This window comes from Vibrio bathopelagicus, assembly GCF_014879975.1.
Lineage (GTDB): Bacteria > Pseudomonadota > Gammaproteobacteria > Enterobacterales > Vibrionaceae > Vibrio > Vibrio bathopelagicus.
On record NZ_CP062500.1, the window covers coordinates 2,248,097 to 2,363,439 of the forward strand.

Genomic DNA, 115,343 nt, shown 5'->3' on the forward strand with positions numbered 1-115,343 from the left:
ATCGCAATGCCACCTCGAACACCACCAAACAATCGACCCATTGACTCAAGTAACTGTTCAGCCAGCTTGGTCTTTTGTAGAACAAGGCCCATAAAAACAAACAATGGAACGGCCATCAGCACCGTATTTTCCATAATTGATTGAATTCGATATGGCATGAAGGCAAACATTTCAATGCCCTCAGCCCAAACACCAAAGATTAACGCGATACCACAAAAAGTGAACGCCACTGGGAAGCCAAGTAAAAGCGCAAACAAGGCTACGAAAAACATTACTATTCCAATCATGTTTAGCCTCTACTTATGATTTGCATGGATAAGGTGTGGATTAAAAATCTTGTTCAGCGAGTGCAGGATCAAACCGACTCCGCTGAGTGCCATCAAGAAAAATGAAAGTGGAATCATCGCTTTAATGATCCATCGGTAAGGAAGACCTCCGGGATCGCCCGATGTTTCGCCGAGGTTATAACTCTCTTTCGCAACATCGATTCCAAACCAAGCAACTAGCAAACAGAAAGGAAGCAGGAAGACAACGGTGCCTATTAGGTCAATAATCGCTTGTGCCTTGAAGCTGAGTTGTTCGTAGAAAACATCAACTCGTACGTGGCCACCCGCTTTGATGGCGTAAGGAACACCTAACAAGAAGACGGCTGAGAAAAGGTGCCATTCCATCTCTTGGAAGGCGATAGACACATCGTTAAAGGCGTATCGCATCACAACGTCATACACTACGTTAGCAACAAGAAGGATAAACAACATACTGGAAAGCCATCCCAGTGCATCACCGATACGATTAAATAGGCGTTCAATATAAATTAGACTTCGCATTCCCGACTCCATGGAATTTGAAAAGACATCGCGCAGTAAAACGAGAACTGAAACGAGTACCACTCATAAAACGATTCAGTTTCTAATTAGCTAAACGCACGACGTAGAAAGGGTTCTTGGATGTATTTGTATTACAGGATTTATCCTGCTTAATTATTATGGTTAAAATGAACCCGCGGCTTATCTGCTTAAGTACTTAGCCCTTAGGCACAAGTGATACAATAGTGCATTTGCTTTGGGTTCATTTAACTTTTAAGTCAACCGCTGTCGACTATTTCGCTTGGCTATTTAAATAAGCTCTGTGTGAAATATCCGTCCATGAACGAACTTGCTCTAGGTAACTTGCTTGTGAAGCTTGAATCTCTTTTGCCAATGCATCTTTCTCAGCGTGCTTAGCAAGTAGACGATCGTTCGCTTCTTTCAGTGCAGACATAACCTCTGGCGGGAAATCTTTCACTTGTACATCTGGGTATTCTGTTTTCATTGAAACCCAGTTTTTGCCACTTTCATGTGTTGCTTGTGTGTACATATCGTAAGCCGCAGTGCGCATTGCAACACGCAAGATTTCTTGTAGGTCCTCAGGAAGCTTGTTCCAAGTGCGCTTGTTCACTAGGAATTGAAGCTCTGAACCCGGCTCATGCCAACCTGTGTAGTAGTAAGGTGCGATCTTGTGGAAGCCCATTCGTAAATCAAGTGATGGACCTACCCACTCTAGTGCATCGATCGTGCGACGCTCTAAAGACGTGTAAAGCTCACCAGGGGCAATATTGGTAGGTTTAGCGCCTAGCTCCGCCAGAATCTCCCCAGCAAAGCCTGGGATGCGCATTTTCAGACCTTGTAGGTCTTCAACGCTGTTGATCTCTTTTTGAAACCAACCACCCATCTGGATATCTGTGTTACCACCAGGGAACGACATCAAGTTATGTGGAGAGTAAACCTGCTCCATCAACTCCATACCACCACCGTGATAGAACCACGCGTATTGTTCTGCAGGCGTCATACCGAAAGGCATAGAAGTGAAGTAAAGAGTGTTTGGAACTTTACCTTTCCAGTAATAAGAGCCTGAATGTCCCATGTCGTATTGACCAGACTTAACCATGTCAAAAACGCCAAGTGGTGCTTTGTGTTTGTTCGCTGAATCGATTCTGATCTGCAGTCGACCATTCGACATTTTCTCAGCCATCGCAGCCATGTTCTTCGTCGCGTCACCGAATACAGGGAAGTTTGGTCCCCATGTTTCAGCAAGCTTCAAGCGATAAACCCTATCAGCAGCAGTTGCACCGGTAGCGACCAAAGCTAAACAAGCCGCTGCAGTCACCGCAACGTTTTTAAAAACTCGTGTGAGGGAGTTAGAAATGAGACTCATGTTCACGTCCTTTTGTTGGATTAACACTCTTTCTTTGAGTATTTTTTATGATTCACCATAAGAGTGCACCTTGATGAGGCAACTAGATATCAGGGAGAGCACGCACGACGGACTCACAAAAACTGCGTACTAGACCAAAGGATTACGTAGAACTACGTAGGAGATCATTGAGTAATGTCGATTTTAAAGGACTCACCTTATTCACCAGAAAAATGCTTATTGATAAATACCTAAGTATTAATAATTAAACACCGTTAACAATTGATTGCCATTTCGTGATGAAGATCTAAGAGCACCACTTATCAAATATGCACCTGAACGCACCAAGTCCGAGAAAGCATCGTTTCAAATAATCAAATGCCTACTTTGGTGCTTACTGGTTCGAAACATGGAACACGCGAAAGGCTGGCTAATAACGTAAGGGGGCAGCCGATTAGAAGTAAGGTTTCTGGGGCTAGGTTTAAATGTGGGTATGAAGTTGTGTTGGAGGGGGCATGATCTGACAGATACAAAAAAGCCTCGATAATCGAGGCTTAAAAACTTTAACGAAGCGAATGTAATCCCGAGGGATTAGATAGCTTTGTAGATAACCTTGTTACCTGCAAGTTGCTCTTTCGCTACTAGGTTTTCTTCAAGAAGTTTTTTCAATGCGCCTGTTGCCCATGAAGCTGCTTTCGCGTCTTCTTGACCAGCTGCTAGGCCGATACCTTTAGGGTTAATGCCTTCAGCATTGCTAACAACGATGTCTAGAACTTGTTGTTGCTTAGGAGTCAGTGCTACCGCAACTTCTTTCGTTGCTGCTACTACTTTCTCTACCGCTGGTTTTGCTGCTACAGTTTTTTCTGCTACAACTTTCTCTGCGACAGGCTTCGCTTTTTTCGGCGTTGCCACTGCTTTAACTACAGCCGCTTTAGTGCGTTTCTGCAGTTTAGCCTGCACCTTACGCTTATGAGCAAGTCTCATTGAATATTTCTCCAGTTCACTGCTCTTTTCGCAGTGGTGAAAATTTGAAGCGCGATTTATACCAAAAAACGGGAGCTATTTGTAGAGTGAAGCGTCGAAAGTCGACGAAAAATACCGATATTGTCTACTACCGTCTATTATTTAAACATAGACTTATCAATTTAGGGTCATATACACTGGTTATCCATCCAGACAAAAATATGAAAACTTGGTGTTGCCTATGGACACTCGTCACCTTACAAATTTCTCTTTGCCTGCATTTACACAATCATATCGAATTATCGCTATCATTTTAGGATTCGCTTGTCTAATCATGGCGTTATACATTGATAACTCAAAATTACTGATCGTGGGTGCATTTTGCATTAGCGCGCTTTTGGGCACGGGCTATTATTTGATGCTTCGTAGCAGAGTGATGTTCACGCTCACTTCCACTCACTTTCAACAGCATTTTTATAAAGGTGGATGGGTTTTAAAGTGGAGCAATATTGAAAAAATTGGCATGTGTACCTACGAGCAAGAAGGGTGGCATCAACCTCTCCCTTGGGTGGGTATTAAAATGAAAGATTACTCGCCCTACCTTGACTCTATTTGCCCCAAAATAACCTGCGAATTATTACTGAGCCAGCGAGCACTTTTATATCTGGGAGCTAAGCAAGCGGGTAAAGAATCACACTTTGAAGATATGGTGCTCGACTCATCGCATTACCATGCACGTTGTACAGAAAGCGGCTGTGTTGAATTGAGCCAATATAAAGAGTCAGAGAATATCGACGACGATAACGTCAGTGATCACCAGCCACAGACTGCCCTTGATTCAACTAATGAATCGAACACTCAAAGCGCGTTGATTAAAGATTATTCAGGATTACAGGCGATGCTTGCGAACAGGATGAAATATCAAAGAGGGTTTCACGGCTACGATATTTTCATATCAACCCATGATCTGAATATCAGTGGAGAGGAGTTTATTGGATTGGCTCGACGCTACTTGGCGGCTGCCGAACGTCTTTCTGATTAAAATTAAACAGGTTAGAAGTAAACTCGCACGCTAATCCACGATGAACCATAAAAAAAGCTTAGCTTTCAGAATAAAAGCTAAACTTCATTTTCAATCGTTCTTATATTGAATCAGAGACTTAATTAATACAGAGGCATTTCATCCGCTACGAACGGGTTTGATGCACGTTCACGACCAAATGTAGACTCAGGGCCATGGCCCGGTACGAATGTCACATCACTGCCTAGCGGCCAAAGCTTAGTCTTGATTGAAGCAATTAGCGTGTTGAAATCGCCTTGTGGGAAATCCGTACGACCAATAGCACCATTAAATAAAACGTCACCAACAAACGCCATACGCGCTTGCTCGCTGAATAGCACAACGTGACCTGGCGTATGACCCGGAGTATGAATCACATCAATCACTTGGTTACCAAAAGTGACTTTGTCGCCCTCTTCTAACCATGTGTTTGGTTCAAAAGCTTTGCACAGTGGGAAACCAAACATCTGGCTTTGATTCTCTAAACCTTGAAGCCAAAAGTTGTCTGCCTTATGTGGGCCAACAATGTTCACGTTCAAGATTTCAGCAAGTGGTACTGTTCCGCCCACATGGTCTAGGTGACCGTGAGTCAATACCAAGTTCACCACTTTAACACCTAACTCTTCGATGATAGCAGCCAGTTGCTGAACATCACCGCCCGGATCGACAACGATGCCTTCCATTGTCTCATCACACCACACAATTGAGCAGTTTTGAGAGAAAGAGGTAACAGGAACAACTTGATACTTAAGAGACATATACAAACCTTAGAGGGCAAACTGAAATTTGGGCAAACTATGACATTGGATGTCTATTTTGACAAGTGCCTACCGCTTTGCTCGACCACTAAGCCCGGTTCTACCAGGTTCGCACTGGACCAGTATCAATGTGAATGAAGTTACTACGAGCATAATAGCCAACACCACCCGCTTGTAGGCTTCGTGCTACGTCTCTCAATTCTTTCAAATCAACACCGTCGATACGAAAATCGATAGCTTTACCTTGCATATGGTAGCTCTTTTTCGCTACACCACTTGATTTCGAGCGCAGTACTTCATTGGTCGCTGGAGAACGGTAACCAGAGATGATTTGAACTTCTTTTTGAATACCCAGAACATTTTGAATCTGTGTGATCTGATCAAACAGGTTCTTGTCCATTGGATGAATCTCATTGCGGCGGAAATCACGGCACAATTTGCTTAAACGAGCCATTTCATCACCAACATAGTTAGTGCCATCGAAATAACAGGTCTCTAATCGTTCACCGGTGTGAAGATTGTTCATGCTAATCGTTCTTGGTTGATCAGGGTATGAAGCAAAAGCGATAGAAGGAGTGATTGAGGCGACAACAGCGGTACCACCAGCGTAAGTCAGAAACTGACGGCGTGAAAATAAACTTTGAGACATACAGCAAAAAAACCAATTAGATCGAACGAAAAATGCACGATACATAATGGAAATTGCTGCGTCAACGTACAAAAACCGCCCAAAAGGTTAGTATTTGTAACCTTTGCACGGTTAGTTATTGATCCACATTACAATTTTATCAATAGAAGCTTGGTTGTCATTTTTTGGTCAAGATCACCCTTATTGGCTTCAATGATAATTAACCACCCTCTTTATCATATTGATAGATGTCACCACGATACTGTATGCCCCCTTCTTCAAACAGCACGGTTTGATAGATGATATGCACGGGGATTCGCTTCTTGAGTCGCACCTTAGTATTAGGAGCAAGGTCATCACTCTGGTTCGGTACTTTCCTTACTTTGGTAGCAAACAACAACTCAGCCAACTCCTCTGCATGTTCAACACGTATGCAGCCGGAGCTATAAGCACGGAAGTCGTCATTAAACAGACCTTTACTTGGCGTATCGTGCAGATAGATCGCTCGCTTGTTAGGAGTGTTGAACTTGTACAAACCTAATGCATTACGCGAGCCTGCCTGCTGGCGCATTCGATATGGGAAAGAATTGAAATTAATGGTCTGCCAATCGATCTCTGTGGTGTCGACCGTCTCCATAGTGCGCCAACCGTCAATCACTTGGAAATTGTGTGTTTCTAGGTAGCTTTCGTCCGCTTTTACCTTAGGCAAGATGTCTTTGACCATGATTTTCCACGGCACGTTCCAAGTCGGGTTTAGGATGACCGAATCTAGGTTTATCTCTAAAAGCGGTGTTTTTCGCGACTTTCTGCCCACGACAACTTTGGACTCAAAGACCTCTTCACCATCTTCCCAATACTTCATATCAAAACTAGGGACGTTGACGACAATGAGAGAGTCTCTGTCTCGTGGCCACAAACGCACGCGTTCCGCATTCAGAGCCAAAGAAGTCAATCGATCATCAAAGCTCATGTTGATCCATTTGATCGTGTCTGGCCCGACGATCCCATCGTCTGTCAGGCCGTGCATGCGCTGGAATGATTTAATCGCCGTTTGCAGATCTCGATCGAACTCTGGGAAATCGACCGCGATCATCGAGGTATCAACACCGACCAAAGCAATACGCTCAACAAGAATGGCTTTGTCTGAAAGCTGGTCACCCAAGCGCTTCAAACCTTTCTGTCTATAACGTTCAATATTGAGCTCAGAGGCGGTTTCTAACACCGAATAGGTTGCTTTGAATTGGTCAAAGTCCCCAACAGGCGGCGCGTAAGACAACACCATCTCCAATAAGTAATCATTGGCGACACTGCTTTTTAATCTCATCAGAATATGTGGAGAAGGCGCTGGTAACTTGGAATGCAACTTGCCCGAGAAATACCACTCTTTACCGGCAAGAGGGGCATTTTCAACGTAGCTTAGGTAATAGATAAAGGTATCGGTTAATAAGATGTCCAACTCTTGCCATTGCCCACGAGATTGGTACTCACGGATTTGCTTAAGTTGTCGGTCAAAAAGCGGTGCCATTTGCGCTTGTTCTAAAAGCGACAATTGGAATTCAAACGCTTTAACAAGTTCAGGGGAGTCCCACAGAATAGGCAGAGAAGAGTCTTGATAAATACTCTGGGTAAGCTCTGGATAAATCAGCATAAAAGAGAGTTCTGAATCAGCCGGAATAAATCGACTCTCGTCAGAACTCGTATAGCTCCATGCATGCACAGAAACTAACACCAATAATCCAAAGAAGTACTTCGCTAACATGCTTAATCCCATCACCAATCATCCCATAAGTATGGCAAAGAAATAGGAGTAAGCATGTTATTTTTTAAGGGGTTTTATGAACTAGATTGCACTCCAGTGATTGTCCCACTGGATGGATGATTGCTGACTGGATTTTTCATATGGCTTACGTTGGCTCACAACACTACCCGCTCCAGAGCTGAGTCGAAACTCACCATCAAGCAACACTGCACCAGAAGCATCAGATAGCGCGGAGAGTTCTACTAGTTCTTTAGTCTCCTTAGACCAAATACCGTAGCAATTGCCTCTTGGCGAGGTCGCAATAATCCAATCATCAGAGGCCGCAATACTTGCGATATAGTGATTGAACCTTGCCCATTGCTCTGGCTCTGCGTTCAGTGATTCAAACCGCCCGCCTTTAGTATGCATCGCCAACAGCGAAGGATACTCGTCAGGCTCGCCACGATATTGCTGACCACAAAGTACGGTTTCAGCGCCATCATGGGCTAAGTGTCGAATACTCAACTTCTTGTCTAGCAATTCAACCTGATCAAGCAGCGCACCTTCAGGTGAAACATAACTTAAACTCGGTTGCATTGAATCCAAGTTTTTCGGTGTTCTGCCATCAGTATGAACGCCACCAACGCCAATCGCGAGGTTTCCATCAGGCATGATAATCACTTCATGAGGGCCAATACCAAAACCGGTGAACTCCTCGACCTTATGATAGCCTTGTGCGACATCGTAAATGCCAATCACACCTTGGCTGCTGTCCGTTTTCCCTTCAGTGGCATACAGTAATTTGCCATCTAATGAGTAAACGCCATGACCATAGAAGTGACGGTTCTTCCCTTTCACAACTAACTTGATTTGCTCACCGCTTTTATAGTCAAAAACCATAAAATAGTCACCAGGACGACGAGCAAAAACCACCGCATGCGATAATGTTGGGCAAATCGCGACGCCATGGCCACGATCGGGAATCGGCAACTGACTCAATGGCATCCCATATTCGTCAGCCACAACCGCTGAATATTGGCCACGACCATTAAGCGCACAACCAATCAACTGGGGATCGTTCGACGCACTCGCCTCACCCTTTCGAGTCGCACACCCAAATGGAAGTACTGGAACAGCTGCACAACCCAGTACAGCCTTGAGTAGCGTTCTTCGCGTAGTATCAGTCACCATCGGTAGCATTAAATCCTATTACAACACCAAGCTCTATCGCCACTTCTTCATGAATCAGGTACTTCAAACGTTCTAGTTTGTTGTATTGAGTCAACACATCTCGGTAGCCTTCTTTACTCTGCAGCATAGTAAACAAGCTGGAATCAGTCGGCCAAGTATCTAACGTTAGCGTGAATTGGTCAGCAACACGGTCAGCAAGGTCGTTTAAGCCCTTCTCTCTCAATAAGCCGTCTAGACCATTGCCATCAGCAAGGTACAAATTCTGAAGTGCTGCTACATTCGCTTTTAGTTGAGTCATCGAGGTTTGTGCACGCCATGATTCAGAGAAATAAGGACGAGGGTGACCGATTTTCGCCATTGGGCGACTCAGCTTTTTCATGCTGTAATCAAGTTGGTTGGTCAATAAAGCGATATATTCAGACTCCCAACGAGTCTCGTCTAGCGCCAACCAAGGGTTAACTTGCCATGCCTGTGCAATCGAAGATGACTTAATCGCTAAGTTTTCAGTAATCGCTTGCGACGATTGGCAACCTAGTGATTTGTCTTGAAGTAATGGCGATTGCTCGTCATAAAGCGACCATTCCAACGCGCCTAGTCCTTGAACTGTCACACTTTGCTGAGCTATCTCGTCTTGAGACCAAGCTTTATCTTGCTGAGTCAGCTGGCGCATTTTTAGGCCTGTGGTGTTCTTTTTGTCTGGCCAAAATTGAATATTCCAGCTCTCTTCTAGCGCCGCTGTTGGGCCTCTTTCTTGGCCTTGCAGTGCCATCCAACTGTTCATGGTGAGCTGCCACTGATTTTTCAACGCATCTAACTCAACATCGTTGGTTTGGCAGTAACCCTGCATCAAGACTTCTAGCTCATTGGCTTGCTTGGCGAATAGGACGGCAGAATCAAACTCTTGTTGATACACACCACGACTGATGTGCTCCGTCGTGTCTGCTTGATAAGACACACCGTTAACCTCAGATGAAGCGGCTTGCTCACCCGACGATTGGCAGCCTGCTATAATTAATACCGACAAAGGCATTAACAAAAATTTATGTGTCATGCTGTTACCTTACTTCCTAATTTTTCTTTTAATTATATGAGTTCATCAAATACGAAACGACCGCTGGCCTCGTATTCCTACAAGTTCAGCGGTTGTGTGCTGTTGGTTAACTCAGTCCTTGAACCACTGAATCTCAGACCGACTATAGCGAATTCAAAAACGCCAGTAGTGCTTCACGCTCTGTGGCATTCAAAGACAGAACGTTTTGTTTCGCCATTTCTGCTTCACCACCGTGCCAAAGCACCGCTTCCATAACATTTCTCGCACGACCGTCATGAAGTAGGAACGTGTGACCATTCACTTCTTTGGTATAGCCTAATCCCCATAAAGGTGTTGTGCGCCATTCTTGGCCATTCGCAAGATACTCAGGACGGTTATCTGCTAAACCTTCACCCATGTCGTGTAACAACATATCGGTATATGGGCTAATTAACTGATTAGATAATGCAGGTAGGCCTTTACGCTCTGCCGTACGGAATTCAGCTTGGTGACAACTTTGACAACCCGCGTCTTTAAACAGCTTCTTACCTTGAACAACGACAGGACTGTCGACGTTGCGACGAATAGGTACCGCTAAATGCTGCGAATAGAACTCAACAAAATCTAAGATGTTGTCGCTAACTTCTGGCTCACCACCATTCGGGAAATCATTACAGGTTGATTGCGCTAATGTGCAGTTTTCATTCGGGAATAAGCGACTCGTTAGACCTAAGTCACCGTTAAACGCCGCGGCATTTTGCTGCATTAAATTTGGCTGACCTGCTTTCCAACCGAAACGGCCTAGCGCCATGTCGTTGGTTTGAACATCAAGAACGTAGTTGGCTTTGCCTGACACGCCTTGTTTGTCAGCCAATTGCTGCTCAGCAAATCCAAGAATCGTTTCTTTTGAAATGCTCTCAAGCAGACCAAGGCCAATCATTGGCGGTGCAACTCGAGCAGAAAATTCAGTTTTAGGATGCATCTCGCCGAAGGCAAGATCGGTAATCTTTAAAGTGGGTTTACGCAGAGTAACGACGCTGCCGTCTTTGAATTCAACAGGAACATCGGTGTAACTGATGTTCACTTTACCCTCTGGTTTAACACCTTGAAGCGCAAAATCTTGTAGCTGTCCGCCGTAAGTTGGCTCTGGAATACCACCATCACGAATAAAGGCTTGTCTCTGCTCTGGTGTTTCAGCAGGAATACTCAAGCGAACCAACATTGAAACCGCGTTCTCATCGCCTTTTTCTGGCGCATGGCCACGACCATCTTTGATGTGACAGTTTTGACAACCGTTGGTGTTGAACAATGGGCCCAATCCATCACGTGCATCAGTTGATGACGGTGCTGGAACCCAAGGGTTTCTAAAGAAGCTGTTACCTACGCTGAAATCCAAGCGTTTGCTCATTGGTAGATTAGCAGCAGGAAGAGAAAAAGCATTAGCGCCCTCTTTCTTCACCGTTGTTTTACCACCTGAGTAAGTTTCATGGGCGTATAATGGAGACAAGAAAAACAGTGCGGTTAATAGTGAGGCTGAGAGATACGACTTCATACATTGCCTTGCTGTGTTTTTGATTTTAGTTTTTATTTGGGAGTAACTTTCTTGAGTAGCAAACAATTAAGGGCTCATTGAGAGCCCTTACATTGGTTTTGGTCTCGGGCTCTTAGAACTCGTGATCCGCGGTGTCTGGGTTTAGGCTATCAATGCCAATAACACCAGCAGCACGCTCGATTGCAGCGGTTTGAGACACTAGAGCAACAATTGTTTTGTTTACTAGTGCATTACCTGCAGCGTTGTCAGCAGCAATTAGCTGATCGAAGTGCTGGTTATTTTTCTCTGCAGAAACAACAAGTTGACCAACTTGTGCACGTGCTAGGTCAAACTGCTTTTGAATCTCTTTCGCAGCTTGCTCATCTTTTTGCTCAACTAGGTCAAACAGGCTAGGACCTGAAAGTAGAGAGCCATCTTCACGCTTGTACAAGCCAGTGTATACGTTGTAGATACCTTGCTCGTTGTAGTAATGAGAGTTGTGCGTGTTATCAGAGAAACAGTCGTGCTCATCTTCAGTAGAGTTAGCTTCTAAAGCCACTTTCATACGCTCACCAGCCAATTCACCTAGAGACAGTGAACCCATGCCGAACAACATTTTACGTAGGCCGTTATCACTTGATTCAGAAAGAAGCTCTTGACGGTAGTTGCCTTTCTCGCCTTCAGCCCACTGCTTTTCCATCCACTCTAAGTCTTGGATAAGTAGTTCAGCTGATGCTTTTAGGTATGCGCCACGACGGTCACAGTTGCCATTAGTACACTCAGCGCCAACAACGAAGTCAGTGTAAGCACGCTCACCTGCACCGCTGTTTGTGCCGTTTAAATCTTGCCCCCAAAGTAGGAATTCAATCGCATGGTAACCAGACGCTACGTTTGCTTCAGAACCGCCGATCTCGTTAAGATCTGCGATTAACTCAGGAGTAATGTTGGTTGCGTCTACTGTAGTTTGACCAATTTGGAATGTTTTGTTCGCGACAATGTTTGCGCTAGCGCCTTCGTTACCAAGCTCATATTGGTAATCAGAAGAAACGTAATCGATAAGGCCTTCATCAAGTGGCCATGCGTTCAATTGGCCTTCCCAATCATCAACAACAACGTTACCAAAGCGGAAGACTTCAGACTGTTGGTAAGGTACGCGAGAATCAAGCCAAGCTTGCTTTACTTGTTCGAAGTTGCCAGCAGAAGGAGAAGCTAAGAAGGTATCAATAGAAGAGTTCAACGCTTTTGCTGTAATTACTGAATCTGCAAACACTGCATGAGCAATATCTGCGTAATGTTCTACAACTTGATCTTGAGTTACTGCTGCGAAAGAAGAAGCAGAGGCAAAAATGAGTGACGAAGTTACGGCTTTGGTCACTAAAGATTTAATGGTCATGAAGCATCCTTGTTGAGCTTTAAATTATTATTCGTAGTAATAGTGCAAACCATTATCATTTACACTACGGATTGGAATAATACAAACTTACAATTTTATTGCAAGATAAATACAAAAAAACCTCACATTTGTGAGGTCTTTAAACATTTTTGTGTTAGGCGCAGCAATGGAGGCTAACTAGATGTCCAGATTATGCTTACCGTGTGAGACTTTCGCCTTCAAGTAGCTTTCGTTACCCGATTTAATGTGAGCAGAGGTGTTCACCACTTCTGAAATCTCAATACCAAACTCTCTAAGTTCGTTGATTTTCTTAGGGTTGTTGGTCACCAAGCGGATTTTTGTGGTGCCCAAAGCACGTAGCATTTCTGCAGCTTCGGTGAAATCACGTAAGTCGTCACCAAAACCCAAGTGGTTATTCGCTTCGTAGGTGTTCATCCCTTCGCTTTGAAGGCGGTACGCATCAATCTTGTTGTATAAGCCGATACCACGACCTTCTTGGCGTAGATAAAGAATCACACCGCCAGTTTCACCCATGATTTGAATGGTTTCGTCTAGCTGCTCGCCACAATCACAGCGAGATGAATGAAAAACATCACCAGTAAGACATTCAGAGTGCATACGAACAAGAGGTATGTCTTGTGTCTTATCGGCTGATTTAAATATCACAGCAACATGCTCTTTATCTGTTTTCAATCCATGAAAAGACAGAAGTTCAGCATCAATACTGCTTGTTACCCCTACTTTGAAATCTATTCTGGCACGTACTTCCGCCATATTTATACTCACTTGAAAATTCGATGTATTTAACAACACTACATTATTTGTCTAAACAAGTTTTTGTAGCCAACTATCTAATAATAGACACTATGGGGCTGTTAACAATTTTTTTCAAGGTCGACCACGCACAAAGTGTTACATTATAACAATTAATCATCAAACAAGAAAAAACCCCACATTGGTGATACCAACATGGGGTTATAAATTAATCAGTTGCGGCTGAGGCTCTACTTTTTACAAAACAATCAACTTACTTGAGTTTGCTTCCAAATGACGAGTTGAATCCAAGCATTCTCCAGCTCGGTCAGCTCTTCTTGCGTAAGCGTAGAAATACTCGATTTAGCACTGTATTTTTCTCCCCACTTGTCGGATTGGACATGGGTATGGAATTCTTTTTTCAAATTTGAGATTAGGTTATCCACAAATACATCCTTATATAACAGTGCTCAGCCTTTACAATCTCTTAATGTTACAAAATACAGGTTAATTGGTAAACAGTAATACGTAATTTTTATGAGCTCTTTCTAACACTTTTTACTGACAAATATATAAATAAGAGAAAAAGTGCGATCGGTAGGAGCCAAAGTAATAGGGTTGAGGCACTCATTGCTGGCTTATAGAGTACAAATTCGCCAAACCTTTCCGTCATGTATTGAGTAATTTCATTATTGCTCTTCCCTGCTTTCACCATATTAAACACAACCAGACGCAAATCTTTTGCTATCGGAGAGTTCGATTCAATCAGATTTTGATTCTGACATTGTGGGCAGCGCAGCGATTTAGCCAAAGTAATAGCACGCTGTTGTTGATCAGGGCTTTCAAACTCAAACAACTCGACTTGAATGCTTGTATCTTTATCACCCGCTGTAAAAAGGTCTTCCGCTTGAAGAGGAAAAATGACGAGCAGCGTCGTTGAGAACACAAAGACCATTTGTAGAAGATACTTCATCATCCATTTGTACCCGAAAAATAGACGGCAAGTTGCTCCTGCCAAATCGATTCATTCAACACACCCAATAACTTCTTAACGATTTGGCCGTCAGCATCGACTAAATACGTCTCAGGGGTTCCTATGACACCGAGCTCTAAAGCCAACTTCCCTTGAGGGTCGCTGATCACTTTTGAGTATGGATTACCGTCGTTGGACAATACATTGAGCGCCGCTCCGGGGTTATCTCGATAATTGAGACCAACAATTGGAATACCTTTCTTCTGCAGATCGAGCAAAAACGCGTGTTCTGTTTTACAAATACCACACCACGAAGCCCATACATTGACGAGCTGATAAGGATGCTGCGTGATATCAACCAACGTGAGCACTTGTGTGTCTGTGTTGCCTCTACCACTATCCATCAGCTCAGTAGACGTGAATTCAGGGAACGCTCTTTGTTGTTCTGACACAATCGTCGTTTGTTGCTTGTTCTCGATCACAAACACAAAAGCAACGACCAAAATCAAAGCCATCGTGAACAGAAGGATTAGTTTCCTACGAACGTTGGTATGCATACTGGGCAGCCTTAACGGTTTTCTTTTTACGATGTGTCAATGAAAGTACGGCACCAAAAATTAAGAAAAGTGCGCCAAACCAAATCCAGCGTACGTAAGCCTTATATTGCACTCTAAACGCATAAGACGTGGCGTCGACTTTCTCGCCCATCGTGATATAAACATCGCCATGCCAGAACCACTTCATCGCGGGTTCGCTCATATTCATCACCCTAACTTGATAATGCCTTCTCTCTGGCGCAATCAAAAAGGTGTGTTCTTCATCTTTTAAATCGAGTATCGCTTTTTCAGCGGTAAAATTTGAAGCGACATAAAGCTCAGTGTCTCGATGAGAAATGACCCAATCGACAAACTCAACCTGTTCGCCTGGGCTCAATTTATAACTGCGTTCAAATGAGTGGTAACTGTTCATCGCTGCACCTACGGCTAAAACGGCAATCCCAACATGAGCAAAGGTCATCACCCAGACTTTGCGTTGGAACTTGGAGCTTCGCGTCACCACTAAGCCATAAACATGCGTCAATACCACCCAGAATGCGAGTCCCCAAGTCAGCAGCGCCATCACTTGCAGTTGTACCTGTTCAACTTGCCAAGAATAACAAAGGTAACCGAGCAGCAGTGACACAAAAGCTAACGAGGCAATCACACCTTTGCTTGCTTGAGGCTTGATACTCAGCAAAGGGGCTAAACCAACCACGCCAAGTGCGAGCAAAGCCAGCGGCGCTATCAATAGATTAAAGTACGGCGCACCTACCGATATGTTACCCAATCCAAGCAGTTCAAATACCATTGGATAAAACGTACCAAACACCACAACAGCAGTCGCCAGTACAAAAATGAGCACCGCGACTAAGCTCAAAAAGCTCTTACTCGCAAAGCTAGTAATCGGGCTCGACTCGAAAGACTCACCTCTAACAATTAGCAACGAGAAGGAGCTCAACAACACAGTCACTAGTATTAATAACAGCGCGATGCCTTTAGTTGGATCGACTGCGAAAGCATGCACAGACGTTAATACGCCAGAACGAACAATAAAGGTGCCTAAGATACTCAAACAAAACGTAATGAACGCAAGGCTTAGAGACCACTTCAACAGCTGCTGCTTTCCTTTGGCAACACCTAGGCTGTGCAGTAATGCGGTCGATGTCAGCCAAGGCAACAAGCTTGCATTTTCAACCGGATCCCAGAACCACCAGCCTCCCCAACCTAATTCGTAATACGCCCACCAAGATCCCAAGGCGATCCCTGCAGTTAGAAAGATCCACGCAGTAAGACACCAGCTTCGACAATTCACAACCCAGTCAAACTCGATCGGGTCGACCAGCAAGGCGGCAACAGCAAATGCCAACACCACAGAGAAACCGACATAACCAAGATAAAGCAGAGGCGGATGAAAAATCAGACCTACATCTTGTAACATTGGATTGAGATCACGTCCTTCGAGGGGCAAGGTCGAGTTCATCTCAAATGGGTTTGATGCAAGTAAAGTAAACCAAGCGAAGGTTGCCAACAGTACATTCATCACCCACAAAACGCGGCTTTGATACTCACTTGAGTAATGCTTCTGCAAGGCAATAACACCTGACCAACAGCTGATAGTCAGTACCCAAAATAACAGCGAACCTTCATGACCCGCCCAAACGGCCGCCATTTTAAAAAAGGATGGTAATTGTGTATTGGAATGTTCAGCGACATAGAGGATAGAAAAGTCATCGCTGATAAAGGCATAGCCTAGAAGGACAATCGCGCCAATCGAAAACAAGGCACTGGAAAGAGAAAAGCTACGAATTAGACCGATGTTCAGTCTTTGTTTAGTTAGCATTTGATAAAGAGATGACACAGCAATAATGCTACTGAGGACAGCAACCAAAATTAAGCTAAACAATCCCACAGAACCGACCATATCACCTCAATAAGGCTCTACTTGAGCAGAGCCAATTTGAACACACATCTCATGTTTATTTAAAGCGTTTTCATTAAAAGCATGTTTATCAAAAACATGCTTACTAAGAATATGTTCATTAATAAGCAGATGTTTAGTATCCGACATCTGCTCACTAATAAACTTGCGCGAAATTAAGCTAACGTTAACTGCCCTGCATAAAGGACAAAAGTTCGCAGCATTAACACGCCCATCAGGCTTAACGAAGTTACAGAGAAAATATACACCGAACTATGACGGATAGACGTTGGTGTGACCGCATTCAGCAACAACGGTAAAACCATACCAACACCGATCACGCCATACCAGAACCAACTCGCCCAGAAACCACTGCCAATTGCGTTCCATACTGCTTGCTCACTTTGACCACCAGCGAAGATAAGCCCAGTAAAGAAAGTAATAAGAACAAACAACTCAAACATCACGACAGGGCGCTCGAAGCCGTGGATCCATGAAATACTCGGGCTATGAGGTGATTCTTTAAAGACCAACACACCAAATAAAATACATGCCGCCGCTCCCGAAGATAAGCTCGAGAATAAGAACAAAATCGGCAGCACTGGGTTATTCAACAGTGGGAAGGTATTTAGAGCGGAAAGCAGGAATCCTGTATAAGCGGCAAGCATCAGAGCAAGAACAGCTAAGAATATTTCCAAAGCATTCTCGAACACTTCTAATTTGCCAATCCAGTTACCAACAAAATCGAGTCGTCCTTTTAACCATACTTGGTCATTCAAGAACCCGACGATTTGATCTCTAAATATAATGCCGATCCAAAGGAACAAGATCACCATATACACTTGGAATAAGATCACACCCATCGACATCACAGACGTTGGATTGTAGAAGATCATGATCTTCCAAAATGATAACGGTTTTGTTAGGTGGAAAACCAAGATCAGCAGACCTGAAATGATCCCAAAGGGCGCAAGAAAAGCCGTGGCCTTTAACACACCATTATGGGCAGGATCACCTTCAATGACTTTACGCTTAAGGTAAATGGAGATCATTACGGCACCCGCCGACATCCCCGCAAGAAATAGATAGATTGCTATAATCCAGTCCCATACCACCGTACCAGACTGAAAAGCTGCGTCCCATGCACTCATAATCAAATCTCCCCTTTTTGGTGTGGCACTTTATAGAGCTTTGGCTGAGTACCTAGATAGGCTTTGTCTCTGTAAACCACCTCAGATTGAAGTACTTGGTTTATCTCACTCTTAGGATCATTTAAATCACCAAAAATCAACGCTTTGGTTGGGCAAGATTCGACACAAGCAGGTAACTTACCTTGTGCTAGGTTGGTATCACGACAGAAGTTACATTTATCTGCGGATTTATTCTCCGGATGGAAAAAGCGCACTTGATAAGGACATGCCAGTAGACAATAACCACAGCCGACACATTTCTCTTTATGCACATCAACGATGCCAGTTTTTTCATCTTTGTAGGCCGCACCTGTAGGACAAACCATGACACAGGGTGCATTATCACAATGTTGACAAGAGTTACGAGTAAAACGGTAATCAACATTCGGATATTCGCCTTGAGGCTCACTCTTAATAATTTCTAATCGTGACACGCCTTCAGGCACTTTGTTCACTTCACGGCATGCTTCGGTACAAGCAGTACAACCAATACAAGCGGTTTCGTCATGAATCATTCCATAACGCTTAGTGCCATCTTCTTGAACGTTGGCCAACGTTTTACGACTTGTTACCGCCGCGGTTCCCGCGACACCCGTGGTAAAAATAACGGCACCAGCACCTGCTAAAAAGTTTCTTCTTGAGCAGCTCATAGATTACTCCCCTTCTTTCTTCTGGTTGAAGTCTGAATGGCAATCCACACACAGCTTGATGGTTTGCTTTTTATCTAAACCCAACACTTTCGCTTCAGTGGCATGAACATCATGACAGTTTGAACAGGTTAAGTTTTGCGCGTGAACATCGTGAGTCCAGCTAGCTTCACGAAGATCATCCGGTTTATGACAATCTATACATTGGCTATTCGCATCTAAAATTAAGCTTGGGTCTAGGAAAACCTTCTCAGTTCCCGGTTGTGATTGAGCCGAACGATATTTCACCACTTCAGGTGCACCTTCACGGTGATCGGGGCTAATAGAGGTATGACAATCAGTACAATTCACTTCACGGCCAAGTAAAGCGTGTGCGCTTTCACCATGAGAGCCCAATACGGTTTCTTTGGAATCTTTATGGCATTGAACACACTTGTAATCTTTGTCGCGGATTAATTCGACTTCATGTCTTGTTGATTCTCCTACTGGCGTAACAGCAGGCTCAGCAACAGCATGAATGGAATAACCATAGAGGCAGAATGCTAGAAGGGATTTAAGCATTATGACTATGGCCAATTTAATATTGCCCATTTTATCCTTTCCTTATACCGGCATTATTTAACTCTCAACTAAATAATATTCCGGTTAAACAAAAGTACCCTTAAACGATATTATTACCGCTTAAATGATATCAATTCTTATTTTGGATAAGCCACAACGCTTTCTATAGTTAGAATATACCTCTAATTGGGTAATACGAAATTTGGATGGGTTATTCTGTGAACGCAATAACCCTATTTATATCATGGTCAATTCAGGTAATTGATTGTTATATATGATAATAATTCTCAATTAAATTTTAATGACACTACCCACCAATACCCCTTTAGGGGTATATAAACTTCAACGTGATTGAAGTCACTACCATTAATTGATCTAAGACAAGCTATATCCAACACGTAACAAAATGTGTTTGTTTATGAATTAATATAAACAGGAATTCTCCAGTTCTTAATTTGAATAGCAAACTCACAACGCTTGGTATAAGAATCAGTATATTGGAGATATCACTGTGAAAAAGCATTGGATACGTAATTCGGTCACAGCACTATTAATGGTTAGCGCATCACTAGCAAGCGCGACCAGTTTTGCTGCGTCTGAACAAAAAGAAATTGGCGATCCTCGTAACGACCAGTTCGAGCAAAACCACCCAGATCAATATCATTCATGGAGACAGACTTCAGAAAGCGAAACCATTGAAGATGCACTAAAAGAAGATCCCAACATGGTCATCATGTGGGCTGGCTACGGCTTCGCAAAAGATTACAACAAAGCACGTGGTCACTTTTATGCGATTGACGATGTACGACAAACGCTTCGTACTGGCGGCCCAACTGACGAAAGCTCAGGCCCAATGCCAATGGCGTGTTGGAGCTGTAAAAGCCCAGACGTCGCACGTGTTATTGAAGAACGTGGCGAAGATGGTTACTTCGAAGGTAAATGGGCACGTCTTGGCAACGAGATAGTTAACCCTATTGGCTGTTCAGACTGTCACGATACCCAAAGCGAAGGCTTTAAAAACGGTGAACCGGCACTGAAAGTTACTCGCCCTTACGTTGAGCGTGCATTTGACGCGATTGGTAAGAAGTTTGAAGACCAAGGTCGTTTAGATCAGCAAGCTTCCGTTTGTGCTCAGTGCCACGTGGAATACTACTTCACAGGTCCGACGAAAGGCGTGAAATTCCCTTGGGATAAAGGGACTCGCGTAGAGCAAATGGAAGAATACTACGATGAGATCGGCTTTAAGGATTGGACACACAAAGTATCAAAAGCACCAATGCTAAAAGCTCAGCACCCAGGCTATGAAACTTGGCGTGAAGGTATTCACGGCAAAAACAAAGTCGCTTGTGTTGATTGCCATATGCCTAAAGTAACCAAAGAAGATGGTACCGTTTATACCGACCATAAAGTGGGTAACCCATTCGACCGTTTCGAAGATACTTGTGCTAACTGTCATACTCAATCTAAAGAAACCATGCGTAACATCGTTTCAAGCCGTAAAGCGCAAGTACTGAATATGAAGCTTACTGCTGAAAAACAAATCGTAGCTGCTCACTTTGAAGCTGGCGCGGCATGGGAAGCGGGTGCAACAGAGCAAGAAATGGAGCCTATCCTACTGGATATCCGTCATGCTCAATGGCGCTGGGACTACGCTATTGCGTCTCACGGCATTCATATGCATGCACCTGAAATCGCTCTAGAAGTGTTAGGTACTGCCGTTGACCGCGCAGCGGATGCTCGAACTAAGATTGTTCGTCTACTGGCGAAGAAAGGCATCACCGATCCAATCGAGATTCCAGATATCTCGACAAAAGAAGCGGCTCAAAAAGCGCTTGGAATGGACATGGATAAGATGAACGCTGAGAAACAACACTTCTTAGACACGGTTGTTCCTAAATGGGAAGAGCAAGCTGAAAAGCGTGAAGCCAACTACGAATACTAGTTTCTTCAATTAGACCATTAAGTAAAAACCAGTCACACTATTGTTGTGTGGCTGGTTTTTTTAGGTTTTGGGGGAATAAACATCAATATCGACACCCCCAATCCACTCGCCAATTTAAGGAATCAAGAATGAGAACCCTACTTTCGCTTTCGGCATTATGTATTGCACTACTCAGTTCAGGCGTTCACGCCTCTGAGCGTGCAGAAACAGGGTGGGAATTAATAGAGAAAGGCGCATTAGTCGTTGATGTCAGAACACCTGAAGAGTTCGAACAAGGGCATCTAGATAACGCCATCAACTACCCTCTTTCTGAAGTGGCTACTCACTTCGCCCAGATAGAGAAAGACCGACTGATCGTTTTATATTGCCGCAGTGGCAATCGTTCAGGACAAGCTTATCAGTTCTTGCGTGCTCAAGGGTTTACTCAAATCCATAACGCAGGTGGGTTAACAGAGATGCTAGATAGCCAGTAGTCTTAGAAATGAGCTCTTAATTAAGATCGCCTCTTTAGCAATTCTCCCAAGCTTAACGGATCATCTGTTTGGCTTGGTTGATCGAATGAATAATAGAGACACGATCAATGCCCTTTTGATTCGAATCGAGTATTTGTGTCCAAGCATCGATCGCTTGTTGATAGCGCATGCTAATGAAGTGATCGGTCGCAATCAGCATCAAAGCAGTTCGATCATTGGGATCAAGCAGCATAGATTGTTCCAGCAGCTCACTGACTTGATTGTTTATGGTTTGAGAGCTCAAGTAATACAGCGCCGTCGCTTTCGCTGCGTATAAGCCTGAAGGCGCTTGCTTGTCTAAACGAATAGCATAGTCATAGCACGTGAACGCTGCATCAAACTCCCCTTTCTGCATATACACACCACCAAGCTTAAACCACAAATCAGATTGATTCGGGTCTTGCTCAAGGCTCTGTTGAAGCTCATCCTCAAAATCTGTCGTCGTGTAGATGTTGCTATCATCCAAAGGAAGTTGAGGTAACTCTTGTTTCAGTTGAGACCAGACGAGCACACTTAAAGCCACTGCGGTAAGAGAAATCACTACATTGCCTTTTAGATAATTGCCATTCTTGCTCGCAGCAATAACGACCACAATCAAAAACAGACTCATTAGTAGTAACGCAACCAACAACCAGATATCCATTCCACATTCCTTTTATTTAGCTCTATCTCCTACTCTATCGTTTTCGCCCTGCCTCGTTATTGATCAAAGTTTAGCGTTCGAGATTTAGTGCTCAAACTTTCGCATAAAAGCGACGGGTTACGGTTAGGGCTAAGACCTAAGACCTAAGACCTAAGACCTAAGACCTAAGACCTAAGACCTAAGACCTAAACGAAGTGAGAAGAAAAGTGAAATGACAGGCAATAAAAAACCGAGCACTTAGGCTCGGTTTTTTCATTGGTACTCTTAATTACTTAGTGTAATCGAGATTACTCAGTGTCTTGCTCGCTATCACTTTCAGAGTCGGAAGCATCTGATGCTTGCTCTTCACTTGATTCAGAAACAACTGTTCCTCCTGCGTTAATAGTTTCAGCGTTTACTGCGTCAGCATTTGCTTCTTCAGTTTCTTCGCCTTCAACAATCTCCGCTTCTTCTACTTCGTCGATACGTTGTAGACCTACAACATTCTCGTCTTCAGCAGTACGAATCAGTGTCACACCTTGAGTGTTACGACCAACTTGGCTAACTTCCGCTACGCGAGTACGTACTAATGTACCTGCGTCGGTGATCATCATCATTTCATCGCCTTCTTCAACCTGAACAGCACCAACTACTGGGCCATTACGATCAGAGACTTTGATAGATACTACACCTTGCGTTGCACGGCCTTTCGTTGGGTATTCAGCCAGCTCAGTACGCTTACCGTAACCGTTTTGAGTCACAGTTAGGATATCGCCTTCGTTTGAAGGAACAATCAGTGAAACCACTTGATCGTCTTCTGGAAGCTTCATACCACGAACACCAGAGGCAGTACGACCCATTGGACGTACTTTGTCCTCGTTAAAGCGAACAACTTTGCCCGACTTCGAGAACAGCATGATGTCGCTATTACCATCAGTAATATCAACGCCAATCAGTGAATCATCGTCACGTAGGTTAACTGCGATTAAGCCGTTAGCACGTACGTTTGCGAATTGATCCAGTGATGTCTTCTTAACTGTACCGTCGCCTGTTGCCATGAAGATGAATTTCTCGTTTGAGAATTCAGAAACAGGCAGGATAGCCGTAATACGCTCACCTTCTTCTAGAGGAAGAATGTTAACGATAGGCTTACCACGAGCGGTGCGGCTTGCTTGAGGCAGTTGGTAAACTTTCAAGCGGTATGTCTTACCACGAGTAGAGAAACATAAGATGTTATCGTGAGTATTAGCAACAAGCAGACGCTCAATGTAATCCTCATCTTTCATCTTAGTCGCACTCTTACCTTTACCACCACGACGCTGAGCTTCGTAGTCGCTTAGGATTTGGTACTTAACGTAACCTGCGTTAGAAAGTGTTACTACCACGTCTTCTTGAGCAATTAGCTCTTCCATGTCGATGTCATGAACCGCTGCTGTGATTTCTGTACGACGTTCGTCGCCATAGATATCACGTACCGCTTCAAGTTCTTCACGGATCACTTCCATCAAACGCTCAGTGCTTGCAAGAATATGCATTAGCTCAGCGATCTCTTCTAGAAGTGCTTTGTATTCGTCTAGAATCTTCTCGTGCTCAAGGCCAGTTAGGCGGTGAAGACGAAGTTCTAGAATAGCTTGCGCTTGAGTTTCCGTTAGGAAGTATTGACCATCACGGATACCGTATTGGTCTTCAAGCCAATCTGGACGGGCTGCATCAGTACCAGCACGTTCAAGCATTGATGCAACGTTACCAAGATCCCAACCACGAGACACTAGACCAACTTTAGCTTCTGCTGGTGTTGGTGCGTTCTTGATCAGTTCAATGATTTCATCAATGTTTGCAAGCGCTAAAGATAGAGCTTCCAAGATATGTGCACGGTCGCGCGCTTTCTTCAGTTCGAAGATAGTACGACGTGTTACAACTTCACGACGGTGATCAACAAAACACTTCAACATATCTTTAATGTTGAAAAGTTGTGGTTGGCCGTTGTTCAGAGCAACCATGTTGATGCCGAAAGTTGTTTGCAGTTGAGTTTGTGAGTAAAGGTTGTTTAGTACAACTTCACCTACAGCATCACGCTTACATTCAATAACAATACGCATACCATCTTTATCAGATTCGTCACGCAGTGCACTGATGCCTTCAACTTTCTTGTCTTTTACAAGTTCTGCAATCTTCTCGATCAGACGAGCTTTGTTCACTTGATACGGAATTTCAGTAACGATAATAGTTTCTTTACCGTTCTTTTCCATTTCAATGTTCGCTCGCGAGCGCATGTAAACTTTGCCACGACCAGTCTTATATGCATCAACAATGCCCTTACGGCCACTGATTAATGCTGCTGTCGGGAAGTCTGGACCAGGGATGTAGTCCATTAGCTCATCAATAGTGATGTCTTCATTATTGATAAATGCTAAACAGCCATCAACAACTTCGCCAAGGTTATGCGGCGGGATGTTGGTAGCCATACCTACTGCGATACCAGAAGCACCGTTAACCAATAGGTTTGGTATTTTTGTTGGTAAAACTGCTGGTATTTGCTCGGTTCCATCATAGTTAGGAACGAAGTCAACCGTATCTTTATCAAGATCCGTTAATAGCTCACCAGCTATTTTTGACATACGAACTTCGGTATAACGCATTGCCGCAGCTGAATCGCCGTCAACCGAACCAAAGTTACCTTGGCCATCGACTAACATATAGCGTAGTGAAAACGGCTGAGCCATACGAACAATTGACTCGTATACCGCACTATCACCGTGTGGGTGATATTTACCGATTACATCGCCTACTACACGAGCAGACTTTTTATATGCTTTGTTCCAATCATTACCTAATACATTCATCGCGAACAAAACGCGGCGGTGTACTGGTTTTAGGCCATCACGCACATCTGGAAGGGCACGACCAACGATGACGGACATCGCGTAGTCTAGGTATGAACCTCTAAGCTCATCTTCAATATTTACGGGCGTGATCTCTTTCGCTAGATCGCTCATAGAGCCATTTTCCCTCTATAGTCAGATCGTATTTTTGAATACGTATAAGACCGAAAAATATAACACAAATTTACCTACGGAGGCATCACTTTCCCTCTCCTTTTACCATCTTGTGACCCTTGTAGCCAATCTATTGATGAGAAATTGCACCTCAGCGTCATATCTTGCTGAAACATGGTCACTTTACACCCAATAAACTAGCAAAATTGTAGATCTTCTGGTCAGCAGGAAAAGGCAAGTTATAATGCCTGCAATTTCATGGATGCATTATTTAACTTGGAAATGCCGATTATGACTAAATCACAGAACGTAGACCCAGCAGAAATCAAAAAATTCGAAGACATGGCGTCGCGCTGGTGGGATCTAGAAGGCGAATTTAAGCCACTACATCAAATTAATCCGTTGCGCTTAAATTACGTGCTAGAAAAAGCCGAAGGCCTATTTGGCAAGAAAGTACTCGATGTTGGCTGCGGTGGCGGTATTTTGGCTGAGAGCATGGCCGTTGAGGGAGCGGTCGTCACCGGACTAGATATGGGTAAAGAGCCCTTAGAAGTCGCTCGTCTGCACGCATTGGAAACCGGCACCAAGCTAGATTACATTCAGAGCACCATTGAAGACCATGCGGAGCAAAACCCACAAACGTATGATGTAGTGACGTGCATGGAAATGCTAGAGCACGTTCCTGACCCACAATCGGTTATCTCGGCTTGCTCAAAGTTGGTTAAACCAGGTGGCCATGTGTTCTTCTCAACATTGAACCGTAACTTTAAGTCTTACCTGTTTGCGATTGTTGGTGCAGAGAAGCTACTGAAAATAGTCCCAGAAGGCACGCACGAGCACGAGAAGTTCATTCGCCCTGCTGAACTCATTAAGATGATAGACAACACGCCACTCCAAGAACTTGGCATTACAGGGCTGCATTACAACCCACTAACAGACACGTATCGTTTAGGGTCGAATGTCGATGTGAATTACATCGTTCACACTCAAAACTTGGGCTAAAAAATATCGGTAGCCCTACCGTAAAATATTTTGTAAAAAAGACGAATGAAAAGAGTTGCAATTACCATAAGTTTGCGACTTTTTTCAGTCTAAATTTCGTGCGCTAGCTTCCATTTTGACCACCTCGATTTAAATTTAATCGTCCAAAATCCATTGCCTATTTTACCCAAAGATCAAGAGATTTTTTTTTATGGGCGTGCAAAAATAAAGCATCCTTAAAAGTCGACTTTTGTACAATCAAGTCACGTCTAACTTCATCAGTTAGTGGTCACTTACAGTTTTTTTTCAATCCACCACTTATCCACAAGCAACCCCATTTCTTTACCTTGAAAATATCAGTTGTAGCACTATCTTGTAACCCAACAAACAAATGACCCTATATGTTGTGTTTGAACTACAATATATGGGTAGACCAAGATCACAAAGCCGAAACGTAATTTACAAAAATTACACAGAAATACACAAAAACACGGCCTTGTTCAGTTTTGTTAGGGAAATTAAGCAGAATGAACCAACAACTTACTGTTACCAAGCGTAACGGGCGCAAAGAAACGATCGATTTAGAGAAAATCCATCGAGTGATCACATGGGCAGCTGAAGGCTTGCACAATGTTTCTGTATCACAAGTAGAATTGAAAGCTCACATTCAGTTTTACGATGGCATTACCACAACTGACATTCATGAGACAATCATCAAGTCAGCAGCGGATTTAATCTCTGAAGAGACTCCTGATTACCAATATCTAGCAGCACGTCTGTCTGTGTTCCACCTACGTAAAAAAGCGTACGGTGAATACGAGCCACCTGCTCTTTATGACCATGTTGCAAAACTGGTTGATATGGGTAAATACGATAGCCACCTAATAGAAGACTACACGAAAGCTGAATTCGAAGAGCTTGACGCGTACATCGACCACAAGCGTGACTTAAACTTTTCTTACGCGGCGGTTAAGCAGCTTGAAGGTAAATACTTCGTGCAGAACCGTGTAACAAAAGAAATCTACGAGAGTGCTCAGTTCCTTTACATCCTAGTTGCTGCGTGTTTATTCGGTAAATACCCGAAATCAACGCGTCTGGATTACATCAAACGTTTTTACGACGCCTCGTCTACGTTTAAGATTTCTCTGCCTACACCAATTATGTCTGGTGTACGTACGCCTACTCGTCAATTCAGTTCATGTGTACTGATTGAGTGTGGTGACAGCCTTGATTCTATCAACGCAACAGCAAGCTCTATTGTTCGTTACGTATCTCAACGTGCTGGTATTGGTATCAACGCAGGTCGTATCCGTGCGCTTGGTTCTGAAATCCGTAATGGTGAAGCGTTCCACACTGGCTGTATCCCTTTCTACAAATACTTCCAAACAGCAGTAAAATGTTGTTCTCAAGGCGGTGTTCGTGGCGGCGCAGCAACAGTGTTCTACCCACTATGGCACGGTGAAGTTCAGTCTCTATTAGTACTGAAAAACAACCGCGGCGTTGAAGAGAACCGTGTTCGTCACATGGACTACGGCGTACAGCTGAACAAGCTTATGTACTCTCGTCTTGTTCAAGGTGGCAACATCAGCCTGTTCTCACCTTCTGACGTACCTGGCCTTTACGACGCGTTCTTCGAAAACCAAGAGCGTTTTGAGGCGCTTTACGTTAAGTACGAAAACGATCCTTCAGTGAAGCGTGAAACGGTTAAGGCCGTTGAGCTATTCTCTCTGCTAATGCAAGAGCGTGCTTCTACTGGTCGTATCTACATTCAGAACGTTGACCACTGTAATACACACAGCCCGTTTGATTCTGAAGTAGCACCTGTTCGTCAATCGAACCTATGTCTAGAAATCGCGCTACCAACTAAGCCGCTTTCTAACGTAGAAGATGACGAAGGTGAGATTGCACTATGTACGCTTTCAGCGTTTAACCTAGGCGCAATCAACGAGCTAGACGATCTGGCTGAGCTTTCTGAATTGGTTGTTCGTGCTCTAGATGCACTGCTTGATTACCAAGACTACCCGCTTCCAGCAGCACGCAAGTCGACAATGAACCGTCGTACTCTAGGTGTGGGTGTAATCAACTACGCATACTACTTAGCGAAGAATGGTGTTAAGTACTCTGATGGCAGCGCAAATGGCCTGACTCACCGTACTTTTGAAGCAATTCAATACCACTTGTTAAAAGCGTCTGTTGACCTAGCGAAAGAGCAAGGCCGTTGCCCATCTTTCCACGAAACCAACTACGCGAAAGGCCTACTGCCAATCGATACTTACAAAAAAGATATCGACTTAGTATGTGAAGAACCACTGCATTATGATTGGGACACGCTACGTGAAGAGATCATGGAGCACGGCCTACGTAACTCTACGCTAACAGCGCTTATGCCTTCTGAGACTTCGTCTCAAATCTCGAACGCGACTAACGGTATCGAGCCACCACGTGGGTACGTATCAGTTAAGGCATCGAAAGACGGCATCCTGAAGCAAGTGGTTCCTGATTTCCTAAATCTTAAAGAGAACTACGAGCTACTTTGGAACATTGGTAATAACGATGGTTACCTTCACTTAGTGGGTATCATGCAAAAATTCGTTGACCAAGCTATCTCTGCAAACACTAACTATGATCCAAGTGTTTACGACAGCGGTAAAGTACCAATGAAGCAGCTGCTTAAAGACTTGCTAACAGCGTACAAGTACGGTGTTAAGACGCTTTATTACCATAACACGCGTGATGGTGCTAAAGACGACCAAGGCGATGCAGTTCAAGTGCCGGAAGAAGATTGTGAAGGTGGCGGTTGTAAGATCTAAACCGCAATAAACATTAAGACCCCAGAGAAGTTATCTTCTCTGGGTTTAAAGCATTAACAGGGTTCGTTTTATTGCGGGTCCTTAAAGGATTTGAGGCATTTATGGCTTACAGTACTTTTTCTCAACAAAAAAATGACCAACTAAAAGAACCAATGTTCTTAGGTCAGTCGGTAAACGTTGCACGTTACGACCAACAGAAATTCGAAATCTTCGAAAAGTTGATAGAAAAGCAGCTTTCTTTCTTCTGGCGCCCAGAAGAAGTAGACGTGTCTAGCGACCGTATCGACTACAACAAGCTTCCTGAGCATGAAAAGCACATCTTCATCTCTAACCTGAAGTATCAAACACTTCTAGATTCTATCCAAGGCCGCAGCCCTAACGTTGCCCTACTTCCTTTGGTATCACTGCCAGAAGTTGAAACTTGGATTGAGACTTGGTCATTCTCTGAAACGATTCACTCTCGTTCATACACGCACATCATCCGTAACATCGTAAATGATCCAGGCGTAGTATTTGACGACATCGTTGAAAACGAAGAGATCCTGAAGCGTGCAAAAGACATCGCGTTTTACTACGACGATTTGATCAAGCTGACGGCTGACTACCACCGCTACGGTGAAGGCAACCACAACATCAACGGCGAAGACGTTAAGATTTCACTTCATGACCTGAAGAAGAAGCTTTACGTATGTCTAATGTCTGTAAACGCACTGGAAGCGATTCGTTTCTACGTGAGTTTTGCATGTTCATTCGCATTCGCTGAACGTGAGCTAATGGAAGGTAACGCGAAGATCATCAAGCTAATCGCTCGTGATGAAGCACTTCACCTTACTGGTACACAGCACATGATCAACTTGCTGCGTAACGGCCAAGATGACTTCGAGTTCATGCAGATCGCTGAAGAGTGTAAGCAAGAGTGTTTCGACCTATTCAAAGAAGCGGCAGAGCAAGAAAAAGAGTGGGCAGAATACCTATTCAAAGATGGCTCTATGATTGGTCTGAACAAAGACATTCTTTGCCAATACGTTGAATACATTACCAACATCCGTATGCAAGCTGTTGGTTTAGGTACTGCTTACCCAGACGCAACATCGAACCCAATTCCATGGATCAACGCATGGTTATCTTCAGATAACGTACAAGTTGCTCCACAAGAAGCAGAAATCAGTTCTTACCTAGTTGGTCAAATCGACAACGAAGTAAAAGCTGATGACTTTGAAGGATTTGAGCTGTAATGCCAACAATCAAAATCAACAAACTGACTTCGATTGAATCTAACCCGTCGAATACTCTATTGGAAACAATGGAACAAGCGGGCTTAGAACCAGAATACAACTGCCGAGATGGGCACTGTGGCGCTTGTCGTTGCACGTTGGATTCCGGTGAAGTTGAGTACGTTGGTTTTGCTATGGCTTACACACAAGGCGATGAAATTTTGCCATGCATCTGCAAAGCAAAAACCGATTTGTCGCTAAGTAACGTGATTCACAGAAATAAGAAGAAGCGCGCCTAACCCATTCGGCTTAAGCTCGCTTGCTTAGTTTTATTTTGTTTGGTTTCGCTTTAGATTGAGTTACGTAAGTTCAAATGCTTTATTTTTGAAATGCTTTAGGTTTAAAGCAGCGCTTCTTCAAAGATAACAAATATAAAAAAGGGTCCGCCTCCTCTAGGAATGCGGACCCTTTTTCTATTCATGTCTTTAGGCCTCTGAGACCAACTCACCTATAGCTCAACCAAAGTGTTCCTGTTGGTTCCCACTAAGCCAAACCAGACGCTTACTGTTGAGTCAGATTCAGTGTCACTGATCCAATATAACAAGCGCTTCGGCACTCTCCACAACCATTACACTTATCTTGAGCTACCGTAGGCAACTCCCCAACCTCGATGTGTATCGCACCGACCGAACAAGCGGTCTGACACGCATTGCAATCCATTTGCATGTAATTGTTACAGCTATCAGCAAAGCTAGGCTTGAGGTCGATATAAGGCGTGACCGTTTGATGAAGCGCACCAGTCGGGCATACTTCAATGCACTTATCACATAGCGAACAACTGTTGTAATCCAAATTTAGCAGCGCACTGCCCTCTAGCATCTCAATGACGCTATTTGGACACGCTTGCTCACACAAACCACAACCGTCGCAAAGACGCTCAAACAGCACCTCATCGACTGCTCTTGGTGGCCTTGCATGCAAGCGCTGTGATTTTTCTTCATAACTCGCGGCGGCTTTAACCGGTTTAGAAAGCCGAGTTAAGAAACCACGTCTATTTGAATTTATTTGTTCAAGCATTAGTCAATATATAACTTTTTAGTAGCAACGTTTAAATTATATTCAGATGTTAATTGCTTAAGCCAATCTATTACATCACTTGATAGCTTCTTATAAAAAGACAACTCTGATGCTGAATTAAATTTTTCCAAATAAACAGAAGACCAGGTTAATAAGTGAATCTCTAATAATTCACGAGCTGAATCAATATTATTATTTTCTAACAAATATGCATGTGCGAGTAGCATTAAACCAAACTGGTCTTCAGGCTCTCTTAAGCCCGTATCTAATTCTATATGATTCAATTCTAAAAACTGTCGATATTCCACAGTCGATGCGCCAAACACAATACGGTCTTTATCGAGATAAACAGAGCCCCAAGGCGGAGCTGGCATGTCTCCAACCCCTTCAAACAGTCGACTAAACTCTGCAGTTAGCGCATCTTCCTGCTCGTTTTGAAGTGCCCGTAAGCAATCTTCTGATAATACTTGGCTCTCTACTAAAGCTTGAACAATATCTATTAACTGTTTTTTATTGGTTGCTTGATAAAATAATGAACCGAGCAATTTATGCGTATCAATAATCATTCTTATTTATACCGTAATTGGTTTAACGACAATTATATAAATAAGGCGATTGAATTCTTTGATCTATTTTATATATTCGATTCATAACATTTAAATTTCGCTCTTATTTGATGCCAATCAATCAATAACTAGAAATAAAAACATAGACACCAAACTACCTATAAAGTGCTAGTCATCAATAACAATAGGCATCTTAGAATGACGAATAAGAAAGAATCTGGGGTAATGAATCTTACTCGAAGAGGCTTCATGAAGGCTTCTTCTGCGGTAGGTAGCGCAGCCGCACTCGCGGGCGGTATCGCTTTACCTTTCAAATCCAAACCAGTAGCGGCTGCGGTTGCTGAAAGTGTGGATGAGAAAATCGTATGGAGTGCATGTACTGTAAACTGTGGCTCTCGCTGCCCATTACGTATGCATGTGCAAAACGGTGAAATCAAATACGTAGAAACTGACAATACTGGTACTGACGAATACGGTCATCACCAAGTTCGTGCTTGTCTACGTGGTCGCTCTATGCGCCGCCGTGTTTACAACCCAGATCGCCTGAAATACCCAATGAAACGTGTTGGTAAACGTGGTGAAGGTAAATTCAAACGTATTAGCTGGGAAGAAGCTTACGATGAAGTTGCTGGCACCATGCAGCGCCTTATCAAAGATTACGGTAACGACACTATCTACCTAAACTACGGTACAGGTACACTTGGCGGTACGGTGACTAAATCTTGGCCACCAGCGCAAACGCTGATTGCTCGTCTAATGAACCTTAGTGGTGGTTATCTAAACCATTACGGTGACTACTCAACAGCGCAAATCGCGAAAGGCTTGAGCTACACCTACGGTGGTTGGGCAAACAACAACTCTTTCTCTGATCTAGAGAACACCAAGCTTAACATCCAGTTTGGTAACAACCCTGCTGAGACACGTATGTCTGGCGGCGGTCTGATCCACCACTACGTTGAAAGCAAAAATAAATCAAACGCAAGAACGATCATCATCGATCCACGTTACACCGATACTGCCGGTGGCCGTGAAGATCAATGGATCCCAATTCGCCCTTCTACGGATGCTGCATTGGTTGCAGGCCTTGCGCATGTGATGATCACTGAAGACTTGGTCGATCAACCATTCCTAGACAAATACTGTGTCGGTTACGACGAGAAGACCCTTCCTGCATCAGCACCTAAAAACAGCGACTACAAATCTTACATCCTAGGTTTAGGTGAAGATGGCGTAGAGAAGACGCCGGAGTGGGCTTCTAAGATCACAGGTATTCCAGTTGATACCATCGTTAAACTTGGTCGAGAAATGGGTACAGCGAAGCCATGTGCTATCCACCAAGGTTGGGGGTTACAACGCACTGCGAACGGTGAGCTAGCTTGTCGTGCGATTGCGATGCTGTCGCTACTAACCGGTTCTGTTGGTGTATCAGGTGGTTCTACAGGTGCACGTGAAAGTGACATCAATATTCCATTTGTTCGCTTCCCTACTGTGCCAAACCCAGTTGAAACGTCTATTTCAATGTTCATGTGGACAGACGCGATTTACCGTCACCATGAAATGACTGACATCACTGATGGTGTTCGTGGTGCTGAACGCCTTAAAAACCCAATCAAGATGATCTGGAACTACGCAGGTAATTGCATCATCAACCAACACTCAGACATCAACAAGACTCACGCGATTCTTCAAGATGAAAGTGCGTGTGAAATGATTGTTGTGGTTGATAACCATATGACCTCTTCAGCGAAATACGCCGATATCATCCTGCCAGATTTAACAACATCAGAGCAAGACGACTGGTGTATGGATGGTAAAGCATCGAACATGCCTTACTTCATCTACGCGCAGAAAGCGATTGAGCCTCAGTTCGAAGCGAAATCTATCTACGAGATGTGTTCTCAACTGGCGAAGCGCATGGGCGTGGAAAAAGAGTTCACAGAAGGCCGTACTCAAGAACAGTGGATTGAACATCTTTACGCTGAAACTCGAAAGAACGATCCAACACTACCGACCTTCGAAGAGATGAAAGAACTGGGTATCTACAAACGTAGCTACGATCACCACTACATCGCTTATGAAGATTTCCGTAAAGATCCAGAAGCAAACCCACTAACCACACCAAGTGGCAAGATCGAGATCTACTCAGAGCAACTGGCTGATATCGCGAAAACTTGGAAGCTAAAAGAAGACGAAGTGATTCACCCACTTCCGATTTATGCGGATTCTTTCGAAGGCCACAACGACCCATTAGTAGAGAAGTACCCACTTCAGCTAACCGGCTTCCACTACAAAGCGCGTACTCACTCCACTTACGGCAACGTTGCAGAAATCAAAGCAGCCGCACCGCAAGAGTTGTGGATCAACCCAATCGATGCCAAAGAACGTGGTATCGAAAACGGCGACATGGTGAGTATTTTCAACGACCGTGGCGAAGTTCATATTCCAGCGAAAGTGACACCAAGGATTCTTCCTCGAGTTGTCGCACTAGGCGAAGGTGCATGGTACGCACCAGATGGTCAGAAGATCGACCATGCAGGCTCTATCAACGTGTTGACCACTCAACGCCCGAGCCCACTTGCTAAGGGTAACCCTCAGCATACAAACCTAGTTCAAATCAAAGCGCTAAAGAAAGCATAAGGTAGGTTGGAATGAAACAATACGGCTTTTACATTGATTCAAGTAAATGCACGGGTTGTAAAACCTGTCAGCTTGCTTGTAAAGATTATAACGATCTCGACATCAAAACGAACTACCGTCGCGTGTACGAATACGCAGGTGGTGGCTTCACTCAAGATGGCGATACCTGGGTTCAGAAAGATGTCTTTTCTTACTACCTTTCTATCGCTTGTAACCACTGTACTAACCCAGCGTGTGTGAAAGTGTGCCCTTCGGGCGCAATGCACAAACGCGATGAAGACGGTTTGGTTGTGGTTGATGAGAGCGTTTGTATTGGTTGTCAGCACTGTAGCAATGCGTGTCCTTACGGCGCACCACAATACAATGCGAAGAAAGGTCACATGACCAAATGCGATGGTTGCTACCAACGTGTTTCTGAAGGCAAACAACCTATCTGTGTTGAGTCTTGCCCACTTCGTGCATTGGAGTTTGGTGAAATCAATACACTTCGCGAGAAGTACGGTTCTGGTGCAGATGTGGCGCCACTGCCATCTTCAGCCGAAACACTGCCAAACATCGTGATAAAGCTGAACAAAAACGCGAAGCCGACTGGCGATACCAGTGGTCACCTAGCAAACCCGAAGGAGGTGTAAGATGATTTTTCATGAGTGGTCTTTGATCTTCTTTACGGTACTGGCTCAAACAGCCGTGGGTGGTTACTTACTGATTGGCGCACGTGCACTGGTACTTGGCCATGACGAAGAGAAGCTAAACAGCTACAAGGTTCCAATGTTCATTCTGTGGGCACTTATGGGGCTTGGTTTCATGTTCTCGACAACGCACCTAGGTTCTCCACTGCGCGCGTTTAATGCCTTTAACCAACTAGGTTCTGCATGGCTATCTAACGAGGTATTCTTCGGTGCAGCATTCTTCGCAGTAGGCGGCCTACAATGGCTACTTTCTGTAGTTAAGAAAGGTGGCGTTGCTATTCAGAAAGCACTGATGGTTGGCGCTATGGTGCTGGGTGTTATCTTCATGTACGCGATGATCAACGTATACATGATCAACACAGTACCGACATGGGACAACATCTACACACCGCTAAGCTTCATCATGACGATGGTTGTGGGTGGTTTGCTGCTGTCTCAATTCGTGATTGTATTCGCTAACGACAGCCGCTTTACCGTTGACCGCAACATCACGATGCTGGCTGTTATTGCAGTTGCGATCAGCTTGCTTGTAACAGTAGGCAAACTGAACCTAATCGGTGACATCCAAACTTCAGCAGCAAAAGCATCTGAGTTGGTTGACGGTTTAGGTAGCTATGTGATTCTTCAAGTGGCATTGCTGATGGCAAGCTTGTTGGTTTGGATTCTACCTATGCTGAACAAAGCAAAGGTGAACCCAGTAAACCTAGGCTTAGCATTGGTACTGTTCTTAGCTTCAGAACTCATTGGCCGTGGTTTGTTCTACAGCCTACATATGACAAGCGGTTTGTAATCGTTTAGTCGTTTATAGTCGGTAGCAGTTGCTAATCGTTAGCTACTGGTAACCATTGGCTACTGAGCTATTCGCCACTTGTTGGCTTATCTAGAAGGCTAGATAAACAAAAGGCCTCACAACCCTATGGATGTGAGGCCTTTTTATTTGTTAGGTTCAAGAGCTAACTAAGTAGAAGCTTGATTATCGAGTCTAAAGACTTACTTGATGATCGCCGAAGGGATAAACATATCCTTCACGCGTTTTAATGAAGAGTAATCACCAAACATAGGTTTGTTGTCTAGGTGTCTTCTCAGCATATCTGCCGCAACGGTTTTGATAATGGTGCGCGCATCTTCACGATTATATTGGCGGTAAAACTCAAGCACTTGCCCCCACTCACCCGCTTCGCTCGATAGTGCAATGCTGAATGTATTACCTTCTAACTTGCCCGTCACTAAGGCTAATTCAGTGCCACACTTTTCTCTTGTTGCGCCAGCCAATGCAAACGTAGCCGCTAATGGATCGCTCTTTTCAAGCTCACTCTCTTTTGGTTCAGCCATCACCCAAGAATGCCCAAAGCAATCTTCAACCTGCTCATTCGATTGTAGCCAAGCCGAAAGCGCGCCTTTGGTCGACACTTCAGATACAGACAAGGTTTTCTTTCTCTCTGCCATGATATGGCCAATATGGTCAATCATCGGCTCATCAACACTGACTACATTGCTCTCTAACAGTTTGTACACCATTTGTAGCAGTTTAACGCGCGTTTCTAATCCAGACTTAGGCCCAAACAGTTTTACCTCAATGAACGGCAGATAAGAGCGATAACCCAACTCATAGCCTTCAGGCAGTTTCAATTGGTTCAACACATCAGAGATACCCGACTCAGATAAGCCAAAGGTAAATAGTCGACTGCATTCAGAGGCAACCACTTGAGGATAAGCGCGTGACAAATCAGGTAGGATTTCAAAGGTCACCATACGCTTGAATTCACTCGGTACACCCGGCGTGAAATAGAATGTCGCATCGTTGATCTTCAGTTTGAAGCCACACGCAGTTCCGACGGGGTTATCAACAATCTCGGAGCTTGCTGGCAACAAGGCTTGTTTAAGGTTGCTGTCAGGCATCGGCATGCCACGTCCAAAAAACATCTCTTCCATGCGATCTAGCCACTCAGGGAACATGACTAATTTCTGCTCGGAAGCAGCGGCAGCGGCGGCAGCACTCATGTCATCAGTTGTCGGCCCTAAACCACCATTGACGATAACCACATCATAGTTAAAGCTCAGCATCAGCAGTTCTTCAATGAGAGCATTCATTTGGTCACCCACAGTAGAACGTTTGGCGAGAGCAAAGCCGTGTTGGTAAAACTCTCCAGACATCCAAGCTGCGTTTGTGTCTACAATGTCTCCATGAAGAACTTCTTCACCTGTGCTTAACATTGCGATTTTCGTCATATTTCTATCCCTTGTGGTCATAAAAAGACACTGCATTATTCATAAACTGGTCTATGGTTGAATTTGAGACATTCCAGCTTTTCACAAATATTATTAATGTTAAATCTAAGGTTTTCTTAGGAAAAGCGATAAATTATTAGTTCCCTAAATCAGGCATTTAATAGATAATTGTGACTCTGATCAATTCTTAACTTCTCATGGAGACCCTTGTGGCCAAATCACCGTTACTAGCGAAGGTTACTGCTGCATTTTCAATGCTAATGTCAGTTAACTCGGTTGCAAGCCAATACGACTTCGACCAGCCAATCAACCTTTCTTATTCGGATGAATGTGCTCAAGACTACTGTGTTAATGATAGCTTGTACACCTACAAGCCAAGTGCCAATTACGCGCTGAGCGAATCAAGTGATGAGTATGACTTCTCAATCCAACAACCAAAACATATGTTGGTGAGTCAAGAGAAGGATTGGGATTATCTAATGGGTCAAACCTACACCATTCTGGGTTTAAGTGTCGCTACAGTGGGTCTAATGACTCTGCTACCTGAAAGTATCACTAAGTGGGATGATGACCAACGTGATATCAGCTCATTAGGTAAAAAGTGGAAAGATAACGTGTCTGAGGGCCCAGTATGGGACCGAGATGAACACTTCCTAAACTACGTGATGCACCCATATTTTGGTGGTGTTTACTACACGGCTGCACGACACGCTGGTTACGATGAGTTTGAATCTTTCTTATACTCTTGGACCATGTCGACGTTCTTCTGGGAATACGGTGTAGAAGCGTTTGCTGAAGTGCCTTCTTGGCAAGATCTGTTCATCACACCATTCTTTGGTGCGGTTGTCGGTGAAATGATGCTAGAAGCAGAACAAGACATCGTTGCTTCTGGTGGTGAAGTGATGGGTTCTCAAACCATGGGTGATGTGTCTCTATTCTTCCTAAACCCTGTGGGCCATATCCATTACTGGGTGAGTGATGCTTGGGGTGGTGACGCAGAAGTTAACCTGAATACTAACCCTTGGTGGGATAACCAAGACGCCGCGCGATTCGCTTACGACGCTGGCGCACGATACGATTCTCAGTTTGTTGGTATGAGCTTCAAAGTAACCTTCTAAGTCGGCTTTCTTATTACTGAGCTCTAAGTTACTGCCCACAAATAATAACGACAACTCTTCTAAAAAGCGGCTCTCTAGCCGCTTTTTTTGTGCCCTACTCTTCATTCTCTTTTTTTGCATCGAAGCTTAGTTTCAAAAATTGACGTAGGTCAAACATTGTTCGATGTAAACTTCTACACTGAAATTAAAGAATTTTATCGCGTGATATCAAACATTTAATTAGCAACGATTAATTGAGACTTTGGGGGCTGATATGAACAGTACATTTATCGTAAACTTTATCGGAAAAGCATCACCAGCAACAATCAAGCAACTTGCTGCGGTTACTCACGAAAACGACGGGAAATGGCTCATCAGTAAAGTGAACTTTATTGAAGACCAAGTCGCAGGCGTACTCAAGGTTCAACTTCCAGCCATCAACGAATCAATTGTCAAAGAAGCTTTCAGCGCCAATGCTGACTTGATCGTGCAGTTTGTTGATTCAGACCATACTCACAACGCACAAGACACAATACATCACCTACGACTCGACTCGAACGACCGAGCAGGCATCGTCAACGAAGTAACACATGTATTGGATAGACAAGGGATCAGCATTCTCGATATGGATTGCCACCGAGTCTTCATCGCTGGCGGCGGTGGTGTTAGCTCAAGTTTATTTACTTCTAAGATCGCCGTTAAGCTGCCAATTGAAGTTCTGATTGATGATGTCGTCAACGAGTTAGAAACGCTCAGCGAAGATACTCGAGTGATTATTGAGAGCTAACGGATAGCACTTAACTTCTTTCCTAACTCTTTTCTCTGGTTAACAATTATCCAAAAACATAAAGAGCAGCTCATTGGCTGCTCTTTTTATTGCTCTGAAGCGATGACTCAGTTATTGAACTGACCATTGTGACAATGAGCGTTTGAAGTCTTCATAACCAAACTCATTCAGCTTTTGAACGTCACCATTGCTGCGCTCGCAATAGATCGATGGCATTTTCAGACCATTGAACCAGTTCAGTTTCACCATGGTGTAACCCGCACTGTCCAACAGATGAAGCTTTTGGCCAATCTTCAACGGTTCATCAAAGCTTACTTCGCAAAACTGATCGCCCGCAAGGCATGAACACGAACCAATCACATAGTCATGGCTACCGTTTTCAGAGGCTTCTAATACCGATGCAGGTTCATTGTAGATAAGCGTATCAAGGCGATGAGCTTCGGTTGCCGAATCGACAATTGCCGTTTTCTTCACGTTCTCAACGATATCAACCACAGTCACAACTAAGTCAGTCGTCTTAGTAATGATAGCTTCACCCGGTTCAAGGTACATCTGCACACCGTGCTTTTCAGAGAAGGCTTTTAGCGCAAGGCCCAGTTTCTCGATGTCATAGCCCGGCCATGTGAAGAACACACCACCGCCCATGCTCACCCAGTCCAACTTATCTAAGTGCTCACCAAACTGTTCTGAAATTGAATCAAGCAGGCCGATAAATGCGTCGACATCTTTGTTCTCGCAGTTCATGTGGAACATCACGCCATTGATCTCATCGAAGATCTCAGGCTTGATGTGATCAGCTTGCACACCCAAACGAGAGTACTGACGCGCAGGGTTTGCTAAGTCTTGCCCTGCATAGCTGACGCCTGGGTTTAAACGCAAACCCAGCGAAGCCTTACCTTCAACGATATGTCTGTACGCCGCGAACTGGCTTTGTGAATTGAAGATCATCTTGTCGCAGATATCAGCAACTTCTCTCACGTCATCTTCGCTGTAACCCACACTGTAAGCGTGCGTTTCGCCACCGAAGGTTTCGTGACCAAGCTTCACTTCGTATGGACCAGAGCTGGTCGTGCCATCGAGGTAAGGTTTGATGATGTCAAACACCCCCCATGTAGAGAAACACTTGAGTGCCAATACCAACTTCACACCTGAAATCTCTTTCAGCTGCTTGGCTATCTCTAAATTCGCAATCAACTTCTCTTCGTTGATCATGAAATAAGGCGTTTTTAGTTCATTGTTTTGCATGTTAATACCTTGCGGCCCTCGAGTTCACGAAGACACATGATAATCGAACAAAGCCGACGCTGATGCGTCGGCTCAATATAAGTAAGTACATTGGGAGTCTTTAAGTGTATTAGAGATTCCCTATTACACTCGTTCCTCGTTTTAGGGAATGACGATTTCTGCATTACTGATTAGATGAGGTAAATATCTTTTTCGTCAAATGCCAGAGAAAATAATCACCTTTCGTCATCCTATAACGGAGTAAATATACTCTCCGTCATCCCCAAGAGGGAAGAATGAGCGAGTTGGGGATCTCTCAAAGCCACCTGTCGTTCAATAGAAATCGACAGCAGCTTAGATTCCCTATTACGCTCGTCCCTCACTATAGCTAATGACGATGTTCTTAGTCATCTCATCGAAGAAGTAACCATCACCTTCGTCATTCCCCCAGTAATTCCAAGCGAGATAAGAGCCTAACTATGTATTACTTCAATTTGTGGATCAGAGGCAGACCTTGTGTCGGCTCTAGCTCTTGAACATGCCAATCTAGACCGATTTCTGGCATGGTTGCTAGGAACGGGTCTGGGTTTAGCTGTTCCATGTTGAACACGCCTTTATCAGCCCATTCACCACGGAAGAACTGCAGTGCAGCGGTAATTGCTGGAACACCTGTTGTGTAAGAGATCGCTTGGTGCTCTACGTCTTCGTAAGCCACTTCGTGGTCTGCGTTATTGTAGATGAACACGCTGCGCTCTTTACCATCTTTCTTACCTTGAACCCAAGTACCGATACACGTTAAGCCCGTGTAACCCGGAGCTAGAGATGTTGGATCTGGCAGTAGTGCTTTTAGAACATGAAGAGGCTGAACCACAGTGCCATCGTGCAATGTTAGCGGATCTGGGCTTAGAAGGCCGATATCACGCATACAGTTGAAGTAGTTCAAGTATGCATCACCAAAGCCCATCCAAAATTCGATACGCTTAGCTGGAATGAACTCTTTCATTGAGCGTACTTCATCGTGTGCCATTGAGTACACTTTGTGAGAGCCACAGTTCGGGAATTCAAACTCAAGCATACGAGAGTGACAAGGTACTTGTTTCCACTCTTCATTTTCCCAGTAGAAAGAATCGCCTTGGATCTCGAGCATGTTGGTTTCTGGGTCAAAGTTTGTCGCAAACTTTTTGCCGTGGTCGCCAGCATTCACGTCCATTACATCAATTGAGTCAATCTCATCGAACAAGTGCTTAACCGCGTACGCTGCAAAAATTGATACCACACCTGGATCAAAACCAGCACCAAGAATACCTGTGATGCCCGCTTCAGAGAACTTCTCACGGTAGCCCCACTGCCAATCGTAAGCTTGTGGTACTTGTTGGCCTTCAGAACATAGGTCAACCGCAACTGATGTATCTAAGTAAGATACTTTCGATTGGTAACACGCTTCCATGATCGTCATGTTTACCCAAGGAGGACCAGCGTTGATCACTAGATCAGGCTTAACTTCTTTAATCAAAGCAACAAGCGCATCAACATCGTCAGCGTCTACTGAACGTGCTTCTAGTTTCTTAGTTGAATCTTTAAGGTTGTTTTTACCTTTGATCGATTCGATGATTTTTTCACATTTCGCGATTGTGCGAGAAGCGATTGTGATATCACCCAGTACTTCGTTATTTTGTGCTGCTTTATGTGCAACAACCCAACCAACGCCGCCTGCACCAATTTGTAGAATAGCCATAGTATTAATTACCCTTGTTGTTCTGCTAGCTCAATGGCTAGAGTTTGAATTTTGTTAATTAGAGATTTGAAATCTGATGTCTTTAAGCACGGGTTCAAGATTGTAAATTTCAGCGCGCTTTTACCATCGACGACCGTTTCGCCAAGAACGGCAACGCCACGAGTCAGCGCCTCCAGTCTTAACATTTGATTCAGTTTGTCTAAATCAAGAGCGCCGTTTGCTGATTGTTCATTGTTCAGTACCGCACGGAACAGCACAGTCGAAAGTGACGGCTCAGCAAGTAGCTCAAAATCGTCATGCTTCTGAATCAGATCGGCAACTTGAAGCGTCTGCTCTAAGAGATGATCGTACATATCGCCCAGTTGCTTTGGCCCAACGCTTTGCATAGTCATGAAGACTTTCAGTGCATCGAAACGCTTGGTAGTCGCAATAGACTTATCGACCAGATTCGGCAACTCATCGTGCTCACGATTCAAGTAATCTGCGTGATGCAATAGGTACTTAAAGTTCGCTTTGTCTTTGAGCAACACCGCACCACAGCTGATTGTTTGATAGAACAATTTGTGGAAATCGACGCTCACTGAGTCCGCTTTTTCGATGCCTTGTAGACGAGCTTTATGGCTACTTAAGATAAGCGCGCCACCGTATGCACTGTCGACATGGAACCAAAGATCTTGTTGGCTTGCGATTTCTGCAATCGCGTCAAGGTCATCAATAGCACCATGATCAGTTGTGCCCGCAGTACCAACCACAGCAAAAGGAATCAGACCTTGTGCTTTCAGTGCTTTCACTTCTGCCTCTAACAAGTCAGCTTTGATGGTGCCGTTTGCATTGGTATCAACACAGCACACTGCTGCTTCGCCTAATCCCATTAAAGATGCGGATTTTTGAACCGTGAAGTGAGATTTCTTTGAACATAAGATACGCAGTTTGCTCGCGTACTCTGGCAAACCAAGCTTTTGGATTGAGTGACCATCGTGTTTATCGGCAACCCAATCTCTCGCTAGCAGTAAGCCCATTAGGTTACTTTGCGTGCCACCACTGGTGAAAATACCATCGGCTTGATCGCCTAGTTGGTACTTATCACACATCCAATCAACCACTCGCTGTTCAACATACGTTGCAGCGGAAGCTTGATCCCATGAATCCATTGATTGGTTCAACGCCGCGATAATCGATTCCGCGGCAACCGAAGCCATAAGAGGAGGCGTATGAAGGTGTGCAATACAGTCTGGGTGTTGCACAAAGATAGAGTTGGCTGCCACTAAGCCTGCCGTGCTATCCACAACATCAACCAGAGCGTGTTGGTTGTTATCGAGGTCGACAGCATTAATGGCTGCTTCTAGCACTTTTGGATCTAAACCCGAATAAGGGGTTTCAACCTGTTCAAAAACGGATTTCATCGCTTGAGTGGTTTGGTTCATCACGTTAACGAATTCGTCGCTACCGCCTAAACCAGTCTGGATGAAATACTTGTTCCATTCCTGATTTGATTCTTCGCTTTGTGTTTGGTCTTGTTGTAAACCACCACCCGCAGCAATGATGGCTTCTTCCATCACTCGCAATGCAAAGTCGATCTGCTCGAAAGAGATAATCATTGGTGGAAGAAAACGAATAACCGAACCATCACGACCGCCCTTTTCGACCATCAAGCCACGCTCTAACGCCGCTCGTTGAATCGCAAGAGTCAGTTCGCCGTCTGATTGTGGCTCACCAAATTTGTTGAGTTCTCCATTGGCTTTTTTGATCTCAGCGCCAAGCATCAAACCTTTACCGCGAACTTCAGCAATACAGTTCACGCGAGATTGAATCTTCTCGAGCCCATGACGTAAATATTGGCCTGCAATGTTTGCGTGCTCAACTAAGCCATCTCGCTCGATGATTTCCAACGCCTTAGCCCCAGACACCATTGCCAACTGATTACCACGGAATGTGCCAGTGTGCTCACCCGCTTTCCAAGTATCAATGCTCTTATCGAATACAAGCAGCGACATAGGCAGGCCGCCACCAATCGCTTTAGACAAGCACAAGATATCAGGATTAACGCCTGACTCTTCAAACGCAAAGCGATGACCAGTTTTACCCACACCACACTGAATTTCATCAAAGATCAGTAGGATGCCGTGTTCATCACAGATGCGACGTAAACCTTGTAACCAAGATGCTGGAGCTGGAATCACACCACCCTCACCTTGTACAGGCTCAACGATCATGGCTGCCGGTTTCATGATGCCAGATTCGTCGTCATTCAACATGCGCTCGATGTAACGAATGCTTGCGTTGGCACCAGCTTCACCACCAATGCCAAACGGGCAGCGTAGGTTGTATGGGAAAGGCATGAAATGTACGTCAGACATTAAGCCGCTACGACGTTCTTTAGTGCCGAGGTTACCCATCATGCCCATGGTGCCGTTCGTCATGCCATGGTAAGCACCACGGAAAGCAAACATGGTGTTGCGACCTGTGGTTTGCTTCGCGAGCTTGATCGCGGCTTCCACAGCATCAGCGCCAGACGGGCCACAGAATTGAAGAACCGAGTTCGTTGAAAAGTCTTGAGGGAGAAAAGCTTTAACTCGCTTGATAAACGTCTCTTTTGCTTGAGTCGTGATATCAAGAGTCTGGTATGGCAAACCTGAATCGAGTTGGTCTTTGAGTGCTTGGTTGATTTCAGGGTGGTTGTAACCCAAAGAAAGTGTACCAGCACCGGCTAAGCAATCGAGAAAGAGTTGGCCACGAGTATCTTCAACTAAAACACCACATGCTCTTTTAATAGCAATCGGTAGGCGTCTTGGGTATGAACGAACATCAGACTCATGCTGTTCTTGCTCAAGCAAAATAGCGTCGGGTGTTAGGTCGTAAGTTCCCTCTACGATAGGAACCATAGTTGAAAATGAATTTGCGATAGTATTAATATCGACTTCAAAGGCGGTCGTCATAAAAGTCCCCTTGAATGTGTTCATACTCACCTCCATCAGACGCAATTGCACACCGTCCCTCTATTGATTTAGAGAGAATTCATAGTGAAACACGCGCATTGTCTAGAAATGAGATATAGCTGTACGCTCGCATAAGTCAAATGACGAATACGAAATTAGGCCGTCTTAGGACAGCAAAAATTGGTTAGCGCGAGCTCAAGGTTCAGTAATGCTACTGTTTTGAAGAATTGGACATTTGTGCAGTATCGGACAGCTATGAAGAACTGACCCTTTTGGAAATGCAGAGCTGATTAGCAATGTTGTTATTAGTGTGTTCAATGTTGGGTTTCCCATTAGCATGGCGAATTGCGCCATAAGTATCCCGTCTATCAGCTAAAGGCTAGCTGATACCTACCCTACGTAATGTCCCAATCAGCAAGAATGGTCAATACGCGTATCCCCCAGAAGCAATCACGGCTCTTTTTGAGCATCGCCATTCCGAGATTGCGCGGGAAAGTAACATAAAGTGAAATGAACGATCAATAGTTTTTAATAATAGCTTGATAAATAGGAGCGGTGACTGACAAATTGCTGAAAATATCGTCAACTTAATCTTTAGGTAAGGAGATCCCCCGGTTCATTCGTCCCTCATGCCCGAGGATGACGAGGCCGGTATACAGGCGGTGTTAGTGATGGCTTTGAGGCTGTGGCGTCTTTGCCTCATGCCCTAGAGTGAGGCATGAGTTCATAGCGAAGCTCACTACACAGATAAAGGAATGGAAAGTTACCTTCCCACATTTACGTCGTTCCCTAGTACGAGGAACGAGTTCATAGGGAATCTCGCTTTTAAAACAAAGTTAAAGGTATGAGAATTTCAGTATTTTATCGATCGTCTAACCACGGGAGTCAAACAGGAAAAATGTGGGGTAATAAAATGTTGAATGGCAGAAATCAAAAAGCCCGAACATTTCTGTTCGGGCTTTTTAATTTGGAGCGATACATCGGGTTCGAACCGATGACCTCAACCTTGGCAAGGTTGCGCTCTACCAACTGAGCTAGTATCGCATTTGCTACATCCGTTAAGACGTAGACTTTAATAGATGGTGCCCCGGGCCGGACTTGAACCGGCACAGCGCGAACGCCGAGGGATTTTAAATCCCTTGTGTCTACCAATTCCACCACCAGGGCACGCAATTCTTTATTGCGATGCCGATTACTGAAAAGTAAAACACCATCTTAATGTCGAAGCCAATCAACATTACAAAATTTTGGAGCGATACATCGGGTTCGAACCGATGACCTCAACCTTGGCAAGGTTGCGCTCTACCAACTGAGCTAGTATCGCATTTTCATTATTCTTCTTTCTAAAGAGAAAGAGATAATGGAGGCGCCTCCCGGAGTCGAACCGAGGTCCACGGATTTGCAATCCGCTGCATAGCCACTCTGCCAAGGCGCCTTAGTAACTCCAATCAAATCGCTTATTGCCATCCTCTTGGGTACGGGATGCATTCTACGGATTCGAGCGTTTGAGTCAATATTATTTTTGTATTTTTAATTCGTTTGAATAGATTTCATACGAAACGGGCTAAATAGCTGACTTTGTGTGCAAAGCACTTTGTGAACAGGCTATTCAAAGGAGATCTATATCACATTAGATATCCACTATTGATAATTTAACCTTAGGTTAAAGATCAAAAAAGCGAGCCTCAGCTCGCTTCTTCATCAATGGTGTTTTTCGTCTAACAAATCATCTTTGGCGGCCATCAAGTATTGCGCCATTGACCAGTAAGTAAGAACGGTTGCAACATAGAGTGCAATGTAACCTACCCACACCATCCAGTCGTCGTATCTCCAGATAAGTACCCAAAGAGCGAACATCTGAGAAACGGTTTTGACTTTACCGACCCAAGATACCGCAACGCTTGCACGTTTACCGATTTCAGCCATCCACTCACGAAGCGCTGAAATGATAATCTCACGAGCAATCATGGTCACCGCTGGAATAGTTATCCAAATCGAATGGTAATGCTCAGTCATCAAGATAAGAGCCGTAGCAACCAGCACTTTATCCGCTACAGGGTCAATAAAGGCACCGAAGCGAGACGTTTGCCCGAGTTTACGTGCCAGCATGCCATCTAGCCAGTCAGTAAAACCCGCTACCCAAAACACCATTGCAGCAGCAAAAGGAGCCCATTCATAAGGTAGGTAAAAAACAACAACGAATACTGGGATTAAAAATAGTCTCAGTAAGGACAAAATGTTAGGTATATTCAAACGCATATTATTAGGCTCTTATCAATTGCGCTTCAATGGTGCGGGATTTTTACTATTGTTTCAATGCTTGATAAATGTTTTCTGCCAAAGAATGACTAATGCCCGGCACTTTGGCTATTTCTTCGACAGTTGCACGCTTAAGTTCTTGTAAGCCACCCATATATTTAAGCAAAGATTGACGACGTTTCGGTCCGACCCCTTCAATTCCTTCCAAAGCGCTGGTTCGGCGAGTTTTACCTCGTTTCGCTCTGTGCCCTGCTATCGCGTGATTATGACTTTCATCACGGATATGTTGGATAAGGTGCAACGCTGGTGCATCGCTTGGTAAGTTAAATTCCTCACCTTCAAGGGTAACTAAGGTTTCTAAACCCGGCTTACGAGTCACACCTTTCGCTATACCCATCATTCTTGGTCTAAATGGCCAATCACCCCAATATTGAGAAACAATCTCGTGAGCTCGATTCAGTTGCCCCTTACCCCCATCGATAAAGATGATGTCTGGGATCTTATCGACATCAAGTTGCTTGGAATACCTTCTCTCAAGGGCCTGAGCCATCGCTGCGTAGTCATCGCCTCCAGTGATACCTGTGATGTTGTAACGACGGTATTCGGGCTTAACGGGGCCTTCCTGATTGAACACCACACAAGACGCTATCGTGCTTTCACCCATGGTATGGCTGATGTCGAAACATTCCATGCGTTTAATCGCATCCATCGACAACACTTCTTGAAGCTCTTTGAAGCGCTGATTGATAGTCATCCTATGATTAATCTTGGTGGTAATTGCCGTCAGTGCGTTGGTATTCGACAATTTGAGGTAACGCCCACGAGTACCAGAAGGATTAGTATTGAAGTGAATCTTACGACCTGCAACTTCACACAAAGCTTCTTGAATCGGTGTGACATCTTCCATCAAATCGGCATTAAGAATCAAACGCGTTGGGATAGTTCTTGCTTCATTATGCGCCAAATAATATTGACTTAAAAAGCTCGAAAAGACCTCTTCTCGCACCGTATTGTTAGGAATTTTAGGGAAATGACTTCGACTACCCAAAACTTTGCCTTGGCGGATCATCAAGATATGAATACAAGCAACGCCATTCTCTTGGGCAAATCCGAGCACGTCCATATCTTCCATAGAATCGTCAGATACGTACTGCTGTTCTTGTACACGTCGAATTGCTTGGATTTGATCGCGGAAAGCAGCAGCTTGCTCAAAGCGAAGCTCTCGGCTTGCCTTGTCCATCTTGTCGATAAGCGTCTCAAGGACGAGCTTGTCTTTTCCTTGCAGGAACAAACGAACATAGTCGATAAGCTCGCTGTACTCTTCATCAGAGATAATGGAGCTAACACAAGGCGCAGCACAACGACCAATCTGGTACATCAAGCACGGGCGTGTTCTGTTCGCATAAACCGTGTCTTCACACTGGCGAGCAGGAAAAATCTTTTGTATTAGGTGTAGCGTCTCACGCACAGCGCCAGAGTCGGGATAAGGACCAAAGTATTCACCCTTTTTCTTCTTAGCACCACGATGCATCGATAAGCGAGGATGCTTGTGACCGCTAATAAAAATATAGGGATACGACTTATCATCGCGCAGAAGTACGTTGTATTTCGGTAGGTACTGCTTGATGTAGTTGTGCTCAAGGATAAGAGCTTCTGTTTCCGTATGCGTTACAGTGACATCGATTTTGTCGATATTGCTGACTAAAGCACGTGTTTTTTCACTGTCGACTTTTTTACGGAAATAACTGGAAAGGCGTTTTTTGAGGTTCTTAGCTTTACCGACGTAGATAACAACAGCCTCGGCGTTATACATACGATAAACGCCGGGCTGTTCTGTTACTGTCTTAAGGAATGAGACTGAGTCAAACAAGTTGGTCACTATAAGATCTCAGAGTTAAAGGGTCTCAGTATCTAACATTCCATGTCTAATCGCTAAATGCGTAAGCTCTACATCACCGCTGATGTCTAGTTTACTGAACAGTCGGTAGCGGTAGCTGTTAACTGTTTTAGGGCTTAGATTGAGTTGTTCTGAAATATCCGTCACTTTCTGACCTTTAGTAATCATCATCATGATTTGAAGCTCACGTTCAGATAGATCGGCGAATGGATTTTCAGACGCAGGCGAGAATTGGCTCAAAGCCATCTGCTGCGCAATTTCTGGTGAAATGTATCGTTGGCCACTATTAACCACTCGAATTGCATTTACCATCTCGTCCGGACCTGCACCTTTAGTAAGGTAACCAGCAGCTCCAGCTTGCATCACTTTAGTTGGAAACGGATTTTCCGTATGCACCGTTAAAACGATGATTTTAATATCAGGGTTGAAACGCAGGATTTTCTTGGTTGCTTCTAAGCCACCAATACCAGGCATATTCATATCCATCAAAATAACGTCAGTATTATTAGTACGACACCATTTTGCAGCATCTTCACCGCTTTCAGCTTCCCCTGCTACGTTCATTCCACGGACGTCTTCAATAATACGTCGTATCCCTGTGCGAACCAGCTCGTGATCATCTACAAGGAAAACATTTATCAAATCTTGTATCTCCACACTATTAATTGGCTCTGCAACCACCGTAAATCTTCATCTGTTTGAAACAATTGAACAAAGAAACAGTGGGTCGCAGCATTGTGTATATCTTAACTCAATTACTAAATTAAATCTCTGTTGAATATGTGTCGAAACACTAACTTTAGCAAGGACTTATTTATAAATAAGCCAACTAAAACAACAAGCTTTAGGTAAAAATCAACTAGTTAAAACAACACCCAATAAAATTACACAAGATAAAGACATTTTCAATACCATTGAATCTCGATTCATTACAATTTCACTTTTTTGCTTATTAAGTCCCGTTATTCTTCTCCAATTCGCAAAATATAGAGACTATTTTCGTTTGCTGTTGTGCGTGATGTGGCGCTAGATGGTAGTATTCCGCTCTCCATTTCAATAGGTTACTACATTGGATATTCAGCAAGGCTTTGTACTCACAAGACAGGCGCGAGACTTTTCAGGGCGCACGCAAATCGACTTGTGGTTAAGCACCCCTAAAGGCCCGACACTACTGACTATTCAAAACGAAAAACCTGTCTTTTTTGTTGCTCAATCTGATATCGAAACGTGCCAATTTATTGCCAATAAAGAAGCCATAGATTGTCAGTTTAAGCCTTTAGGGCTAGCAACATTTGATCAAACCCCTTTAGCCGCTTGCTACACCTCGTTATCAAGAAGCAGCTTCGGGTTAGCTCAAGCCTTTAACGGTGAAGAGATCCAAACCTTTGAAAGTGATATTCGACTGGCCGATCGTTTCTTAATGGAACGCTTTATCAAAGGCAGCATCGAATTCACAGGTGCTATCACTCAAAAAAAACAGCACCTCAGAGTTTCGAACGCAAAATGTCGAGCTGGCGATTACTTGCCAAACTTGTCAGTGGTTTCGCTTGATATTGAGTGTTCAGAAAAAGGAGTGCTTTACTCCATCGGCCTAGACAGTCCAATGGACAGCCGAGTGATCATGGTCGGTGAACCACAAGAAGCAGACACCAATATCCAATGGGTTGCCAACGAGAAAGCGCTGCTTGAAGCCATGATTACGTGGTTTTCCGAGTTTGACCCAGACATTATCATCGGTTGGAATGTCATTGATTTCGACTTCAGGCTGCTGCACAAACGTTCAGAATGGAACGAAGTGAAGCTCAGCATCGGTAGAGACAATCAACCAAGCTTTTTCCGTAGTTCTGCACAAAACCAGCAAGGCTTTATCACTATCCCAGGCCGTGTTGTGTTGGATGGCATCGACATGCTCAAGACAGCGACCTACCACTTCCGCTCTTGGTCTCTTGAATCGGTATCTCAAGAGCTACTCGGCGAAGGCAAAGACATCCATAACGTTCATGACCGTATGGATGAAATCAATCGAATGTTTAAGTTCGATAAACCTTCACTGGCCAAGTACAACCTTCAAGACTGCGTGCTAGTAAACCGTATATTTGAACACACTCACCTACTCGATTTTGCTATTGAACGCTCTCGCTTAACTGGTGTTGAACTTGATCGTGTTGGTGGCTCTGTTGCCGCCTTTACCAATTTATACATGCCTCAGATACACCGAGCAGGTTACGTCGCACCGAACTTAGAGCCTGAAAACTGGATAGCTAGCCCCGGTGGCTATGTAATGGATTCAATTCCTAACCTTTATGACTCTGTGTTGGTGCTCGACTTTAAAAGCCTGTACCCATCGATAATTCGCTCTTTCTTGATTGACCCAATGGGACTAATTGAAGGGCTAAAGTTAGAGTTAGGCTCAGAAGAAGACCAAGCGGTGGCTGGGTTTCGTGGTGGTCAATTCCACCGATCTAAGCACTTTCTACCAGAGATGATCGAAAATCTCTGGGCAGCGCGTGATGTCGCAAAGGAAAATAACGAGAAAGCTTTTTCTCAGGCGATTAAGATCATCATGAACTCTTTCTATGGCGTGCTTGGTTCTTCTGGTTGTCGTTTCTTTGATACACGTTTGGCATCCTCTATCACCATGCGCGGGCATGAGATCATGAAGCAAACCAAGGTTCTGATAGAAGATAAAGGGTATCAAGTGATCTACGGGGACACCGATTCAACCTTCGTGTCTCTCAATGGCAGCTATGAGCAAGAGCAAGCGGACGAGATTGGTCACTCCCTTGTCGCTTACATTAACGACTGGTGGACGAATCACCTGAAAGAGGTCTACAACCTCACCTCGATACTTGAATTGGAATACGAGACCCATTACCGCAAGTTTCTAATGCCGACCATTCGAGGCTCTGAGACAGGATCGAAGAAACGTTATGCAGGTCTAATCAATCAAGGTGACCAAGAGAAGATCATTTTTAAAGGCCTTGAAAGCGCGCGAACTGATTGGACGCCCCTCGCACAACAGTTCCAACAAACCTTGTATGAGATGGTCTTTCACGACCAAGATCCAAGTGATTATGTTAGACAGTTTGTCGATGAAACATCCGCGGGCAAACACGATGACCTACTGGTTTATCAAAAGCGCTTGCGCCGTAAGTTGCATGAATACCAAAAGAACATTCCGCCACAGGTTCGCGCTGCTAGATTAGCCGACGAAATCAATGCCCAGCTTGGTCGCCCGCTTCAATACCAAAACAAAGGGCGTATTGAATATTTGATTACGCTGAGTGGCCCTGAGCCCAAGGAGTACTTGAAGAGTGGCATCGATTATCAACATTACATCGACAAGCAGATTAAACCAGTCGCAGAAGCGATTCTGCCATTTATAGGGTTAGATTTTGAAAGAGTCAGCGGGCAACAGTTAGGCCTGTTCTAGATTTAATTCTCTTTTCTAGGCGATATTAGACTCGAGATCTCGATTAAAACTCGAGCCAGACATCAAAATAAAAAAAAGCAGAGGAGTACTTAGCTCGCTCTGCTTTTTCATATCAATGGATAGCTTACGAAGCCCTACCCGATTCGAAACTCAGTTTTCTGATACTGCTTAACCAGCCATTCACCAAAGCCATCAAGAATCCCTATCACTGAACGTTTTGGAATCGCTCGTCCAGACAGTAGAATCCCCAACCTTTGAATCTCGACTTCTTTCTCCGGATGATATCTTAAGAACTGTTGACCGCACTCCATAGGCGCATCGAACCAGTTCTTGTCTCGGTACATGATCAAAGAGTAGCTGGCTCGCAGAAGCTTCTTGGCAATAATCACCTGCGCGGCGACTTGCTGTTCTGGCGTTGTTGCTCGGGCAATCTTATTACGATAAACCGCTAACCAGTTTTCCGCATCCATATTCCAGTGCTTGGCAATTTCCCAACTCGTTTCGAAATCACCATAGCAGTCTGATAAGTCTTCACCATACACACACACGGCTAAATGCTTGAGCATGAAGCCCCACGTAAAGATGTTGTCAAAATCAACGATCTCGCTTACCAAGGTGGTTTTGATCGCCACTTGTGTGACCTGAGGGAAGCTTTTTTGGAAGCGCCATTTGATGCTATTCAGCAGCGTGGTTCGTTGATCTGGGAAAGGACGATGGGTAACCACAACCACATCTAGATTCGAACGACCGACAACGGCTTGCTTACGTGCCACACTGCCATAAACATAGACACTATGTAGATTAGAACCTAACCCACCTTTTAGAAAGGTAATCAGATCGTTAACCACAGGTTGAAATTCAGGTTGAAATGGCTGTGTTGGGTCAATAACAGGTAGCTGCATAGGTCGTTTCGGTAAATAAAATAATGATTTAACTGTCTCTCTATGATCGCTTAGGTGACTTTATGATTCAAGCTATTCCTATTTATAGCGTCTACGAGATATAATCACCGGATAGACCCAATAAGGACAAACACAAAATGCCTAGAGCAAGTGAGATTAAAAAAGGTTTTGCGATCAATGTTGATGGCAAAACAGTACTAGTTAAAGATATCGAAGTAACAACACCAGGTGGCCGTGGCGGTCAAAAGATTTACCGCTTCCGTGGTCACGATGTAGCAACTGGTGTTAAAACAGAAGTTCGTCACAAGGCTGACGAAATCGTTGAAACTATCGACGTAACTAAGCGTGCAGTGATGTTCTCTTACGTTGATGGCAACGAGTACATCTTCATGGATAACGAAGATTACACACAATTCATCTTCAACGGTGAAATGATCGAAGACGAACTGCTGTTCATCAACGAAGATACCCAAGGTATGTACGCGATTCTTATCGACGGTACTGCAGCGACGCTTGAACTACCAACTTCAGTTGAGCTAGTGATCGAAGAAACAGACCCTTCAATCAAAGGTGCATCTGCTTCAGCCCGTACTAAGCCAGCTCGTCTGTCTACTGGCCTTACTGTTCAAGTGCCTGAGTACATTGCAACTGGCGACAAAGTTGTTGTGAACACAGCTGAACGTAAATACATGAACCGCGCAAGCTAAGATACTGATTATGACCGAAGCTAACGACCTAATGTCTTACGACGACGCAATTGACACTGCATACGACATCTTTCTAGAGATGGCGGCTGATAACCTTGAACCAGCAGACGTGATCCTATTCACGGCTCAGTTTGAAGATCGTGGCGCTGCAGAACTTGTTGAAACTGGTGACGATTGGGTTGAACATGTTGGCTTTGAAGTCGACAAAGAGATCTACGCTGAAGTACGCATTGGTCTTGTAAATGAAGCTGATGATGTCTTAGATGACGTTTTCGCTCGTCTACTGATCAGCCGTGACCCTGAACACAAGTTCTGTCACATGTTGTGGAAACGCGACTAGGCTCTTCTTAAACCAGCTCAGAGTACTGAGCTGGTTTTCTTACGACTTCATAGCCTCATCACTTTACCAAACTGCAACTCTACAAAATTATGACCAAAGCAAAGACAGATACCCTATCCAAAGGCTATGCCTGTGTTGGATTAGTAAACCCCAAAACCCCTGAAAATGTTGGCTCAGTAATGCGAGCGGCTGGTTGCTACGGAGCAAACTCTGTATTTTATACTGGCACCCGTTATGACCACGCTCGACAGTTTCATACCGACACCAAAGAAAAACACCTTGAATTGCCATTAATTGGTGTTGAAGACCTGAAAGACATTATTCCTGTTGGCTGCGTACCAATCGCGGTTGATTTGATAGAAGGCGCTAAGCCTCTGCCTGATTATAAGCACCCACCTCGTGCTTTTTATATCTTCGGCCCTGAAGATGGGACTCTGAAAAAAGAGATCACGGACTTCTGTCGTGAAACCATCTACGTTCCGACTAATGGCTGCATGAACCTTGCTGCCGCGGTCAATGTTATTTTGTATGACCGCATGGCAAAGGGTGATAACTTTTCTAATCATTTGAAAGTGACCTAATACCAATCGTAGCGAGTCAGCCGAGCTGGTTGAGCGCTTCTAGCTAGTTAACTCACTTCTACTTAGTTAAGCACTTCCACATGGTTTGAACTGCGCCATATTCAAGACATAAAAAAACCTGCTAAGTTAGCAGGTTTTTTTGTATTCGAAACATTGGATTAAGCTTCAAAAGCCACGTAATTATTTACGTGATCTTGGCTTAGCCGGTTTAGCCGGGCGTCCGTTGTTCAGTTTAGGCTTTTTAGTCGCCTGAGGTTTGCCATTAGTCGCTGGAGCACTACGGCCTGAATCAGGTGTTGTAGTACCGCGAGTTGCAGGCTTCTTACGCTTAGTCTGGTTGCTACGACCTTTAGGAGCATTTGCACGCTCTTCATGACGCTTAACAGCACGACGAATTTTCTGGCTACGAGAACGCTCACGCTTACGAGAAGTGTTTGCAGGATCAAGATCCAACAATGTCTCTTTTTCTGGCTGAAGTTCTACAAGCTCACGCAAGTAGTTTACTTCTTGAAGATCTAGCTCTTTCCAACCGCCACGAGGCAGTTTCTTATCAAGGTAGATATCACCGTAACGTACACGTTTCAGACGGCTTACTGTTGTTTCTTGTGATTCCCAAAGACGACGAACCTCACGGTTACGACCTTCGTTAATTGCTACGTAGAAAGTATGGTTCATACCTTCACCGCCAGCGTAAACCACATCTTCGAAACGAGCCATACCATCTTCAAGTTGAACGCCACGAGTCACGTTCTTAACTTTTTGCTCGGTTACTTCACCAAATACACGTACTAGGTACTCACGCTCAACCTGACGGCTTGGGTGCATTAGGCGGTTTGCTAGTTCACCATCGGTTGTGAACAACAGTAGGCCTGATGTGTTTGCATCAAGACGACCAACTGAAATCCAACGAGAACCACGGATCTTAGGTAGACGATCGAAAACAGTACGGCGACCTTCAGGATCGTGACGAGTACAAAGCTCACCTTCCGGTTTGTAGTAAGCAAGTACACGACAAACCACTTCTTCAGAGGCTTTGCCTGTAATAGTGTGGCCATCGATACGGATCACTGAGTTCTCGTCTTCAAGACGCTCACCCAATTTCGCAACTTGACCGTTAACACTTACACGACCAGATTTGATTAAACCTTCTAGTTCACGACGAGAACCGTGACCAGCTCGCGCTAAAACCTTCTGTAATTTTTCGCTCATTTACTCTTTTCTACCTAATTGTCGTCTTCACAGACGTCGAATGAATTTTTTCGCGACTAAATCGCGGTCGCGTATTATCGCAAATAACCTGCCAAAAAGCACTTGTTATTTACTTTGGCAGGTTTGCTGTTTCGTTACAGACTGTTAATCAGTAACGCTATTATTCAAACGGCGCTGGATCACCGGCACCACGACGTAAAACAACCGCGTCATCGTCACTGAAGTCAATAACCGTAGTAGGTTGCTCACCTAAGTAGCCGCCATTCAAAATGACATCAACCGCATGCTCTAGGCTGTCGCGAATTTCTTCAGGATCCGATTCAGTTGTCTCATTACCCGGTAGGATTAACGAGGTCGACATCAAAGGCTCGCCCATTGCTTCTAGAAGGTCTAGGGCAATTTTGTTGTCTGGTACACGAATACCGATCGTTTTACGCTTAGCGTTCATCAAACGCTTTGGCACTTCTTTGGTCGCTTTGAAAATAAACGTATAAGCACCTGGCGTATGTGCCTTAAGCAGACGGAAAGCCACGTTATCTACTCGTGCATACAGTGACAACTCAGAAAGATCACGGCATAACAAAGTGAAATTGTGCTTATCATCTATTCGACGAATTTTACAGATGCGTTCGAGTGCTTGTTTATTCTCAAGCTGACAACCCAGTGCATAACCTGAATCTGTTGGATAAACCACAACACCGCCATTGCGAATAATTGCAACCGCTTGAGTAATTAGGCGCGCTTGTGGGTTATCTGGATGTACATAAAAAAACTGGCTCATTGTTGATCCTCGTTATCGAATCTCTCGACTCTATCATCAGAAGGAGCTGGTTCACCTAAAGACTATTCAGATGGTGAAACCGTTTGAAACTCCCAATCTTTCCATACTTCTTCGACCCCAGAAGGTAGCCAGAGATTACGTCCAAGTTCCATCCATGGGGATGGATAATGGAAGTCGCTGCCTTGGGAGGCTAATAGTTTGTATTGTATAGCATAATCCGCAAGTGTGCGTCTTTCTTGTTGAGCTTGCTGAGGTTGAGCCACTTCCATAGCGTCACCATTTGCTTCAACAAACGCAGCGAGCAGACGTTTAACCCACTTGGCTGTAAGGCCATATCGCGCAGGGTGAGCCAATACCGCTTGACCACCAGCCGCATGAATAGCCGTTACAGCATCACTCATTGAGCACCATGTTGGCGGCACATAACCTGGATTGTTGCGCGTAAGAAACTTTTTAAACACCTGTTGCATGGTTTTGGCGTAGCCGTTGTCGACTAACCATTTGGCGAAGTGAGCGCGAGTGATCGGTGCATCGCCAGCAATCAACTTAACCTCTTCCAAAACGCCTTCACGGGTCGCTTTCTCGAGTCGTTGAGCAATCATCTCAGCACGCCCAATACGATGAAGCTTTTGTTGTTCAATTAATGCTTTCAATTCTGGAGATTCAGGATCGACGTTTAGCCCAACAATATGGATATCTTTGTTTTGCCAAACGGTTGAGATTTCGATGCCGTTAATCAACTGAATAGGAAGGTTGTTATCAGCAATATAGCGGCGTGCTTCTGCAAGCCCATCAGTCGTATCATGATCTGTAATCGCTAACGCTTCGATATTAAAGCCTAACGCTCGGTCAATCAGTTCAGGTGGAGTAAGTCGGCCATCTGAGGCTGTTGTATGACTATGTAGATCAATTCTCATATATTCTTTTTCATTGTTTTCAATTTTTATCGTTATATTTGTGTCAGCGCACTTGACCTGCAAGCGTAAAACTAGTTAACTAGTACACAAATACGAAGTATCACATTTGATAGGTTCACTATGTTACAAGAATTTAACCAAAACCATAAAGATAAAGTTTTAGAACTTTCTTCAGTAGAAGCAAGTTCAGAGCTTAATTGGTGGCGCACTTGGACAAGTTCTTGGTGGGCCAACGTGTACTTCTAATTAAACAGTTTGTTTATAAAAAAGTTATCACTAAGCCCGCTTTAATAGCGGGCTTTTTAATTTGTCGAACATCTCACATTCAACTGACTAACAAATCAACGAATTGACCATATTCTAGATTGGGTGAACGGTATCTTTATGCGACTATGTACGGCAGGAAATTTAAAGAATCATAAAGGAGGTCTTGTGAACAAGGCCATTGAAATCAAAAAGCTGGGAACCATTGAGGTCATCAATTCTTCCGTTCCTTACTCGCAAGATCCAACCAGTGTTTTTCATACTCTGTGTGAAAACAAAACAGACAGTCTGTTGTTGGAATCTGCTGAGATTGAATCTAAACAGAACCTGACAAGCCTACTCCTTATCGACTCTGCTGTTCGCATCGTATGTCGCGGACATGAAGTAACCTTTCAAGCGTTGACTCAAAATGGTCAAGCGCTAATCGAACACCTAGCTCAAAACGTTAAAACAGAGATCAAATCTGACCTTACGGATAACGTATTGACGTTGACTTTTGTCGAGCCAAGCAACGAATTAGACGAAGACTCACGTTTAAGAGAGGCGTCTTCATTCGATGCACTGCGTTTGGTTCAACACAGCTTTGAGCAAGACGCGGATAACAAACACGCGTTATTCATGGCTGGCCTATTCGCTTACGACATCGTGGCGAACTTTGAACCGCTAGGCGATGCTGAAGCAACCAACAACTGCCCTGACTTTGTATTCTACGTAGCCGAGACACTATTGCGTTTCGACCACCAAGAGAACGAAGGCCTGCTTCACGCAAGTTTGTTCACTCAAAATGAAAGCATTAAAGCGCAATTAACAGAGCGCCTAGCTGATATTCAAACACAGTGTCAATCACTGAAAGCCATCACAGAAGTAACGCCGCTCAACAACGTTGACGCGGTACCAAGCGTTTCAGATGAAGACTTCTGCCAAACGGTCCGTGACCTAAAGGAATTCGTAGTAAAAGGCGATGTATTCCAAGTCGTACCTTCACGTCGCTTCACACTGCCTTGCCCTGCTCCACTGGCAGCTTACAAAGAACTCAAGCAAAGTAACCCAAGCCCTTACATGTTCTACATGCAAGATGAGCTATTTACTTTGTTTGGTGCATCTCCAGAAAGCGCGCTGAAGTACGAAACCGAAACCAACCAAATCGAAATTTACCCAATTGCTGGTACTCGTCGTCGCGGAAAACGCCCAGACGGTCAAATCGATTTCGACCTCGATAGCCGTATCGAGCTTGAGCTACGTACCGACAAGAAAGAAAACGCTGAACACATGATGCTTGTAGATCTAGCACGTAACGATGTGGCACGTATTGCCGAAGCAGGGACTCGCCACGTAGCGGACCTGCTGAAAGTTGACCGCTACAGCCATGTGATGCACTTGGTTTCTCGTGTTGTTGGTCAGCTACGTGAAGACTTAGATGCCCTACACGCTTACCAAGCTTGTATGAACATGGGTACGCTAACGGGCGCACCAAAAATCCGCGCAATGCAGCTTATCCGTGACGTAGAAAAAACTCGTCGTGGTAGCTATGGTGGTGCGGTGGGTTACCTAACGGGTGAAGGCACGTTAGATACTTGTATCGTGATTCGCTCTGCTTACGTTGAAGATGGCGTAGCACAGGTACAAGCGGGCGCTGGCGTGGTATTCGATTCAGACCCACAAGCCGAAGCTGACGAAACTCGCGGCAAAGCACAAGCGGTTATCTCTGCGATTCAAGCAGCACATACCAAGAGCTTGTCGTCAAATAAACACGCATCAAACAAGAAGGAGTCGTAATCATGGCTGATATTGTATTCATCGATAACTTCGACTCGTTCACCTACAACCTTGTTGACCAGTTCCGTTCATTAGGTCACAGCGTAAAGATTTATCGTAACAACATTCCTGCAAAGGTTGTTGAAGCTGCGATCAACGAACTAGACAACCCTGTTGCACTGCTTTCGCCAGGTCCTGGCGCTCCTGCCGACGCGGGTTGCATGCCAGAACTGATTCAGCTGCTAAAAGGCAAAGTACCAATGATTGGTATTTGCTTAGGTCACCAAGCGATTGTTGAAGCCTATGGTGGCACCGTTGCAGGCGCAGGCGAAATCATTCATGGTAAGGTGTCGATGATGGAACACCAAAACCATGCGACTTACCAAGGCTTACCTTCGCCACTGGCTATTGCTCGCTACCACTCTTTGGTGGCAACGCATGTATCCGATAGCCTAACAGTGACAGCTGAAGTCGATGATTTGGTGATGTCTGTGGTTCAAGAACAAGACAAGGTGTGTGGATTCCAATTCCACCCTGAATCAATTATGACGACCTACGGTGCAACGCTTCTTGCGAACGCGATCGAATGGGCTCTTGAGAAACCTCTTCATCTAGAGGAAAGCTCTACCCTTGAGAAGAACGAGAAATAGGACAAGATCATGGAACAGATTAATAAACTTTACGAACAGCAGTCTCTTACTCAAGAAGAAAGCCAACAACTGTTTGATGTCATCATCAAGGGTGAACTAGACCCAATCCTGATGGCTTCTGCACTGACTGCACTGAAAATCAAAGGCGAAACGCCCGATGAAATCGCTGGTGCGGCAAAAGCACTGCTTGCCAATGCAAACCCGTTCCCACGCCCTGATTACGATTTCGCTGACATCGTAGGTACAGGTGGCGACGGTCATGACACCATCAACATTTCTACAACTTCTGCATTTGTAGCAGCAGCGTGTGGTTTAAAAATAGCTAAGCACGGTAATCGCAGCGTATCGAGCAAATCAGGCTCTTCTGACTTATTGGATTCGTTCGGCATTAACTTAGCGATGACGGCAGAAGACACACGTACTGCAGTAGACGAACTTGGCGTAGCATTCCTATTTGCTCCGCAATATCACGTCGGTGTACGTCACGCGATGCCTGTTCGTCAAACAATGAAAACACGCACTATCTTCAACATCCTTGGCCCATTGATTAACCCTGCTCGCCCTAACATCGAGTTAATGGGTGTTTACAGCAAAGAGCTAGTACGCCCTATCGCGGAAACCATGCTGCAAATGGGTATGAAGCGTGCTGCCGTTGTGCACGGTAGCGGCCTTGATGAAGTGGCGATTCATGGCGAAACAATCGTTGCTGAAATTAAAGATGGCAAAATTCACGAGTACACAGTGACACCAGCTGACTTTGGTTTGAACACTCACCCTATTGAAGCAATCAAGGGCGGTGAGCCAGAAGAGAACAAAGCCATCACAACAGATATCCTGACGGGTAAAGGCACAGATGCTCAAGTTGGCGCAGTGGCAGTCAACGTTGCTCTACTGATGCGTCTGTTTGGGCATGAAGACCTAAAGGCCAACGCACAACAAGCGATTGACGCGATGAACTCTGGCAAAGCGTACGAGCTTGTACAAAAGCTTGCTGCACACGCCTAACGAACGACGAGACAAAGAACATGACACAGACTACCGATAAACTGTCGACCCACGTTTCAGTCAAAGAAGCTGAAATGGCGGAAGTACTAGCAAAAATCGTTCGTGATAAATACCAATGGGTTAAAGCGCGTAAGCAAACTCAACCATTGGACGAGTTTAAAGCAGCGTTAACCGCAACAGACCGCAGCTTTTATGATGCACTGAGCGGCGAACAAACGGTTTTCATCACTGAATGTAAAAAGGCATCTCCGTCAAAAGGTTTGATTCGCGACGAGTTTGATTTGGACTACATTGCATCGGTGTACAACAACCACGCAAACGCAATTTCAGTACTGACAGACGAGAAATACTTCCAAGGTGACTTTGAGTTTTTACCAAAGGTTCGTAGCATTGCCAAACAGCCAATCCTGTGTAAAGACTTCATGGTTGATACCTACCAAGTTTACCTAGCTCGTCACTACTCAGCTGACGCAATTTTGCTAATGCTATCGGTATTAGATGACGAAGAATACAAAGCACTTGCTGAAGTCGCTCACTCACTCAACATGGGTGTACTTACCGAAGTCAGCAATGAAGAAGAGCTTCACCGCGCTGTCGCTTTAAAAGCAAAAGTGATCGGTATTAATAACCGTAACCTACGTGACCTTTCGACTGATTTGAACCGTACCAAAGAGTTGGCTCCGCTGATTCGTGAACTGGCTCCAGAAGCGATTGTCATCTCTGAATCGGGTATCTACAACCATCAGCAAGTACGTGACCTTTCAACATTTGCAGACGGCTTCCTAATCGGTAGCTCTCTTATGGCAGAAAAGAACCTAGAGCTTGCGGTGCGTAAAGTGACACTCGGTGAAAACAAGGTGTGTGGTTTAACTCACTCTGACGATGCAGCGAAGGCTTATCAAGCTGGTGCGGTATTCGGTGGTCTGATTTTCGTTGAAGCGTCTAAGCGTCATGTTGATATAGAAGCAGCTCGTTTAACCATGAGCGGCGCACCTTTGAACTACGTGGGTGTGTTCCAAAATCATAGCGTTACTGATGTTGCGAAAACGGTTTCTGAGCTAGGTTTATTTGCGGTGCAACTACACGGTGATGAGACTCAAGCGTTTGTCGATGAACTAAAACAGTCACTACCTGAAAGCGTTGAGATTTGGAAAGCTTACGGTGTTGCTTCCGGTGCTAAAAGTGCGCTGCCAGAATTACTTCAAAGCAACGTGACTCGTCACCTGCTAGATACTAAAGTGGGTTCTCAAACTGGCGGTACAGGGCAAGCGTTCGATTGGAGCCTAATCAACAACCAAAGCGTAATCATGTTGGCGGGTGGTCTAAACCCAGACAATGCCAACCAAGCGGCTAAGTTGGGCTGCTTAGGATTAGACCTAAACTCTGGCGTTGAATCTGCTCCAGGTAAAAAAGACGCAGACAAACTGCAACGCGCTTTTGCAGCGATTCGTAATTACTAATCTGGCTCCTAGAACTTACAACCTGGAACCCAGAGCTTAGAAACTAGAAGCTAGAAGCTAGAAAGCAGAATCAAAAAACCAATTAGTGAGCTTTGCCTTAGCGAAGCTCAAACAAGACTAAATGATTTGGTGTGAATACACTCCAATAGAATTGAAGGAATAACACAATGGCTAAACTCGATGCCTACTTTGGTGAATACGGTGGTCAATACGTACCGCAGATCCTAGTGCCAGCACTAGACCAACTTGAACAAGCATTTATTGATGCACAAGCCGATCCTGAGTTCCGCAGTGAATTCATGACGCTTCTTCAAGAGTACGCTGGTCGTCCAACGGCACTAACGCTGGCTCGCAACCTAACTAAAGGTACAAAGACCAAACTGTATCTTAAGCGTGAAGACTTACTGCACGGTGGCGCGCACAAAACAAACCAAGTACTTGGTCAAGCATTGCTAGCAAAACGTATGGGTAAGCAAGAAATCATCGCTGAAACAGGCGCTGGCCAGCACGGTGTTGCAACTGCTCTAGCTTGTGCTCTATTAGGTCTTAAGTGCCGTGTTTACATGGGTGCAAAAGACGTTGAACGTCAAAGCCCGAACGTGTTCCGTATGAAGCTAATGGGCGCAGAGGTTATCCCTGTTCATTCTGGCTCTTCAACGCTAAAAGATGCATGTAACGAAGCGCTACGTGACTGGTCTGCAACTTATGAAGACGCGCACTACCTATTGGGTACTGCGGCTGGTCCTCACCCATTCCCAACGATTGTTCGCGATTTTCAACGCATGATTGGTGAAGAAACGAAGCACCAAATCCTAGCTCGTGAAGGTCGCCTTCCTGATGCGGTTATCGCTTGTGTCGGCGGTGGTTCAAACGCTATCGGTATGTTTGCAGATTTCATTGAAGAAGAGTCAGTTCGTCTAATCGGTGTAGAGCCAGCAGGTAAAGGCATTGATACCGACCAACACGGCGCGCCGCTTAAACACGGTAAAACGGGTATCTTCTTCGGTATGAAAGCACCACTGATGCAAGATGAGAATGGCCAAGTAGAAGAGTCTTACTCTGTTTCTGCGGGTCTAGATTTCCCATCAGTTGGTCCTCAACACGCTCACCTAAATGCTATTGGCCGTGCTGAATACGACAACGTGACCGATGATGAAGCGCTAGAAGCGTTCCAATTGATTGCACGTAAAGAAGGTATTATCGCAGCGCTAGAGTCATCTCATGCCTTGGCTCATGCAGTTAAAATGGCTCACGACGACCCAGAGAAAGAACAGCTATTAGTCGTTAACTTATCTGGTCGTGGTGACAAAGACATTTTCTCTGTACACGACATTCTTAAAGAGAAAGGAGCATTATAATGGATCGCTATCAATCACTCTTCACTCGCTTAGCTGAAAAGAATCAGGGCGCATTCGTGCCATTCGTAACGGTTGGCGATCCTAATCCAGAGCAATCACTTAAGATCATGGAAACGCTAGTTGAAGCGGGTGCTGACGCACTTGAGCTTGGTATTCCATTCTCAGATCCGCTTGCAGATGGCCCGACAATCCAAGGGGCGAATATTCGCGCGTTAAATTCAAAAGTAACGCCAGATGTGTGCTTCGATCTTATCGGTCAAATTCGTACTAAATACCCAGAACTACCAATTGGCCTACTGATGTACGCGAACTTGGTTTACGCTCGTGGTATCGAGAACTTCTACGAGCGTTGTGCGAATGCGGGGATCGACTCAGTATTGATTGCTGACGTACCGACTAACGAAAGTGCCGAGTTTGTTGCAGCTGCTGAGAAGTTTGGCGTTCACCCAATCTTTATTGCGCCACCAACAGCAAGTGATGAGACGCTTAAGTCAGTGTCTGAACTAGGTGGCGGCTACACTTACCTACTTTCTCGTGCTGGCGTAACCGGTGCTGAAACCAAAGCAAACATGCCTGTGACGGCTCTACTTGATCGCTTGAATAAGTTTGATGCGCCACCAGCACTGCTTGGTTTTGGTATCTCAGCTCCTGAACAAGTGAAAGAAGCGATTGAAGCTGGCGCTGCCGGTGCTATCTCTGGCTCAGCGGTTGTGAAGATTATTGAAAGCAACGTTGAACAACCAGAAGCAATGCTTAAAGCACTTGCGGAGTTTGTAACGCCAATGAAAGCGGCTACGCAGAAGTAATCTACGGTCACTAAATAGAACCAATGATTCAAATAGTAAAAGGCTCCACAACTGTGGAGCCTTTTTTATTGCTTTGTACCGTCCTAAATATGGTTGACACATTTCCAACATGAAATTGGAGAGTGTCATGAAAACAACAAGTAGACGTACTCAACGAGATTATTCTCTTGCCTTTAAATTGGCAGTCGTAAGCCAAGTTGAAAAAGGCGAAATGACTTATAAGCAAGCTCAAGAACGTTATGGGATCCAAGGTCGCTCTACCGTTTTAGTTTGGCTTCGCAAACATGGTCAACTAGATTGGTCTAAAGGAATAGAACAATCGAGAGCGTTAGGAGCGACTATGTCAAACTCTTCCTCAACTCAAACCCCAGAGCAACGAATCAAAGAACTCGAGCAGCAATTAGAAGAAACTCAGCTCAAAGCTCAGTTCTTTGAAGCGGTTGTAAAAGTCATGGATCGAGATTTCGGAGTCCGAATTTCAAAGAAGCGCAAGGCCGAGTTATTAAGGAAAAAACGGTCAGAAAGTTGACCGTCACTAAAGCTTGTCACTTCATAGGTATTACACGACAAGCTTTCTACAAGCGCTGTGTTGCAGAAATTCATCAGACAAAGAAAGATGAATCCGTACTCGGTTTTGTGAAGGAGCAAAGGATGATGCACCCTCGTATAGGGACTCGTAAGATCAAGTATTTACTTGCTCAAAACGATATTGAAATCGGGCGAGACCGCTTATTCTCTCTGCTGAGAATGAATCGATTATTAGTACAGAATCGAAGGGCTTACCATCGAACCACAAACAGTAATCATCGCTTTTACTGCCATCCAAATCGAATCAAAGAAGGCTTAATACCGGAAGGTCCAGAGCAATTATGGGTTGCCGATATTACTTATCTAGCAACGCGGCGTGGTAGTACTTATCTCAGTTTAGTGACGGACGCTTACTCAAGAAAAATCGTGGGCTATCACATAAGTGATGATATGAAAGCTCGCACGGTCAAGCAGGCCTTTTTAAACGCGTTGAAAGAGCGGAAGAATACAGGTGAGCTTGTCCATCACTCAGATCGAGGTGTTCAGTACTGCTCTGTTGAATACCAAGAGTTGCATCGACAGTATGATGTATCTTGCTCAATGACTGATGGCTATGACTGTTATCAGAATGCGTTGGCAGAGAGGATCAACGGAATACTGAAGATGGAGTATCTGTTGAATAAGCCTAATGATTTAGATGAAGCAAAGAAAATGGTCGCTGAATCAGTAAAAATCTATAATGAATATAGGCCTCACACAGCTCTAAAATACAAAACGCCCGATGAAGTACATCGAGCGTTTTAGTCAATCAAGTGTCAACCCATATCAGGACGGGTCACTTTTCATTTGAGCAATCACTCATAGGCTTTCATCGCTTTCTTGATTGCGGCCTCATTGAGTGTCGCTTTGATCGGGTCGGTTATCTTCTCCACTAGATCGATTGGCATTGGAAAGATGATGGTGGAGGTTCTTTCGTTAGCCACCTCAGTTAGAGTTTGCATATATCGCAATTGAATGGCGTTAGGCGCTTGATTCAACACCTCTGCGGCTTCTCGTAACTTAGAGGATGCTTCAAGCTCACCGGTAGCATGTATTACCTTAGCTCGACGAGAACGTTCGGCTTCGGCTTGTTTAGCAAGGGCTCTCACCATACTGTCATCCAGATCAACATGCTTGATCTCGACATTGGCAATCTTGATTCCCCAGTTGTCGGTATGTTGATCCAAGATCGCTTGTAAGTCTCTATTGAGCTCTTCACGCTCAGACAACAGCTCATCCAACTCATGTTGCCCTAGTACTGAACGCAGCGTTGTTTGCGAAAGTTGGCTGGTGGCTTCAAGATAGTTCTCAACATTGTTAATCGCCATCTTAGGATCAAGCACGCGGAAATAGACCACCGCATTCACCTTGACCGACACATTATCTCGAGTGATCAAATCTTGCGTCGGTACATCCAATACAATGGTTCGAAGGTCAACTCGCACGATTTGTTGGATGAAAGGAATGATGATAATCAAACCCGGCCCTTTCACACCGTAAAAGCGCCCGAGGAAGAACACCACTGCACGCTCGTACTCGCGCAGCACTCTGAACATGCTGGCTATCAACAAGATAACGAGCACAATGACAATACCTATAGTGTGTATAAACATAACCGCCCCCTAATGGTAACGATGGCTAAGCAAATAATAATTCAATAACGTTTGTTCTAGCATGTCGCGCTAGCTAGATTTCGATGATGTATCATCGGGCAGCGCTTCAACATCCAAAGATAGCCCCGTCAACTTGGTGACTCTGATGATCTGCCCCGCTTGCAATTCACTCGCGCATTTGGCTTGCCATATCTCACCTTCGACCAACACTCGACCCGATCCAGGGAAACCGCTTACAACTTTGCCCGTGTCACCGACAACCGCTTCCATCCCCGTGGTCACTGGCTTGTTCCTCACTCGAACTAACATGGATATAGTGACGACGATAAAGGCAACAGAGAACAAACTGATCCCAATGATTAGCGGCAATGCAATTTGGTAACCCGGCACCTCTGTGTCCATCAGCATGATCGAGCCCAAAGTGAATGCAGCGACGCCACCCAACCCGAAGATACCAAAGCTCGGGCTAAAGGCTTCTGCCACCATTAGGGCAATTCCCAATAGAATTAACGCAAGGCCCGCGTAACTCACAGGCAGCATTTGTAAGGAATACATGGCGAGTAGCAAACAAATCCCCCCTAATACACCCGGTAAACCAACTCCGGGGTTATAGAACTCAAGGAGCAAGCCATAGATACCGATGAGCATCAGAATGTAAGCGACATTTGGATTAGTAATCACCGAAAGCAAGCTGAAGCGCCAATCTTGCTCTCGCTCGACAAAAGTCACCTCATTGAGCTGAATTTCCTGACTGACACCGTTGATTGTGATGGCACGTCCATTACTCAGTTCAACCAATTGTTGTAGATCGCTCGCGATGAAATCAATCACATTAAGCGTGAGCGCATTGTCTGAATCTAAGCTTGCTGCTTCTCTTACCGCCTTCTCTGCCCACTCTTCATTGCGATTGTGCAGCTTAGCCAAACTTACGATATAAGCCGCTGCATCATTAATGACTTTCTTTTCCATCGCGGTGGTGGCTTTAACCTGATCAGAGTTTTGTGGCTCTTGAGTACTTTCATTGGCTGCAGAAGTGTCATCGTCTTTGTTACTGTCATCTTGAGGGGATAAAGGATTTGAAGGCGCTTTACCACCACCAAGAGAAACTGGTGTCGCAGCACCTAAGTTGGTACCGGGCGCCATTGAAGCGATATGACTGGCTAACAAGATATACGTCCCCGCGCTCGCAGCACGTGAGCCAGCAGGCCCCACCCATGTTGCGACGGGAATAGGTGATGTCGTGATCGCTCTAATGATGTCTCGCATCGACGTATCTAAACCGCCAGGCGTGTTCATTTTCAATATGATGAGCTTAGCTTGCTCGTCGTGAGCTTGTTCTATCTCTCTTGTGAGGTAGTCACTCGTTGCAGGTCCAATACCACCATTAATCTCAATAACCCAAACATCATCAGCCTGAGCTAAGGCAGAACTAAATAGCAGAAGGAACGCAAATAAGCACTTCGATATAAAAGTCATGCACCTTCTCCTTACAACTGAGATGCTAGATTGACGTTTTATTCAAGCGTAGAGGTAACATCTTGGTAATAAATAGATACCTTAAGCATAGTTCAGGCTAAATTTCGCACAACCAACATCTCATGTTCTCTCCTTCTAGGCCTGTATGAAAAACACTCACCAATGAAGATTAAATGTTAATAAAAATGAGTTAACAGAACCCCACCAAAAGCATTCACAAAATCACAGCGATCAAATCTTTTATAAATTAAACAAATAACGCATCAACCAAAAACCAAAGCAAACGTTTGCCTTGGTGTAAAAAAACACCTAATAGCGATTCACCTCCTGTTTTTAAGAGACTTTCACCTCCGCTCATATTGATAAATGTAAAAGATACGTGTAAAACTCTTCGCGAAATATTTATCCAATGGTACATCGTACATTGGTGAGTAATTCTGGGATTTTTATATTTAGTAGCACAGAGGTTATGGAAGTGTTAAAAGAAAAGAGTTTACTAAGCAACATCGGCATTCAAGTCGTTATTGCAATGATCATCGGTACCGTAGTCGGCGCGATGATGGGTGACAGCGCAACAATGTTCGCTCCACTGGGTGCTATCTTCATCAATTTGATCAAGATGCTGGTTATTCCTCTAGTCGCGGTTGCCCTAATTTCAGGTGCTGCTGGTCTAGGTAATAGCTCATCGGCTGGAAAAGTCGGTGTAACTACACTGGGTTACTTTGCACTAACGTCTGCACTTGCTGTAGCACTAGCGCTTGTAATGGGTGAAGTGTTCGAACCAGGTCGCGGTATCGATGTTTCTGGCGTTGAAGGTATGTTCTCTTCAGAATACGCTGCGAAAGGCGAGCTTCCGACATTCTGGGCAACCATCACTGGCATGATCCCTACCAACGTTTTCCAATCACTGAATGAAGCAAACATCCTGCAAATTCTCGTTTTCTGCTTATTCTTTGGTATTGCGATTTCTAAACAAGCAAAAGAGAAGCGTGACCCTATCATCAACGGTGTAAATGCTATCGTTGACGCTATGGTATGGATGATCAACAAAGTTATGATCATTGCACCACTTGGCGTATTCGGCCTTATGGCTGAAGCTGTAGGTACGTTTGGTTTTGGCGCGCTTATGGTCGTGTTCAAGCTATTCATTGTTTACATCGCTGCGATTCTTATCTTCGGCTTTGTTGCTTACCCGCTGATGATTCAAATCTTCACTAAAACTTCTGCGAAGAAATTCCTAGTAGCAATGAAGAAGCCACAAGCGGTTGCTCTATCAACAGCCTCTTCTATGGCTACGCTGCCAGTAACAATGGAAACAGTAGAAAAAGAACTTGGCGTTCGTAACTCTACCGCTTCATTCGTTCTGCCTTTAGGCGCGACGATCAACATGTCTGGTAACGCGATCTACTACGGCCTAGTTGCTATCTTCTTTGCACAACTGTTCAACATCGACCTTTCTATGGGTGCTTACGTTGCTATCATCGTAACCTCTACGCTAGGTGCTGTTGGTCAAGCAGGTGTTCCAGGTCCTTCTTTCCTAGTGGTTGCCGTTCTTCTAGCAGCTGGTATCCCGATCGAAGGTCTACCTCTGTTGTTCGCTCTAGACCGTATCTTCGATATGATTCGTACTGCTCTGAACATCACGGGTGATGCGGCATGTGCAGTAATCGTTGATTATCTAATCAAAGACGAAGAACAAGAAGCTGAGCTACAAAAACAGCAAGCGTAATCAATAAACGCTAAGTTGGCGGTGGTTGAATTGATACCGCAGACATAAACGAAAAAATCCGAGAGCCTCATAGCTCTCGGATTTTTTGTTTTAAGCGCTCGATTTTTATTTTAGTCGACTACAAATCACTACCATAAATATCAAACGTGAAATACTTAGAAGCAATCTTGTCGTAAGTACCGTTCGCTCTTATTTCTTCGATGGCGGTGTTGAGCTGTTTAGCCAATTTTGAGTCCTGCTTTCTTAAAGCTAATGCAGTACCTTCGCCAATATAGGCTTTGTCGGTAACGGCTTTACCCTTGAATTCAAAACCCTCACCTTCTTTCTTGTCTAAGAAAGCGAGAGACAGTTGGTCAGAATTACCAAACGTTAGATCTAAACGGCCATTTTGAAGATCAAGGTATACCTCGTCCTGCCCAGTGTAACGCTTGATGTTAGCAACATCGCCAAACTTATCTGTCACGTAGCGATCGTGAATAGTACCTTGCTGAACACCAATAGTTTTACCTGCTAAGCCTGCCTCATCAATACTAAACTCTGTACTTTTGGCAGCTACAAACACGGCTGGCGTTTGGTAGTACTTGTCCGTGAACAAGATCTTGCGCTTACGCTCTTCGGTAATACGCATTGAAGCCATAATCACGTCTGATTTTCTCGCCAATAAGCTTGGTATTAGTGAATCCCAGCTCTGTGATACCCAAGTGCAATCTAGCTCTGCTTGCTCACACAAGGCATCAGCTATCTCAATATCAAATCCAACTGGCACACCATCGCTGTTTTTGTAGTTGAATGGCGGGTACGTAAAGTCTGACGCCAAACGGATTTCTTTCGCCTGTACTGTTGTACCAAGTAAAGCGGCCGCACAAGCAAGTCCTAATATTATCTTTTTCATCATTGCCATCCTAGATATGATCTTTATCGAGTTGAAATTGAGGTTCTTTATCTTGAAGCTGTTGAGTTTGTTGCTTCTTTTCTAATTCGGTTTGGTAACTTGCAAGTGACGCTATCACTTCCGCCATGTTCTCTGGGCTACCAATACTGATTCGAACGCAGTGGCGTAATGCAGGCTCATGATGTTGATTCCTTGTCACAATGCCATCTTTCGTCAATACACTAAACAGCTCATGTTCGGGCTTGTGGCGTAATAACACAAAGTTGGTAGAAGACGGGTAAACCTGTTCAATGAAATCAAACTGATTCAGTTCAGAAGCAAAAAGGTTTCGTAATTCAACCAGCTTTGATGTCGCTTCTTGCATCACGGCAACACGCTCAGTTGATAACGCCTCTAAAACTATCTGAGACGAGCAGTCCGGCATTGGGTATGGCGGAATAAGCTTAGCGACATACTGCATTACATTTTGACTCGCTAAGATAAAGCCACAGCGAACCGCAGCAAGACCAAACGCCTTAGACAAAGTGCGAATCACAACCAAATGGGGATAACGCTCAATAAGGCTCACCGCTGATGTCTGAGGATCAAATTCAATATACGCCTCATCGACCACGACTAGAGATTTACCGATGGTTCCCTCAAGTACCTCAATCAGATCGGCTTTTGGAATCACATTGCCCGTTGGGTTGTTTGGTGAACAAAGAAAAACAATATTGGCCTGGTCAGCTTTCTTCACAATATCGGCAACATCTAAGCTGAAGTCTTCCTGTAACGGAGAGTCCAGAATCTCTATCGCCAACGCATCAGCGCAAAACTCATACATTGCGTAAGTCGGAGAACAAATGAGGATATTATCTTGTGCTGGTTTACAAAAGGTTCTTATCAGTAAATCAATCGCTTCATCAGCACCACGAACCGCAACGGTTGCAGCATCAGTTTCGCAATAAGCTTGGTAAGCCTTAGCAATGTCTTGCGGTAAGAAATCAGGATAACGATTGTAACCTTGCTCACCTTCGAACAAAGCATTTTCCAGTTCATTAGCATTTAACCAGACACGTCCATCACCACCAATTCTTCTTGCCGATTGATAAGGTATTAATTTTTTTACAGCCTGAGGCACTAAGCTATCAATAAAAGATGTCAAGAAGCTATCCCTTCCATGTAATTGAAATTTCGCCACCACCGCCTTTATATTCAAAAAATGTGAGACATACACATATTGAATCATAAATGATGATTAAGTATTTATATTCAAACAGAACGCCATTGATAATTGAATCGAAATAATTACATAATAGTCATGATAAAAAATCATAGGTAAAGATATGAATCGCACACTACCTTCAACCAAAACCTTGCTAGCATTCTTGTCTACGGCACAACATCTCAACTTTACGCGCGCGGCGCATGAGCTCAATGTCACACAAGGGGCAGTAAGCCGTCAGGTGTTGTCATTTGAAGAAAGCCTTGGGTGTGATCTCTTCTACCGCCATGCTCGCGGGTTGTCGTTAACACCCAAAGGGGAAGAACTGGTTCCCCTCATTCAAGGGACAATTCAGCAACTACAATCGGCACTTAACCAGGTGGCCAGCTCTCCATCGAAGATCAAACTCAACGCCCCGAGTTGTATTACCTCTTGGCTATTACCTAAGTTAATGTCATTTCAGCAAGCTTTCCCTGAAATTGATGTTGAGTTGACCTCCACCATCAAACACGTTTTTGAACCAAGCTTTGATCCCTTTGATGCTGTGATTACCTACGGCAAAAAACCAAGCCAACAATCGATTGTCAGCCAGTTATTGTTTAACGAGCAGTTGGCTCCCATCTGCCAAGCGCAAAGCATTACCCAGAACCACCTTGTAAATAGCGCTTCTACGATCATCAAGCCACACAAGCTTGCTCAGTACACTTGGTTACACGCCAACAATGAACAGAGTGATTGGCGACTGTGGTTGGAACATATAGGCAGCCATGATCTTTCAAGCAAAAACAACCAACAGTTCGCGACGCTCGATCAAGCGATGAACGCCGCAATACAAGGGTTTGGGATAGCCATAGGCGATATCACGCTGGCTAAGCAAGATATCGATTTGGGGAGATTGGTCAGAGTGAGTGAAGGCAGCGTTTTCTCCGGCAATGGTTACTTCTTACTGCAACCAAAGAATCGCCAGAATTCGTCATTGTCGACTCTGGTTGACTGGCTCGTTGATTAGCGAGCAATGCTCTGGTGAGTATACCCAACAGAGCATTGTCATAATGAGAATCTGGTTAATTCTCAAAATAAAACTATTTCGCTACGGCAACACATTGTTCAAGCGGGAGAAGAGCAAGCGGTGTTTTAACTGATTGAAAAGAATTACCAATTCAATTTTTTAAGTGAATGTTCTGCCTAAAAACTTAAAATGGCATCTGAATTGCTTTGTCATAGATAACCCAACCAATATACAGCAGGTTGCACCATTATCACTGCAGCTTGTCACGGAGGATAGGCTATGACCTTACAAAGACATACGTATTACGGCTTGATTCACCACGGAATTAAAACTCTGTTGATCGACAGAATTGGTCACTTTACAGAGCGTGAATATCACGAATACCTTGATCTCACTACAGGAAAATCAACGTGTTTTGCAATGAGCGAGCAAGAGTTGGAAAACACCTTAGATAACCTAAAAAGTGAAGGCTACTTGGAAGATATTAAGAAGTTAATTCCTCGCTACCAAACGTCGTCGATGCGTTGATCTCCTGCCAACTTAAATCTGTTTACTACCCAATTGTCTCGGGCTATTTAGCATCGAGACAATTTTCGTTAGACTGTCTGCAACTCAACTAACCGGATATTCAGTCCACATGAAACAAATTCTTGATTTCATTCCTCTCATTATTTTCTTTGCGCTTTATAAGATGTACGACATCTATACAGCGACTGGTGCTTTGATCATTGCATCTGCAGTTCAAATTATTTTGACGTACTTCATCTACAAGAAAGTAGAAAAAATGCAGATCATCACGTTTCTAATGGTTGCCGTATTTGGTGGCATGACCATATTCTTGCACGATGACAACTTCATTAAATGGAAAGTAACGATCGTTTACGCTCTGTTCGCTATTGGCTTGACGGTAAGTCATATCATGGGCAAATCAGCAATTAAAGGCATGTTGGGTAAAGAGATCACACTGCCTGATGCCGTATGGGGCAAGATCAACTGGGCTTGGACTCTGTTTTTTACCCTATGTGCCATTCTCAACATTTACGTTGCTTTCAGCCTACCGTTGGATGTTTGGGTTAACTTCAAGGTGTTTGGCCTGCTCATCGCGACCTTGTTGTTCACATTACTGACGGGTGTATACATCTATAAGCATTTACCAAAAGATCAGCAGAAAGAATTAACGGATAAAAATACCGACGAGAAGTAATCCTAAGGGATGAGTCCTCATCCCCTTTTTGATACAATTCTTATCAATATGCTATTTAACAGTGGCCAATGATACTCGTGATCATTGGCCACTGGTTTTTTTGTGTTGCGGAAACTGGTCAAAATAAAGCCTATTATTTAATGACAATCTCACTAATTTGCGGTCATCTGGTTTCTTGTTGTTCATTGCACTCATTTGCCAATGTGCTTAACCAGTCAACACATCATTTTTTATTGAAGATAATCAATACCACCAAGAGTACTACAATGACTATTCAATCAACTTTGAACCCAATTGGTTCTTTACTTCTTCGCACATTAGCGATGCCTTCTGATACCAATGCAGCAGGCCAGATCTTCGGTGGTTGGATAATGTCTCAGCTTGACCTTGCTGGCGGCATACTGGCGAAAGAGATCTCTAATGGCAAGATAGTCACTGTTTCAGTATCGAGTATCGAGTTCAAACAGCCAGTTTCAGTGGGTGATGTGGTGTGTGTTTATGGTGACTGCACCAAGATTGGTCGTAGCTCGATGAATATCGACCTAGAAGTATGGGTTAAGCCTGTACTTGATCACGGAATCGGCGATCGTTACAAGGTGTGTGGCGCGACATTCAATTACGTTGCTGTAGACGAAAGCGGTAAGCCTCGCCCAATCAACAAATAGTACTTTTTATTAAGAGAATGATATCGATGGTCTTTAGTTTGTATAAATGAAATTGCTAAAGACCATACAACTCTCCCGCACCATTTCACAATTTCTTATCATTAGCTCTTCCAATACCCATTAGTTCGCGTAAATTAGCCAGATAACTAATTTAATCGCTCTAATTCAGTGAAGTAACATAAGGATATCTCAACATGTGGTACGTGATTTTTTCTCAAGACGTCGAAAACTCATTAGAAAAACGCCTAAGTGTTCGCCCACAACATCTAGAACGCCTACAAACACTTCACGATGAAGGTCGACTTCTAACAGCAGGTCCGATGCCAGCGATTGATTCAGATAACCCTGGTGAAGCGGGTTTCACAGGTTCTACTGTGATTGCTGAGTTCAATTCTCTAGAAGACGCACAAGCATGGGCTGACGCAGACCCGTACATTGCTGCAGGTGTCTACCAAAATGTGATTGTTAAACCATTCAAGAAAGTATTTTAACGTGAAAAAATGGATTATCGGTTCACTGGCCGCTGTTCTGCTTGCAGGCTGTAGCTCATCAAGTGAACAAGACAAACAAAGACAGCTAGAAATGATGGCGCAACATCGCGCTGGCGTTTTATCCGCAGGCCTGCCGATTGAGTATGGCCCGCTGTCGGTCATGCGCGTGCTGGCAAAGAACACGGTTATCGAAATAATGATGATCTACAACCAAGATGCAAAAGGTGCGAAGCCTTTAAACCAAGTTGTAGATATGAGTGTGAATAGCTACTGCACAAACTCTGAAGTAAGAGCAAACCTCGACATGGGCTTGGCTTACAACATCAAGATTCGCAACACTCGCGGACAACTGATCGTTGAAAAGCTGATCAGTAAAGAGACGTGTCAAAGTAGCAGCTAGTTTCTAGCTCGAGATTTGAACAAGCATAGAACCAAAAGGCCTCGCACTTGCGAGGCCTTTGTTTTGGGAGTAATCAAACCTAATGTTAGTTATGCTTAAGCTTCTGCGGCTTCCCACTCTTTGCGCAGTGTCTTTGTCGCCGATACAAGATTGGTCAGTGCCGCTTCTGTTTCTGCCCAGTTACGCGTCTTCAGACCACAATCAGGGTTTGCCCACAAACGTTCTGCTGGGATTTTTTCTGCCGCTTTCTTAAGTAAATCAACAATCCACTCTTCTGAAGGAATGTTTGGTGAGTGAATGTCGTAAACACCGGGGCCAATCGCATTCGGGTAGTTGAACTCTTCAAACGCTTTCAGTAGTTCCATGTTCGAGCGAGAGGTCTCAATGGTAATCACATCGGCATCTAGCGCAGCCACTGAGTCAATGATCTCGTTGAACTCGCTGTAACACATGTGTGTGTGGATTTGAGTCTCTGGCTTGGCACTCGCTGCTGAAATCTTAAAGGCATCGACCGCCCACTCTAAGTATTCTGCATGGTCGCGTTTTTTCAGCGGCAGGCCTTCACGAATAGCAGGCTCATCGATTTGAATGATGTTGATCCCTGCATTTTGCAAATCCGACACCTCATCACGCAGCGCAAACGCCAATTGATTGGTGATCTCTTTACGTGAGATGTCTTCACGTGGGAATGTCCAACACAAGATAGTGACAGGCCCAGTGAGCATGCCTTTCATCTGCTTTGACGTCAGAGATTGAGCATAGGTCGACCATTCTACCGTCATTGGTTTTTCACGTTCGATATCCGCAACCACAATCGCAGGTTTTACGCAGCGAGAACCATAGCTTTGTACCCAACCAAATTTGGTGGTTTGGAAGCCGGCTAAGTTTTCTGCAAAGTATTCCACCATGTCGTTACGTTCAGCTTCACCATGCACCAACACATCCAAATCGAGTGCTTCTTGACGTTTGACCGCATCCGCGATGTGACCTTTAAGTGCAGTCGTGTATTCCGCTTCACTCAATTGACCAGTTCGGTAGGCGCTACGTTGAACACGGATCTCGCCTGTTTGTGGGAAGGAACCAATTGTTGTGGTTGGTAACAACGGTAGACCGAGAACTTCAGACTGATGCGCCGCACGTTCTGCATAAGGCGCACTTCGCTCAGCTAACGCTTTAGTGATGGTATTAAGGCGCTCTTGTACCTGAGGCTTGTTTACGTGAGTCGCGCTCTTGCGGGCAACAATCGGTTGGCTATAAGTCTCACACGCTAAAATAGCATTTTGATCGCCGTCTAGCGCCGCACCCAATAAGCTCACCTCGGTCACTTTCTGTTTCGCGAAAGCAAACCAGCTTTTCACTTCTTCGCTAAGTGAATCTTCTAACTCTAAGTCAACCGGGCTGTGCAGCAGCGAACATGAGCTTGCCACCCACAGCTTGTCTCCTAACTTCTCTTTCACTGGTTGTAATTTCTCTAGCTGAGTAGCCAAGTCTGCTCGCCAAACATTGCGTCCGTTGATGACACCTGCAGACAACACCCAGTCTTTCGGTAACTTGTTTACCACTTCATCAAGTTGCTGCGGTGCTGCAGCCAAGTCGATGTGTAAACCATTGACGGGCAGTTCTATGATTTTATCTAACGTGTCAGTCACCGAATCAAAGTAAGTCGTAAGCAGCAGTTTTACATCGCCTTGAATCACTTGATAAGCCAACTTGAATGAATCAGCCCAACGCTTTTCAAGTTCCAGAGAAAGGATAGGCTCATCGATTTGCACCCACTCAACACCTAACTTGGAAAGTTTAGCCAAAATTGCTTGGTAGGCAGTAAGAAGGCGAGGCAACAAAGTTAAGCGGTCAAAGCCCTCTTCCACTTCTTTGCCTAGGTACAAGTAAGACAGCGGGCCGAGAAGTACAGGCTTAACTTTGTGTCCTGCTTTTATCGCTTCGTTCACTTCGTCAAACAGCTGTGGCCAGCTCACTTCGAACGAGTCGTCTTTACTGAATTCAGGAACAATATAGTGGTAGTTAGTGTTGAACCACTTGGTCATGTCAGACGCTGCCGAGCTGTCTTTTGATCCATTTTCCAAACCATGTTGACTACCACAGCAGGTTGATTGTGTTTGAGATTGACCACGACCAACGCGGAACAAGGTATCTAAATCTGGAAAGGCTTTTTCACCGTCGGAACCACCAGCATGACGCTTTGGAACGTGGCCTAGAAGTAGAGTAGTTGTCAGAACATGGTCGTACCATGCGAAGTCACCCGCAGTTGCAAAGCTTAGATTCGCGTCGGCTTGTACATTCCAGTTACGATTCCTTAGCTCGCTGCCGAGCTGCTTAAGTTCTGATTGGTCAATCTCACCGCGCCAGTATTTCTCGAGCGTGAATTTCAGTTCTCTTTTTTCGCCAATACGTGGGTAGCCAAGAATATGCGTTGTTGTCGTCATGAGTCTTTTCCTTATTCGATAATTTTAATTTCCAGTCAGACGGCCTTTGATGATTTCACTTCCTCACAAAGGCGTCTGGATGGCTAAACTATCGCCTTAATTCGATCTATGGACAACGTCCAAATATTCATCTTGTTTATTAATAATATTCATCTTGAATCATCTAAAGATGAACAGTTTAAATCCATCTGGACATCTAGACGTTTACAAAAGATCAAAAACACCGTAGGGTGATTATTAAGAAATATTGAATTGGCTTAGGGAATATGAGGAATACTCATGATAGAGCTTAAACACCTTCGAACATTGACCACCTTGAGAGATAGCGGCTCGCTTACTGCCACTGCGACTTCTCTTCATCTGACTCAGTCGGCGCTTTCTCACCAATTGAAAGACCTTGAGGCTCGTATTGGTGGTCAGCTTTTCCTGCGTAAAACTAGGCCCGTAAAATTCACCTCTGAGGGTGAGATCTTGCTTAAGCTCGCAGATGAGATACAACCAAGAATTGCTAAAGCAGAGAACGAACTGGCGAGCCTGAAAGAGGATGTGAATGGTCGTTTACACATGGCGATCGAATGTCACTCATGCTTCCAATGGTTAATGCCTGCTTTGAAGGAGTACCAAATTGCTTGGCCAAGTGTGACGCTCGATTTCTCATCAGGCTTTGGTTTTGAACCTTTACCTGCTTTGATGGCTGGGGAATTGGACTTAGTGATCACCTCGGACATTCAACCGCGTTCAGAGGTCCATTACGAACCGCTCTTTGATTTCGAAATGCGTTTAATCACCGCTATTAACTCACCTTTGGCAGACAAGCAAAGCATCGAACCACAAGATCTTAGTGATATCACGATGCTCTCTTACCCAGTTCAAAAACAGCGTCTTGATGTTGTGAAGCACTTTTTGCAACCCGCAGGCGTAGAGCCGAAGAAATGGAAACAGGCAGACAACACATTGATGTTGGTGCAAATGGTATCGGCTGGTTTAGGTGTTGCGGCATTGCCAAATTGGGCGATCAGTGAATTTTCGAGACAAGGGTTAATCGCCAGTAAGCCATTGGGCAAAGGGCTTTCAAGACGACTATTTGCAGCAGTGAGAAACTCTGAGAAAGACAAACGTTATCTGCAGGCTTTCTTTAGCACGGCAAGGCAGCAAAGTAAGAGCCACCTAGATGGCATTGAAGTCGTTTAACGATATTTATGGTGGGTTAAATAAGCCTGTGCTCGACGTTAGATGCAAGACAAAAGCAATCGGCAGAAACAAAAAAGTCACAGATAATCTGTGACTTTTTTCTCAGTATCAATTCAGTATCAACGATTAGTGGACGATACTTGTTTGAACACGAACAATGACGCGCCAATCGATGTTTATCTTGGATAAGACTTGAACTGATTGGTCAATGGATCGTATTGATAGCCAAGCATATCCAACTTACCGACGACACTTTCTATATCCATTTCATACATGCTGACCAGCTCTTCAAAGCTATCACATTCCAAACGAAGTTTTTCGTTGACGATTCCGAGCAAGATAATGCTATCGAAACCTTTGACGTTGCTTAAATCCATCCTGAACTCCTAACGAACACGCGATTAGAATTAAGTTTAGAACGCTTACTAGCCGCATGCTTAAAAACAGATCACACTTCTTTCGCTACAACGGATTTTATCAACGAAAAGTTTCGAGAACTCGACTGCCTCTTACAACGCCCAAACCGGTGTTAAGCCAATCACTGACGCTAATAACATCAGCAATGCTATCGTTAACTGCAGCTTCTCAGGTGTTTTGACAAACAGTAAATGCCAACACCAAACCACGATAGAAGAGATAAGCAAAGCAAAGCTAAACAACAAGGTTGAAATAACAGGTTCTAATTGCGCTTCCGACAGTGAATAAACGTTAATCACGGTCACCAACACCACCAGCATGCCACTTAATACACCCACAACAGGCAGAACGCGGTGAAATGCTTGTAAGCGCGTTCTTGCGATAGTCAGCAGTAAATGTCCGAAAGAAGCACCCAGTAAAGCCACCAGCAACACAGTCGCAATAATACCGACTGGATTTACCTGTTCGCTTGCTTGGATAGCGACGTATGACAGCGCCAAACCACACGCAAGGTACATCACCCAGATAGGGCCTGAGTCACGTGTCTTCTTAGTTTGAACTTGAGAATAGAAGTAAAAGATAGCGAATACGATCAAAAACGCTTCAATTCTTAATGAAGCAACAGCAAGCCAAAGCACGCCAATCGCAGGTAACATCTTGTGAATACGGCCACGTTGACCAGGGCAAATATCACCCTTCACTAAGATTAAAGTTAAGATCAGTTGGGCTCCTAATAACATGGGAGCAAATTGTACTAATAATGATTCGACCATTGTGGATCTACTTATTCAGACTTATTTTCGCGAATAATATCAAAAACTACCCCGAACACTAATCAAAATCACAAATTAGCGACACGACTCTACGCTTCTACTATGCTGTTCTATGGTGTGGCGGGTGGTGGTTAACGACTAAATCCAAAAAGACATCAGAACTAACAGGGGCATGTTCTACTGGCTAGTCTAGCCTCATGCCGCTATAATTCCCGCCTCAAAAATCAGAGGTTGAAATATGTACAGCGATATCACTCCTATTCACGAACACAAAAAATACTGGGCCGAGTGCTACGGAACAGCACCCTTTTTGCCTACCAGTAGAAAGGAGATGGATGCTCTTGGATGGGATAGCTGTGACATTATTATTGTAACTGGTGACGCTTATGTCGATCACCCGAGTTTTGGTATGGCTATCATTGGCCGTTTACTTGAAGCTCAAGGTTTCCGCGTGGGCATCATTGCCCAACCAAAGTGGGACAGTAAGGATGCCTTCATGGGACTGGGTCGACCTAACCTATTCTTCGGCATCACTGCGGGTAACATGGATTCCATGATCAACCGCTATACCTCTGATCGCAAACTTCGTCACGACGATGCCTACACACCAAACAATGAAGGTGGTAAGCGTCCTGACCGTGCAACTCTGATTTATTCTCAACGTTGTCGTGAAGCCTACAAAGGCACACCAATCGTACTTGGTGGTATTGAAGCAAGCTTACGTCGCGTTGCACACTACGACTACTGGTCTGATAAAGTTCGTCGCTCTGTATTGTTTGATGCAAAAGCAGACATTCTTCTTTTCGGTAACGCCGAGCGTGCGCTGGTTGAAGTTGCACACCGCCTTGCTGATGGTGAAGAGATCAGCAACCTAACTAACATTCGCGGTACAGCAATCAACTTGCCAGCAGCGCCTGAAGGTTACAAAATTATCGATTCTTCTCGTATCGAAAAACCGAACAAAGCCTACGTTCCGGTTAACCCATACGAAGTAGAAACGCAGTGTGATACCAAGAAAGATGAAAAAGAAGAAGTAAAGGCGCAGCCGATTACCATTCGTCCTTCTCGTCACGATGCAAAAACAACCGCGGTTCGTATCCCTGGTTTCGAAAAGCTAAATAACGACCGTATTCTTTACGCTCACGCTAGCCGTATTTTGCACCTAGAAACCAACCCGTATTCGGGTCGTGCTCTTATTCAACGTCACGGTGACCGCGAGCTATGGGTAAACCAAGCACCAATTCCTCTTGCTACTGAAGAGATGGATTACGTGTTTGGCCTTGCGTACAAGCGTGTTCCTCACCCTATGTATGGCAAAGCAAAGATTCCTGCATACGACATGATCAAAACCTCGGTTAACATCATGCGTGGTTGTTTTGGTGGTTGTTCTTTCTGTTCAATCACAGAGCACGAAGGTCGTATCATTCAGAACCGTTCGAAAGAATCGATCTTGGATGAAATCGAAGATATTAAAGATAAAGTACCTGGCTTTACCGGTACCATTTCTGACTTGGGTGGCCCAACAGCGAACATGTATCGCTTAGGTTGTTCTGATCCTAAAGCTGAAATTAACTGTCGTCGCCCATCATGTGTGTTCCCTAAAATCTGTGAAAAACTGAACACAGACCACCAGCACACCATTGACCTTTACCGCTCAGCGAGAAAGGTTCCGGGCATCAAGAAAGTAATGATCGCATCAGGCGTTCGTTATGACCTTGCGATTGAATCTCCAGAATACGTACGTGAGCTTGTGACTCACCATGTTGGTGGTTACCTGAAGATTGCTCCAGAGCATACTGAAAAAGGCCCTCTGGATCTGATGATGAAACCGGGTATGGGTACTTACGATCGTTTCAAAGAGATGTTCGAGAAGTACAGCGCTGAAGCTGGTAAAAAACAGTATCTAATTCCTTACTTCATCTCTGCTCACCCGGGCACGGAAGATGAAGACATGCTTAACCTTGCGTTGTGGCTGAAAAAGCATAACTACGAGTGTGACCAAGTACAGAACTTCTACCCATCGCCAATGTGTAATGCAACGTCGATGTACTACTCAGAGACCAACCCTCTGAAGCGCGTGAAATACAAAAAACGTGAAGATGTTCCAGTGCCAAAAGGCGATCGTCAACGTCGTCTGCATAAAGCATTGCTTCGTTACCACGATCCAGAAAACTGGAAAATCATCCGTGAAGCACTGATCAGTATGGGCAAAAAGCACCTAATTGGTGACAAAATAAACTGCCTAGTACCAGAAGAAGATTTTGAAGCTCAGACACCGGCACAGCGTCGTAAGTCTGGTCGTCATGGCTCACAACGTTTTGCAACTAAGCACAGTAAATCTCAACCGGGTCTTGGCGGCGAAAGCCCTCGTAACCATAAGCCTGGTGGCAATAAACCTAAACCGGGTGGTAAGAAGCCAACAGGTAGCCAAAGCAACGGAAAGCAGAACGGTAATGGTAACGCGAATAAGCCAGCGACTGGCTTCATCAAAAAAGCCCCTGGTAGTCAGCAATCGCAAGGCAACGGCGGCGGTAATGGCAAGCCAAACCGCAGCAAAGCGGGCAATGGTCAAGGTGGCAAACCTTCGGGTAACGGAAAGAATCGCCAGCGCGCCACACAGCGTTAATATAGCGAACCCATTTACTTCGCTATCGTAAAAAATACAAAGCGCAGCTATTTAGCTGCGCTTTTTTGTGTCTGGAAGATTTTCCAAATGGTTTCAAGCAATGAACCTACGAACGCTGCCATTGGTCGGGGTAATGGATAATGTCGTGGAAAACCGCTTTCTCTGTGCCGATGTTTTTATAACCATGAGGTTGCTCAGCGTTAAAACGTACCGCTTGCCCCGGGCTCAGTTCATGCCAGTCATCATCGAAGAACACCGCCATACGTCCTGCAATACACAATATATGCTCGGTCACTCCGGCATTGTGCGGCTCAGAAAAGTGCTCATAGTTTTCAGCTAATCCCAACTCATACACTTCAAAACCCACAGAGGGCTCAAACGGAAAAATAACACTGACCGAGAAGCCCTCATTCAAGCTTTCATCACGCAATTCATTTGCGTCTCGGAACAAACTCACCAGCTCATTACTAGAGCAAGACAAAATCAAACTCGAGAATGAAACGTTCAAACCAGTGGCGATTTGCCATAGCTTCGCGACGGTTGGGCTCGATTCACCACGTTCAATCTGCCCTAACATCGCTTTGCTGACACCAGTCGCTTTGGCAGTCGCGTCGAGACTCCACCCTTTCTCTTTACGAATTCGCTTTAGGTTGTGGCTGACTTGCACGTCGTTTTGGTCACTCAAACTCTCTTTTACGTTAAAGCTAGTTTCCACATTCATGTTCTTCGGCATGTTTTCGTTCATCTACCTATTTAAGTTTGCTCGTGCTTAAAGTTATCGCGAACAAAATTCAAACAAATAACTCTTGTGCGCTATAACGCACAAGTGCTAAGTTAAGTTCTATGTATGTTATAACGCACAACGAGAGTGGTTAGTATGGGTCAGGTTAAGTTTTCTCACCTCAGTACTGGTTTTATTGCGGTATTTATCGGTTATGCGAGTGCGGCAGCAATCATCTTCCAAGCGGCGACCAGTGCAGGAGCCAACCAGCAGCAGATTGCTTCATGGTTTTGGGCGCTCGGAATTGGCATGGGCGTGTCGACGATTCTATTGTCGTGGCGATACAAGCAACCAATAGTGACTGCGTGGTCGACACCGGGCGCTGCATTACTGATCACCTCGTTGGATGGACTCACCGTTGAACAAGCAGTGGCTATCTTCCTATTTAGCTCACTGCTGATAACCATTACCGGTCTAACTAGCATCTTTGATACGCTGCTTAAACGAATACCCACATCGATTGCCTCTGCGATGCTGGCTGGTGTGTTGTGGATGTTTGGAATTGGAATTTTCACCTCTTTGTCTCAAGAGGCCATTATCATCGGCACCATGTTAGCCGCGTATATTTTTGCCAAACCTAAGTTTGGTAATCTATTGATTCCTTTTATTTTAATGCTTGCAGTAATAATGAGCGGGGTCGCGGGAAAGCTCGATTTATCGGATGTGAGCTTAACGCTGACTCAACCAATGTTCATCACACCAGATTTTGATTTGGCGTCTTTATTGAGTGTTGGGATTCCGTTATTTGTGGTGACAATGGCATCACAAAATCTGCCTGGGTTCGCCGTATTGAAAGCTAATGGTTATAACCCACCAGCGTCACGAATTATCACCACGACAGGCGTTACCGGTGTGTTGCTCGCTCCCTTTGGTGGTTTTGCCTTTAACTTGGCGGCTCTGACAGGGGCAATATGCATGAGCCCCAACGCTGACCCAAACCCGAAAAGTCGTTACAAAGCAGCATTAGCGATGGGTGGTTTCTATTTGCTGGCAGGGGTATTAGGCACAACCTTTGTTTCTCTGTTTTCATCGGTTCCGCAAGCCATCATTATTACCATTGCAGGGCTGGCCTTGTTACCGACGCTTGCGAACAGCCTGACGACAGCACTTGCTGATGACACACATAGAGAAGCGGCGTTACTCACCTTTTTGCTGACTGCTTCTGGGATTAACTTTGCTGGCGTTGGCAGTGCATTTTGGGGACTGTGTTTGGGCTTAGCCTGCTACGGGATAAAGAATTGGCAGTTAAAAGCGGCTCAAACAAAGCCAACTCAACCTACACAAGCGAACGAAGGTAAAGAACAAAGTTAGAATGACCAATCGTCTTCAATAGTCAATGTTCAATAAAAAAGCAAGTCATTGGATAACTTGCCTTTTTCTTTCTTGTCTAACGGGTAAAAACCCAATACTGACTAAACAGATAGTTAGTAACCATACCAACCAAGATTCCAACGACCATTGCGATAAACACAGCCCCAGTAAACGCAGGCAGTAATTCCGTCATCAGCTTAAAACACAGTAAATTAGGTACCGCAGATATAGAAGCTGAGAACATGAACTTTTGCCACTGGATCAATTTTTCAGACCAACTACCCTGCCCTTTAAACTCAAAGGTCAGCACACGATTCCCAAACCACGTTGTCGTTGCAGCAGCAATGAAGGAGCCAATTCGCGCAGTCATTAAAGGCAACCCAACAACGTAATGCAGCAATGAAAACACTAGGCAATCAACAACAAACCCGCCAACACCAACCACTGCAAACCGAACCATCTTGTGATGGGACTGAAGCCTTCGGCTTTGTGTCTGAAGCTTGTAATTGATCATTCGCAGCCCTGAGTTAACGCTGAACATCACTTTCACTTCGAATGTGACTCAACGACAAATTTGGTTTGATGTTTTGGCTATGACAACTGAACAAAGCACGCTTTATTTTCACCGTCGGTTCCAAAATACACGTTAACGCGTTGTCTTTAATCTTGGTTTCTACTTCCGCTCTTTTACCAATCAAATAGAACTTGTCGATACCGTCTAGTTGCCCGATATCAAGTAGCTTCTTCGCTTGCCCATGGCTATAAAATTGCCCTGAGAACGGTCGCTTTCCTACATAAAAACTCGGTGATGAATCGGTGATCTGTTCGAAGATGATACGGTCACTTTTTTCGTTTGCCTTACCTAGGTTCAGGTAAACCATCGCAATCATCAGCAACACTGGCAGAACCAAAGCCACACTCGAGAACCACTTCTTATCTTTTTCTACAACAAGTATAGCAACCAGCAAACCAAGGGCTGGAATACCAGGTAGGACATACGCTGGGAGAATATTGCCCGCCATAGTGAAAAGGATAAGAGGCGAAATCAGCCAGCACACAAGGAATGAAAACAAACCTCTATTTTCAGTATTAATTTCTGCAATTTTCTTACGTCGAGCAAACGCTAATATAGGCAATACAATCGACCAAGGAGCAGCGGCTTGAATCCAGAACACCCAGATCATGCCTCGTGTTTCATCGTGAGCTGAACCGTAAAGGTCCCCTTCCCAACCACTCACAACAAAACGCTTAAAGTGCTCGCCAACGATGAAATAATCAATGAAACCCGGCGTTGCCATTTCAGCCATGATGTACCACGGCAGCGCGATCGCTAGCATCACACCTAGACCAGACAACAATGGAAAGCGTTGCCACAACACCTTAAAAGCGCCAAAGAAACCGTGTTGTAAGACCAACCAAGGGAATACTGCGATACCCATGATGACAATCGCTACCGGCCCTTTTGCAAGCAAGCCTAGAGCTAAACCAATAAAACCAACATAACCCCAATATCTATTGGTCTTCGCACTACCTTCTCCCTTCCAACATAGATAGAAACCTAACATGGCAATGGTCATCGCCAAGGTTAATGCTATGTCTGTCATCACAGCACCCGCCGCAATTGAGAAAATACCGCATGTCGCCAACACCACCGCGGCAACCAACGCACTTTGCCCAGTTCGTTTCGCCATGTAAGCCGTCAACAAAATCGTTGCTACGCCAGCCAACCAATGTGGTGCGCGAACGGCGAACTCACTCAAACCGAATAACTCAATGCCGATAGCGCTCATCCATGTGAACAACGGTGGCTTACCCCAAAAAGGAATACCGTAATCAAACTGCGGTGTTAACCAGTTCCCTGTTTCCACCATTAAACGAGCCATTTCGCCATAGCGCGCTTCTGTGGTGTCCATTAATGGGTAAGTCGCCAGAGATAAAAGCCTTAGAACCAATGCAAAAGCCAACAAGTACCATAGGTGCGTTCGGTTCAGGCTCATGCTGACTCCTCTAATTTAAAATGTGTTTTTAATGCAGGTGTATCGACCACCGATTGGATCAGATACAAAGGACGATTCTTGGTTTCAATGAAAATACGACCTATGTACTCTCCCATTAAACCAATACTCAGAAGTTGAATGCCGCCAAGGGCAAGCTGAACGACCATCATTGATGGGTAGCCCGTGATAGGCTCACCAAACATCATGGTTTTGAACACGATGACCATCCCATACACAAAAGCAGTCAGCGCAACTAACCCTCCCAATGCGGTAGCGATGCGCAGTGGACGAATCGAGAATGAGGTAATACCATCCATCGCCAATCCAATGAGCTTGAGGTAGTTCCATTTCGTTTCACCGCAGAAGCGAGCATCACGCTTAAATTGGAGCGTCGCTTGTCGGAATCCTGGCCATGAAAAAATGCCTTTCATGTAACGGTTACGTTCTGGAAGTTGATTGATATGGTCGACAACTTCGCGGCTTAACAGTCGAAAATCGCCCACGTTCTCAGGCACATCAATCTTCGCAGCCACGTTCATTACTTTGTAAAAGCTTGCCGCTGAAAACTTCTTGAACCACGTTTCACCGTCACGTTGGCTGCGCTGCATATTGACCACGTCATAGCCTTCGCGCCATTTCGCGATCATTTGCGGAATCAGCTCCGGTGGATCTTGCAGATCTGCATCGAGCAGAATCACGGCTTGTCCACGGCAATGTTCAAGGCCAGCACTCATGGCTGACTCTTTCCCAAAATTACGGCTTAAACCAATAACAGAAATTGAACTGTTGATTGAAGTAAATGAACTCACCAAGTCCAAGCTGTTGTCTTTGCTGCCATCGTCAACATAAACAATCTCGCTCGTAATCGGTAAGCTATCGAGAACCTTAGTGAGGCGCGAGTGGAACTCTTCCAACACCTCTTGTTCATCGTAGAAAGGCACAATGATAGACAGAGATACCGCAGGATTAATCTGCGATGTAGATATCTTAGGGTGGCTAATATGAAGTTCAGACATAATACGTTCTTCTATTTTTTAATCTGAAGCCAATCTACCCTCCCATAAGTGAAAGTTATGTTATTGACATATTTTTCACGCTCACTCAGGATAATGTTACTGTCTATTTCTGTATGAGAATCAAAATGAAACGAGTTCTATTAGTCGAAGATAACCGTGAAATTGCAGGTGTCTTGTTTGATTACTTTGAGTGTATTGGTATGGAACTCGATTATGCGGACAACGGCGAACTTGGCCTGCAACTCGCAATGGAAAACTCATTTGATATCATCATATTAGATCTAATGCTGCCGAGAATGGACGGACTAACGGTTTGTAATAAACTGCGAGATCAAGGCAACGCGACACCTATTTTGATGTTGACTGCATTGGATAGCCGAGACGATATGCTAAAAGGCTTTGAACATGGCGCCGATGATTACCTTACCAAGCCTTTTGATTTGGATATTTTAGAAGCGAGAATGAACGCGCTGGTTCGTCGTTACCGAGGAAAAGTCGCCTCTTCTAAGCTTCAGTTTGGTGAACTCACCATCGACCAAAAAACCCGTAAAGCTTACCGCCAAGACAAGCTTCTTGCGCTAAACCCAACCACTTACACCATACTTGAGATGCTTTGCCAAAGCGCACCTGAAGTGGTCACTCGCGAAGATATCTCATACAAACTTTGGGAAGAAGACGAGCCCAACAACGATGTGTTACGTAGCCATATCTATCAATTACGTAATCAACTCGACAAGCCTTTCGACACCCAAATGTTGATTACCGTCCCTAAAGTAGGATTCCGTATGGAGTCATCGAATTGATTTTAAATGTTCTCACCAGTACCAAAACCCTAACTGGCCGCTTAGCGGTTTTCTTTGGGTTAATGGCCGTGATTGTGTCTGCATTCGTCTATGTTGTTTTTGTAGCAGCACTTTATTTATCAGAAGATCGAGTAGGTGAAAGGCGTATCCTGATCGACCGCAACTATGCGGTTGGCTTATTCCAAGCTGGTGAGAGTGGCGCGTTGAGAATTGATGACCTGACCATTGCCTACAACGATATTTCATTCTTACCTCCCGAATACTTGAAGTACATTGAAGGTAAAGAAAGCTTTGTTGGCGAGGTCGGAGAAGAGCCAGAATCACGCATGATGTATGTAGGTGAGTATTCTGATGAGGGCGAGACCCACCCGATCATCCTGCTTTCCGAGATAGACCGCGTTGAACTTGATATCTACGAATTAGTGTATGCCACCACTTTTGTACTGGCACTACTTTCTATTTTGATTTTTAGCTTTGGGGCACTGCTTTATCGACTATCTAAGCGACTGATTGAGCCTTTTAATTCCCTGTCTGAACAGCTTGAATCGAATAAGCTCAACCTAAACGAAGAGTTCGGGGTGAGTGACGATGCAGCGGTGGAATTTCGTCAATTGACGGATCAACTCAATCAATATCGTCGAGAAATCAACTCCCTACTCAAGCGCGAACAAGCCTTTGCTCGCTATTCAAGTCATGAATTGAGAACCCCGCTGACCGTTGCTCGCGGGGCGAATAAGCTGCTCCTTCGCAGTGAAACAACTGAATTTCAATCTCGCCAGGTTGAACGTATCGATGACGCCATTGTTCAGATGTCAGAAATGGTCGATGCCCTGCTTGGTCTCGTTCGTTATGAAAGGAACAGTGACGATGAACCACTACGCTTGTTTAGTCAGCAAGAGCTAGAGACGATCGTTTCGAAAAACTCGTTACAAGCAGACGAGAAGGAAGTCGAGGTAACCTTACAAGTTCAATCAGAACCAACCATTCAAGCCACCAGCGCGATCATGAACATGTTGGTCGGCAACTTGTTGAGAAATGCGATTGCAGCAACCAATAGCGGCACTGTAACCATCACCCTCTCCCAAGATAATCTTGTGATTGAAGATCAAGGCGAAGGCCTTCAGGAACAATACAACCCAAATGGTCATGGGCTAGGCTTGTTGATTGTCGATGACTTGTGTCAGCGCTTCCATTGGAACTTTGAATTGTTCAATCGCAGCTGTGGTGGATGCACCGCGAAAATCGACTTTCAAACCGATTCTCCCTTGTCCATACCAGAGCAGATAAACTCGTAGTACTCAGTTCAATATCCGACGAAAACTTGATTTAGTTGGTTTACAGCGCTCGCTAGCTACTAGATACTCGTTGGTCCTATTTGATTTAAAAATGCAGGCTCCTTAGTCAGCATTTTGTCTAAGTGCGATGAAACTAAATAATAGCCCTGTAACTCAGCATCAATACAATGAGCACACCTTTTTCTTAAAGCGTGACGATCAGCTTCATTCCCATTTCTGCGGCAACAAAGCGCGTAAATTCATGAAGCTATTGGAAGACGAACATCCTGAAATAACAACCTTGATCAGCTATGGCTCTGCGCAGGCTAATTCTCTGTTCTCACTCGCGGCACTGGCAAAGATCAAAGGTTGGACGCTTGAGTTTTACGTCGACCACCTTCCCCAGTGGCTACAAGAACGCCCAATAGGCAACTACCGTGGCGCTATTGATCTTGGGGCTAAGGTTATTTCCGTTAAAGAGATAGGCTCTGAACTTCATCCACAAAAGTACATTGAGCAAGTAAGACAAGCAGACGCCCACTGTATTGTTTTGCCAGAAGGTGGCCGCTCTCAACTTTCTGAGTATGGTGTTAAGCAACTGGCGATGGAGATACTGAGTTGGACTCGCTTCGAAAACAAGCACGATTTTGTGGTTGCACTGCCCGCTGGTACAGGTAGCACAGCACTGTATCTTCATAAGCACTTAAAGTTGCACAACATCCCAGTCCTAACCTGCGCTTGTGTCGGCGGCGATGATTACCTAACACAACAATTCAATGAACTTGGCGAAACCGATCACCCACAGATCTTACCGCTCAAAGCCAAACACCACTTTGGTAAATTGTATCAGCAGGATTATCAAACTTGGTTAGACCTTCAAGAGCAAACCGACATTGAGTTCGACCTGCTATATGACCCATTGATGTGGCAGTGCTTAGAGCAGTGGCAAGAAGATAACCCAGACAAAACCATCATCTATATCCATCAAGGCGGCATCTTAGGTAATGAGTCTATGTTGCCTCGCTATCAGCGTAAATATCCAGATATGTGCAGCAGCACGACTAACGCGTCCTGGTAATTGTTCTCTCTACTTCTAACTCAAGCTATTTGAATTTCCGTTCCGTTAAACAACCATCACACTTCATATGTAATGGTTGTTTAATGCATTTCCCTTCAATATTTACCTCTAACATTACACTTCAAATTAGAAACAGAAATCTGGCGAGAGTCATAACGTTATCTATACTTTCCATTGGATTGCCACTTGTCATCTGAAGGAATAACGTATGCGAACACTCACTACGCTAGGTCTGTTTTCGGTTTTACTTCCCTTTTCAGCACTGTCTGGAGAAAACGTCATCTACCAGGTTGATGGCATAGAGTATGAAGGTTATTGGAGTGAGGCCAGCGACCAAGCGCCTTTGGTGCTGCTAGTACATGATTGGGACGGCTTAACCGATTACGAAAAGAAACGTTCTGAGATGCTCAACGAACTCGGTTACAACGTGTTCGCCATCGACCTATTTGGTAAAGGCATTCGCCCAACAGAAGTGAAAGACAAAAAACAACACACCGGCGAGTTGTATAAAGACAGAGAAAAAATGCGTGCGCTACTTAACGCAGGAGCAATGGAAGCAAAAAGGCTTGGTGGTAACTTAGATAACAACGTGATGATGGGATACTGCTTTGGCGGAGCCGCTGTGTTAGAAGCCGCACGCGCGGGCATCCCTTCGAAATCTTATGTCACTTTCCATGGTGGGTTGTCGACACCAAAAGAGCAAGACTACTCACAAACCAAAGCGCCGGTTGTCGTGTTCCACGGAACCGCTGACGCCATGATCTCAATGCAAGATTTTGGCAACCTTGCTGCGGAACTAGAGGCGACAAAAGTACCTCATGAGATGATCACCTACAGCGGAGCTCCTCATGCATTCACTGTATTCGGCTCCAATAATTACCAAAATGAAGCTGACCAAAAATCATGGCAACGATTCACTCATGTGTTAGAAACCACGACCAGATAAGCAGCAACTCTAAAACCAAATCAGCCCATACATAATGATAAACATGGGCTGATTCGTATGACCAAGTATTTTGATGAACTAAATGTAACGATGAAGACTCAAGTCGTCTGATTGAATATCGCTATGAGAGCCACTAACCACACTCGCTAACAACTTTCCTGAACCACACGCCATCGTCCATCCCAACGTTCCGTGTCCCGTATTAGTAAACAGATTCTTAATTGGCGTTTTGCCGATAATAGGCGTGCCATCTGGCGTCATTGGCCTTAACCCAGTCCAGTACTCTGCCTTGGAGAAGTCCCCCGCCTGCGGGAACAGGTCTTTTATCACCATATCAATCGTCGCTTTGCGTTTTTCCGGAATCAGGTAATCAAAACCAGCAAGCTCTGCCGTTCCTGCAATACGAATACGGTCATCAAAACGAGTCATCGCCACCTTATAGGTTTCATCCATCACGGTAGAAGTCGGTGATTTCTCCGCATTAATGATAGGCAATGTCAGTGAATATCCTTTGACTGGATACACAGGAATAGACAGGTCGACTTGCTTGAGTAAATCACGAGAATAACTGCCCGAAGCCACCACATAAGCGTCCGCTTTGAATTCACCTTGGGTCGTGGTGATACTCTCAATGGTTTGATTCTGATGATTGAGCTTGACCACTTCAGTATCAAACACAAACTGAACACCAAGCTTCTTCGCTTTTTCGGTCAAGGCTAAACAGAACTGATGGCAATCACCCGTTTCATCATGAGGTAAGTATAAGCCGCCCACCAGCTTGTCTTTCACGTCAGCTAATCCCGGTTCAACCAACAAACACTGCTCGACTTCAAACAGCGAATGCTCGATTCCACTCTCTGTTAGCAACTTCATATCCTGCTGAATAGCGTCCAACTGCTTCTCGCTTCGAAACACTTGCAGTGTCCCTTTCTGCCTGCCTTCATAAGCCAGTTCTTCGCTGGTTCTGAGATGGGTCAGACAATCACGACTGTAATTCGCCACTCTCAACATACGAGATTTATTCTGTGCGTATTTGGCTTCATTGCAATTGGCGAGCATCTTGGTCGCCCAAGAAACCAATTCAGGGGAAAGTGACGGTTTCACTTTTAATGGCGCGTGCTCTTGGGTTAACCACTTCATCGCTTTTAAAGGGATTCCGGGGGCGGCCCATGGGGAGGAGTAGCCGTAAGAGATTTGGCCAGCATTCGCAAAACTGGTTTCCTTACCACTGCTATCTTGACGATCGATAACCGTCACCGAGTGACCCTCTTTCGCCAAATACCATGCGCTAGTCAACCCAATAACACCACTGCCAATAACGATAACTTCCATTGCATCCGCCTTTTATGTCACGCAACATTCTTGTAACTTTCGGACACTTTATTGGGCAGGCATTGACTTAACAATACAGTTGGCGTTGATAAAAAGTCATCACTGTATAATTAAAAGAAATACCCGGGATTACAAAACGATAGCGTGGGCATCGCTACGTAAAAAAGACGTGTTCTCCATTAAGAAATCAAGGAAGGTTTCGGCTTGAATACTCAACTCTCTTCCTTTCAAAGATTGCACCTTAACGGTCGCTTTGGATAACACCTCAATCTCAGTCGGCACAACTTCTATCCGGCCTGATTCTATCTCTTCAAGAACCGTCAGCTTGGGCATAAAAGTGACACCAAGCCCCGCGACAACAAAGTTAGTCAGTGCAGTAACCGAGTTGGTTTGTAATTTGGGTTGGAGATTAAAATGCGACATTTGCTCGGCGTGTTTTACTAATCGTCCCATGCCTGTCGATGTATCGATCAAAGCCAGCGACACATCTGTGATTTCTTGCAGTGTCACAGGTGTCTCTTTCATCGTCAGAAAGTGCCCTTTCGGGGCGATAAGTTCTAGTGGGTGACTGCGTTCCACATGCGTTCGTAGTTTTGGATGCGGTGCTGCTGCGTAAGTGATGGCAAAATCGATCTGCTGATCTTCAAGCATCTTAACTGCATCAAGAGCACCGGCTATTTCTATCGACAAATTGATGTCTGGATAACGGGTCATAAAGGTCTGCATCGGCTCAGACACTAAATTGGTGATAAACCCTTCACCTATCGCAATACTGACGCTACCACCAGTCAGGTTTTTAAGCTTGGTCAATTGAGTTAATACTGCCGCTTCACCTCTTATAATGGTGCGATAGTGGTTCAACAACTCATTTCCCGCTTCCGTTAAATAGGACTGACGGTTATTGCGCTCCCACACCTTCATCTCAACCTGATCTTCAAGTTGGGACAGCATACGACTCACAGCTGCAGGATCAACATTCAACATCTTCGACGCCTTACGTAACGACTCGTATTTCGATAAAGCACTAAGGTATTCCAGCGCGCGGATATTAAAGTGGTGCATTCAACTTCCTTGTGATTAAAGTGACACTAAGAACAAGCGTCTCATAAATTCGGCATTAACCTATATTCCAATTTGACGAGATAGGGCTTGCCCTCATCAACTTGTGCACCGAGTCACTTCAAGACTATGGTTGATCGGCTATTTAGGTGTTTTATCTGATCCAAGTAAAACAAAGGCGACAACTTTCGTTATCGCCTTTGTACTGCTGGTTGATGATTGCTTATTGCTGACTAAAAATGAATAACGACTATTTCAACGCCAATAATTTATCAGTGAACTCAGCGAAACCATATCCGCCGGGTTTCTGCATCACAACAACTGGGTGATGCGATAACTTGGTCCAATAGTGCTTAATGTTAGCTACACCAACACTGAAAGGTAGTGCTTCAAACATAAACTGGTCATTCATGGAATCGCCAACGTAACAGGCATGTTGGAGTATTTCTTCATCAGACAACCCTTTCTCTTTTAAAAAGGCCGTTGAAGTGGCTCTTTTTGAGTGATCACCATACCAAGCATTAATGTGAATTGAGCTTGCTGTCGCATGTGCACCTAACGCGTGAATCTTAGAAACGATTTCTTCAATAATGGCATCATCGACTCGAGGGCGATTCTGGCCAATATCAATCGCAACTTCACATAAGCGATAAGACTGGTCGAGCGTCAAAGACAACTCTGGGTAATCATTAAGAATGTCTAAGACCTCTGCCTTCAGGCGCTGCTGCTCCGCTCTGACGTCTTCTAAAGGCGTCTGAGATCGTAGCGTAAGGTAACCATTCTGCTTTTCCATAATGAATGCCCCGTTCTCACCAAGAACCGCATCCACAGGCCATAATTGCGCGATATGATCACACCAACCCGCACAAGCGCCCGTTACAGCCACGACCTTTTTCCCCGCATCTCTTAGCGCCTTCAAGGCCACCAATGTTTCTGGTGGCAACTGTCCTTGCCAAGTTAAGGTATCGTCGACATCCGTCAGTACCCAATCAACGCTTTTCCAATTTTGGTCTAAATCATTCGTTACCGAATTCATTTCTACACCCTCAAATATAAACTAACTTATTAGTGTTAAAGTAAATTCGGTAAAAACATCACTAAACTTTCAGAGAAAGTCAGCAACATCAACACCGACAATAAAGCGAGTAGTAAAGGCACTACTTCTTTTACAAAATCGACCATACGAACGTTCAAGATGGAACATACAGTAAACATCATCGAACCGAACGGTGGCGTCACACCACCAATCATAATATTGACGATCACGATAATGCCGAAGTGAACTGGGTTTACGCCTAAGTTGAGCACAGCCGGAAGCAATAACGGCGTTAAGATAATCATCGCTGCCCCACCTTCGATGAACATCCCTACAACAAGCAACAGCACGTTAATCAATAGCAACAAGACTAACTTGTTGTCGGTAAGCTCTATCAAAGCAGACGCAACATTGTGCGGAATTTGCTCAAGCGTCATGTAGTAACCGAAGACCATCGCTCCGATAATAATAAACATCACACTACTGGTGCCCTGCACCGTTTCACGCATGATGAGCGGGATATGTCGAAAGCCGAGCTGACGATAAACAAAAAACCCAATAATCGCACAAAGCAATACTGCTATTGCCCCCGCTTCTGTCGGCGTAAATAAACCAAAACGCATGCCCAGAATAATGCCGAAAGGAATCAACAGTGCGGGAATCGCTTTAAGAAAATAATGAAAGCGCTCTTTGGCAGACGCTGGCTCAGAACGAGAAGGCTTGTAACGACGCTTACGAGCAATGAACGCAATAGTCACCATCAGCGACAACGCCATCAAAAATGCAGGAACATAACCCGCAATAAACATCTGATGAACTGAGACATTCGCCAACAGGGCAAAGATGATTAAGTTAATACCCGGTGGAATAACTGGGCTGATACTTGATGATGCCGCTGTTACAGCCGCCGTGAATGGCAGATCATAACCACGCTGGTCATTTCAGGTGCAAGAATCTTCGATTGCATCGCAGCATCGGCATTCGCAGAGCCTGAAATACCGCCCATTAACGTACTCAGCGCCACATTAACCTGCGCCAGACCACCCGTTTTATGACCAATCATTGAGTCTGCAAACGCCAACAAACTTTTACTGATCCCCGCATAATTCATCACTGAGCCGACCATGATAAAAAAGGGAATAGCCAACAAAGGAAATGACTCTGTCGAGCTAATAAAGCGCTGCATTACCAAGCTGACGGGAATCGAGTCATTGATAAAGAGAAAGTACACCATCGCCGACGCGATCAATGAAAAAGCAATGGGTATATTCAATAGAAACAGAACAAAAAGAATGAGGATTGGAAGATAGCTTTCCATTAATCGTACCTACTTAAAAGAGCGCTTTAGAGAAGCGATATCGCTGACGATGAATCGAACCGTGTGGATTGCCATCAATGAAAAACAAAGTAACAACACACCATTGATAGCAAAATATGACATGCCCATCACTGGCGTTACCTTGTTGGATAACATCAAGTATTGATAACTCAGAACAGCCATCAGAATGTTCAGAGCCAGTAGGAAGACAGAAACACATAACCTAAACGGGATTTTTGCTTTTTCTGGCAGCATGGCGACCACCACATCAACACCCATGTGGAGCTTATGTTTATAGCAGGAACTAATGCCTAAATAGACAGCCCATATGAAGCAAATAACCGAGAGCTCTTCACTCCAAGGGACAACAAATCCAAACCCATAACGTAAAACAACATTAATAATGACCACTAAAACGGTAATCGAAATAGCAATAGAGGCGAGGATTTCTTCAATATTTTTCAATAAAAACAAAAGACTTCTCCAATGAAATACCCAACATCACATCGGTTACTTCAGGAATAAAACGGCCTGAAGGAAATCAGGCCGTCTTCATTAACGAATTAATCTACATTCGCAGAATTACTGTTCAGCTCGAATCGTTTCCAACTCTTTCATGATCGTTGCGTGTATACCTTCACTCCATGTTGGGAATTGGTTGTACACGTCAGCTGTCAACTCATTGAATTCATCCGAGTTAACTTCATTAAACGTAACGCCTAGCTCTTCAAGTTTTTGAGTGTATTCAACATCAAGCTTAACCAGCTCTGCAGTATTAGATTCCGCGCCGGCTTCTAGCTCTTCATTGATGATTTGCTGTTGCTCTGGCGTAAACTTGTCCCAAAGAGTCGGTGAAATATAGATACCAACCGTGCCTAGGAAGTGTTTAGTCAAAGACATATTCTTCGCTACTTCGTAGATTTTGGTTGAGTACATCGTCAAAATCGAACCTTCAAGGCCATCAACAACGCCTTGTTGAACACCGGCATAGGTTTCTGGGAATGGCAAAGAAGCTGGAGCCGCACCCATTGCTGAAAGCGTGCTGATAAACAACTGGCTTTGTGGAACACGGATACGCATCCCTTTCATGTCTTCAGAATTCACTATTTCTTTATTAGTGATCATGTGACGGAAGCCAAACATGTAGTCTGCATTCAATACTTTAATGCCTTTTTCTTCAGCTTTAGCCTTCAAGCCCGCGACAAATTCCGTATCCATCATCGCTAAATATTCATCATACGTGTTGTACAACATTGGACCTGCCAGTGCAGCGAAGTCTGGTACGTAATCGCTCAGGTAGGTTAAATCCTCAACGGCAATCCAGTTCGCGCCGTTAACGACTTGCTCCAAGTTGTCTTTATAAACCGGTAATTGACCACCAGGAAAAACTTTAATATTTACCGAATCTTCGGTTCTTTCGCGTATTTTATCGGTCGCTTTAATGAGTTCTTGGGTTAACAACTCGTTTTGAGTGAACACAAGGCTCATGTTGATATTGATCGGCTCGTCTTTAGCGTCCGTTCCGGCCTTGTCAGCTTCACCACAACCAACAAGTAACGTTGCGGCCATAATTACTGTACCTAATAGCTTTTTCATCTTTTAATCACCTTATCGTGGCTATCTTTTCTAAATATAGAGGGTGTTATTAAGTTTTCGTAGAGTATGTAAGTGAATTATTACATTCATATGAACATTTACCTTAGCCACTTGAACACATTGAGGATAAGGTCTCACTATTGTATAAACTCTAACCGACTTCTTTTAACCAGCTCTCAGTTAAAATGGGGTGATATAGCCTATCGATAATAAAACTGTAATAAAATAAAGCTAATGTCCCCTAAATTTTCAAATGAACATCGAGAATACATTATGATTACAGGCCACCGCGGTGCCGCTTCTTTAGCACCAGAAAATACGTTAGTCAGTATTGAGCAAGCAGCGAAAGCCGGTGCAGGCTGGGTTGAAATTGATGCCCAACTCAGTTCCGACGGTATTCCTATGGTTTTTCATGATAAAACGGTGAACCGCTGTACTAATGGGACTGGGAATATTGCAGATTTAGATCTGTCGGCACTCAAGGCTTTAGACGCTGGCAGTTGGTTTGGTCGTGAGTTTGTAGGAACCTCGATTCCGACATTAAGTGAAGCGCTAGACAAGTGCCTAGAACTCGGTCTAACTCTGAATCTTGAGATCAAGATATATGACGATAAGGCGATCAAACCTTTAGTTGAGCAAGTTATTGCGCTGATAAAGCAAAAGAACTTCCCTAGCGAGAAACTGCTCATCTCAAGCTTCAAAAAGGATGCGTTAAGTCTATGCCAAGAGTTAATGCCCGAAGTTAGACGAGGATTCATCTGCGAAGTATGGAATGATTTCAGCCTTGAATCACTCCAGCAACTCGACTTATATAGCATTCATATTGACCACAGAATACTTGATGAACAGACCGCCAAAACAATCAAGGCTTCAGGTGCAATACTAAAAATATGGACGCTAAACGACCCCAAATTGGCGAGCAAATATCTCAATCTAGGTGTTGATAACATCATCACCGACGTACCAAATAAATTTTAGTGAGCTTCTATGGAATTGAACCACCGCCAAAAACAAATACTCGCGACGCTTAAAGCAAATCAAGATGTGCAGATCGATCATTTAGCAGAGCTATTTTCGGTCACTACTCAAACCATTCGTCGTGACGTAAATGACTTATGCGAGCAAGGTTTAGCGCGAAGAGTTCACGGAGGCGTGAGCTTACCGACAACGCTGACCAACACCAGTTATCGATTCCGCGCTGGCGTTGAATCAGAAATGAAAGACAGTATCGCCATGGCTGTTGCAGACGCAATTCCTGAAGGTTCAACGGTAATGATGGGCATTGGCACAACTGTCACTCGTATCGCACAGTACTTATTGGCGAAGCCAGCATTACGAGTGATCACCAATAACCTGCAAGTCGCTCGAATCCTCGAAGCAAACGAGCAGATTGAAGTCTATTTAGCGGGCGGTTTATTTCGAAGAGAACACCAAGACATGGTGGGAAGTAGCGTGGTCCACTTCTTTTCCGATTTTGAAGCCGACATTGGCATTTGTGGTTGTGGTTCAGTAACAGACAGCCATTTCGCTATGGAACATGAGCAGGTTGAAGCCGACCTTTCAAAATCAATTATCAAAAACAGCCGTGAAAGTTGGCTCGTAGCTGACGCAAGTAAATGGGGCCGTTTTGCAGCTCTAAAGGTGGCGTCACTAGAGCAGTTTGACTGTATATATACCAATAATAATCAGCTGCCTTCGGAGCTAAAGGTAAGGCTGATAGAAGGAACTTAGCATGGGCTCTTCATCAGTGAAGTGTTCTATTTGAAATCAAGGCGACTCATTAAAGTCACCTTGATCTCTAACCATTGACTCTAATAGAAATCACTATACAAAATCGGTGTCGCAGGAGGGAATTCAATAGGCTGCCAACGATCATTGAATGTATATTTGGCGTAGAGCATAAAATGGTTTGGTGTGTAAAACTCCGAGCGCTGTAAATCCAGTAATGCACCTAAATACCAACGCTTACTCATTCGTTTTTCAACAGCCGCTTGAAAAGAAGAACCAAAGCCCCCACCCGATTCAGACGTACCATTTGGGCTCAGATAAGGTGCATCTTCTTGCGTCCATGAATTGGAAATAGAGCCACTTAATAAATATGACCAAGTGTTGTCGTATCGACCGTAGTAATTGACAGGTAACGAAACCGACAGATAACTTTGCGGGCTGTAATATCCACCATGACCAAGCGAATACTCACCAAGGTTTTTGTCATACCCAAGATAAATCAGGTTTGTTCCGATACTCAAACGCTCGTGATCGTTAGAGATCAACTTGTAATAAGCACCACCAAGAACACCAAGTCGATTGTTATCCTCGACATTTTCACCCGTTAGCGTGTGATATTGAAGGCTGCTCCAAAAACCATAAGGCCCCCCAATATCCCAACTGGTATTAAACTTAACTCCCGTTCTTACAACGCCACCCCAATTAGTTCCTTCTATGTCGGGAGTACCGGAAGGAACTGACATTCCCGCGTAAGAGAGTGTACTGCTTGTTTCTGGACGACGAGAGGCAACTGCCGTCCAGCCGAACTGCCCTAAGTCACCATCAATACTAACACCGCCAACCCAAGTCGTGTGGTCAAAACCTACTGGTGTTGTACCGATATCAGCGCTCCAGTTTTTAGCTTGCCAACCAACACCCAAACCCAAACCTGATGAGCTATCTTGGAACTGTTCGCCTGATGAATTCGATGATTTGTCATAATATTCGAGGTTACCTGAATCGATTGATACATAGTCGGCTCTAAGCAACAAATGACCATCCCACTCCTCAATTGGCAATCTAGCTTCAATCGGTACTTGATTCGATTGATTTTGACCATCACGAGCGCTGTAATCCCAACCAATAAGTATGTGGCCATCACTACGATCATGTAATGTATCTAAATCCGACTTCACATTGCGTGTTAGCCAATAATCATCACTATTATTGTACAACTCTCTCAACGTAGGAGTCGTCGTTTCTGCAGGGCTTTGTTGTTCTGCTTTCTCTATTCGGTCACTGTTCAGTGCTTGATAGGATCTCTCTTCAGCCAATAACCACTGTTCATTTTCCATTGCAATTGCCATACCGTCTCGGTATTCGAGCGCACCCGCATCTGCCTTGCTATCTAGTAATGCGTTGAGTTGATTTGCGTCATCTGCGTGTCCTTGCTGATTAAATACACTCGCCGTAGTCATCAGTTGTGATGCCGTTAACAAGTCAGCCTTTTGCTTTAAGATGGGATGATATTGGTTATAGACCGGAATCTCACCGCTCAAGGCACTAACTCTCAACATCCCTATTTGAGCCTGGGTTTTGTATGGTTCAGGTTCCGACAACGCACGACTATAAAGCTCTAAAGACCGATCTAAGCTTTCATTCTCTAGCATTAAGTAAGCTTCAGCCAAAATACGGCGTGTTCTAAGTTCATCAAATTGTAAAAACTCTGACGCACTAAAATCTTGCGTTTCAAAGCTAGGGGTTAGTCCATCAAACCAAGCGTCAAAATCTTCGAATTTATTCAAACTGACTATCAACCCACCATACGCAAGCTGCTCGTCAGTAGAAATAAGTAAAGACGATTCGATACTTCGGTAAATTCTCTCAGCTTCTGGTACTTCACCAACATCTATCCAAGCACCTGCAATGCGAGATAAGGCTTGAACCTGACCCTGGTACTGTACCTCTAAACCCTTCAACAAATCCGAGACTGCTTTAGGTGATTCTTGGTAACGCGTTTCAAGATCTTGGAGCTTAGAGTCTAACTTTAACCGGGTAAGGGTTCTCTGCATTGAACTGGTCACTTGTTGCTTTGGAACACTTTCCAGTTCAGCTATAGCTCGATCAACTCTAAAGCTCTGTGCAAGATAAAGCGCATAAGCGAACTTCATTTCAGGATCATAGCCCTCTTTTTCCCAATCCTCCATCAACTGATCTGCACGAGGCTTATTTCCCATAGAACGAACAACGCCAGCGATATCCAATCTAAGCCAAGGGGAGCTTGGGTTTAATTGGATAAGCGCTTCGACAGACTCAGCCGTAGTTTTATCATCATTGCTTGCAATCGCGTTTCTTAAGCGATTCAGAATAATCTCAGAATCAATACTGCTGATCTTATCCTCAACAACTTGCTGTTGAGTTGATGAGTAGCGGCTTGCTACTTCTCTAGCTCCAGACAAATCTCCCTGATTTATCTTAACGTCAAGTCGCCCTCGCAATGCGGACCCATTCAACTTTTCGAGAGTTAGAGCCTGTGAGTATGCTTTATCTGCCGACGAATATTTTTCTTCCTCAAGGTAAAGAGCCCCTAGAGCAACAAATGCATACGGTTGTGTGTTATCGAGTGCTATCGCCTTACGGTATAAGCGTTCCGCTTTACCCCTTTCGCCTTTTGCTAACTGGAGATCACCTTGATCTAAATATGCCCAATACTGAGAGGTTTCAACCAACGTTGTCCATTTGGATGAGGAGTCTGGGTTTTTATCCAATTGTTGGGCTTGCTTAAAATACTCTAGTGCTTTTTCTTGTTGTCCCTTTCGCAGATAAACCTTACCCATACCCCCTAAAATTTCAGGATCCTTGGGGCGGGTCGTGAGTGCATAACGCAACTGAACTTCAGCTTGGTTTGTTTTACCTAGTTCGAGGAGCTTTAACCCTTTCAATTTTGCAAGATAAGTGGGATCTTTGCGTAACTCCTGCTCTAGTTTCCAACGTTCCTTCGCCGTTTGATTCGCTTTTTGAATCTCTAAATCTGAAGGATAGTAACTCGCGAGGATTGCGTATTGCTCAGTCACCTGCTTTGAGATAGGTAATTGTTCTAAAGCTCTTAACCAAGAAGTAGCCGCACTCCTTCCAACAACAGGCGCCAACGCTAGTTGTCGATAAGTATCTAAAATCCAACGGTCACCCGGATTTTCTTTGCGTATATGATTGGCTAATGCAAGCTGAAATTGAGGAACTCCTGGGTAATCAATATTGAGACGTTCAAGTCCAATCTTCACTTTACTCCAGTTATCATCTAAGTTGGCTTGCAGTTGCAGGAACTCAAGCTCAAGCGCTGCTGAGGGCATGCCGTTGGGGAAAATAACTTGGTAAGCTTTTATGGCCTCTGTGTAGCGGCCAGATTTAGCCAATAATTTTGCTCGTTGATAATCGCCTCTTTTTTCACCTTGAATGGCCATTATCGAAGACAAAGAGCGGGCTTGTGAGGAATTAGGGGCAATATCTTTTAAGCGCTGGTAGCTTTGTTCTGCCAATTCTGGCTGCTTACGCTTCAAGAACATCGTTGCTTGATAGTAAAGCCCTGATAAGTTCGCTCTTTCAATAGCAAACAACCTCTGTAGAGTACTTTCTACAATATCGTCGCGACCGATAGCATCAGCAAGCTTTAGTTGGTTGACTAGCCATTCCACAGAATCAACCCTAGCAAGTGAAGAAGAAAACTGAACAAGTTGCACAGGTTGATAAACAAGATCGAGCTGAGCCCTGGATAGAGGCGCCGAATTCACGCCTATCGCCTTAGCCGTACCCACAGAAAAAAGACCACTCACCACAATAGCAATGGGTACTAGCCAATAAGAACCAACTCTTACTGACATTGCTTACTCCATGCTGGTTGCAACTCTCCATGTTCGCCAAATCTAAAACGGTTGTTGTGCCAACCAAGGCCAAACAAGCTCAAGACATTGTCATAGTAATGGTTGTTTTTGCCAGTCACTAGTTCATTTTTAGCCCGAATAGCCTGTGCTTCAAGTAATTCGGAATTGTCCATTGAAGCAAGTAATGGTAAAGCGGCGGCTGAAAACCCTGCGCTTCCTTTTTGAGAATACTTGCCAGTTACTGTATCAACCTCGCGTGGTGGTGCTCCCAACCGGTCAACCGCTGAAGCAAATGGCTGCATTCTATTAACTAGTTGTTCTTTATGTTGATTCTGTTCATTGAGCATCCCTGCCCACAAATAAGTGCGAATTGCGTTATAACTCCCAACAGAGCCCGTGACTTTATCTTCGGTAAATTGTTTTTCGTTTAAAGTTACCCAGTCAGGACTAAAACCTTTCGTCAATGTTTGATCAAGCATTAGAGCACTTGATTGGTACATCGAATCCCACGAGTATTGGGGGTAAAGTTGCTTCATACGGTCAATCAACTGTAAAGGGACGTAGCTAGGGTTCAAACGGTAGCCATCATCACCAAGATCAAACCCTTTGGGCGCTGGAAGTAAAATAGTACCAACATCAGTAAGTTGAACTGACTCTTCCCTCAATATACGAGCTGCTAATAAATGCCCTAAAGATTGATAGTAATAGTTATCCCACAAGCGCCCCGCCTCACCCAACGCATAAGCAATCCACAAGTCAGAATCTGATGCCGGGTTTGCATCGAGTATGCCAAATTGACCATCGACTCTCTTTCCCCACAGCCAAGCGGGTAACCTTGCGGTTAAGTCGCCACCCGCTAAATTTGTTTGAGTCCAGTTCAAAACTTGCTCAAACGCTTCTTGGTCATTGGCAACCAACGCAAAAAATAAAGCATAAGACTGACCTTCGGACGTGGTAATTAAGCGCTCATCACTACCATCAATTACTCGCCCACTATCAATATATGTCGATTTAAAACTGTTCCATTGAGACCACTCACACGTAGCAGCCATAAGCTGAGTAGATAGCAATAGCGATATCAATAATATTAACGTTTTCATTGCTCATCCCCCTCCGTGTTCTCTAGACGCTTGGCTGCGATCTGACGCAATACTCTCCACAGCACTATAGTTACAATAACCATCATCAACGCGGCAAAGCAGGCAATAAGAATCGGGTGGCTAGAAAAGTGATACCAAATTAACTGCCAAACAGGCAACTCACCAACGTAGTAGTGAGCTCCTACATTGTAGCTTGCGACTTCATCGTTCCTGAGCGTAATCAGGGAGCCAAACATATGTTGCACTTTACCGGAATCACTTAAAGCACTATCTATTGACGCAAAATCAGATGGGTGTGATGCCATGATCGATACCAAACTACGATTGCTTGTAAATGGTGACTCCATTCCATAAATCGCTGCAAATGACCCATTAGCCTCAACTGAAACATAATCTGTTGCGTCTTGTTTAGCATTCGAAGGGTTCATCCAGTTCATCCCAAGCTGTTGCTCATTTTTACTTGGTAATCGAATTTGACGCTGTCCGGCTTCAATAACAAGATTAAGCTGCTCTGGGTCATAACCAGCCTCTTGAAGCTCGCTAGCAACACCAATGCTTAATATATCTTTGTCTGCCAAAGATTCACTATCCCATTGATCGGTCAACATTACCTGAACACCCGGATAACCAGAGTCACTACCTAATGAACCCATAACATTGAGAAAAGTTTGCAGTGCTTCTATGGGGGCATGCTTCGGTAGAATTACCGCAGTTTCCGACAAATCAGCCATCCGTGTATATGGGAAGCCCGATGTCGCAAATGCACGCATATTAGGCATCTCGATGTAGTGAGGGAAGCCACTAAAATCGATAGTTGAATCACCATCAACGACCGCATACTGCTTACTAGGTTGAGCAACTTGGCATTGTCCATCAGTCACCGAAGCAAAGCCAAATTCAAAGTCGATTTGGTTCTTACTACCCACTTTAAATGCCGGGATTCTTACTCGGTCGCCCGAACTCAAAAAACTATCATCAAGCAGCGGGACTCGAACACGGTTAGAATCACCACCTTGCCCTTCTGTCGTTAAGTTAAATGCTTGAATAAACTGATCATTAATACTCAACGTCAAACGAGATCCCGAGTGATCGTCGGTTGGTGGAGAATAGCGATAGTTTAAGTCCATCGGTATACCACGACTCTGCCAAGTGAAGAGATCCGGCGGCAAACGCAGGCTGACACTAATCGGCGGAGGAGTACGCCCTTCAACTTGGAGCGCACTTTTTTGTTCCACGAGCTCAGATAGAGCCACGGGACGGTCGGTACTCACCCAATTAGGTGAATCATAAGGCACACGCGACTTTATCTGTTTAACTTCATTAATCTTCGCGATTGGCCCAGTTAAGATTTGGTTGCCTAAAGCCAAACCTTGAACTGCTGTATTCAGGTCATCACTATCACGTCCAACGACTAAAAGAAGTTTCACGTAAGGGTTAGTCGGATGAGTAATAACTTGTAAGTAAGGGCCATCGGTGTCGGGAAAGTCTCGTAAGAAATCAGGTTTATTATCATTGGTGATAAACACCACTGCATTACGGTCTGGCAAGGTATCCAAGCTCAAAGGAAATTGTGCTCCACGCCAACTCGCTAATGCACCAAAATACGAACTGAGTACACCAGCAGCTTTGATATCATCAAGGTCGTATTGATCGCCAATAACCACAGGTAAATCTAATTGACTGAAATCACGAACATCAAAAAACGGTGCTGGTAATAAGCTCAAATCACTCTTGACCAAAGTTTTCTGAACGAACATTTCAATTCGACTACTTTGACTTATCTCAGCCCAAATACTCGAATCATTTGGATTTGCACAATCTGTTTTTGTATTGCCAATCAGCTCAAAGCGTATTTGATTATAATTGCTGAAATAACGTGTATCTAATGGCATAGACAGACTCAACTTTTGTCCTTGCTGCCCTTCAACGATAGAAGTCACTCCCATCAGTTCATTATTCAAATACACTTTTACGTGTGAAACCAATGAAAGAAGTGCTGGGGATGGAGTGATATCAAAGTACAAAGTCGCCTTTGAAACGACTTCATCAAGTCGCGAACCGAACCCGACGTAAGCACTTGCCTCACTTCCTTGAATCGCAATCGAGCCTGTATAGCCAAGTTGACTAAATGGAATGACGCGTTTAACTACTGCATCGCTTTCATTATCTCCGTGTAACGCCTCAGCAGATATTTCTGACTGATATTGATTGATATTTTGTGCGGCAACATTGCCCGACAAACACGCGATGGAGAGTGCAGCTAACGCTGTTATTGTTTTATTATTTAGCATGACTTTGGGTCCTGATTGGGACATAGCGTGGTCTTAGTGACCAAATAAATTCGAAACACTTTAAAAATATATCCACACTATCCCTTATAAATTTAGGGCTGTGCTTCAATAAACGTTTATAGCCGTTAAACCCTACCTGAAGTACGGCTCGCATACTCGATAGCGGTTTATCTGACTGATACCCTTGCTGCCATTTCGCCCATGTATCAGCTCGGGCGAATGTACATTGGACATATTGAATTTGTTGCTGGTGAGACAGTTGTTCCAACTGAAGACCAAATATACCTTTAGAAGCATAGGCAACGGTCATTGGGAAAACGAACTCTTGTCCACCACGTTTGAGTACGACTTCTAAACACTGGCCAAGCAAATGCTCACAGGTTCTATCCTCAACACCATCAATCTCTACTCTAATACCACCTAGAGAAAAGTCTTTCATTTCCGCTTGAATTAGGTGTCCTGTATTAAGCTTCACAGCAACCGGCATCGAGACTTCGACTCGATGGTCTTTACGGACTTGTTTTGCCTCAACCGCTACGGCAACCGCAGCGCCCAAGATCAAGAGGTTATATAAAGTCCAAACAAGATTCACAATGACCGTACCGACCTCATCATTCGGCCCCCAACCTAAACGGTAGAAACCCACGCCAGCCCCGAGAATATTCAGTGCAACGAGGACGAGATAAGGCCTAGAGATCACCCAATCGTAGTGAGATTTTTCGACTAAGCCGCCTTTAGCCGTTACGTTAAAAGTACCTTTATGGGGAGCAAACAATGCAACAGTAGTTGGTCTTGCGATATACCAAGCTAGGACTGTCTCGTAAACTTCACCCCAAAAAGAGTAACGATGGTCACCCTGCATTCTCGAATTAGTCATGCTGGCATGCACCATATGTGGTAATACATAGAGAATAATGGCTAACGCCGGAGCGTAAATTACATATGAGTGCAGGATTAAAAAGGCTAGAGGTGCAATTAGAAACACTATCCTTGGGATACCGGACAAGAAATGCATCATCGCGTTTAGATAGCAGAGTCGTTGTGACAGCTTGAGCCCTTTTCCTTTAAGGGGATTATCTACACGGAATATCTGAGCCATACCTCGAGCCCAACGGATACGTTGACCAACGTGTGCAGATAAGGTTTCAGTAGCCAAGCCCGCCGAAATGGGTTGCTTTAAATACGCTGAGCGATAGCCAATACGGTGCATTCTGAGAGAGGTGTGCGCATCTTCTGTCACCGTCTCAACCGCAATACCCCCAACCTCTTCTAACGGTTCACGCCTTAAAACAGCACAAGAACCACAGAAAAAAGTAGCGTCCCATAGGTCGTTGCCATCTTGAATCAAACCATAAAACAAGTTCCCTTCATTCGGCACATTTCGGAAGTTCGATAAGTTGCGCTCAAATGGGTCAGGAGAAAAGAAGTGGTGAGGTGTTTGTATCAACGCAAGCTTGGGATCTTTAAGGAACATTCCCATCGTCAACTGAAAGAAAGCGCGCGTCGGAATATGGTCACAATCGAAGATTGCGACATACTCACCACTAGTACGCTCTAATGCATAATTGATGTTGCCAGCTTTGGCATGTTCATTAGTAGGGCGACGGATATAGTTAACTCCGACACTCTTAGCAAAGTCTCGAAAGCTGTCACGCTTACCATCATCAAGGATATGAATGTTTAATTTATTTTTTGGCCAGTCAACGCCAAGCGACGCATAAACAGTTGCTTTAACAACGTCCAGATCTTCGTTATAAGTTGGAATCATCAAATCGATAGTAGGCCAACTTGAGTGGTCTTTGGGCATAGAAACTGGCTTTCGACTTAAAGGCCAAATATTCTGAAAGTAGCCCAGTAATAGTACGATCCAAGAATAAGTTTCAGCCAACAACAAAATGCTACCAAGAATCAAAGCTATGGGGTCATCCCAATTTAGTGTGGACGAATAACGCCACCACAAGTAACGACACGAGGCCGTAACAGAAAGAATAATGAGCAACATGGTTGGAAAGCGCCCTGGCATACGGCGAACCATCATGGCCAGAGCCCAGAGCAACAATATAAATACAGTTTGAGCCTGATAACCGAAGGGGACGGTAAAGCAGAGCAACGCGATAAAAACGACAAAGAAAAGCAGCGTGTAGTTTAAAAACATCGCTAATTTACTTTCTTTCATTCGCTCGCGTATTTCTGAGCTATTGGTTTGATCCGCTGTTTTCTCTAGCCAAACAACCAATTTAGATATTTGATCAAGTGGTATATAAAAGACCTTTTTGAGCCAAGCAGAGACTTGACTAACAGCTTTAGTCACTTTCTTAGACACTAGAACACAAGGGGTCTGCTTAAAAAAAATAAGCCACAGCGTTTGAATCATAAATCTAACAGGATCAACTAATCTCGGAGCAGCAAAGTTGATATGAGGGTACAAATGTAAAGGCAGCTTCCATGTAGGTATACCCGCAATAACTGGTTTCAAAAAGACAAAACTCAAAGAAAACCAAACCGACAAAATAAACTCACCAGCTCTTGTACCATTGCAATTCCAGGATTGCTCATAAGCAACCTTCTGGGATTTAAATTGATCGGTTATCCAACGCTGGAAAATCAAATTCAGGCTACGCATAAGTTAGCCCTGGGATTGCTTAGCTGAAAATGTTGAAACGCACCAGAAAGCAAAAGACTGAAAATCTTTAGCAGCCTGACTAATCGGGGAAAAATGCTGAACAGTAGTAAGGTTAGCAACACAGTCCAATAAAGCAGTATCACGATGGATCAGTACTGGCACTAATATTCGACCGTACTCTTTTTTCAAAACCAACATAAAATCACGCCCTACTTCAGTTTCTGGTTGATAGTGACTAATAAGAATTCGGAGTTTTCCCATAGCGACTAAGTCATGAAAGAGTGGATGATTTTGAATCCACGATTGAAGTGCGCTATAGCTAAGTGCATCAGCCGTAATTGTAAGAAATACCGCATCTATTGCATCAATAGCGCCGTTGGCCAATAGGTTGTTTAGATCAGAAAACTGCGAATGGAACAATTGCCACTGTTCACCCTGCTCTTCGCTCGCATTTAACGTGGTTTTAACTAATGAGTTCAGGAACTGAGCTCTATTCTGTTCGAATTGATTCTGTTGTTTGGAGGATAACTGACCGAAGGGAAGAAACATCGCGCCCTGTGGGCTCTGATAACCAGCTTCAAATAAGGAAAGATTGTGCAACACTCTTGCTGCCCACCCATCGTGCTCTTCATTAAGGAGGCCGAGATGGAGCCCTAATAAATTCTCAGGTGAAGCATCTATCGCCAGTACCTGCTTATTGATCTTCACTAAAGCTTGAGACAGATTCGCAGTAATAGTCGTAGAACCACAGCCACCGCGCAAGCTAACAAAAACGAGACGTTTCATATCGCTTTCGCTTCTAAACCTGTCTGCTTTTTACCAACCAAATGTTCGGTATCGTTGACTCGCTTTGATTGAAATATTAACCACTTACTTTTCACTTGTGTATAAGACTCATTCTCTGTCATTTCAATATACTGATGTTCAGTTAAGTTATATGAAGCGTAGATCGAATTAATGTCTTTTGCTGGTTCAGCCACTCGATATTTCCAAAATAAAAGCACAAAAACACAGAGGTAAAGACGTTCCTGTCAATTCCTTAAGTCTGTATCCATTACGCTGATAACAATTTGACGCACGAACCTATGCGCAGAATCTTAGTCGGATTTAAAAATGAACAGTGGAACCTTGGTTCGCACTCGTTCCATTTAATAGATGGTGTCTTCTTAGGTATTAAGGAATGAACAACTTAAAGCCAAGTTGTAACTTCCCATCAAATACCTATATTTAAAATCAATAGCATGGAAATATTCATTCATAATGACTATGGCATTCAATGTGATACATAACTATTTGAAAAATTATAATATCTCTATTTTAATTTTCGATCAAACTTGATTAAAATATCTACGTCATTTTATTGTCATTAATTAGTTGCGTAGCTTTAAAGTATAACTCCCTTCGTTATATTCTATTTACCAACCAATGAATAAACCACTGAACTTAAGGAACTTTATGCACTCGATTCATGGATTACCAATGACCACCAGTGAAAGAGAGTATGAATCTGTATACGTCAATTTGTTTACTCATAAGCGACTAGCAATTGATTCCTTATTCAGTTTACTAATAAATAAAGACAACACATCACTTACAATCTTCACAGACAAAGAAACATTCTTGACTGGTATCACTGACGAAGTCATCTCAAAGATCAATAACTTAGCAAACACATCACTAAATCAGATGTATTTTGTTAATACTCATCAGTCAAAAAAAGCAATTAACCCTATTTGGCTATCCAGAGACATTCACAATCTGAATATAAAAGCAGGTTCTACTTATATTTTATTTATTCATGACTCCTTACTCGCTCATTGTAATGACAATGAAATTAATGAGTTTCTACGAAACATCGAAAAGTTGGCCATTAACAAAAACTTAGCAATCAGTTTGTGTATTTACGGGCACCTTGCAACATCCATACTAAAACCTAAACTACTCACGAATAACCGATATATATCTGGGTTAGCGACTATGACACCAATAGACGAGTCAACTTATAATTACCTCGTTGATTTTTGGTCGAACAAACATGGAGTTAAGTCAGATAGCGAATATATTCTAACGAGTTCAAACAACCATCAATTGGAAGCTACTTTGAATCAGAGCCTAAACTCGGCAGGCACTACTGAAGACAGAGCAGACAGCGATCGGATTTATGTAAGTAAAGAAGTTTTAGGTGAGGGAGTTAAGGCGCCCAAAAGCGTGCATTTAGCCAATGACAATCAGACACTATTGAGCATGATCGATAGTCCAAGAGCATCAACCGTAATCTTTAGTTGTGGCGATCAAAGTGAAGTCAGGCAGCTCGCTATCGACTGTTACAGGTTGCGAGCTAAAGCGGGTAATCAGTTAAAAATAGTTATTCGTGAGACCAACCAGTGTCTGCGATATACAGATGAAAAATTTCTACTTCGGGCGGGAGTCAATTTGATCTGTCCAGTTCAAATTCCTCACATGCGCTTTATGACTCAGGTCGAGGCCATACAAGGCCAAGTATCGACTCGAACCTTGCCTAAAAATGTTGAATCACTGCTCAAATATGATCTTAAGTTCGGCAACAAAGGCTATTTACTCAACAAAGAGTTTACCAATTATTGTAGCGATGTTATTGCAATGTCATCACGTTCAAGCATTCGATTTGCACTGATCAAGCTTAATCTATTGCCCGGAATGACCCCTGAGGAATGCTTGCGACTTTGCCATATTCGCCGAGACGGTGATATTGTCACCGCCTGTAATAATGCCCTGTATGTTCTTTTTAGTGCTATCCGTCATAACGATATCAATGTTGCGCTAAACAACATCTTCGAGTTTCCTATTCGCGATCTGTTCCATACGGTTCAAACCTATGATACTCAACATGATATCGAAGCCGAACTACAGAACATCATAGAAGATCAAACTGCAATCTCACCTGAAGTGTCGAAATTAACGACAGAACAAAAAATATTTTCAGATATTTCTCAACCCATTGCTGACATACCTCCCCTATTCGCCATAAAAACAGTCATCGCCTCTAAGGGAAACATATGAACATTAACGATTTTCTGCTTACGGCAAGTATCAGTATCTCTATTGGGGTGCTACTGGGGTACTTTCTGCGCGATGCTATTGAGCTTGGTAAACGCTTTTATCAACGTCATCTCACTCGTTCACGATATTTCGAACAAGATGTCATTATCACTAAAAATAAGAAGCTTAAATAATGAAACCTCATGTTAAGGATTCCATTTTTGCAAACCTAAGTTTAGGTTGGTGGAATATCTATTTTATCGCAAAAGTAGCCCTTTTCGCTCAAGGGACAATTGACTTCCACCCTGTTGAAAACTTCGCTTTATTACTATTTATACTGCTCCCAGTAACAGTGAAACCGATCAACGCATTTCGCCACCTAATAGCCATAGTGATAGCAGCTTGGCTATTACATTATGACTCTTACCTTCCTCCACTGGATAGGCTTTGGGCACAAGCGGGACAATTGGTCCAGTTTGAGATCGGATACCTTATTGAGCTTATGGGTAGATTTGTTTCACCCGAAACTCTCGTTGGCTTATTCACTCTATGCGCGGGTTATTTCATTTTAAGTAAGTTTTTGCGGGTCTCAGTCTTTGTAGTGATAGCCATGCTTTATGTCAGCCTGCCGGGCAATACCGACTCTTCTGATCAAGTTGTTGTTAGTTCAGATTTACCACAAGAGAACGCTCCTGCGGAGCAACGTCCAGAACAACCGAAAATTGCTGAAATAAACGATCAATCCCTCAACAAAATGACAGCCGACTTTTTCGAAAAAGAAGCATCTCGCTCTGTCTCGTTTAGTCAGGACACTAATGCAGATGCACCGTTTGATTTACTGTTCTTAAGTATCTGCTCTGTTGCATGGGACGATATAGAGATTGCTGGATTAGCAAACCATCCATTGTTTAAAGAGTTCGACATCATGTTCGATAACTTCAGTGCTGGCACCTCGTACAGTGGCCCTGCTGTTATTCGACTCTTAAGAGCGAGCTGCGGACAGCAAGAGCACAGCCAACTGTTCGCATCAGCGCCATCAAACCAGTGCTACCTGT

99 protein-coding genes, 4 tRNA genes, 1 pseudogene and 1 other annotated feature (2 of these 105 running past the window's edge) are annotated in these 115,343 nt (G+C 44.3%); of the genes and pseudogenes, 43 read left to right on the forward strand and 61 right to left on the reverse strand.

The features are described from left to right. The 4 genes from IHV80_RS09895 to IHV80_RS09910 all read right to left on the reverse strand — a co-directional run. Positions 1 to 287: the 5' end (the start) of a TRAP transporter large permease gene (locus IHV80_RS09895; protein ID WP_192888923.1), read on the reverse strand. The gene continues 997 nt to the left of window position 1, outside the view; the window shows 287 of its 1,284 coding nt (coding positions 1-287); its start codon is at positions 285 to 287; its stop codon lies off the left edge, out of view. A gap of 9 nt (positions 288 to 296) precedes the next feature. Beyond that, on the reverse strand, positions 297 to 839 hold the full coding sequence (locus IHV80_RS09900) for a TRAP transporter small permease subunit (protein ID WP_192890759.1): 543 nt from the start codon (positions 837 to 839) through the stop codon (positions 297 to 299). Positions 840 to 1,098: 259 nt separating this feature from the next. Continuing rightward, the gene (locus IHV80_RS09905; protein WP_192888924.1) at positions 1,099 to 2,193 is read right to left on the reverse strand and encodes a TRAP transporter substrate-binding protein; all 1,095 of its coding nucleotides are present in this window, start codon (positions 2,191 to 2,193) and stop codon (positions 1,099 to 1,101) included. Between the two features lie 570 nt (positions 2,194 to 2,763). Further along, positions 2,764 to 3,156, reverse strand: a complete 393-nt coding sequence (locus IHV80_RS09910) for a MarR family transcriptional regulator (protein ID WP_192888925.1) — start codon at positions 3,154 to 3,156, stop codon at positions 2,764 to 2,766. Between the two features lie 220 nt (positions 3,157 to 3,376). Between IHV80_RS09910 and IHV80_RS09915 the strand changes: the two genes are divergently transcribed. Then, positions 3,377 to 4,177, forward strand: a complete 801-nt coding sequence (locus IHV80_RS09915; RefSeq protein WP_192888926.1) for a DUF2982 domain-containing protein — start codon at positions 3,377 to 3,379, stop codon at positions 4,175 to 4,177. Positions 4,178 to 4,299: 122 nt separating this feature from the next. Here the strand turns inward: IHV80_RS09915 and IHV80_RS09920 are convergent, their stop codons facing one another. The 15 genes from IHV80_RS09920 to nrfB all read right to left on the reverse strand — a co-directional run bounded on the left by IHV80_RS09920 (position 4,300) and on the right by nrfB (position 19,075). After that, the gene (locus IHV80_RS09920; protein ID WP_004733386.1) at positions 4,300 to 4,953 is read right to left on the reverse strand and encodes an MBL fold metallo-hydrolase; all 654 of its coding nucleotides are present in this window, start codon (positions 4,951 to 4,953) and stop codon (positions 4,300 to 4,302) included. A 100-nt stretch (positions 4,954 to 5,053) separates the two neighbouring features. Then, positions 5,054 to 5,602, reverse strand: a complete 549-nt coding sequence (locus tag IHV80_RS09925; RefSeq protein WP_192888927.1) for a YcbK family protein — start codon at positions 5,600 to 5,602, stop codon at positions 5,054 to 5,056. Between the two features lie 199 nt (positions 5,603 to 5,801). Further along, entirely contained in the window at positions 5,802 to 7,340 is a 1,539-nt protein-coding gene (locus tag IHV80_RS09930; RefSeq protein ID WP_192890760.1) for a L,D-transpeptidase family protein, read from the reverse strand. 81 nt (positions 7,341 to 7,421) lie between these two features. Beyond that, entirely contained in the window at positions 7,422 to 8,510 is a 1,089-nt protein-coding gene (locus IHV80_RS09935; protein ID WP_192888928.1) for a DUF1513 domain-containing protein, read from the reverse strand. Next, a complete protein-coding gene (locus IHV80_RS09940) occupies positions 8,500 to 9,561 on the reverse strand; it encodes an imelysin family protein (protein WP_192888929.1) in 1,062 nt (353 codons plus the stop codon). The genes IHV80_RS09935 and IHV80_RS09940 overlap by 11 nt, the downstream gene beginning before the upstream one ends. A gap of 142 nt (positions 9,562 to 9,703) precedes the next feature. Continuing rightward, positions 9,704 to 11,092, reverse strand: a complete 1,389-nt coding sequence (locus IHV80_RS09945; protein WP_192888930.1) for a di-heme oxidoreductase family protein — start codon at positions 11,090 to 11,092, stop codon at positions 9,704 to 9,706. A 112-nt stretch (positions 11,093 to 11,204) separates the two neighbouring features. Next, positions 11,205 to 12,464, reverse strand: a complete 1,260-nt coding sequence (locus tag IHV80_RS09950; protein ID WP_192888931.1) for an imelysin family protein — start codon at positions 12,462 to 12,464, stop codon at positions 11,205 to 11,207. Positions 12,465 to 12,641: 177 nt separating this feature from the next. Further along, positions 12,642 to 13,277 (reverse strand): GTP cyclohydrolase II, encoded by a 636-nt coding sequence (locus IHV80_RS09955; RefSeq protein WP_318842405.1) that lies wholly within the window; start codon positions 13,275 to 13,277, stop codon positions 12,642 to 12,644. A gap of 209 nt (positions 13,278 to 13,486) precedes the next feature. Beyond that, positions 13,487 to 13,663 (reverse strand): hypothetical protein, encoded by a 177-nt coding sequence (locus tag IHV80_RS09960; protein WP_192888933.1) that lies wholly within the window; start codon positions 13,661 to 13,663, stop codon positions 13,487 to 13,489. An 89-nt stretch (positions 13,664 to 13,752) separates the two neighbouring features. After that, positions 13,753 to 14,193, reverse strand: a complete 441-nt coding sequence (gene nrfF, locus IHV80_RS09965) for a heme lyase NrfEFG subunit NrfF (protein WP_192888934.1) — start codon at positions 14,191 to 14,193, stop codon at positions 13,753 to 13,755. Then, the gene (locus IHV80_RS09970) at positions 14,190 to 14,747 is read right to left on the reverse strand and encodes a DsbE family thiol:disulfide interchange protein (RefSeq protein ID WP_192888935.1); all 558 of its coding nucleotides are present in this window, start codon (positions 14,745 to 14,747) and stop codon (positions 14,190 to 14,192) included. Before IHV80_RS09970 ends, nrfF begins: the two co-directional genes overlap by 4 nt. Beyond that, on the reverse strand, positions 14,728 to 16,650 hold the full coding sequence (locus IHV80_RS09975; RefSeq protein ID WP_192888936.1) for a heme lyase CcmF/NrfE family subunit: 1,923 nt from the start codon (positions 16,648 to 16,650) through the stop codon (positions 14,728 to 14,730). The genes IHV80_RS09970 and IHV80_RS09975 overlap by 20 nt, the downstream gene beginning before the upstream one ends. 173 nt (positions 16,651 to 16,823) lie before the next feature. Beyond that, complete coding sequence (gene nrfD, locus IHV80_RS09980) at positions 16,824 to 17,798, reverse strand: cytochrome c nitrite reductase subunit NrfD (RefSeq protein WP_192888937.1); 975 nt, start codon at positions 17,796 to 17,798, stop codon at positions 16,824 to 16,826. 2 nt (positions 17,799 to 17,800) lie between these two features. Beyond that, positions 17,801 to 18,487 carry a cytochrome c nitrite reductase Fe-S protein gene (gene nrfC, locus IHV80_RS09985; RefSeq protein ID WP_192888938.1) on the reverse strand — a complete coding sequence of 229 codons (687 nt, stop codon included), beginning with the start codon at positions 18,485 to 18,487 and terminating at the stop codon, positions 17,801 to 17,803. 3 nt (positions 18,488 to 18,490) lie between these two features. After that, positions 18,491 to 19,075: a cytochrome c nitrite reductase pentaheme subunit gene (gene nrfB, locus IHV80_RS09990; protein WP_192888939.1), complete on the reverse strand. Its 585-nt coding sequence runs from the start codon at positions 19,073 to 19,075 to the stop codon at positions 18,491 to 18,493. A gap of 481 nt (positions 19,076 to 19,556) precedes the next feature. Between nrfB and nrfA the strand changes: the two genes are divergently transcribed. Then, a complete protein-coding gene (gene nrfA, locus IHV80_RS09995; RefSeq protein ID WP_192888940.1) occupies positions 19,557 to 20,987 on the forward strand; it encodes an ammonia-forming nitrite reductase cytochrome c552 subunit in 1,431 nt (476 codons plus the stop codon). A 128-nt stretch (positions 20,988 to 21,115) separates the two neighbouring features. Next, positions 21,116 to 21,460: a rhodanese-like domain-containing protein gene (locus tag IHV80_RS10000; RefSeq protein ID WP_192888941.1), complete on the forward strand. Its 345-nt coding sequence runs from the start codon at positions 21,116 to 21,118 to the stop codon at positions 21,458 to 21,460. A gap of 52 nt (positions 21,461 to 21,512) precedes the next feature. Here the strand turns inward: IHV80_RS10000 and IHV80_RS10005 are convergent, their stop codons facing one another. Both IHV80_RS10005 and gyrA read right to left on the reverse strand, forming a co-directional pair. After that, entirely contained in the window at positions 21,513 to 22,142 is a 630-nt protein-coding gene (locus IHV80_RS10005; protein WP_192888942.1) for a TPR domain-containing protein, read from the reverse strand. Between the two features lie 287 nt (positions 22,143 to 22,429). After that, positions 22,430 to 25,117: a DNA topoisomerase (ATP-hydrolyzing) subunit A gene (gyrA, locus tag IHV80_RS10010; RefSeq protein ID WP_192888943.1), complete on the reverse strand. Its 2,688-nt coding sequence runs from the start codon at positions 25,115 to 25,117 to the stop codon at positions 22,430 to 22,432. A 258-nt stretch (positions 25,118 to 25,375) separates the two neighbouring features. Between gyrA and ubiG the strand changes: the two genes are divergently transcribed. From ubiG to yfaE, 4 genes are all read left to right on the forward strand, one after another. After that, a complete protein-coding gene (gene ubiG, locus IHV80_RS10015; protein WP_192888944.1) occupies positions 25,376 to 26,119 on the forward strand; it encodes a bifunctional 2-polyprenyl-6-hydroxyphenol methylase/3-demethylubiquinol 3-O-methyltransferase UbiG in 744 nt (247 codons plus the stop codon). Positions 26,120 to 26,625: 506 nt separating this feature from the next. Continuing rightward, the gene (gene nrdA / locus IHV80_RS10020) at positions 26,626 to 28,908 is read left to right on the forward strand and encodes a class 1a ribonucleoside-diphosphate reductase subunit alpha (RefSeq protein WP_192888945.1); all 2,283 of its coding nucleotides are present in this window, start codon (positions 26,626 to 26,628) and stop codon (positions 28,906 to 28,908) included. Positions 28,909 to 29,009: 101 nt separating this feature from the next. Then, positions 29,010 to 30,143, forward strand: a complete 1,134-nt coding sequence (nrdB, locus tag IHV80_RS10025) for a class Ia ribonucleoside-diphosphate reductase subunit beta (RefSeq protein WP_192888946.1) — start codon at positions 29,010 to 29,012, stop codon at positions 30,141 to 30,143. After that, on the forward strand, positions 30,143 to 30,421 hold the full coding sequence (gene yfaE / locus IHV80_RS10030) for a class I ribonucleotide reductase maintenance protein YfaE (protein WP_192888947.1): 279 nt from the start codon (positions 30,143 to 30,145) through the stop codon (positions 30,419 to 30,421). The genes nrdB and yfaE overlap by 1 nt, the downstream gene beginning before the upstream one ends. 262 nt (positions 30,422 to 30,683) lie before the next feature. Here the strand turns inward: yfaE and napF are convergent, their stop codons facing one another. Both napF and IHV80_RS10040 read right to left on the reverse strand, forming a co-directional pair. Next, on the reverse strand, positions 30,684 to 31,199 hold the full coding sequence (gene napF / locus IHV80_RS10035; RefSeq protein WP_192888948.1) for a ferredoxin-type protein NapF: 516 nt from the start codon (positions 31,197 to 31,199) through the stop codon (positions 30,684 to 30,686). Beyond that, positions 31,199 to 31,765, reverse strand: coding sequence for a TorD/DmsD family molecular chaperone (locus IHV80_RS10040; RefSeq protein ID WP_192888949.1), 567 nt, complete (start codon positions 31,763 to 31,765; stop codon positions 31,199 to 31,201). The genes napF and IHV80_RS10040 overlap by 1 nt, the downstream gene beginning before the upstream one ends. Before the next feature lie 198 nt (positions 31,766 to 31,963). Here IHV80_RS10040 and IHV80_RS10045 point away from each other — a divergent pair, with 198 nt between their 5' ends. The 3 genes from IHV80_RS10045 to IHV80_RS10055 are packed head-to-tail and all read left to right on the forward strand — an operon-like array spanning position 31,964 to position 35,881. Next, the gene (locus IHV80_RS10045) at positions 31,964 to 34,402 is read left to right on the forward strand and encodes a DmsA/YnfE/YnfF family dimethyl sulfoxide reductase (RefSeq protein WP_192888950.1); all 2,439 of its coding nucleotides are present in this window, start codon (positions 31,964 to 31,966) and stop codon (positions 34,400 to 34,402) included. 11 nt (positions 34,403 to 34,413) lie between these two features. Further along, the gene (locus tag IHV80_RS10050; RefSeq protein WP_192888951.1) at positions 34,414 to 35,034 is read left to right on the forward strand and encodes a DMSO/selenate family reductase complex B subunit; all 621 of its coding nucleotides are present in this window, start codon (positions 34,414 to 34,416) and stop codon (positions 35,032 to 35,034) included. A gap of 1 nt (position 35,035) precedes the next feature. Then, a complete protein-coding gene (locus IHV80_RS10055) occupies positions 35,036 to 35,881 on the forward strand; it encodes a dimethyl sulfoxide reductase anchor subunit family protein (protein WP_050653716.1) in 846 nt (281 codons plus the stop codon). Positions 35,882 to 36,081: 200 nt separating this feature from the next. Here the strand turns inward: IHV80_RS10055 and IHV80_RS10060 are convergent, their stop codons facing one another. Then, entirely contained in the window at positions 36,082 to 37,320 is a 1,239-nt protein-coding gene (locus IHV80_RS10060) for a CinA family nicotinamide mononucleotide deamidase-related protein (RefSeq protein ID WP_192888952.1), read from the reverse strand. Positions 37,321 to 37,529: 209 nt separating this feature from the next. Between IHV80_RS10060 and IHV80_RS10065 the strand changes: the two genes are divergently transcribed. Further along, positions 37,530 to 38,438: a DUF3943 domain-containing protein gene (locus tag IHV80_RS10065; protein WP_192888953.1), complete on the forward strand. Its 909-nt coding sequence runs from the start codon at positions 37,530 to 37,532 to the stop codon at positions 38,436 to 38,438. A 253-nt stretch (positions 38,439 to 38,691) separates the two neighbouring features. Continuing rightward, positions 38,692 to 39,204, forward strand: coding sequence for a glycine cleavage system protein R (locus IHV80_RS10070; protein ID WP_017110982.1), 513 nt, complete (start codon positions 38,692 to 38,694; stop codon positions 39,202 to 39,204). Between the two features lie 111 nt (positions 39,205 to 39,315). Here IHV80_RS10070 and nspC read toward each other — a convergent pair whose 3' ends face one another. The 10 genes from nspC to uvrY all read right to left on the reverse strand — a co-directional run bounded on the left by nspC (position 39,316) and on the right by uvrY (position 49,897). Next, a complete protein-coding gene (gene nspC / locus IHV80_RS10075; RefSeq protein WP_192888954.1) occupies positions 39,316 to 40,449 on the reverse strand; it encodes a carboxynorspermidine decarboxylase in 1,134 nt (377 codons plus the stop codon). Between the two features lie 463 nt (positions 40,450 to 40,912). Next, positions 40,913 to 42,163, reverse strand: coding sequence for a carboxynorspermidine synthase (locus tag IHV80_RS10080; RefSeq protein ID WP_192888955.1), 1,251 nt, complete (start codon positions 42,161 to 42,163; stop codon positions 40,913 to 40,915). An 8-nt stretch (positions 42,164 to 42,171) separates the two neighbouring features. Further along, positions 42,172 to 45,123: a pyridoxal phosphate-dependent class III aminotransferase gene (locus IHV80_RS10085; RefSeq protein WP_192888956.1), complete on the reverse strand. Its 2,952-nt coding sequence runs from the start codon at positions 45,121 to 45,123 to the stop codon at positions 42,172 to 42,174. A 944-nt stretch (positions 45,124 to 46,067) separates the two neighbouring features. After that, positions 46,068 to 46,143: transfer RNA gene (locus tag IHV80_RS10090), tRNA-Gly, on the reverse strand. Between the two features lie 36 nt (positions 46,144 to 46,179). Continuing rightward, positions 46,180 to 46,266 (reverse strand) — tRNA-Leu (locus tag IHV80_RS10095). Between the two features lie 81 nt (positions 46,267 to 46,347). Next, positions 46,348 to 46,423: transfer RNA gene (locus IHV80_RS10100), tRNA-Gly, on the reverse strand. Positions 46,424 to 46,460: 37 nt separating this feature from the next. After that, positions 46,461 to 46,534: transfer RNA gene (locus IHV80_RS10105), tRNA-Cys, on the reverse strand. A gap of 266 nt (positions 46,535 to 46,800) precedes the next feature. Then, the gene (gene pgsA / locus IHV80_RS10110) at positions 46,801 to 47,358 is read right to left on the reverse strand and encodes a CDP-diacylglycerol--glycerol-3-phosphate 3-phosphatidyltransferase (protein WP_102434829.1); all 558 of its coding nucleotides are present in this window, start codon (positions 47,356 to 47,358) and stop codon (positions 46,801 to 46,803) included. 46 nt (positions 47,359 to 47,404) lie between these two features. Continuing rightward, positions 47,405 to 49,237: an excinuclease ABC subunit UvrC gene (gene uvrC / locus IHV80_RS10115; protein ID WP_192888957.1), complete on the reverse strand. Its 1,833-nt coding sequence runs from the start codon at positions 49,235 to 49,237 to the stop codon at positions 47,405 to 47,407. A 15-nt stretch (positions 49,238 to 49,252) separates the two neighbouring features. After that, a complete protein-coding gene (uvrY, locus tag IHV80_RS10120; protein ID WP_026084475.1) occupies positions 49,253 to 49,897 on the reverse strand; it encodes a UvrY/SirA/GacA family response regulator transcription factor in 645 nt (214 codons plus the stop codon). 427 nt (positions 49,898 to 50,324) lie between these two features. Here uvrY and IHV80_RS10125 point away from each other — a divergent pair, with 427 nt between their 5' ends. Continuing rightward, positions 50,325 to 52,688, forward strand: coding sequence for a DNA polymerase II (locus tag IHV80_RS10125; protein ID WP_192888958.1), 2,364 nt, complete (start codon positions 50,325 to 50,327; stop codon positions 52,686 to 52,688). Between the two features lie 134 nt (positions 52,689 to 52,822). Here the strand turns inward: IHV80_RS10125 and IHV80_RS10130 are convergent, their stop codons facing one another. Continuing rightward, complete coding sequence (locus IHV80_RS10130; RefSeq protein WP_192888959.1) at positions 52,823 to 53,590, reverse strand: nucleotidyltransferase family protein; 768 nt, start codon at positions 53,588 to 53,590, stop codon at positions 52,823 to 52,825. A gap of 137 nt (positions 53,591 to 53,727) precedes the next feature. Between IHV80_RS10130 and efpL the strand changes: the two genes are divergently transcribed. The 3 genes from efpL (at position 53,728) to IHV80_RS10145 (ending at position 55,218) form a co-directional block, all read left to right on the forward strand. Then, positions 53,728 to 54,297, forward strand: coding sequence for an elongation factor P-like protein EfpL (gene efpL / locus IHV80_RS10135; RefSeq protein WP_009848748.1), 570 nt, complete (start codon positions 53,728 to 53,730; stop codon positions 54,295 to 54,297). A gap of 10 nt (positions 54,298 to 54,307) precedes the next feature. Then, positions 54,308 to 54,637 carry an HI1450 family dsDNA-mimic protein gene (locus tag IHV80_RS10140; protein WP_012604336.1) on the forward strand — a complete coding sequence of 110 codons (330 nt, stop codon included), beginning with the start codon at positions 54,308 to 54,310 and terminating at the stop codon, positions 54,635 to 54,637. Between the two features lie 89 nt (positions 54,638 to 54,726). Then, on the forward strand, positions 54,727 to 55,218 hold the full coding sequence (locus tag IHV80_RS10145; protein WP_004729783.1) for an RNA methyltransferase: 492 nt from the start codon (positions 54,727 to 54,729) through the stop codon (positions 55,216 to 55,218). A gap of 180 nt (positions 55,219 to 55,398) precedes the next feature. Here IHV80_RS10145 and rluB read toward each other — a convergent pair whose 3' ends face one another. The 3 genes from rluB to rnm form a co-directional block, all read right to left on the reverse strand. Then, positions 55,399 to 56,427 (reverse strand): 23S rRNA pseudouridine(2605) synthase RluB, encoded by a 1,029-nt coding sequence (gene rluB / locus IHV80_RS10150; protein ID WP_004729784.1) that lies wholly within the window; start codon positions 56,425 to 56,427, stop codon positions 55,399 to 55,401. A 160-nt stretch (positions 56,428 to 56,587) separates the two neighbouring features. After that, positions 56,588 to 57,208, reverse strand: coding sequence for an L-threonylcarbamoyladenylate synthase (locus IHV80_RS10155; protein ID WP_009848751.1), 621 nt, complete (start codon positions 57,206 to 57,208; stop codon positions 56,588 to 56,590). Between the two features lie 62 nt (positions 57,209 to 57,270). Then, positions 57,271 to 58,125 carry an RNase RNM gene (gene rnm / locus IHV80_RS10160; RefSeq protein WP_192888960.1) on the reverse strand — a complete coding sequence of 285 codons (855 nt, stop codon included), beginning with the start codon at positions 58,123 to 58,125 and terminating at the stop codon, positions 57,271 to 57,273. Between the two features lie 120 nt (positions 58,126 to 58,245). Between rnm and IHV80_RS10165 the strand changes: the two genes are divergently transcribed. The 8 genes from IHV80_RS10165 (at position 58,246) to IHV80_RS10200 (ending at position 66,755) form a co-directional block, all read left to right on the forward strand. Beyond that, positions 58,246 to 58,371, forward strand: a complete 126-nt coding sequence (locus IHV80_RS10165; protein ID WP_009848753.1) for a trp operon leader peptide — start codon at positions 58,246 to 58,248, stop codon at positions 58,369 to 58,371. Beyond that, positions 58,318 to 58,432 (forward strand) — a sequence feature (Trp leader region). It overlaps the preceding gene by 54 nt. Positions 58,433 to 58,557: 125 nt before the next feature. Continuing rightward, the gene (locus tag IHV80_RS10170; RefSeq protein WP_192888961.1) at positions 58,558 to 60,165 is read left to right on the forward strand and encodes an anthranilate synthase component 1; all 1,608 of its coding nucleotides are present in this window, start codon (positions 58,558 to 58,560) and stop codon (positions 60,163 to 60,165) included. A 2-nt stretch (positions 60,166 to 60,167) separates the two neighbouring features. Next, positions 60,168 to 60,794 carry an aminodeoxychorismate/anthranilate synthase component II gene (locus IHV80_RS10175; protein ID WP_192888962.1) on the forward strand — a complete coding sequence of 209 codons (627 nt, stop codon included), beginning with the start codon at positions 60,168 to 60,170 and terminating at the stop codon, positions 60,792 to 60,794. Positions 60,795 to 60,803: 9 nt separating this feature from the next. Further along, positions 60,804 to 61,799 (forward strand): anthranilate phosphoribosyltransferase, encoded by a 996-nt coding sequence (gene trpD, locus IHV80_RS10180; RefSeq protein WP_192888963.1) that lies wholly within the window; start codon positions 60,804 to 60,806, stop codon positions 61,797 to 61,799. A gap of 20 nt (positions 61,800 to 61,819) precedes the next feature. Then, positions 61,820 to 63,259 carry a bifunctional indole-3-glycerol-phosphate synthase TrpC/phosphoribosylanthranilate isomerase TrpF gene (gene trpCF / locus IHV80_RS10185; RefSeq protein ID WP_192888964.1) on the forward strand — a complete coding sequence of 480 codons (1,440 nt, stop codon included), beginning with the start codon at positions 61,820 to 61,822 and terminating at the stop codon, positions 63,257 to 63,259. A 167-nt stretch (positions 63,260 to 63,426) separates the two neighbouring features. Beyond that, positions 63,427 to 64,617 carry a tryptophan synthase subunit beta gene (gene trpB / locus IHV80_RS10190; RefSeq protein WP_192888965.1) on the forward strand — a complete coding sequence of 397 codons (1,191 nt, stop codon included), beginning with the start codon at positions 63,427 to 63,429 and terminating at the stop codon, positions 64,615 to 64,617. After that, positions 64,617 to 65,423 (forward strand): tryptophan synthase subunit alpha, encoded by an 807-nt coding sequence (gene trpA, locus IHV80_RS10195; RefSeq protein WP_192888966.1) that lies wholly within the window; start codon positions 64,617 to 64,619, stop codon positions 65,421 to 65,423. Before trpB ends, trpA begins: the two co-directional genes overlap by 1 nt. A gap of 127 nt (positions 65,424 to 65,550) precedes the next feature. Beyond that, positions 65,551 to 66,755, forward strand: a protein-coding gene (locus tag IHV80_RS10200; RefSeq protein ID WP_192888858.1) for an IS3 family transposase whose coding sequence is annotated in 2 segments (ribosomal slippage) — positions 65,551 to 65,938 and positions 65,938 to 66,755 — 1,206 coding nt in all. Because the reading frame shifts where the segments join, the coding sequence is not laid out codon by codon here. 50 nt (positions 66,756 to 66,805) lie between these two features. On the opposite strand, the gene IHV80_RS10205 is transcribed toward IHV80_RS10200, so the two are convergent. After that, entirely contained in the window at positions 66,806 to 67,603 is a 798-nt protein-coding gene (locus IHV80_RS10205) for a slipin family protein (RefSeq protein WP_192888967.1), read from the reverse strand. A gap of 69 nt (positions 67,604 to 67,672) precedes the next feature. Beyond that, the gene (locus IHV80_RS10210; RefSeq protein WP_192888968.1) at positions 67,673 to 69,079 is read right to left on the reverse strand and encodes an NfeD family protein; all 1,407 of its coding nucleotides are present in this window, start codon (positions 69,077 to 69,079) and stop codon (positions 67,673 to 67,675) included. 469 nt (positions 69,080 to 69,548) lie between these two features. Between IHV80_RS10210 and IHV80_RS10215 the strand changes: the two genes are divergently transcribed. After that, positions 69,549 to 70,808, forward strand: coding sequence for a dicarboxylate/amino acid:cation symporter (locus tag IHV80_RS10215; protein WP_192888969.1), 1,260 nt, complete (start codon positions 69,549 to 69,551; stop codon positions 70,806 to 70,808). A 118-nt stretch (positions 70,809 to 70,926) separates the two neighbouring features. Here the strand turns inward: IHV80_RS10215 and IHV80_RS10220 are convergent, their stop codons facing one another. Continuing rightward, positions 70,927 to 71,700: an ABC transporter substrate-binding protein gene (locus IHV80_RS10220; RefSeq protein WP_192890761.1), complete on the reverse strand. Its 774-nt coding sequence runs from the start codon at positions 71,698 to 71,700 to the stop codon at positions 70,927 to 70,929. Between the two features lie 10 nt (positions 71,701 to 71,710). After that, complete coding sequence (gene hisC, locus IHV80_RS10225; protein WP_192888970.1) at positions 71,711 to 72,844, reverse strand: histidinol-phosphate transaminase; 1,134 nt, start codon at positions 72,842 to 72,844, stop codon at positions 71,711 to 71,713. Between the two features lie 181 nt (positions 72,845 to 73,025). Here hisC and IHV80_RS10230 point away from each other — a divergent pair, with 181 nt between their 5' ends. The 6 genes from IHV80_RS10230 (at position 73,026) to gspS2 (ending at position 76,673) form a co-directional block, all read left to right on the forward strand. Next, on the forward strand, positions 73,026 to 73,913 hold the full coding sequence (locus IHV80_RS10230; protein WP_192888971.1) for a LysR substrate-binding domain-containing protein: 888 nt from the start codon (positions 73,026 to 73,028) through the stop codon (positions 73,911 to 73,913). 279 nt (positions 73,914 to 74,192) lie between these two features. Then, complete coding sequence (locus tag IHV80_RS10235; RefSeq protein ID WP_192888972.1) at positions 74,193 to 74,441, forward strand: hypothetical protein; 249 nt, start codon at positions 74,193 to 74,195, stop codon at positions 74,439 to 74,441. Between the two features lie 109 nt (positions 74,442 to 74,550). Further along, positions 74,551 to 75,117 carry a septation protein A gene (locus IHV80_RS10240; RefSeq protein ID WP_192888973.1) on the forward strand — a complete coding sequence of 189 codons (567 nt, stop codon included), beginning with the start codon at positions 74,551 to 74,553 and terminating at the stop codon, positions 75,115 to 75,117. A gap of 266 nt (positions 75,118 to 75,383) precedes the next feature. After that, positions 75,384 to 75,782 (forward strand): acyl-CoA thioester hydrolase YciA, encoded by a 399-nt coding sequence (gene yciA, locus IHV80_RS10245; RefSeq protein WP_017061510.1) that lies wholly within the window; start codon positions 75,384 to 75,386, stop codon positions 75,780 to 75,782. 194 nt (positions 75,783 to 75,976) lie between these two features. After that, positions 75,977 to 76,273, forward strand: a complete 297-nt coding sequence (locus IHV80_RS10250) for a YciI family protein (RefSeq protein WP_012603655.1) — start codon at positions 75,977 to 75,979, stop codon at positions 76,271 to 76,273. 1 nt (position 76,274) lies between these two features. Next, positions 76,275 to 76,673: a GspS/AspS pilotin family protein gene (gene gspS2 / locus IHV80_RS10255; RefSeq protein WP_029225239.1), complete on the forward strand. Its 399-nt coding sequence runs from the start codon at positions 76,275 to 76,277 to the stop codon at positions 76,671 to 76,673. Between the two features lie 95 nt (positions 76,674 to 76,768). On the opposite strand, the gene metE is transcribed toward gspS2, so the two are convergent. Further along, positions 76,769 to 79,117, reverse strand: a complete 2,349-nt coding sequence (metE, locus tag IHV80_RS10260) for a 5-methyltetrahydropteroyltriglutamate--homocysteine S-methyltransferase (RefSeq protein WP_192888974.1) — start codon at positions 79,115 to 79,117, stop codon at positions 76,769 to 76,771. A 279-nt stretch (positions 79,118 to 79,396) separates the two neighbouring features. Between metE and IHV80_RS10265 the strand changes: the two genes are divergently transcribed. After that, a complete protein-coding gene (locus IHV80_RS10265; RefSeq protein ID WP_192888975.1) occupies positions 79,397 to 80,308 on the forward strand; it encodes a LysR substrate-binding domain-containing protein in 912 nt (303 codons plus the stop codon). A gap of 176 nt (positions 80,309 to 80,484) precedes the next feature. On the opposite strand, the gene IHV80_RS10270 is transcribed toward IHV80_RS10265, so the two are convergent. After that, a complete protein-coding gene (locus IHV80_RS10270) occupies positions 80,485 to 80,685 on the reverse strand; it encodes a DUF4250 domain-containing protein (protein WP_017076390.1) in 201 nt (66 codons plus the stop codon). A gap of 132 nt (positions 80,686 to 80,817) precedes the next feature. Continuing rightward, positions 80,818 to 81,498, reverse strand: coding sequence for a hypothetical protein (locus IHV80_RS10275; RefSeq protein ID WP_060982398.1), 681 nt, complete (start codon positions 81,496 to 81,498; stop codon positions 80,818 to 80,820). Between the two features lie 331 nt (positions 81,499 to 81,829). On the opposite strand from IHV80_RS10275, the gene IHV80_RS10280 reads away from it, so the two are divergent. After that, a complete protein-coding gene (locus IHV80_RS10280; RefSeq protein WP_264158437.1) occupies positions 81,830 to 84,124 on the forward strand; it encodes a YgiQ family radical SAM protein in 2,295 nt (764 codons plus the stop codon). A 106-nt stretch (positions 84,125 to 84,230) separates the two neighbouring features. On the opposite strand, the gene IHV80_RS10285 is transcribed toward IHV80_RS10280, so the two are convergent. Beyond that, a complete protein-coding gene (locus IHV80_RS10285) occupies positions 84,231 to 84,869 on the reverse strand; it encodes a helix-turn-helix domain-containing protein (protein ID WP_192888977.1) in 639 nt (212 codons plus the stop codon). Between the two features lie 132 nt (positions 84,870 to 85,001). Between IHV80_RS10285 and IHV80_RS10290 the strand changes: the two genes are divergently transcribed. Next, complete coding sequence (locus tag IHV80_RS10290; RefSeq protein WP_192888978.1) at positions 85,002 to 86,216, forward strand: benzoate/H(+) symporter BenE family transporter; 1,215 nt, start codon at positions 85,002 to 85,004, stop codon at positions 86,214 to 86,216. A gap of 76 nt (positions 86,217 to 86,292) precedes the next feature. On the opposite strand, the gene IHV80_RS10295 is transcribed toward IHV80_RS10290, so the two are convergent. The 3 genes from IHV80_RS10295 to IHV80_RS10305 are packed head-to-tail and all read right to left on the reverse strand — an operon-like array spanning position 86,293 to position 89,229. Then, positions 86,293 to 86,757, reverse strand: coding sequence for a GtrA family protein (locus tag IHV80_RS10295; protein ID WP_192888979.1), 465 nt, complete (start codon positions 86,755 to 86,757; stop codon positions 86,293 to 86,295). Then, a complete protein-coding gene (locus IHV80_RS10300) occupies positions 86,744 to 88,213 on the reverse strand; it encodes an ArnT family glycosyltransferase (protein ID WP_192888980.1) in 1,470 nt (489 codons plus the stop codon). Before IHV80_RS10300 ends, IHV80_RS10295 begins: the two co-directional genes overlap by 14 nt. Next, complete coding sequence (locus IHV80_RS10305) at positions 88,210 to 89,229, reverse strand: glycosyltransferase family 2 protein (protein ID WP_192888981.1); 1,020 nt, start codon at positions 89,227 to 89,229, stop codon at positions 88,210 to 88,212. The genes IHV80_RS10300 and IHV80_RS10305 overlap by 4 nt, the downstream gene beginning before the upstream one ends. A gap of 125 nt (positions 89,230 to 89,354) precedes the next feature. Here IHV80_RS10305 and IHV80_RS10310 point away from each other — a divergent pair, with 125 nt between their 5' ends. From IHV80_RS10310 to IHV80_RS10325, 4 genes are all read left to right on the forward strand, one after another. Next, on the forward strand, positions 89,355 to 90,032 hold the full coding sequence (locus IHV80_RS10310) for a response regulator transcription factor (RefSeq protein WP_192888982.1): 678 nt from the start codon (positions 89,355 to 89,357) through the stop codon (positions 90,030 to 90,032). Beyond that, positions 90,029 to 91,327, forward strand: coding sequence for a sensor histidine kinase (locus tag IHV80_RS10315; protein ID WP_192888983.1), 1,299 nt, complete (start codon positions 90,029 to 90,031; stop codon positions 91,325 to 91,327). Before IHV80_RS10310 ends, IHV80_RS10315 begins: the two co-directional genes overlap by 4 nt. Before the next feature lie 127 nt (positions 91,328 to 91,454). Continuing rightward, positions 91,455 to 92,384 carry a pyridoxal-phosphate dependent enzyme gene (locus IHV80_RS10320; RefSeq protein ID WP_192888984.1) on the forward strand — a complete coding sequence of 310 codons (930 nt, stop codon included), beginning with the start codon at positions 91,455 to 91,457 and terminating at the stop codon, positions 92,382 to 92,384. A gap of 208 nt (positions 92,385 to 92,592) precedes the next feature. After that, a complete protein-coding gene (locus IHV80_RS10325; RefSeq protein WP_192888985.1) occupies positions 92,593 to 93,330 on the forward strand; it encodes a dienelactone hydrolase family protein in 738 nt (245 codons plus the stop codon). Positions 93,331 to 93,408: 78 nt separating this feature from the next. Here the strand turns inward: IHV80_RS10325 and IHV80_RS10330 are convergent, their stop codons facing one another. The 6 genes and pseudogenes from IHV80_RS10330 to IHV80_RS10355 form a co-directional block, all read right to left on the reverse strand. Continuing rightward, complete coding sequence (locus IHV80_RS10330; protein ID WP_192888986.1) at positions 93,409 to 94,662, reverse strand: D-amino acid dehydrogenase; 1,254 nt, start codon at positions 94,660 to 94,662, stop codon at positions 93,409 to 93,411. 129 nt (positions 94,663 to 94,791) lie between these two features. Next, entirely contained in the window at positions 94,792 to 95,724 is a 933-nt protein-coding gene (locus tag IHV80_RS10335) for a LysR family transcriptional regulator (RefSeq protein ID WP_192888987.1), read from the reverse strand. Positions 95,725 to 95,971: 247 nt separating this feature from the next. Further along, positions 95,972 to 96,757 carry an HAD-IIB family hydrolase gene (locus IHV80_RS10340; protein ID WP_192888988.1) on the reverse strand — a complete coding sequence of 262 codons (786 nt, stop codon included), beginning with the start codon at positions 96,755 to 96,757 and terminating at the stop codon, positions 95,972 to 95,974. Between the two features lie 35 nt (positions 96,758 to 96,792). Continuing rightward, positions 96,793 to 98,075, reverse strand: a pseudogene (locus tag IHV80_RS10345) (TRAP transporter large permease). 9 nt (positions 98,076 to 98,084) lie between these two features. Beyond that, a complete protein-coding gene (locus IHV80_RS10350) occupies positions 98,085 to 98,549 on the reverse strand; it encodes a TRAP transporter small permease (protein WP_192888989.1) in 465 nt (154 codons plus the stop codon). Positions 98,550 to 98,657: 108 nt separating this feature from the next. After that, positions 98,658 to 99,671 carry a C4-dicarboxylate TRAP transporter substrate-binding protein gene (locus IHV80_RS10355; protein WP_192888990.1) on the reverse strand — a complete coding sequence of 338 codons (1,014 nt, stop codon included), beginning with the start codon at positions 99,669 to 99,671 and terminating at the stop codon, positions 98,658 to 98,660. Between the two features lie 273 nt (positions 99,672 to 99,944). On the opposite strand from IHV80_RS10355, the gene IHV80_RS10360 reads away from it, so the two are divergent. Together IHV80_RS10360 and IHV80_RS10365 are read left to right on the forward strand one after the other, a co-directional pair. Continuing rightward, a complete protein-coding gene (locus tag IHV80_RS10360) occupies positions 99,945 to 100,649 on the forward strand; it encodes a glycerophosphoryl diester phosphodiesterase (protein ID WP_192888991.1) in 705 nt (234 codons plus the stop codon). Positions 100,650 to 100,658: 9 nt separating this feature from the next. Further along, the gene (locus IHV80_RS10365; RefSeq protein ID WP_192888992.1) at positions 100,659 to 101,402 is read left to right on the forward strand and encodes a DeoR/GlpR family DNA-binding transcription regulator; all 744 of its coding nucleotides are present in this window, start codon (positions 100,659 to 100,661) and stop codon (positions 101,400 to 101,402) included. An 80-nt stretch (positions 101,403 to 101,482) separates the two neighbouring features. On the opposite strand, the gene IHV80_RS10370 is transcribed toward IHV80_RS10365, so the two are convergent. Genes IHV80_RS10370 through IHV80_RS10395 form a run of 6 tightly spaced genes read right to left on the reverse strand, consistent with a single transcriptional unit; the run spans position 101,483 to position 112,250 of the window. Next, a complete protein-coding gene (locus tag IHV80_RS10370; RefSeq protein ID WP_192888993.1) occupies positions 101,483 to 105,256 on the reverse strand; it encodes a cellulose synthase subunit BcsC-related outer membrane protein in 3,774 nt (1,257 codons plus the stop codon). Beyond that, a complete protein-coding gene (gene bcsZ / locus IHV80_RS10375; RefSeq protein WP_192888994.1) occupies positions 105,247 to 106,356 on the reverse strand; it encodes a cellulose synthase complex periplasmic endoglucanase BcsZ in 1,110 nt (369 codons plus the stop codon). Before bcsZ ends, IHV80_RS10370 begins: the two co-directional genes overlap by 10 nt. Next, positions 106,353 to 108,647, reverse strand: coding sequence for a cellulose biosynthesis cyclic di-GMP-binding regulatory protein BcsB (gene bcsB, locus IHV80_RS10380; protein WP_192888995.1), 2,295 nt, complete (start codon positions 108,645 to 108,647; stop codon positions 106,353 to 106,355). Before bcsB ends, bcsZ begins: the two co-directional genes overlap by 4 nt. Then, a complete protein-coding gene (gene bcsA, locus IHV80_RS10385) occupies positions 108,637 to 111,270 on the reverse strand; it encodes a UDP-forming cellulose synthase catalytic subunit (protein ID WP_192888996.1) in 2,634 nt (877 codons plus the stop codon). Before bcsA ends, bcsB begins: the two co-directional genes overlap by 11 nt. 3 nt (positions 111,271 to 111,273) lie before the next feature. Beyond that, a complete protein-coding gene (gene bcsQ, locus IHV80_RS10390; RefSeq protein ID WP_192888997.1) occupies positions 111,274 to 112,056 on the reverse strand; it encodes a cellulose biosynthesis protein BcsQ in 783 nt (260 codons plus the stop codon). Beyond that, on the reverse strand, positions 112,053 to 112,250 hold the full coding sequence (locus IHV80_RS10395; protein WP_192888998.1) for a hypothetical protein: 198 nt from the start codon (positions 112,248 to 112,250) through the stop codon (positions 112,053 to 112,055). Before IHV80_RS10395 ends, bcsQ begins: the two co-directional genes overlap by 4 nt. 475 nt (positions 112,251 to 112,725) lie before the next feature. Here IHV80_RS10395 and bcsE point away from each other — a divergent pair, with 475 nt between their 5' ends. The 3 genes in view from bcsE to bcsG are tightly spaced (each overlapping or abutting the next) and all read left to right on the forward strand, a layout consistent with a single transcriptional unit that may run on beyond the window. Continuing rightward, positions 112,726 to 114,309 (forward strand): cellulose biosynthesis protein BcsE, encoded by a 1,584-nt coding sequence (bcsE, locus tag IHV80_RS10400; protein ID WP_192888999.1) that lies wholly within the window; start codon positions 112,726 to 112,728, stop codon positions 114,307 to 114,309. Beyond that, the gene (locus tag IHV80_RS10405) at positions 114,306 to 114,482 is read left to right on the forward strand and encodes a hypothetical protein (RefSeq protein ID WP_192889000.1); all 177 of its coding nucleotides are present in this window, start codon (positions 114,306 to 114,308) and stop codon (positions 114,480 to 114,482) included. The genes bcsE and IHV80_RS10405 overlap by 4 nt, the downstream gene beginning before the upstream one ends. Then, positions 114,482 to 115,343: the 5' portion of a cellulose biosynthesis protein BcsG gene (gene bcsG, locus IHV80_RS10410; protein WP_192889001.1), read on the forward strand. It continues 767 nt past the right edge of the window; 862 of the gene's 1,629 nt are visible here — the first part of the coding sequence; the start codon lies at positions 114,482 to 114,484; its stop codon lies off the right edge, out of view. Before IHV80_RS10405 ends, bcsG begins: the two co-directional genes overlap by 1 nt.

Bases quoted from the DNA above. Each gene is read 5' to 3' on its own strand.
- IHV80_RS09900 (WP_192890759.1), bottom strand. From the start codon at position 839: ATGGAGTCGGGAATGCGAAGTCTAATTTATATTGAACGCCTATTTAAT.
- IHV80_RS09905 (WP_192888924.1), bottom strand. From the start codon at position 2,193: ATGAGTCTCATTTCTAACTCCCTCACACGAGTTTTTAAAAACGTTGCG.
- IHV80_RS09910 (WP_192888925.1), bottom strand. From the start codon at position 3,156: ATGAGACTTGCTCATAAGCGTAAGGTGCAGGCTAAACTGCAGAAACGC.
- IHV80_RS09915 (WP_192888926.1), top strand. From the start codon at position 3,377: ATGGACACTCGTCACCTTACAAATTTCTCTTTGCCTGCATTTACACAA.
- IHV80_RS09920 (WP_004733386.1), bottom strand. From the start codon at position 4,953: ATGTCTCTTAAGTATCAAGTTGTTCCTGTTACCTCTTTCTCTCAAAAC.
- IHV80_RS09925 (WP_192888927.1), bottom strand. From the start codon at position 5,602: ATGTCTCAAAGTTTATTTTCACGCCGTCAGTTTCTGACTTACGCTGGT.
- IHV80_RS09930 (WP_192890760.1), bottom strand. From the start codon at position 7,340: ATGTTAGCGAAGTACTTCTTTGGATTATTGGTGTTAGTTTCTGTGCAT.
- IHV80_RS09935 (WP_192888928.1), bottom strand. From the start codon at position 8,510: ATGGTGACTGATACTACGCGAAGAACGCTACTCAAGGCTGTACTGGGT.
- IHV80_RS09940 (WP_192888929.1), bottom strand. From the start codon at position 9,561: ATGACACATAAATTTTTGTTAATGCCTTTGTCGGTATTAATTATAGCA.
- IHV80_RS09945 (WP_192888930.1), bottom strand. From the start codon at position 11,092: ATGAAGTCGTATCTCTCAGCCTCACTATTAACCGCACTGTTTTTCTTG.
- IHV80_RS09950 (WP_192888931.1), bottom strand. From the start codon at position 12,464: ATGACCATTAAATCTTTAGTGACCAAAGCCGTAACTTCGTCACTCATT.
- nrfF (WP_192888934.1), bottom strand. From the start codon at position 14,193: ATGATGAAGTATCTTCTACAAATGGTCTTTGTGTTCTCAACGACGCTG.
- IHV80_RS09970 (WP_192888935.1), bottom strand. From the start codon at position 14,747: ATGCATACCAACGTTCGTAGGAAACTAATCCTTCTGTTCACGATGGCT.
- IHV80_RS09975 (WP_192888936.1), bottom strand. From the start codon at position 16,650: ATGGTCGGTTCTGTGGGATTGTTTAGCTTAATTTTGGTTGCTGTCCTC.
- nrfD (WP_192888937.1), bottom strand. From the start codon at position 17,798: ATGAGTGCATGGGACGCAGCTTTTCAGTCTGGTACGGTGGTATGGGAC.
- nrfC (WP_192888938.1), bottom strand. From the start codon at position 18,487: ATGAGCTGCTCAAGAAGAAACTTTTTAGCAGGTGCTGGTGCCGTTATT.
- nrfB (WP_192888939.1), bottom strand. From the start codon at position 19,075: ATGGGCAATATTAAATTGGCCATAGTCATAATGCTTAAATCCCTTCTA.
- IHV80_RS10000 (WP_192888941.1), top strand. From the start codon at position 21,116: ATGAGAACCCTACTTTCGCTTTCGGCATTATGTATTGCACTACTCAGT.
- IHV80_RS10005 (WP_192888942.1), bottom strand. From the start codon at position 22,142: ATGGATATCTGGTTGTTGGTTGCGTTACTACTAATGAGTCTGTTTTTG.
- gyrA (WP_192888943.1), bottom strand. From the start codon at position 25,117: ATGAGCGATCTAGCGAAAGAGATCACGCCCGTAAATATTGAAGATGAG.
- ubiG (WP_192888944.1), top strand. From the start codon at position 25,376: ATGGATGCATTATTTAACTTGGAAATGCCGATTATGACTAAATCACAG.
- nrdA (WP_192888945.1), top strand. From the start codon at position 26,626: ATGAACCAACAACTTACTGTTACCAAGCGTAACGGGCGCAAAGAAACG.
- nrdB (WP_192888946.1), top strand. From the start codon at position 29,010: ATGGCTTACAGTACTTTTTCTCAACAAAAAAATGACCAACTAAAAGAA.
- yfaE (WP_192888947.1), top strand. From the start codon at position 30,143: ATGCCAACAATCAAAATCAACAAACTGACTTCGATTGAATCTAACCCG.
- napF (WP_192888948.1), bottom strand. From the start codon at position 31,199: ATGCTTGAACAAATAAATTCAAATAGACGTGGTTTCTTAACTCGGCTT.
- IHV80_RS10040 (WP_192888949.1), bottom strand. From the start codon at position 31,765: ATGATTATTGATACGCATAAATTGCTCGGTTCATTATTTTATCAAGCA.
- IHV80_RS10045 (WP_192888950.1), top strand. From the start codon at position 31,964: ATGACGAATAAGAAAGAATCTGGGGTAATGAATCTTACTCGAAGAGGC.
- IHV80_RS10050 (WP_192888951.1), top strand. From the start codon at position 34,414: ATGAAACAATACGGCTTTTACATTGATTCAAGTAAATGCACGGGTTGT.
- IHV80_RS10055 (WP_050653716.1), top strand. From the start codon at position 35,036: ATGATTTTTCATGAGTGGTCTTTGATCTTCTTTACGGTACTGGCTCAA.
- IHV80_RS10060 (WP_192888952.1), bottom strand. From the start codon at position 37,320: ATGACGAAAATCGCAATGTTAAGCACAGGTGAAGAAGTTCTTCATGGA.
- IHV80_RS10070 (WP_017110982.1), top strand. From the start codon at position 38,692: ATGAACAGTACATTTATCGTAAACTTTATCGGAAAAGCATCACCAGCA.
- nspC (WP_192888954.1), bottom strand. From the start codon at position 40,449: ATGCAAAACAATGAACTAAAAACGCCTTATTTCATGATCAACGAAGAG.
- IHV80_RS10080 (WP_192888955.1), bottom strand. From the start codon at position 42,163: ATGGCTATTCTACAAATTGGTGCAGGCGGCGTTGGTTGGGTTGTTGCA.
- IHV80_RS10085 (WP_192888956.1), bottom strand. From the start codon at position 45,123: ATGAACACATTCAAGGGGACTTTTATGACGACCGCCTTTGAAGTCGAT.
- pgsA (WP_102434829.1), bottom strand. From the start codon at position 47,358: ATGCGTTTGAATATACCTAACATTTTGTCCTTACTGAGACTATTTTTA.
- IHV80_RS10130 (WP_192888959.1), bottom strand. From the start codon at position 53,590: ATGCAGCTACCTGTTATTGACCCAACACAGCCATTTCAACCTGAATTT.
- efpL (WP_009848748.1), top strand. From the start codon at position 53,728: ATGCCTAGAGCAAGTGAGATTAAAAAAGGTTTTGCGATCAATGTTGAT.
- IHV80_RS10140 (WP_012604336.1), top strand. From the start codon at position 54,308: ATGACCGAAGCTAACGACCTAATGTCTTACGACGACGCAATTGACACT.
- IHV80_RS10145 (WP_004729783.1), top strand. From the start codon at position 54,727: ATGACCAAAGCAAAGACAGATACCCTATCCAAAGGCTATGCCTGTGTT.
- rluB (WP_004729784.1), bottom strand. From the start codon at position 56,427: ATGAGCGAAAAATTACAGAAGGTTTTAGCGCGAGCTGGTCACGGTTCT.
- IHV80_RS10155 (WP_009848751.1), bottom strand. From the start codon at position 57,208: ATGAGCCAGTTTTTTTATGTACATCCAGATAACCCACAAGCGCGCCTA.
- rnm (WP_192888960.1), bottom strand. From the start codon at position 58,125: ATGAGAATTGATCTACATAGTCATACAACAGCCTCAGATGGCCGACTT.
- IHV80_RS10165 (WP_009848753.1), top strand. From the start codon at position 58,246: ATGTTACAAGAATTTAACCAAAACCATAAAGATAAAGTTTTAGAACTT.
- IHV80_RS10175 (WP_192888962.1), top strand. From the start codon at position 60,168: ATGGCTGATATTGTATTCATCGATAACTTCGACTCGTTCACCTACAAC.
- trpD (WP_192888963.1), top strand. From the start codon at position 60,804: ATGGAACAGATTAATAAACTTTACGAACAGCAGTCTCTTACTCAAGAA.
- trpCF (WP_192888964.1), top strand. From the start codon at position 61,820: ATGACACAGACTACCGATAAACTGTCGACCCACGTTTCAGTCAAAGAA.
- trpB (WP_192888965.1), top strand. From the start codon at position 63,427: ATGGCTAAACTCGATGCCTACTTTGGTGAATACGGTGGTCAATACGTA.
- trpA (WP_192888966.1), top strand. From the start codon at position 64,617: ATGGATCGCTATCAATCACTCTTCACTCGCTTAGCTGAAAAGAATCAG.
- IHV80_RS10205 (WP_192888967.1), bottom strand. From the start codon at position 67,603: ATGTTTATACACACTATAGGTATTGTCATTGTGCTCGTTATCTTGTTG.
- IHV80_RS10210 (WP_192888968.1), bottom strand. From the start codon at position 69,079: ATGACTTTTATATCGAAGTGCTTATTTGCGTTCCTTCTGCTATTTAGT.
- IHV80_RS10215 (WP_192888969.1), top strand. From the start codon at position 69,549: ATGGAAGTGTTAAAAGAAAAGAGTTTACTAAGCAACATCGGCATTCAA.
- IHV80_RS10220 (WP_192890761.1), bottom strand. From the start codon at position 71,700: ATGAAAAAGATAATATTAGGACTTGCTTGTGCGGCCGCTTTACTTGGT.
- IHV80_RS10230 (WP_192888971.1), top strand. From the start codon at position 73,026: ATGAATCGCACACTACCTTCAACCAAAACCTTGCTAGCATTCTTGTCT.
- IHV80_RS10235 (WP_192888972.1), top strand. From the start codon at position 74,193: ATGACCTTACAAAGACATACGTATTACGGCTTGATTCACCACGGAATT.
- IHV80_RS10240 (WP_192888973.1), top strand. From the start codon at position 74,551: ATGAAACAAATTCTTGATTTCATTCCTCTCATTATTTTCTTTGCGCTT.
- yciA (WP_017061510.1), top strand. From the start codon at position 75,384: ATGACTATTCAATCAACTTTGAACCCAATTGGTTCTTTACTTCTTCGC.
- IHV80_RS10250 (WP_012603655.1), top strand. From the start codon at position 75,977: ATGTGGTACGTGATTTTTTCTCAAGACGTCGAAAACTCATTAGAAAAA.
- metE (WP_192888974.1), bottom strand. From the start codon at position 79,117: ATGACGACAACAACGCATATTCTTGGCTACCCACGTATTGGCGAAAAA.
- IHV80_RS10265 (WP_192888975.1), top strand. From the start codon at position 79,397: ATGATAGAGCTTAAACACCTTCGAACATTGACCACCTTGAGAGATAGC.
- IHV80_RS10270 (WP_017076390.1), bottom strand. From the start codon at position 80,685: ATGGATTTAAGCAACGTCAAAGGTTTCGATAGCATTATCTTGCTCGGA.
- IHV80_RS10275 (WP_060982398.1), bottom strand. From the start codon at position 81,498: ATGGTCGAATCATTATTAGTACAATTTGCTCCCATGTTATTAGGAGCC.
- IHV80_RS10280 (WP_264158437.1), top strand. From the start codon at position 81,830: ATGGATGCTCTTGGATGGGATAGCTGTGACATTATTATTGTAACTGGT.
- IHV80_RS10285 (WP_192888977.1), bottom strand. From the start codon at position 84,869: ATGAACGAAAACATGCCGAAGAACATGAATGTGGAAACTAGCTTTAAC.
- IHV80_RS10290 (WP_192888978.1), top strand. From the start codon at position 85,002: ATGGGTCAGGTTAAGTTTTCTCACCTCAGTACTGGTTTTATTGCGGTA.
- IHV80_RS10295 (WP_192888979.1), bottom strand. From the start codon at position 86,757: ATGTTCAGCGTTAACTCAGGGCTGCGAATGATCAATTACAAGCTTCAG.
- IHV80_RS10300 (WP_192888980.1), bottom strand. From the start codon at position 88,213: ATGAGCCTGAACCGAACGCACCTATGGTACTTGTTGGCTTTTGCATTG.
- IHV80_RS10305 (WP_192888981.1), bottom strand. From the start codon at position 89,229: ATGTCTGAACTTCATATTAGCCACCCTAAGATATCTACATCGCAGATT.
- IHV80_RS10310 (WP_192888982.1), top strand. From the start codon at position 89,355: ATGAAACGAGTTCTATTAGTCGAAGATAACCGTGAAATTGCAGGTGTC.
- IHV80_RS10320 (WP_192888984.1), top strand. From the start codon at position 91,455: ATGAAACTAAATAATAGCCCTGTAACTCAGCATCAATACAATGAGCAC.
- IHV80_RS10325 (WP_192888985.1), top strand. From the start codon at position 92,593: ATGCGAACACTCACTACGCTAGGTCTGTTTTCGGTTTTACTTCCCTTT.
- IHV80_RS10330 (WP_192888986.1), bottom strand. From the start codon at position 94,662: ATGGAAGTTATCGTTATTGGCAGTGGTGTTATTGGGTTGACTAGCGCA.
- IHV80_RS10335 (WP_192888987.1), bottom strand. From the start codon at position 95,724: ATGCACCACTTTAATATCCGCGCGCTGGAATACCTTAGTGCTTTATCG.
- IHV80_RS10340 (WP_192888988.1), bottom strand. From the start codon at position 96,757: ATGAATTCGGTAACGAATGATTTAGACCAAAATTGGAAAAGCGTTGAT.
- IHV80_RS10355 (WP_192888990.1), bottom strand. From the start codon at position 99,671: ATGAAAAAGCTATTAGGTACAGTAATTATGGCCGCAACGTTACTTGTT.
- IHV80_RS10360 (WP_192888991.1), top strand. From the start codon at position 99,945: ATGATTACAGGCCACCGCGGTGCCGCTTCTTTAGCACCAGAAAATACG.
- IHV80_RS10365 (WP_192888992.1), top strand. From the start codon at position 100,659: ATGGAATTGAACCACCGCCAAAAACAAATACTCGCGACGCTTAAAGCA.
- IHV80_RS10370 (WP_192888993.1), bottom strand. From the start codon at position 105,256: ATGTCAGTAAGAGTTGGTTCTTATTGGCTAGTACCCATTGCTATTGTG.
- bcsZ (WP_192888994.1), bottom strand. From the start codon at position 106,356: ATGAAAACGTTAATATTATTGATATCGCTATTGCTATCTACTCAGCTT.
- bcsB (WP_192888995.1), bottom strand. From the start codon at position 108,647: ATGCTAAATAATAAAACAATAACAGCGTTAGCTGCACTCTCCATCGCG.
- bcsA (WP_192888996.1), bottom strand. From the start codon at position 111,270: ATGCGTAGCCTGAATTTGATTTTCCAGCGTTGGATAACCGATCAATTT.
- bcsQ (WP_192888997.1), bottom strand. From the start codon at position 112,056: ATGAAACGTCTCGTTTTTGTTAGCTTGCGCGGTGGCTGTGGTTCTACG.
- bcsE (WP_192888999.1), top strand. From the start codon at position 112,726: ATGCACTCGATTCATGGATTACCAATGACCACCAGTGAAAGAGAGTAT.
- IHV80_RS10405 (WP_192889000.1), top strand. From the start codon at position 114,306: ATGAACATTAACGATTTTCTGCTTACGGCAAGTATCAGTATCTCTATT.